This is a genomic window from Janthinobacterium sp. 17J80-10, from assembly GCF_004114795.1.
GTDB lineage: Bacteria > Pseudomonadota > Gammaproteobacteria > Burkholderiales > Burkholderiaceae_D > Paucimonas.
In genome coordinates, this window is sequence record NZ_CP035311.1 from 968,225 (window position 1) to 1,083,298 (window position 115,074).

The following is a 115,074-nucleotide window of genomic DNA, read 5'->3' on the forward strand; positions in this document are numbered from 1 at the left end:
ATAACGCATCAAGCAGACGCGCAGGATTATAGGGCGTGTAATAGGTGACGGGTCCTTCGGTATTTCCAGTATTCATTACTTTTCATCCATCCAAGCAAAAGCAGAACCTGATTGAGTTGCCCATGCGCTTGAAGTTCCATTTTTCCATTCACGGTGGACTTGCCGAATTGCCGCCAGCGCGCCAGCGCTCCAGCCGTGAAATTGCTCGCGCCATCCAGGCGGGCAGGTTGGTAATGGCCGCCTCGGTTTCTTCCACGGTCCGCCGGAAGTCGGTGCGTTGTACAGTATGTTCCTGTCCGCAGCCAGGGCAAAAAAGCCGGGCCTCCGAATAAAGCCGCGCCAGCGTTTCCATGCTTTGCCTGCCGCAGTTTTCGCAGGACGTAGGAATCAGGGTGTCGAGCTTGAAATAGCGCAGAGGCATTTGGCGACTCCGAGGAACGATATTTTAAAAATTCTACAAAGATGGCCAGATTTTCCGGTCGCACGGCATCAATGCATGGTGCACGGTGCAGGTGCGTTATGCCCAAAATCCCGTTAATTCGTAGGCAGAATGTTTACTTGGGGTAAGCGTCGGACACATTCCAGTTCATTTCCTTCCGGATCTTTTTCCGCAAGGGCGTGAACCCATCCAAGCACTTCGTCAGCGCTGACGACGCCGCTGATCAGACTGGTGCGCAGGCGTTGGTAGGCCTCGAGTATGAGCGGATCGGTTTCAATTTCCGGATCGTTTTCTACAGCAAGGGCAATCAGGCTCTCGATGTTGGTCAGTTCATTGACCAGGATTTCACGCAACGCGCCGATGCCGGAGACGGCATCGTCGGTATGCCGGACACGCATTTTTTCCATGGCTTCGCCTCTTTATTCAATACTGGCTTTCGCGGATGCCGTCCAAGGCGGCTTTGACCTTGATGAAAGCAAACCATGTGCCTGTAAATAAGGGGCGCCAATTGGGCGCAGTGGACGGGTGCTATCGCGTTGCGCGTTCGCCTTGCCCGAGAAAGATATGCCAAACCAGGCTATAGGCGATGACCAGCAAGCCAAAGCTCGAGATCGTGGTGACGACTGCTTCGCGCACGACATCCTTGAGCATCATCGTGCCATATGAAATGGAAAAGGCGTGCGCCGCCATGCCGATGCCAATCAGGGGCGGCATGGCCAGCAAAATCCCAATGATAGTGCGCCGGCTCCGGCGCGCCAGTAGCGCCGATGGCGGGGCGTGCGGCAAGTCGGGCCGCTGCAGCCCGCGCCAGATCCACTGCCCTACCAGCAGGGTGCCGGCCAGCGTACTGGCGTGTTGCAGCAACTTGTAGGGATAGACGTGGTATTCCCCGATTGAAAACAGGTGCTCGCTCAGCGGGGGGATGACCAGGACGGTCACTATGCTGTAGTGCGTAAATGCATCCCAGGCGAGGTGGGTGACGATCCCGAGCAAGAGCGATAACAGGATCAGGGGGCCGGAGGCGGAGGGAAGCGGCATGCGCTGGGGCTCGCCCATGCGGGCAGCGATCACTGGCGGCAGCAGGTGGCGCAAGGGTCTTTCCAGCACAAGGTGAAACAGCAGATACGCCAGCAGGCCGACCGGCAGGCAAAACCAGAACATGCCTGCAATGCTATGGCTTTCACTGCGGTCGACGTCAAAAGGCAGGAAATTCTGGAAATCCGGCACCATGCTGCCAATAATCAGCGCGGACAGTACGCCATGACGGCGCAGCGCGCGATGCAGGGGAATGATGGCGGCAGGATGGGCAAAGGTGAATGGCATGAAGGCTGGCGCCATGTAAAAGCGTCATTATCGTTTAAAACAGTCTGCTGGCGGAAATGCATCGGGGAATGAGTTTTCTTGCCCAATTGCGAAACTTATCCCTATACTTGCGAGCCACAGTCGTATTGCGTTCAATCATTCTTGACTGCCGTGCTGTCGCATTTCCCGTTTTTTGAGTAGCGTTTTCATGTCCAAAATTCAATCCCGCAAGCCTGTCGAAATCAAGATTTCTACCGTTGTGGCTGTTTCAGTCATCCTTCACGAAGTCGAATTGCCGTTGCTGAACCAGGCCATGGAAGAAATGACGGGAGGGGCGGGCGATTATTTTGATGACGAATTTGCCGTCATCGACGTTGGTACGCTCGATCTTGCGGCTGGCGGCATCGACTGGCCGGGGCTGATTGCCCTGTTTAAATCGTACCACCTGAATCCAGTGGCGGTGCGCAATGCCGCGCCCGAACTGGCGCCGGACATCATCGCCGCCGGGTTGAGCCTGGATGTGCTGCCTGCCGCCCCGCGCACGGCCGAGCCGGAACCGGCGCCGCCTGCCCCCGTCGCTGCCCAGCCCGTCGCGCCGGTGGCAGCCCCCGCACCAGTACAGATGCCCGCAGCAAATACCATGATCATCGACACGCCCGTGCGCGCCGGCCAGCGCGTGTATGCGCGTGGTGCCGACCTGGTGGTGACGGCAATCGTCAATGCCGGTGCCGAGCTGATCGCCGACGGCAGCATCCACGTGTACGCGCCGCTGCGCGGACGCGCGCTGGCCGGGGCTTCCGGCAATACGGCGGCACGTATTTTTGCGCTGAACATGGAGGCGGAACTGGTGTCGATTGCCGGCATTTACAGCACCTTCGAGAACGGTTTTGCCACGAATGTCTTCCATCATCCGGTGCAAGTGAGGCTGGACGGCGACAGAATTGAACTGGTTCCGGTCAATCCGAATTAAAATTGCAATTTGTTAATCATTTGACGGCAGGGCAGGATTTGCTTCTGTCTCGTAATAATTGAAAAAGGAGCATTTAGTGGCAAAGATCATCGTCGTGACATCGGGCAAGGGAGGGGTCGGCAAGACCACTTCGAGCGCCAGCTTTTCCTCCGGCCTGGCCTTGCGTGGTCACAAGACCGCCGTGCTGGACTTCGATGTCGGCTTGCGTAACCTCGACTTGATCATGGGCTGCGAACGTCGCGTGGTGTACGACCTGGTCAATGTCATCAACAATGAAGCCACCCTCAATCAGGCGCTGATCAAGGACAAGCATTGCGACAACCTGTTCGTGCTGCCGGCATCGCAGACCCGCGACAAGGATGCCTTGAGCGAGGAGGGCGTCGAGCGCGTCTTGAACGATCTGGTGGCGATGGGATTTGAATACATCGTGTGCGATTCCCCGGCAGGCATCGAGCGCGGCGCCGTGATGGCACTGACTTTTGCCGATGAAGCCATCGTGGTGACCAACCCGGAAGTGTCGTCAGTGCGCGACTCCGACCGCATCCTCGGCATCATCCAGGCCAAGTCGCGCCGTGCCCAGAATGGCGGCGAACCGGTCAAGGAACACTTGCTGATTACCCGCTACGTGCCCAAGCGCGTCGATGCGGGCGAGATGCTGTCGTACACCGATGTCCAGGAAATCCTGCGCATCCCGCTCCTGGGCATCATTCCGGAATCGGAATCGGTGCTGCATGCCTCCAACCAGGGAAATCCGGCCATCCACATGGCCGGCAGCGATGTGGCACAGGCTTACCAGGACGTGGTGGCGCGCTTCCTCGGCGAGGAACTGCCGCTGCGCTTTACCGATTATGAAAAGCCGGGCTTGCTCAAGCGTATTTTCGGAGGCAAGTGACATGGCGCTTCTTTCCTTCCTCTTCAATACCAAACCCAAATCGGCTGCTGCCGCCAAGGAGCGGCTGCAGATCATCATTGCGCATGAGCGCAATGACCGTGATGCGCCGGATTTCCTGCCTGCCTTGCGCAAGGAATTGATTGCGGTGATTTCCAAGTACACCAAGGTCAGCCAGGACGATATCAAGATCTCGCTGGATCGCCAGGGCAATCTGGAAGTGCTGGATGTGAATGTCGTCTTGCCGGACGTGCTGTCGGCACGGTAACCGCCACTTCTCGCTGGTCGGCGGGTGACCCCTGGCCGTGCCACCGCTTTACAGCAGCGGCGCGGCCAGGGCCAGCGTATGTTCGAGCAGTTTTTCCAGGAGTGGCCGGGATTGCCATTGTTCCAGCGTGATGCGGCGGGATTGCTGCAAGTCTTGCTGGAAAATGGCGATCTTGTGCTGCGCAAATTCTTCGCTGTATACATTCAGGTTGGCTTCATCATTCAGCCTGAACGAGCGATCGTCAAAGTTGGTGGAGCCCACCGACACCAGTAATTCATCCACCACCATGACCTTGCAGTGAAACATGGTCGGCTGATACTCGAAGATTTCCACGCCGGCCTTCAGCAGATCACCCCATTGCCCGCGCGAGGCGCGCCGCACGGTGTCGGTATCGATATGTTTGCCGGGCACGATCACCTGCACCTTGACGCCGCGCTCAACCGCAGCGACCAGGGCCTGCAGGACCAGTTCATCCGGCACGAAGTACGCGCTTGACAGGTAAATCGATTTTTTTGCCGCGGTGATTGCCAGCAAGTACATCAGTTCCATGCTTTCGCTGCCGCCCGAGGGAGAGCTTGAAAACATTTGCGCAGGGCTGTCGCCAGCCGGCTGCAGTGCTGGAAAGTATTCCGCCCCATGCAATACCTTGCCCGTGGTTTTCATCCAGTTGTCCAGTGCGACTGCCTGCATTTGCGCCACGACCGGCCCCTCGATGCGGAAATGGGAGTCACGCCAGTGGTCGGGGTCTTGCGCCTTGCCGCGCCATTTGTCGGCAATGCCGACGCCGCCGGTAAAGCCGATTTTTCCATCGATGACCAGTAATTTGCGGTGCGTGCGGTTATTGATGCGGCTGATGTTATACCAGCGCAGCGGCCGGTATTTCAGGATTTCCACGCCGGCTTGCCGCATGGCGTCGATCTGGTTATCTTCCATCTTGTTGCTGCCAACCCAGTCCAGCAGCACATGCACTTTCACGCCGGCGCGGGCGCGCTCGGCAAGGGCTTCGGCAAATTCCTTGCCGACCTCGCCGGACCAGTAGATGAAGGTTTCAAAGGTGATGGTGTGTTCCGCGGCGCGGATGGCTTGCAGCATTGCCGGGAAGATCTGGTCACCGTTGAGGAGGGTGTCGATGCGGTTGCCGGCAACGATGGTGGGCCCCAGCATGACGCCCATGGTACGGCGAAATTGCGCATCATTGACCGTGTAGCGATGAGGAATGTCGCGCGTCACCTTTTTTTCGCCCAGCGTAAAATTGATCACGATGAGCCCGACAATCAGCGTGGCAAGAACACTGGCTAGGATAAGGAGCATTTTATTTTTGGCCGCGCGTTGTTTCCACGTCATGATGGGGTATCTGCTGGAAGGCTCTTGCCACATTACTCCATGACACGATGGAAAACGTTAGCATGCATCAATTCTCGCTGCGGATGCCGCCAGGGCATTGGATTTGCCGTACAATCTCGCCTGAAGCAAGCCAGACAGCCGCTGGCCGGGGGCATTCATGCCGCCGGCGGGAGGAAGGTCCGGACTCCACAGAGCAGGGTGACGGTTAACGGCCGTCCGCTGAAAGCCTGGCCGGCGCAAGCCGGGAGGGTATAAGGCGAGGAACAGGGCCACAGAGACGAGCGTATTCAGTTACGGTGAAACGCGGTAACCTCCACCCGGAGCAATTCCAAATAGGCACGCGTTGATGTTGCTCGCGGAGCGTGCGGGTAGGAAGCTTGAGCCATGGAGTAATTCATGGCCTAGAGGAATGGCTGTCATAGCCGCCAGGGAAACTTGTCGGCCGTAACAGAATCCGGCCTATCGGCTTGCTTTATTTTTTGTCCTGGATCGTGCAACGCGATACATCGCCAAACTTTCTTTCCTTTTTCCTCCATTAAATGTTCCTTGTGGGAACCAGCCTGTGCTCGCGCTGTCTGATTCGGCGCATTACATCGTCAATGTAACGCCGGATGCGGCCGGCGCGGCATGCGCAATGAACGTCTTCCATGGACGTTTTCAAAACTATTTCTGCCCGGAATTTACCCTCCCAAGCATTGTTGCAAATATAAACACATGTGTTTATCTAAGAGCCTACATTCATTGTTTTCGGTAAGTACTTCATTTTCTTGGAAAAACCTTTTCGGTGGTGTCTCAGAGAAGTGCGCTAAGTGTTTGACTGGAAAGAAAAAAAGATCATTTCACCCTCTGAATATTACTTGACCGCAAAAAGTCCATCCTCTAAAGTGGGTGCAAGTGTCAAAAAGTGTATTTTTGTGGGGGATTTTTAAAGATTTCCTCTCCAAAGAATACTTCCCAGTTAAGCCATACCAGTAAAAAGTGAGGGTTATCCCAGTGTTCCAGGGTGCGTCAGCGTTGAATCTCGATGCCAAGGGCCGGATGTCGATTCCGGCCAGGCACCGTGACGCCTTGTCGCTGCAATGCGAGGGACGCATTACCCTGACCAAGCACCCCCACGGCTGCCTGTTGCTGTTCCCGCGCCCCGTGTGGGAGCAACACCGCGAACAGATCGCCGGCTGGCCAATGTCGGCGCGTGCGTGGCAACGCATTTTTCTCGGTAACGCCTCCGATGTGGAAATGGATACTGCCGGCCGCATCCTGATCGCCCCCGAATTGCGCAGTGCCGTCGGCTTGTCGCGCGATGTCATGTTGCTGGGGATGGGTAGTCACTTCGAGGTCTGGGACGCGGCCAAGCTGGCCGAAAGTGAGGCGCAGGCGATTGCCAATGGCATGCCGGACGTGTTGAGCGATTTTTCCTTCTAGCCCCGTGATGAATTCTGATCAGGCGGTGCCAGAGTTGCAGCACCGTACGGTGTTGCTGGAAGAGGCGGTCGATGCCCTGGATATTACCGGCGCGCGCGCCGGCGGCCGGTATGTCGACGGCACCTTCGGGCGCGGCGGGCATAGCCGCTTGATTCTGGCGCGTCTGGATGCGGCAGGAAGCCTGCTGGCGTTTGACAAGGATTTGCAGGCGATCGCGGCGGCACAGGCGATCGCTGACCCGCGTTTTGCCATTGTGCACGGCAGTTTCGCCGGCATGGCTGAAGCGCTGGCGCAGCAAGGTGTAGCGCAAGTGCAAGGGGTGTTGCTGGACCTGGGTATCTCCTCGCCGCAAGTCGATGATGCGGCGCGGGGTTTCAGTTTTCGCGGCGATGGTCCGCTCGACATGCGCATGGATACTACGCGCGGCATGTCGGCAGCGGAATGGCTGGCCACCGAAGACGAACGGATTATCGAGAAAGTGATACGCGAATATGGGGAAGAACGGTTTGCTTTTCAGATTGCAAAGGCGATTGCTGCTCGCCGGGCAGTCGAGCCAATTTCAGGCACACGACAGCTTGCCGAGATCGTGGCACACGCCGTCAAAACCCGCGAGAAGGGCAAGGACCCGGCAACTCGCACCTTTCAGGCTATCCGGATTTTCATCAATAAAGAGCTTGAAGAACTCGAAATAGGGCTGGAGCAGGCTTTTCAGCTGTTGGCGCCGGGGGGGAGAATGGCTGTGATCAGCTTTCATTCGCTGGAGGATCGCATTGTCAAGCAGTTCATGGCCGGCAAGGCCAGGCTGCCGCAGCCCGACCGCCGCCTGCCGATTCGTGCCGTCGACTTGCCGCAGCCCCTGCTGAAACTGCTGGGAAAAGCCAAGCCATCCGCTGCCGAAATTGCCGCCAATCCGCGCTCGCGCTCGGCGGTGCTGCGTGTCGCGCAGCGCCTGCCATTGCCCGGGGAGCCTGCATGAGCGGCCGCCTGAGCGCCTTGCTGACGCTGTTGCTGATCATTTGCGCGCTGGCGCTGGTCAGCGCGCAGTACAGGTCGCGCCAGCTCTTCATCGAGCTCGAGCGTGCCCAGGCCACAGCCCGGGAGCTCGATATCGCATGGGCGCAATTGCAGCTCGATCAATCCACGCTGGGCAAGCATGCCCGCATCGAAGCCAATGCCCGGCGTGACCTGGGCATGGTGGCATTGACGCCTGCGCGTGCGCAATACCTGACGGCGGGGGCACGATGACACGCTCCTTGCTGCGTTCCGGAAATGGCGGCCGTGTGGCTGCTTCCAGGGGGCTGCCGTTTTCCGCTAGTCCCGTCCTGGCGGTGAAATTGCCGGCCTGGCGCTCGCGCCTGGTCTTGTTCATGCTGTTTGCAGCGTTTGCCGCGCTGGTTGGCCGGGCGCTCTGGCTGCAAGGCATCTCCAACGAATTCCTGCAAAAGCAGGGCGCTTCCCGTTACGCCCGTACGCTCGAACTGCCCGCCACGCGCGGCAAGATCACCGACCGTAACGGCCAGGTGCTGGCGTCGTCGCTGCCGGTCAAGGCAATCTGGGCGATTCCCGAGGATGTCGCCGATGCGCCGCAAGAAAAATTGCGCGCGCTGGCGCGCCTGCTGGAGATGAGCGAGCGCGACCTGAAAGCCAAGCTCGATTCCGACCGCAGCTTTGTGTACCTCAAGCGCCAGGTCGAACAGGACGTCGCCGACAAGATCGTCAAGCTCGGCATCGGCGGCATCTACACCCGCAAGGAATACAAGCGGTTTTATCCACAGGGTGAAGTTATGGCGCATATCGTCGGCTTCACCAATGTCGAGGACGTCGGCCAGGAAGGCATCGAGCTGGCGGCGCAGAAAAACCTTGCCGGCATCACTGGCAGCCGGCGCGTGATCAAGGACCGGCTCGGTCGTATCGTCGAGGATATCGAGGCGGTGCGCGAGCCCCATGATGGCAAGGACATGACGCTGTCAGTCGACAGCAAGATCCAGTACATCGCTTTCACGCAGCTGAAGGAAGCGGTCGAAAAGAACAACGCCAAGGCGGCTGGCATCGTGGTGCTGGATGTGAAGACGGGCGAAGTTCTGGCGCTGGCCAACATGCCAACCTATAACCCGAATCAGCGTTCCGGCCTGACCGGCGCACAGCTGCGCAACCGTGTGCTGACCGACACCTTCGAGCCCGGTTCGGCCATGAAAGCCTTTACGGTGGCGCTTGCACTCGAGCGCCGCCTGGTAAATCCTGCTACCCAGATCCAGACGGCGCCAGGACGCATGACGATCGGTACCGCAACGATTGGCGACGCGCATGCACACGGCATCCTGACTGTGTCGGAAGTGATCCAGAAATCCTCCAACATCGGCACTGCCAAGATGGCGCTGCAGTTGCAGGCGCAGGATATGTGGGAAATGTTTACCACGCTGGGTTTTGGTCACCAGCCGCGCTTCGGCTTTCCCGGCGCGGTCGCCGGCCGGGTGCGGCCCTACAAGTCCTGGCGCCCGATCGAGCAGGCCACCATGAGCTATGGCCACGGCATGTCGGTATCGCTGCTGCAGCTGGCGCGTTCCTATCTGGTTTTCGCCCGCGACGGCGACATCATCCCGCTGTCGTTCCACAAGATCGCCGATGCGCCCGCCAGCCAGCGCGTGTTCAGCGAAAAGACCGCGCGCGAAATGCGCGCCATGCTGGAGTCCGTGACGCAGCCCGGCGGCACTGCGACCCAGGCGCAAGTGCCTGGTTACCGCGTCGCAGGCAAGACCGGCACGGCGCACAAGCTGGTCAACGGCCGCTATGCCAACAAATATATCGCCTCCTTCGTCGGTTTTGCGCCGGTCTCCGATCCGCGCATCGTGATTGCCGTCATGGTCGATGAGCCATCGTCGAAATCCTATTACGGTGGCGCGGTAGCTGCGCCAGTGTTCGCTGCCGTGGCGGCCAACGCCCTGCGTTCGCTGAACGTCTCGCCGGACTCCACGGTGACCGACATCATCGTTCCCAAAGATGCCGTCAGGGAGAGCTTGTGATGATCGCCCCGACACGCGTTCCGCAACAGGTCGTGGCCTGGCTGCAGCAAACCGCGCCCCAAGCGCAGCTTGCCGCCGATTCGCGCGCCATTGCCGCAGGCGACGTGTTTTTCGCGTATCCAGGCGACGCCGGCGACGGACGCCGGTTCATCGCCCAGGCAATTGCGGCGGGCGCTGCAGCGGTCGTCTATGAAACCGAGGGCTTCGCCTGGGACGACAGCTGGCGGGTGCCGCAGATGGCTGTTGCCGGCTTGAAGGCGGTGGCGGGTGAAATCGCCTGCGGCTTTTACGGCGGGCCCGATCGCGACATGTTCGTGGTGGCGGTCACCGGCACCAATGGCAAGACTTCATGCACCCAGTGGCTTGGCGCGGCGCTCTCGCAACTGGGCACCGCCACCGGCGTGATCGGCACGCTCGGCAATGGCATTTATCGGCAGGGTGTCGCAGATAATCTGGCTGCCACCGGTTATACCACGCCGGATGCCGTGCTGCTGCAGCGCAGCCTGGACGGACTGCGCCAGCAGGGCGCTGAGGCGCTGGCGATCGAAGCCTCCTCGATTGGCCTGGAGCAGGGGCGCATGGCGGGGATGCACGTGGACGTGGCGGTTTTTACCAATCTCACGCGCGACCATCTGGATTACCATGGCGACATGGCTGCCTATGAAGCCTCCAAGGCCATGCTGTTCGACTGGCCGGGCTTGCGTCATGCCGTCATCAACCTGGATGACGACATGGGCGCGCGCCTGGTGCGCCAGGTGCAAAACAGTGCTGCGCCGGCCGCGCTCATCGGCTTCAGCCTGACCGGCAAGATGGCGCCAGGCGTCGCCGTGTTGCAGGCGTCCGATATCCGTAGCAGCCATGCAGGCACCACTTTCGCCCTCAACTCGCCTTTCGGCTCTGCCCAGGTGAAAACCAGGCTGGTCGGAAATTTCAACGTCAGCAATGTACTGGCCATTATTGGCTGCCTGCTGGCGCGCGGCATTGACTGGAGCGCGGCAATCGCTGCCGTGGAATTCCTGGTTGCTGTACCCGGTCGCATGCAGCAGCTCGGCGGCGAAGATGCGCCGTTGGTCGTGATCGATTACGCCCATACCCCGGATGCACTGGAAAAAACACTGGCTGCGCTGCGTCCTGTTGCGCAGGAGCGGCAGGGTGCGCTGTGGTGCGTGTTCGGCTGCGGCGGCGACCGGGATCCGGGCAAGCGCCCGCAAATGGGCAAGGTCTCGATGCTGGCCGATCATGTGATCGTTACCAGCGATAATCCGCGCAGCGAAGCGGCGGCGGACATCATTGCGCAAATCATGCAAGGAATGGAAGAAGGTTTGGAAAACATGAAACATGCGCCTCTGGCGGTCGAAGACCGCGCCGGCGCCATCCTGCGGGCCGTCAGGCACGCGGAAAAGAACGACGTGATCCTCCTGGCCGGGAAGGGTCACGAGAGTACGCAGGAAATCAAGGGACGCAAGCTGCCTTTCCTGGATGCCGACCATGCTGCGCTGGCATTGGCCACGCGCGCCACGCACGGAGGCGCCCTGTGATTCGCGCAACCCTCGCCAAGCTGCAGCCTTGTGTGTCCGGATCAACCCTGCAGCAGGATGCCGCATTTGCCGGCGTGTCTACTGACAGCCGCAGCGTTGCCGCAGGCAACCTGTTCGTGGCACTCAAAGGTGAACGCTTCGACGCCCATGAATACCTGGAGCAAGTCGCTGCGCAAGGCGCGGCGGCAGTTATCGTGGAACGCGTGCCGGCCGGATTCGCGTTGCCCGCCCTGGTCGTGCCGGATACGCGCGCAGCCCTGGGTGAAATGGCGGCCTGGTGGCGCCGGCAGCATGCCTTGCCGGTCATCGGCGTCACCGGCAGCAATGGCAAGACTACGGTCAAGGAAATGATCGCTGCCATCCTGGCAGCCGCGCACGGCGCAGAACATATCCTGGCTACGCGCGGCAACCTGAACAACGATATCGGCGTGCCGCTGACAGTGTTCCGGCTCGATGCCGCCTGCCGCGCCGCGGTCATCGAACTTGGCATGAACCATCCCGGTGAAATCGCCGTGCTGTCGGCAATCGCGCAGCCAGTCGTCGCACTGGTCAACAATGCACAACGCGAGCACCAGGAATTCATGGCGAGCGTGGCGGCAGTCGCCGAGGAAAACGGCGCGGTTATCCGTGGCCTGCCAGCTGACGGCGTCGCTGTGTTCCCGTCCGACGACCCATTTACTGCGCTGTGGCGCGGTTATGCCGGCAACCGGCGCGTGCTGGGTTTTGGTTTCAATGAAGAAGCCGACGTGCGCGGCAGCTATACGGCAAACGTTTTTGGCAGCGATGTGACTGTGACTTTCGCCGGGCAACAGTTCAGCGTGAACTTGGCAGCGGCCGGCGAGCACAATGTCCGCAATGCCCTGGCAGCGGCTGCCTGCACCCTGGCCATCGGCATCGATGCACAAACCGTGCGCAAAGGACTGGAAGCCTTCGCGCCGGTCAACGGCCGCCTGCAAAGAAAAACCGCGGCCAACGGCGCACTGGTCATCGACGATACCTATAACGCCAATCCCGATTCGGTGCGCGCTGCCATCGACGTGCTGGCGCAGGCGCCGTCGCCGCGCTTGCTGGTGCTGGGCGACATGGGCGAAGTGGGTGATCAGGGGCCGCAATTTCATCGTGAAGTGGGCGCTTATGCGGCTGCGCGCGGCATCGAACGCTTGCTGACACTGGGCGAGATGGCGCGCGACGCCAGCGCTGCATTCGGCGACGGGGCCACGCACTTCGAGGATATCCAGGAATTGAACGCCGCCGCGCAGGCGGCGGTGACGGCTGGCGCCACCACGCTGGTCAAGGGGTCGCGGTTCATGAAAATGGAGCGCGTGGTGGCAAGTTTATTGGTAACCGGACAGGCCTGAGCGTAACGGCGCACCTGTCCAAACATATTTCAAGATTTTCGAAAGTTAATTAGCATGCTGCTCTGGCTGGCACAATATTTTCAGGAAGACATCGGCACTTTCCGTGTCTTCAATTTCATTACGTTCCGCGCGGTCTTTGCCACGCTGACGGCGCTGGCGATTGGCCTGATCGCCGGGCCTGCTGTCATCCGCACGCTGGCGCGCCTGAAGGTCGGCCAGGCTGTCCGTACCGATGGCCCGCAAACGCACCTGATCAAGAGCGGCACGCCGACCATGGGCGGCGCCCTGATCCTGATCGCCATCGGCGTATCCGTATTGCTGTGGGCAGACTGGAGCAACCGCTTCATCTGGCCGGTATTGATCGTCACGCTCGGTTTCGGTGCGATCGGCTGGGTGGATGACTATCGCAAGGTGGTCTACAAGGACCCCAATGGCATGCGCTCCAGGGAAAAGTATTTCTGGCAATCGCTGATCGGACTTGCCGCTGCGCTGTACCTGGCGTTTTCGGTATCCGCGCCGACCAACAGCGGCGTGTGGGACTTGTTCCTGGCATGGGTGCAATCCGGCTTCAGCATGGACTTGCCGCCCAAGGCCGACCTGATCGTGCCGTTCTTCAAGACCATCAGCTATCCTCTGGGCGTATGGGGTTTCATCGCCCTGACCTATTTCGTCATCGTCGGCACCAGCAATGCGGTCAACCTGACCGATGGCCTGGATGGCCTGGCGATCATGCCGACCGTGATGGTGGGCAGCGCGCTTGGCCTGTTCGCCTATCTGACCGGCAGCGTCACCTATGCCAAGTACCTGCTGATTCCGCATATCCCGGGCGCTGGCGAATTGCTGATTTTTTGCGGCGCGATGGCGGGTGCCGGCCTGGCATTCCTCTGGTTTAACGCCCACCCGGCGCAAGTGTTCATGGGCGACGTCGGTGCGCTGGCGCTGGGCGGCGCGCTGGGCACCATTGCCGTCATCGTGCGCCAGGAAATCGTCCTGTTCATCATGGGCGGCATCTTTGTTGTCGAGACACTGTCGGTGATGGCGCAGGTGATGTATTTCAAGTTTACGAAAAAGCGCTATGGCGTCGGCCGCCGCATTCTTCTGATGGCGCCGCTGCACCATCATTATGAACAGAAGGGCTGGAAGGAAACCCAGGTAGTGGTGCGGTTCTGGATCATCACCATGATGCTGGTGCTGTTCGGATTGTCTACCTTGAAGCTGCGTTAAGGGACCAACAGGTGAATTACCAAGGCAAACAAGTTCTGGTGCTCGGGCTCGGGGAATCGGGCCTGGCGATGGCGCTGTGGCTCGCACGCTGCGGCGCTACGCTGCGCGTCGCCGATACGCGCGCCAACCCGGAACGCCTGTCGCAGCTGCAGGAAAAAATCCCGACGGCGCAATTCGTCGCCGGACCTTTTACGGCCAGTCTGCTGGATGGCATTGATTTCGCGGTGCTGAGCCCGGGGCTGGCGCCGATGCGGGAGCTGGCCGAAATCACCCCGGCAGCCGCCGAGCGCAATATCCCGCTTTGGGGCGAGATCGAACTGTTTGCCCAGGCACTGGCTGCGCTCAAGGAAGAACGCGACTATGCGCCGAAAGTGATTGCCATCACCGGCACCAATGGCAAGACCACCGTGACCAGCCTGACCGGCCTGCTGTGCCGGCGCGCAGGACTTGCCGTGCAAGTGGCCGGCAACATCAGCCCGGCGGCGCTCGACGTGCTGCGCGAAGCGCTTGACGGTGACAGCTTGCCGCAAGCCTGGGTGCTGGAATTGTCGAGCTTCCAGCTGCACAGCACATTCAGCCTGCAGGCCGATGCCGCAACCGTGCTGAATGTGACCCAGGATCACCTCGACTGGCATGGCGACATGCAAGCCTACGCCGCCGACAAGGCAAGGATTTTCGGCGCCAATACGGTGCGCGTGTTGAATCGTGACGATGCATGGGTCATGCGCATGGCCGCGCCACTTGGGACGCAGTGCAGTTTTGGATCGGATGAGCCGGACCAGGCCAATGCCTTTGGCCTGGTCGATGAAAACGGCATGCAATGGCTCACGGTGGCGGAAGCCGCCGAGGAAAGCCAGAAAAAGCGCCGCAAGAAGGGTAGCGAAGAAGAGTTGCCGGTGACGGTCAAGCGCCTGATGCCTGTCGATGCGCTGAAGATTCGCGGCCGGCACAATGCCATGAATGCACTTGCTGCGCTGGCGTTGTGCAGGGCGATCGATTTGCCGCTGGCGCCGCTGCTGCATGGCTTGCGCGACTACGCCGGCGAGCCGCACCGGGTCGAACGGGTGGCCTGCATCGCCGGCGTCGATTATTACGATGACAGCAAGGGCACCAATGTCGGTGCCACTGTGGCGGCCCTGAATGGCCTCGGTTCCGGCATGCTTGCGTACGGCAAGAAACTGGTGCTGATTGCAGGCGGCGACGGCAAGGGGCAGGAATTCGCGCCGCTGGCCGAGCCGGTAGCGCGTTACGCGCGGGCCGTACTGTTGATTGGCAAGGATGCCGGTGCCATTCGCGCCGCGCTTGCCGATTCCGGCGTGGAACTGGTCGACTGTTCCAGCTTGCAGGAAGCCACCCAACAAGCTGCGCGTCTGGCGCAGGCTGGTGACGCTGTCTTGCTGTCGCCAGCATGCGCGAGCCTGGACATGTTCCGCAATTACGCCCACCGGGCTGAAGTTTTCATCGATGCCGTGCGTGATATCGCCGCGGCTGCCGGCGAGGTGCTTGCATGAAATTCGGCCTGCCATCCTTTGCTGGTGCAGCTTCCAGGCCGGTCCCCGGCCTGGCGCAGCGCTCGCGCATGATGGAGTACGACCAGCCGCTGGTCTGGGTGGTGGTGTTGCTGATGTTGTTCGGCATGGTGATGGTGTATTCGGCGTCGATTTCGCTCCCCGACTCAAGGAAGTATGCGAATTACACGAACCATCATTTCCTGGTGCGGCAGGCGACCTTTATCGGCATCGCCATAATGGCCGGCCTGTTTGCCTTCCGGGTCCGGATCGAGACCTGGCAAAAATGGGCGCCCTATCTTTTTGTCGGCGTATTGGTATTGCTTGTGCTTGTTCTGGTGCCGGGTCTTGGCAAAGGCGTCAATGGCGCCAAGCGCTGGCTGTCGTTCAAGGTATTCAATTTGCAGCCGTCGGAATTGATGAAGCTGATGATGGTGCTGTATGCCGCAGACTACACAGTGCGCAAGCAGGAATACATGCATCGCCTGACCAAAGGGTTCTTGCCGATGGCGGCGGCGCTGATCATTGTCGGCCTGCTGCTGTTGCTGGAGCCGGATATGGGGGCATTCGGCGTCATCGTCTGTATCGCGATGGGCATCTTGTTCTTGGGCGGAATCAACGGTATCTGGTTTGGCGGCATTGCTGCGACCCTGGTCGGAATATTTTCCCTGGTGATCATGCTGTCGCCGTGGCGCCGCGAGCGCATCTTTGCCTATATGAATCCATGGGAAGAAGAAAATGCCCTGGGCAAGGCTTACCAGCTGTCGCATTCGCTGATCGCCTTTGGACGCGGCGAATGGTTCGGCGTCGGTCTGGGTGGCAGTGTCGAAAAACTGCATTACCTGCCAGAAGCGCATACGGATTTTCTGCTGGCTGTCATCGGCGAGGAACTCGGATTCGTTGGTGTACTGGTTGTGGTCGCCATGTTTTACTGGATCGTCAAGCGTGCATTCGAAATCGGTCGCCACGCCATCGCAATGGACCAGACCTTTGCTGGTCTGACCGCCAAGGGCATCGGCATCTGGATCGGCGTGCAAGCCTTCATTAACATGGGCGTCAACCTGGGTCTGCTGCCGACCAAGGGGCTGACCCTGCCGCTGATGAGTTATGGCGGTTCGGGCGTGCTGATCAATTGCGTCGGCCTGGCGATCCTGTTGCGGATTGATTATGAAAACAGGGTACTCATGCGCGGAGGCCGGGTATGAAACGCCTGTTGATCATGGCCGCCGGGACCGGTGGACATATTTTCCCCGGGCTGGCGATTGCCCAGACCATGCGTGAGCGCGGCTGGCAAGTGTCGTGGCTGGGCACAGCGCACGGCATGGAGCGTGACCTGGTGCCGAAGCAGGGCATCGAGATGGATACGATCGATTTCGCTGGCCTGCGCGGCAAGGGCTTGCGTCATACGCTGTCAGGCATCGGGAAGATGGCGGCAAGTTTTTCCGCCTGTTTTCGCATTCTTGGCCGCAGGAAGCCGGACGTGGTGCTGGGCATGGGTGGATACGTGACCGTGCCGGGCGGCCTGATGGCGCGCTTGCGCGGGGTGCCGCTGGTGCTGGTCAATGCCGATGCCGCCTTGCTTTTGTCGAACAAGGCGCTCGCTCCGGTGGCAGCGCGCGTGCTGTTCGGTTTCCCGGCGGACTTTGGCGTTGCGGCAGGCAAGGCGCAGGTGACGGGAAATCCGGTACGCGGAGAGATCCTGGCATTGCCGGCGCCGGCCGAGCGTTTTGCCGCGCGCACCGGCCCGTTGCGGCTGCTGGTGGTTGGCGGCAGCCTCGGCGCCCGCGCCCTGAATGATTGCGTGCCGCAGGCGCTCGCAGCAATTCCGCTGCAAGAGCGTCCAGTGGTGGTGCACCAGTCGGGCAAACAGCACATCGAGGCATTGCGCGCTGCGTACGCGGCAGCAGGGGTGCAGGCGGAAGTGCTGCCGTTTATCGACGATATGGCGCGCCGCTATGCCGAGGCCGACCTGGTGATCTGCCGCGCCGGCGCTGTCACCGTGTCGGAATTGACGGCGACGGGCGTGGCGAGCGTGCTGGTGCCGCTGCTGGCGTCGACCACGACGCATCAGCGCGACAACGCCAGCTGGATGGCAGCACAGAAGGCGGCAATCCATTTGCCGCAGTCCGGGTTGAGCCCGGAGAGCCTGGCGCAGCTGGTGCAGAAGCTGACAAGGGAAGATTGCCTGGCCATGGCCGTGGCAGCCCATGAAAACGGCCGGCGCGATGCCAATGCGGCGATTGCGCAGGTTTTGGAACAAGTAGCATGAATAGCGAAAACGAATGAAACACAAGGTTAAAAACATCCATTTCGTCGGTATTGGCGGCTCCGGTATGAGCGGCATCGCGGAGGTGCTGCTCAACCTCGGTTATACCGTGTCCGGCTCGGACCTCGGCAACAACGCCGCCACCCAGCGCCTGGCAGGCCTGGGCGCGCGGGTGTTGCAGGGCCACGCGCCGGAAAATATCGGCGAGGCGGATGCGATCGTTACTTCCACGGCGGTCAAGGCCGACAATCCGGAAGTCATTGCCGCGCGTGAAAAGCGCATTCCCATCGTGCCACGCGCGGTGATGCTGGCTGAACTGATGCGCCTGAAGCAGGGGATTGCCATCGCCGGCACCCACGGCAAGACCACGACCACCAGCCTGGTGGCCAGCGTGCTGGCCGAAGGCGGGCTGGACCCGACTTTCGTGATCGGCGGGCGGCTGACTTCCGCCGGCGCCAATGCCAAGTTGGGATCGGGCGATTTTCTGGTCGCCGAAGCGGATGAGTCGGATGCCTCGTTCCTGAACCTGTCGCCGTGCATCGAGGTCATCACCAACATCGATGCCGACCACATGGAGACCTACAACCACGACTTCGGCAAGCTCAAGCAGGCTTTCGTCGAATTCACCCAGCGCCTGCCTTTCTATGGCGTGGCCATGCTGTGCGTCGACGATCCGCATGTGCGCGATATCATGCCGCAGATTTCCAAGCCCATCGTCACCTACGGTTTCCACGAAGAGGCGCAGGTGCGCGCGGTGGATGCGCGCGCGGTCAACAGCCACATGGAATTCACGGTGCTGCAAAAAGATTACGCGCCGCTGCATGTGCGCCTGAACCAGCCGGGCATGCACAATGTGCAGAACGCCTGCGCCGCCATTGCGATCGCGCGCGAGCTGGGGGTCGATGACGCCGCTACGCAAAAGGCGCTGGCGGAATTTCATGGCGTCGGCCGCCGCTTCACCCGCTACGGCGAAGTCGCAATTCCCGCCAGGGATGGCAGGCCCGCCGGAACGTTTGCGCTGGTCGATGACTATGGCCACCACCCGGTGGAGACCGCCGCTACCCTGTCCGCGGCGCGCGGCGCCTACCCGGGACGGCGGCTGGTGCTGGCATTCCAGCCGCACCGTTACACGCGCACCCGCGATCTGTTCGAGGATTTCGTCAAGGTGCTGTCGAGCTCAGATGCGCTGGTGCTGGCGGAAGTCTATGCCGCCGGCGAGCAACCCATCGTCGCCGCCGACGGGCGCGCGCTGGCACATGCCTTGCGTGTGCTGGGCAAGGTCGATCCGGTGTTCGTTGAAAATATTGCTGACATGCCCGGCACCATCCTGGACATCGTGCGTGATGGCGATGTCGTGATGACGATGGGGGCGGGCTCGATCAGCGGTGTTCCCGGCAAGCTTGCCCAAGGCGCTTGAGCGGAAAAAGTGGCAATAAATATGGACAAAGAGAATATGACCAGGGAATTCGGAAAAGTAGGCGTTCTGTACGGCGGCAGGTCGGCCGAGCGCGAAGTGTCGCTGATGTCCGGCGCCGGCGTACTGCAGGCCTTGCAGAGCAAGGGCGTCGATGCCCATGGTTTCGATACCGGGCTGCGTAGCCTGTCGGAACTGGCTGCAGAAAAATTTGACCGTGTTTTCATCGCGCTGCATGGCCGCTTCGGCGAGGACGGTAGCCTGCAGGGCGCGCTTGAGCAACTGGGCATCCCCTACACCGGTTCCGGCGTGATGGCATCCTCGATTGCCATGGACAAGGTGATGACCAAGCGCATCTGGCTGTCGCACGACTTGCCGACACCGCGCTTTGCGGTGTTCGACGCGCTGGCAACGCCGGCGACGCAATTGCACCAGACTGCAAGCGAATTGGGCATGCCGCTGATGCTCAAGGCGCCGCATGAAGGCTCGACCATCGGCATCAGCAAGGTCAGTGACGCCGCCGACCTGGAAGCCGGCTTTGCGCATTGCGCGAAGTACGATGAAGTCGTGCTGGCCGAAGAGTTCATCACGGGCCGCGAACTGACGGTGCCGGTGCTCGGCAAGGGGCGCACTGCCCGCGCATTGCCGATCGTGGAAATCCGCGCGCCGCAAGGCAATTACGATTACCAGAACAAGTATTTCAGCGACGATACCCAGTACCTGTGCCCCGCTCCGCTGGATGCGGAGCTGACCGAGAAGATACAGGCACTGGCGCTGCGCGCTTTCAATGCAGTCGGTTGCGCCGGCTGGGGGCGTGTCGATTTCATGCTGCGCGCTACCGACAATGCGCCCTATCTGCTGGAGCTGAATTCGTCGCCTGGCATGACCGGACATTCGCTGGTGCCGATGTCGGCAAAGGCCGCCGGCGTCAGCTACGAAGATTTGTGCGTTGAGATCCTGCGTTCGGCTGCGCTGGAACTCAAGGCGACGCAGGACTGGAAACCGGAATAAGGGCATAGCGCGAACTCCATGTGGCACGACGTCAAAATGTTGAATGCGGCAGCCGGCACCTTGCTCGGCCTGTTTGTGCTCGCATTGCTGGGCGGCGGCCTGTGGTGGCTGGCGCAGCGACCGATGTTTACGCTGCAGGAAATCCGTATCGAGGGGGCAGGAGCGGAGTTGCGCCGTGTGAATGCGTCGACGGTGCGCAGCACGGCGCTGCCGCGTCTGAAAGGGAATTTTTTTACCGCCAACCTGGGCGCCGTGCGCGCCGCCTTCGAGTCGGTGCCCTGGGTTCGCAAGGCTGCCGTACGGCGCGAATGGCCTAACCGCCTGGTGGTGACGCTGGAAGAGCATGTGCCGTTGGGCACCTGGGGGCAGGAAGGAAGGTTGTTGTCGGAGCAGGGCGAGATATTTGTCGCCAACCTGGCAGAAGCAGAGGAAGACGGCGATTTGCCGGAATTTGCCGGCCCGGATGGCAGCGAGAAAGAAGTGATGATGCGTTATCACGAGCTGCAGGACTGGTTTGCATCGGTCAATCTGGAGCCGGACGCCGTGCGCCTGTCGGGCCGCTATGCCTGGACGGTGAAGCTGGACAATGGCATGACGGTGGAGCTGGGGCGCGAGCAGACCAGTAGCACCTTGAAAGAACGGGTTGCGCGGCTGGTTGCGGTATATCCGCAACTCGTTGCACGACTGCAGGACCGCATCGAAAACGTTGATATGCGCTACCCGAACGGCATGGCTTTGAAGGCTGGCGGTCTGGCATTGGGAATGGGGAAAACGAAATAACATGACAAAAGACGCAAAAAATCTGATCGTCGGTCTCGACATCGGCACTTCCAAGGTGGTGGCGGTGGTGGCCGAGGTGTTGCCCAACGGCCGCCACGAGGTGATCGGCCTGGGCCAGCACGACTCCAAAGGCCTGAAAAAAGGCGTCGTGGTGAATATCGAGGCAACCGTCGAATCGATCCAGCGCGCGCTTGAGGAAGCCGAGCTGATGGCCGATTGCAAGATCAGGAATGTCTTCACAGGCATCGCCGGCAGCCATATCCGCAGCTTCAATTCCAGCGGCATGGTGGCGATCAAGGACAAGGAAGTGACCGCCACCGACGTCGCGCGCGTGATCGAAACCGCCAAGGCAGTCAATATCCCGACCGACCAGCAATTACTGCATACCGTGCCGCAGGAATTCATCGTCGACAGCCAGGAAGACGTGCGCGAGCCGATCGGCATGAGCGGCATCCGCCTGGAAGTGAAAGTGCACATCGTGACTGGCGCGGTATCGGCGGTGCAGAACATCGTCAAGTGCGTGCGCCGCTGCGGCCTGGAAGTGTCCGACCTGATCCTGCAGCCGATGGCCTCGGCCGACGCGGTGCTGACGCCGGACGAGAAAGAGCTGGGCGTGGTGCTGGTGGATATCGGCGGCGGCACGACTGACGTGGCCATCTTCACGGAAGGGGCGATCCGCCATACCGCCGTGATCCCGATTGCCGGCGACCAGATCACCAACGACATCGCCATGGCCTTGCGCACACCGACTGCGGAAGCCGAGGAAATCAAGCTGCGTTTTGGCGTTGCCAAGCAGGTGCTGGCCGATCCCAACGAAACGCTGGAAGTGCCTGGCCTGGGTGATCGCGGATCGCGCACCTTGTCGCGCCAGGCGCTGGCGGCAGTGATCGAGCCCCGTGTGGAGGAATTGTTTGCGCTGGTGCACCAGGTGGTGCGCGAGTCGGGCTACGAGGAAGTGTTGTCTTCCGGTGTCGTGCTGACCGGCGGCACGGCAATGATGCCGGGAATGGTCGAGATGGCGGAAGACATCTTCCTCAAGCCGACGCGTCTGGGCATGCCGGAATACAGCGGCCAGCTGGCTGACGTGGTCCGCAGCCCGCGCTATGCCACCGTGCTGGGCCTGTTGCTGGAAGCGAAAAAGCAGTATCTGCGGGGTCACATCGTCAGCCGCCAGGATGGTTCGGCCAAGGCGATCTGGCAGCGCATGAAGGAATGGTTTTTGGGTAACTTCTAGCTATTTGGGGGCGGAGTTAAGCGTAGCGGTACTCTGTCCTCAACCGTTTTTAACTGTAATGTAGTTTTTTGTTTTTTATGTAACCACCCGCAGTTAGCAGTTGCTAGGCGCCACACCGCGTGGTGCCTAACGACTGAAAACTGCATACTAATGATAGGGAGTCATCATGGAAATCGATATGCTGGATAATGCATCTCTGGGAACAGTGATCAAGGTCGTGGGTGTCGGCGGTGCCGGCGGCAATGCGGTCCAACACATGATCAACAAGGGCGTCAACGGCGTGGAATTCATCGCCGCCAACACCGACGCACAGGCGCTGGCGCAATCCAAGGCACACAATGTCATCCAGATCGGCGAAACCGGCCTGGGCGCCGGCATGAAGCCGGCTGTGGGCCGCCAGCTGGCGGAAGAATCGCGCGCCCGTATCGAGGATGCCTTGCGCGGCGCGCACATGGTGTTCATCGCCGCGGGCATGGGTGGCGGCACCGGCACCGGCGCTGCGCCGATCGTTGCGGAAGTGGCCAAGTCACTGGGCGCCCTGACCGTGGCGGTGGTTTCCAAGCCGTTCTCCTACGAGGGCAAGAAGTGCATGGAAATCGCCGACGAAGGCCTCGAAGCGCTGAGCCAGCATGTCGATTCCCTGATCGTGATCCTGAACGAGAAGCTCGAAGAGATCTATGAAGACGACAGCATGATCGAATGGCTGCAGCATGCCGACGACGTGCTGAACAATGCCGTTGCCGGTATTGCCGAAATCATCAATGTCCCGGGCCACATCAATGTCGACTTCAACGACGTCAAGACCATCATGGGTGAGCAGGGCAAGGCCATGATGGGTACCGCGACGGCGTCAGGCATCGACCGCGCCCGCATCGCTGCTGAACAGGCAGTCGCCTCGCCGCTGCTGGATGGCATCGACCTCTCCGGCGCGCGCGGCGTGCTGGTGAACGTGACGGCCAGCCGCAGCCTGAAGGGCAAGGAAATCAAGGAAGTCATGGCGACCGTGCGCGCATTTGCCGCTCCCGACGCCTCGATTGCACAGGGTATCGCTTACGACGACACCATGGGCGACGACATCCGCGTGACCGTGGTGGCGACCGGCCTGGGCCGCGCACGCAAGAACGTGCAACTGGTGCAGACGCCGATGCTGCGCACCGGCACCCACAACGAGCCGATCGCCGCGATGGGTGGTAACCAGGCCGGCCACGGCATGGCAACTCCGGCCGGGCAGGCATTCGAAGGCTTGAAGGCGCCGGCAGTCTGGCGTCACAATTCCTCGGCGTCGGAAACCGTGCGAGCGCTCGAAAAGAATGGCATGGAAACTTACGATATTCCGGCATTCCTGCGCAAGCAAGCAGACTGATTCCGGGTTCTGCAGGAATCTGCGGAACAAGGCATACTGAGCGTTTCCTGAATTGGGGACAGAGTTTACAAGCCGCCGTAGCGCGGCGGGTTACTCTGTCCCCAACTTTATGTATACGCGGGACAGTAGCGCCATCCCGTTCCCAACCACATTGAAAAATGGAGAACCCGCATGACCATCCAGATCGGTGACCGTCTGCCAGCAGGCGAGCTGCGTGAATTTATTGAAGTCGAATCCGAAGGCTGCTCCCTCGGCCCCAACAAATTCAACGTAGGCGACCTGACCAAAGGTAAAAAGATTGCCATTTTTGCCGTGCCCGGCGCATTCACGCCAACCTGCTCGGAAAAACATGCGCCAGGCTATATCAGCCAGGCTGCCGATTTCAAGGCCCGTGGCGTCGATGAAATCTGGTGCATCGCCGTCAACGATCCGTTCGTCATGGGCGCCTGGGGCCGCGAGTTGAAGGCTACCGGGGTGGTGCGCATGCTGTCCGACGGCAATGCGGATTTTAGCAAGGCGCTCGGACTGGATGCCGATTTCAGCAAGGGTGGCCTGGGCACGCGTTCGCAGCGCTATTCCATGCTGGTCGAGGATGGCGTCGTGCGGCAATTGAATGTCGAGCAAGCCGGCAAGTTTGAATCCTCCGATGCCCCAACCCTGCTCAAGCAGCTGGGATAATTCCCGTTACAATTCACGTTTCGGTAAATTGTTATAATCGCCGCATGCTCAAACAGCGCACCGTCAAACAACTGGTCAAGACCATCGGTATCGGACTGCATTCCGGTACCAGGGTGGATCTCACGCTGCGTCCGGCGCCGCCGGACACGGGCATCGTGTTCCGGCGGGTCGACCTGGCGCCGCCGGTGGAATTGCCTGCCAGCGCTGTGGGTGTGGGCGACACCCGCATGGCGTCGACACTGGACAAGGACGGGGTAAAGGTCTCCACTGTCGAGCACCTGATGTCGGCATGCGCGGGCCTGGGCATCGATAACCTGTATATCGACCTGACGGCCGAAGAAATCCCCATCATGGATGGCTCGGCTTCGTCTTTTGTATTCCTGCTCCAGCAGGCTGGCTTGCTGGAGCAGGAGGCAGCCAAGAAGTTCATTCGCGTCAAAAAGGCAGTGGAAGTGCGCGAGGGCGAGGGCGACAAGCTGAAGTGGGCCCGCCTGGAACCCTATAATGGCTTCAAGCTCAAGTTTTTCATTGAATTCAACCATCCGGCAGTCGACCGTACCGGCCAGATTGCCGAGGTGGATTTCGAAGCGGAATCCTATGTCAAGGAAATCGCCCGCGCCCGCACTTTCGGTTTCATGCAGGACGTGGAAACCCTGCGCGGCATGGGCCTGGCGCGCGGTGGCTCACTGGAAAACGCCATCGTCATGGACGAGTACCGGATCCTGAATCCGGATGGCCTGCGCTATGAAAATGAATTCGTGCGACACAAGATACTCGATGCCATCGGCGACCTGTACCTGGTAGGCCATCCCCTGCTGGCAGCCTATGTCGCGCATAAATCCGGCCACGGCTTGAACAATCAATTGCTGCGCGCCTTGCTGGCGCAGCCCGATGCCTACGACATCGTCACGTTCGATTCGATGGACAACGCCCCCCGCAGCTATACCTTGCAGGCCGGCGAGGAATGGGCACTTGCCTGATCAACCTTGAGCACTGTGGCGGTTGAGCATGGCCTGCAATGCAGCCTTCAGGCTGGCATTGCGGTCTGACGGCTCGAGTGAATCTTCCAGTGCGGCAAAGGCTGTCAAAGCTCGATTTGACAATGCAATTTGCTTGGAAGTGATTGATTTTTCATGGATTTTTCCAACTTGCACTTTGATTCGGATTGCGTTAACCTGCCAGCCTTGTTGTTGCAAAAAACTTTGCAATTTTGGCAATTGCTGTTTCAGCTTGCTTGCAAGCGCCGCATTCGGCGCGGCGAGCACCAGCTGGCCTGCTTCCAGGTTCAGGACCGAGCATGTTTCAAAAATGGCGGGCAGTGCCTTGGCACAGGCTTTTTCCAGCGTGCCCAGGCGTTCAAGTGCGGGCAGCAGCATGCCAAGCTTGTCGTGCTTTTGCAAAAAGTCTGTAACGCCCTGGGCAGCGCGGGTAGAACCGCCGTGGGCCGGGCGTCTCGGTGGATAGGGGTATGAATTAGAGGAAGACATTTCCCAACCTTATCACACCTCCCCAGGGAGAGCGAGTAACGGAGATTAGATGCAAATCATTGTGTTACACCCGCGGTTTAGCGCCAAGACGCTGACTCTTTCCACGCGTCATTTAGTGATCTTGGGAGCGGTATTCCTGGGGGCGGTACTGGCGGTCGCGACTCTCCTGTATTACCTGACCCTCTCGAATGCAGCCAGCTTGCGCATGCCCTTTCTGCCGCAAGCCCTCGGAGCAGAGAATCTGGACGATACCGGTCGAAAAGACCGTTATGTTCGCGAAAACCTGACTGCCATGGCAGTCAAGCTGGGGGAAATGCAGGCGCAATTGATGCGCCTCGATGCGCTGGGCGAGCGTGTCCAGGGCCTTGCGGGGGTCAAGCCGGAAGAATTCAATTTCAAGGATAAACCGCCGCGCGGCGGTATCGAGACGGCCGGCCCGGGCAGCCGGGGCGATGCGCGTGAATTAAGCATGCAGGAATTCCAGCAAACCCTGGATGCCCTTGCCCGCGATCTGGAACACCGCGCCGATTATCTGAACGTCGTGGAATCCTCGCTGATGGCCGAGAAGATCAGGTTCAAGCTGCTTCCCACCATCAAGCCGGTCAACATCAGCTATAACGCCTCCAGCTTCGGCTGGCGCCTGGACCCGTTCAGCGGCCGCAGCGCTTTTCATGAAGGGCTCGATTTCGCCGCGCCATCGGGCACGCCCATTGTTGCCGCTGCAGGCGGTGTGGTGATCGCTTCCGAATACCATCACCAGTACGGCAACATGCTGGAAATCGACCATGGAAACCAACTCGTTACGCGCTATGCGCACGCCTCGCGGCTGCTGGCCCAAGTGGGCGATATCGTCAGGCGCGGACAGCACGTCGCCGATCTCGGGTCGACCGGGCGCTCGACCGGGCCGCACCTGCATTTCGAAGTGCTGCTGAAAGGCGTGCCGCAGGATCCGCACAAGTTTCTGGTAGCCGGCGCGGCCCAGGAAAAGACAGGTACCCTGGCGGCCAGGTAAGCTTGCCGCCGGCACCAGGCAGGCCCGGCGTGGCATGAATGACACGTGCCCGCCCGTTCACGGGATATGAATCGGTCAATTGCAAGGCTTGGCATGCCTGCTGTGATTGTTCCACCCGGCTCGCATGATAAAATCTTCAATTTAGCCCAATCCCAGCCTGTTCCGGGATGGAACAGAGTTATTTACGGCGTCTTTTACACCATTCGAGCATGTCATTTCTGACCAAGATTTTCGGCAGTCGCAACCAGCGGCTGATCAAGCAATACCAGCAAACCGTTCGCGCGATCAATGTCCTCGAACCGGCAATGGAAAAACTGTCGGATGCGGAGCTGCAGGCCAAGACCCCCGAGTTCAAGGAACGTATCGGCAACGGCGAGTCGCTCGACAAGATCCTGCCGGAAGCATTTGCGGTATGCCGCGAAGCCAGCCGCCGCGTGCTCAAGATGCGTCACTTCGACGTGCAGCTGATCGGCGGCATGACCCTGCATTACGGGAAAATTGCCGAAATGGGCACCGGCGAGGGCAAGACACTGATGGCGACACTGCCGGCCTACCTGAATGCCTTGTCTGGCAAGGGCGTGCATATCGTCACCGTCAACGATTACCTGGCCCAGCGCGATGCGGAGTGGATGGGGCGCCTCTACAGCTGGCTTGGCCTGACGACCGGCATCAACCTGTCGCAGATGCCGCATGACACCAAGCAGGCAGCCTACGGTTCCGATATCACCTACGGTACCAACAATGAATTCGGCTTCGATTACCTGCGCGACAACATGGTTTATGACAGCCGCGAGCGTGTGCAGCGCAGCCTCAATTTCGCCATCGTCGATGAAGTCGACTCGATCCTGATCGATGAAGCCCGTACGCCTCTGATCATTTCCGGCCAGGCCGAGAATCACACCGATCTCTACCAGAAATTGAACGCCGTGCCGCCGCTCCTGACCCTGCAGATTGGTGAGGAAACACCGGACGGCAAGGGCGCCGTCGAGGTGCCGGGCGACTATACCAAGGATGAGAAGGCGCACCAGGTATTGCTGACCGAGGCCGGTCATGAAAAGGCCGAGCAAATCCTGACGCGCATGGGGCTGCTGCCGGAAGGTGCATCGCTGTATGACCCTTCCCACATCAGCCTGATCCACCACCTGTATGCGGCGTTGCGCGCGCATACGCTGTTCCACAAGGACCAGCACTACGTGGTGCAAAACAATGAAATCGTCATCGTCGACGAATTCACCGGTCGCCTGATGTCCGGGCGGCGCTGGTCCGACGGCCTGCACCAGGCGGTCGAGGCCAAGGAAAGCGTCGAGATCAAGGCCGAAAACCAGACCCTGGCGTCGATCACGTTCCAGAATTACTTCCGCATGTACGGCAAGCTGTCCGGCATGACCGGCACGGCCGACACCGAAGCGTACGAATTCCAGCAGATCTATAGCCTCGAAACCGTGGTGATTCCGCCGAACCGGCCGAGCCAGCGCAAGGACAAGCAAGACCAGGTGTACAAGACCGCCGAGGAAAAATACGGCGCCATGCTGAAAGATATTCAGGATTGCCAGGAACGCGGGCAGCCTGTCCTGGTGGGCACCACCTCGATCGAAAATTCCGAACTCCTGTCGGGCATCCTGGCCAAGCACAAGTTGCCGCACAATGTGCTCAACGCCAAGCAGCATGCGCGCGAAGCGGAAATCATCGCGCAGGCCGGCCGTCCCAAGATGATCACGATCGCCACCAACATGGCTGGTCGTGGCACCGACATCGTCCTGGGCGGCAATGTCGAAAAGCAGATCCAGTTCATCGAAGCCGATGCTGGCTTGGGCGACGACCAAAAGCTCCAGCAGTCGCAAACTCTGCGCGATGAATGGCAAGCCTTGCACGACCAGGTGGTTGGCGCCGGCGGATTGCACATTATCGGCACCGAGCGTCATGAATCGCGCCGGGTCGACAACCAGTTGCGCGGACGTTCTGGCCGCCAGGGCGATCCGGGTTCGTCGCGCTTCTACCTGTCGCTGGACGACCAGCTTTTGCGCATTTTCGCCGGCGACCGCGTGCGCGCCATCATGGAACGCCTCAACATGCCCGAAGGCGAGCCGATCGAGGCCGGCATCGTGTCGCGTTCGATCGAATCGGCGCAGCGCAAGGTCGAGGCGCGCAACTTCGATATCCGCAAGCAGTTGCTTGAGTACGACGATGTGGCCAACGACCAGCGCAAGGTGATTTATCAGCAGCGCAACGAGTTGCTGGAATCGGGCGACGTCTCGGAAATGATCGCTTCCCTGCGTCAGGGCGTCTTTGCCGACCTGTTCCGCGGTTTCGTGCCGGAAGGGTCGATGGAAGAGCAGTGGGACATCAAGGGGCTGGAAGCTGCCCTGGCCGCCGAGTGGCAGCTGGAAGTGCCGCTGGCGACGATGCTTGCCGCCGAGCCGAACCTGTCCGACGAGGATTTGCTGGAGCGCGTGCTGAAGGCGGCCGAGGAAAACTATGCAGCCAAGACCGCCGTGGTCGGCAAGGAAGCGTTTTCCGGCTTCGAGCGCAGCGTCATGCTTGAAAGTATCGACCGTCACTGGCGTGACCACCTGGCGGCGCTCGACCACCTGCGCCAGGGTATTCACCTGCGCGGTTACGCGCAAAAGAACCCCAAGCAGGAATACAAGCGCGAAGCCTTCGAACTGTTCTCGCAGATGCTGGACCTCGTCCGTAATGAGGTGGTGCGCGTCGTGACGACGGTGCGTATCCAGTCGCGCGATGAAATCGAGGCCGCCGAGCAGGAACTGGCGCAGTCGCAAGTAGCCAACGTGCATTACCAGCATGCCGATTTCAACCCGAATGCCGCACCGGAAGAATTGCTGGCGCCAGAAGGGCAGATCGGCGAGGCCAGGGGGCAGACCGTGGTCAACGCGCTGCCCAAGGTCGGACGCAACGACCCTTGTCCTTGCGGCAGCGGCAAGAAGTACAAGCAATGCCACGGCAAGCTTGCATAAACGCGTGCTTGCATGGCGAAATGAACCCGCAGTCGCGGGTTCATTTCATTGGGCGGGCGTATTTGCCCGCAGCGTCATTCTCTTTGTGAATTTTTGAAAGCGTGAAACCATGGCCGTCAATCTCCCACTTCCTGTTCCCGCCAGCCTGAAGCCTGTTGCCGGCATCGAACTCGGTCACGCTGAAGCCGGCGTGCGCAAGGCCAACCGCAAGGATTTGCTGGTGATGAAGCTGGCGCCGACGGCATCGGTGGCCGGCGTGTTTACCACCAATCGTTTCTGCGCGGCCCCGGTGCAGGTATGCAAGGCGCACCTGGAAGCGCTGCGCATCTCGGATTCGCCGATTCGCGCGCTGGTGGTCAATACCGGCAATGCCAATGCCGGCACCGGCGAGGCTGGCCTCATCAATGCCAATGCCACCTGCGCCGCGCTGGCCGAATTGCTCGGCTGCGAAGCGTCGCAAATCCTGCCGTTCTCCACCGGCGTGATTTTGGAGCCTTTGCCGGTGGACCGCATCAAGGCCGGCTTGCCGCAGGCGATTGCCAACCTGAAGGAAGACAACTGGTACAACGCTGCCGAGTCGATTATGACCACCGACACCCAGCCCAAGGCGGCTTCGCGCACGGTGACCATTAACGGCGTGTCCATCACCCTGACCGGCATCAGCAAGGGCGCCGGCATGATCAAGCCGAACATGGCGACCATGCTCGGCTTCATGGCAACCGATGCCAAAGTGGCCCAGCCGGTGCTGGAGCACCTGGTCAAGGAAGCCGCCGACCAGTCCTTCAACTGCATCACCATCGATGGTGACACTTCCACCAATGATTCCTTCATGCTGGTCGCCACCGGCGCTGCCGCGCTGGAAGTCAGCGAGATCGATTCGCCCGAATATGCCGCGCTGTTGCAGGCAGTCGTCGGCCTGTCGCAGGAACTCTCGCAGATGATCGTGCGCGATGGCGAGGGCGCCACCAAGTTCATCACCATTACGGTCGAGGATGGCGCAAATGTCGAAGAGTGCCGCAAGATCGCCTATTCAATCGGCCATTCCCCTCTGGTCAAGACGGCGTTTTTCGCGTCCGACCCGAACCTGGGCCGCATCTTGGCCGCGATCGGCTATGCCGGCGTGGACGACCTCGATGTCAGCAAGCTGAACCTGTACCTGGATGACGTGTGGGTCGCCAAGAATGGCGGCCGCAATCCCGAGTACCGTGAAGAGGACGGGCAGCGCGTGATGCAGCAAAGCGAAATCACGGTGCGCGTCAAGCTGGCCCGTGGTGATGCCGCTGCCACCATCTGGACGTGCGACCTATCGCACGACTACGTAACGATCAATGCGGATTACCGTTCCTGAGGTTTATAAAAGGTGACAGCATGACCCAACTCGAGCAATTCCTTACACGTGCAGAAGCCTTGCTGGAGCGCCTGGAAGGGATATTGCCGGCAGCGCACCCCGCGCCTGACTGGAAGCTGGCAAACGCCTACCGCTGGCGCAAGGCTGGCGGGCGCGGCCATTTGCAGCCGGTGACGCATGCGTCGCACATTCGCCTGTCCGACCTGCACCATATCGGACCGCAGAAGGCGCAGATCGAGCAGAACACGCGCCAGTTTATCGAAGGCAAGCCGGCCAACAATGTCTTGCTGACCGGCGCGCGCGGCACAGGCAAGTCCTCGCTGATCAAGGCGTGCCTGAACCAGTTTGCGCACCAGGGATTGCGCCTGATCGAAGTCGACAAGTCGGACCTGGCGGATCTGGCCGATATCGTCGACCTGGTGGCCGGGCGTCCCGAGCGTTTCGTGATTTTTTGCGACGACCTCTCGTTTGAGGAAGGCGAGAGCGGCTACAAGGCGCTCAAGGTGGCGCTGGATGGCAGCATTTCCGCCCAATCGGACAATGTGCTGATCTATGCGACCTCGAACCGTCGTCACTTGATGCCTGAGCGCATGTCCGACAATGCCAGCTACACGCATGACGATAACGGCGACCTGCATCCCGGCGAGACCGTCGAGGAAAAGATTTCGCTGTCAGAGCGTTTCGGGCTTTGGGTATCGTTCTATGCGTTCAAGCAGGATGATTACCTGGGCATCGTCGCCCACTGGCTGGCGCATTTCGGCTGCAACGCCGCGCAAATTGAAGGGGCCCGGCCAGATGCCCTGCGCTGGGCATTGCAGCGCGGCTCCCGCTCTGGCCGTGTCGCCTGGCAATTCGCCCGCGACTATGCCGGCCGCAACCCATCCTGAATGTCGATCGGAAATCCGTCAATGCGTCTAGCCGCGCCCCTGCCGATCGATGTGGCAGTCGGCATTCTGATGAAATCCGATGGCGACATCCTGCTCGCGCAGCGGCCGGCTGGCAAGCCATATGCCGGCTATTGGGAATTCCCGGGCGGTAAAGTGGAGCCCGGCGAAGCCATCGTCGATGCCTTGAAGCGCGAATTTGTCGAGGAGCTGGGCGTCGAAATCCTGGCGACAGAGCCCTGGTGCGGCGTCGAGCATGTCTATCCGCATGCGCACGTGCGGCTGCATTTTTATATCTGCCGCGATTGGCGTGGGGAATTGCAGAGTCTCGAAGGCCAGGCATTTGCCTGGCAGGGTAGCGTGCAGGTGGAGCCGATACTGCCGGCGACGATCCCCTTGCTGGAAGATCTGGACAAGCTGCGTTACGGCGACTGACGACGGCCGGCTATTGTTCGTCGTCGAAATCCTTGGGTGGGTTGACCGCGGGAATCGTGTATTTTTCCTCGGCCCATGCGCCCAAATCAATTTGCTTGCAGCGTTCCGAACAGAACGGCCGGAATTTGTTTTTCTCGCTCCACTCGACCTTCTTGCCGCAGGTTGGACAATCGACAGTCGTTGCCATGATCGCTACGCTATTCAGAAGTTACAGAGAGTCAGCTCGAACGGCACATCCGTTTCCAGCGGCTTGGGTTTCATATCGCCATCCTGGGAAGTAAAGCGAACCCACAGCATATACTTGTTGGCGGAAATCTCGGGAATGGCGCCGAGGTTTTCGTCGATCGTCAGACGCAGCATCTGATAGACCTTGCCTTGTAACATCTGCTGGTAACTGCCGGCCTGCGCAATCATCTTGGCCGGACGCCCCGACTCGCGCAACAATCGCAATACCAGGGCAATGGCCTCGAACAGCGGGGCCAGCGGCGCAAACCAGTTGGTGATATCGGCAATGCGCGCCTCCGCCGAGTGGTGCTGCCAGGCATAGTAAGAGGGCAGGTCGAATTCACAGGCGCCGCCCGGGATGATGGTGCGTCCGCGGATGCTCATCAGCCACTCGTTTTCCCGTACATTCTGGCCAGTCTTGCCCTGCGCGGCCATGAGCGCGCTGCTGGCGTGGTCAACTTCGCCAAGGATGGCGTTGAGCATGTCGGCCTGCACGTTCGGATTGGACTTGAAGCCGAGCAGTGTCTGTTTTTGTCGTTCGAGCTCCTGCAGCAGGTCGGACTTCAGGTCCGCGCGGCCGGCAACTTCGAGCATTTCGAAAATCGTCGCAAGCGCTGCATGATGTTGCAGGGGATGCGTCTGTTGGAAAAAGAAATTGAATTTCTCGTACAGGTCTTCCAGCCGCAACAAGGTGCGAATACGCTCGTTGAAAGGGTATTCGTAAACGATCAAAGTAGCATCCTCTTAAAGTTGTGCTGGCCCAATAGATTGTGATTCTGAACGATGCAGCAAAAAATTACAAATACTGCAGCAATATTTTATGCGCCAGCCTGCGCCAGCGAGCAATACAAGGCATGCAACCGATCAATTTGCGGCGCCAGTGCAGTCGCATCGCCCGCATTCGACAGAATATCATCGGCCGCTGCCAGGCGTTGCGCGCGCGTTGCCTGAGCGGCCATGATGGCGCGTACCTGGACTTCGTCCAGGCCACTGCGCGCCATCACGCGCTGCACTTGCAGGGGTTCCGGGCAATCGACCACCAGGATGCGCGATACGCGCTCTTTCCAGTTGCCCGATTCGACCAGCAAGGGCACCACAAACATCAGATACGGGCCCCGGGCGTGTTGGGCGGCCCGTTCGCATTCACTCTTGATCAATGGGTGTAGGATGGCTTCCAGGCGCTTTTTTTCAGCCGGATCGCCAAACACCCTGGCACGCATGCGGGCGCGGTCGAGGGCGCCGTCCGCAGCTATGAATTCGGTGCCGAACTGCCTTGCAATGGCGGGCATGGCAAAACCGGCCGGCATTGTCAGTTCGTGGGCGATCTGGTCAGTGTCGATGATGGCTGCGCCATGCGCCGCAAACATGTTGGCCACCGTCGTCTTGCCGGAACCTATTCCCCCCGTCAAGCCCACCGAAAACGCCATCGCCGCCATAATTGTCAGAACAAGTAATCGAGATAAGCCTGGGTAATCGTGTTTCCGTACACCATGGCGATCATGCCGGCAGCGGCAAGATAGGGGCCGAAAGGCATCGGGTTTTCCCGCCCATGTTTGCTAAGCAGGATCAAGGTGATGCCAACGATAGCGCCGACCACGGAAGACAGAAGAATAATTGCCGGCAGCATTTTCCAGCCTAGCCAGGCGCCCAGTGCTGCCAGGAGCTTGAAGTCGCCATAACCCATGCCTTCCTTGCCGGTGGCCAGTTTGAACAGCCAGTAGACCGACCATAGCACAAGATAGCCGGCAGCTGCGCCGATGACCGCGTCGGTCAGCGGCACGAAGGTGCCCTGCAGGTTGATCAGCAATCCAGCCCACAGCAGCGGATAGGTCAGGTCGTCAGGCAATAACTGGGTATCGGCATCGATGAACGTCATGGCGATCAGAAGCCAGGCAAAGACGACGCTTGCCAGGCCCGCTGCACCGCTGCCGAAATGCCAGACCAGAAAAAAGGACAGGGCGCCGGTCAGCAATTCTACTGCCGGATAGCGCGGCGAAATCGGTGCCTTGCAGGCGACGCATTTGCCGCGCAGGACAAGATAGCTGATTACAGGAATGTTTTCCCAGGCGGTGATGGCGTGGCCGCAGTGTGGGCATCCGGAGCGCGGCATGACCAGGTCATAGCGATCCTGGTGCGGCAGCGGCTTGCCGCTTTCATGGGCGACATAATTGTCCGACTCGCGCTGCATCATTTTGGGCATGCGATGGATGACGACGTTCAGAAAACTGCCGACCAGAAGGCCGATTAGGCCGGCAACTGCAGCGCTGGCCAGGGTGCCAGGCGCCGCAAACAAGAGCGCATCCCACATCAGACGACTGAACCTAATTTGAAGATCGGCAGGTACATGGCAACCACGAGGCCGCCAATGATTACGCCGAGGATCGCCATGATGAACGGTTCCATCAGGCTGGAGATTGAGGCAACCGCTTCATCGACTTCGGCCTCATAAAAATCCGCAACCTTGCCAAGCATGGAATCAAGCGCGCCGGATTCTTCGCCAATGGCCACCATTTGCGTAACCATGCTCGGAAATACATTGGCATTTTGCATGGCAGCAGTGAGGCTGGTGCCGGTGCTGACCTCCGTCTGGATTCTTTTGGTGGCATCGACATACACGGCATTGCCTGAGGCGCCGCCAACCGAGTCCAGCGATTCAACCAGTGGCACACCAGCGGCAAACATGGTGGCCAGCGTCCTGGTCCAGCGGGCGATCGTCGCCTTGCGGATGACGTCGCCGAATACTGGTGCCTTGAGCAGCGTACGGTCCATGAAGTGCTGGACCTTTACCGAGCGTTTCCAGGATTGAAAAAATATGTACAGCGCGGCAAACAGGCCGCCAAAGATGAGGTACCAATAAGTAACAAAGAAATCTGAAACCGCCATCACCATGAGCGTAGGTGCTGGCAAATCGGCACCAAAGCTGGCAAAGACTTCCTTGAATGCCGGAACCACCCAGATCATGATGACGGAAGTAACGACGAAGGCCACCACCAGAATCGAAACTGGATAAAACAAGGCTGACTTGATCTTGCCCTTGATCGCCAGGGTTTTTTCCTTGTAGATCGCCAGGCGGTTAAGCAAGTCTTCCAGGATACCTGCCTGTTCACCTGCACTGACGAGGTTGCAAAAAAGTGTATCGAAATACAAGGGGTATTTGCGGAATGCCTGGTTCAGGCTGGTACCGGTTTCCACATCGCCACGGATATCCAGCAAGAGCTTGGCGACGGAGGGGTTGGCATGGCCTTTGGCAACGATTTCAAACGATTGCAATAGCGGCACGCCCGCCTTCATCATGGTCGCCAGCTGGCGGGTGAACAGCGTGATGTCCTTCTCGGTAATTTTCTTGCCGCTTTTGAAGGAACGCTTCTTGATCTTTGTGACCATGATGCCTTGCCGGCGCAAGGTGGCATTGACCAGGGCTTCGCCATTGGCTCGCATCTCGCCTTGTACGATCTTGCCTTGCCGATCCTTGCCTTGCCAGACATAGACGGCTTCCTTCGCCGTGCCTGAGGCTGTATGTTTGCGTGCGGCTGTGGCCATGCTTTATCCCCTCTGTTTCATTCGTTGGTGCAACCCAGGACTTCTTCCAGGCTGGTAAATCCCAGTTTGACCTTGACCAGGCCAGATTCCCGCAAGGTCCTGATACCTTCGCGCCGCGATTGTTCTTCGATTTCCAGCGCCGTGCCATGGGCCAGGATGATGCGCTCGATCTCTTCAGAAATCGGCATGACCTGATAAATGCCCACACGGCCCTTGTAGCCGCTGCCGCTGCAGCGTTCGCAGCCGACAGCCTTGTAGGGCTGCCAGGCACCATCGATTTCTTCTTCCTTGAAACCCGCTTCCAGCAGCGCTTCGTCCGGGATGGTGGTAGGCTGCTTGCAGGTACACAGGCGCCGGGCCAGGCGTTGTGCGGTGATCAGGATCACCGACGATGCAATGTTGAATGGCGCCACGCCCATGTTCATCAGTCGCGTCAGCGTTGCCGGCGCATCGTTGGTATGCAGCGTGGAAAACACCATATGGCCGGTTTGCGCCGCCTTGATGGCAATATCCGCGGTTTCCAGGTCGCGGATTTCACCCACCATGATAATGTCCGGATCCTGCCGGAGGAATGCTTTCAGCGCTACTGGGAAAGTCAGGCCGGCACGGTCGTTGACGTTGACCTGGTTTACGCCTGGTAAGTTGATTTCGGCCGGGTCTTCCGCAGTCGAAATATTGATTCCGGGCTTGTTCAGGATGTTCAGGCAGGTATACAGCGACACTGTTTTGCCCGAGCCGGTCGGCCCGGTCACCAGTACCATGCCATAAGGCCGTTCAATGGCGTTGAGCAGGATTTCCTTCTGGTCCGGGTCATAGCCGAGCGCATCGATGCCCATTTGCGCCTGGGTGGCATCCAGAATACGCATGACGATTTTTTCGCCAAACAGCGTGGGCAGCGTGCTGACGCGGAAGTCGATTGACTTGGTCTTCGAGACCACCAGCTTCATGCGGCCATCCTGCGGCACGCGTTTTTCCGAAATGTCGAGCTTGGAAATGACCTTGATGCGCGAGGCCAGCTTTTCCTTGATCGCCAATGGCGGTTGCGCGACTTCCTTCAATACGCCGTCGACGCGCAAGCGAATGCGGTAAAACTTTTCAAAGGGTTCGAAATGCAAGTCCGAGGCGCCAGCGTTAATGGCATCGATCAGGATTTTTTGCAGGAACCGGACAACCGGCGCATCGTCAATATCGGCGGTTGGCCCGCTTTCCGTGGTAGTCGTCGTGTCGACTTCGGCAAAATCGATATCCAGGTCATCGCCGATCAACTCATTCAGATTTTGCTCAGCGCTTTGGCCGAGTTTTTCGACCAGTTGCAAGAGCGCCGGATGCTCGACAATGACGGGCTCAACCGACATTTGAGTCTGGAACTTGATCTGGTCGAGGGCCTGACTGTTGGTCGGGTCGGAAATTGCTACCGAAATCTTGTTGCCGCGCTTGGCCAGCGCGATGACCCGCTGGCTTTGCATCAGTTTGGGGTCGATCAAGCCTTCCGGACGCGTATTCAGGCTGAAGGTGGCAATATCCAGAACAGGATAGGCAAATGTTTCTGAGCAAAATGCCGCCAGAGCGCGTGGCTCGATATAGCCGCTTTGCACCAATGCATCAATAAAGGAGATCTTTTCCGACTGCGTCCGCTTGGTTAAAGCATCCACTTGCTGAGCGGAAATGCGGCCGGCATGGAGCAATACTCTGGCCAAAGCAGGAATCGCCGTGCTGGAAACCGTGTTGGGAAAAACTGCCGCCATAAAGTTGTTGTGCCGAAATTACCAAAGAATCATCCAAGTTGCGTTAGATAATGCCTATAGGCACCTGATTTGTAAAGGTATTGTGATTTTTTGTTAATTGATCAGTGTGCGAATCGATACACTTTTGTGTCTGCGAAGATTTGCCTGAGGGAAATTAAGGATCTGAAAAGGAAATGCCTCCGATCAGGAGGCATTTTTGATAACGTGGCTTGTCAGTAGGAAATGCAACGTCGCAAGGCGCATTGATACTTAGTCTTCATCGTCCGGGATGACGGCATCTGCGACCGCACCGACTGTCTTCGCAGCAACCTTGACGCCGGTGGCAGCGACCGTGACGACCGCATCAGCCACGGCGACGACAGCGCAACCGTTCAGGCAGGTGGCAATGGCGAGGAGGAGTAAAAAATGGAGGGTTTTTGTCGTCATGGAGTCAGGGCCTTGCCTTTCACAGGCGAGTGCCTGATTTTTGCGTCTTGATCACGCCGGATTCGATGTGGTCACCGCAAATTAGTTCCCATAAAGCAAAACAGGCCCCGTTCAGGGGCCTGTAAAGACAATGGAAATCTGGTCGGGGTGAGAGGATTCGAACCTCCGGCCTCTACGTCCCGAACGTAGCGCTCTACCAGGCTAAGCTACACCCCGATTGCGAAGTCGTTTTTGGGGCCAGGACTCGCCGGATTTCTCCAGGAAGTTGCCGCTCAATGATTTCGACCAACCGCGAAAGCGCATAAGTTTATCAAAGATTCTTTCGATTGGCTATTATCCCAGCCATTGATGGCATGGGCGGCGCGCTGGGCTGCATGCTCGGCTGCCTGCCTGGTGTAGTCGAGTGCGCCGGAGGTCGTGACAGCTTCCAGAATTTCGCTGAAACGGGATTCGTCGCCGTTTTCTATGCAGGCGCGTACCAGTTCGCGCTGGCTCGGGGTGCCATTCTGCAGCAGGTAAATCAGCGGCAGGGTCGGTTTGCCTTCGCGCAGGTCGTCGCCGACATTCTTGCCGATTTCTTCGGCATTGCCGGAATAATCCAGCACGTCATCGATCAGCTGGAAGGCAGTGCCCAGCGAGCGGCCGTATTCTGCCGCCGCCTCGACGTCGGCTGCCGAGGCGCCTGCTGCCAGTGCGCCGATCTGGCTTGCGGCTTCAAACAGCTTTGCCGTCTTGGAGCGGATCACCTGCAGATAGCGCTCCTCGCTCACGTCCGGGTCGTGCATGTTCAGCAATTGCAGTACTTCGCCTTCGGCAATGACGTTGGTGGCATCGGCGAGGATTTGCATGATCCGCATATCGCCGACTTTGACGATCAGCTGGAAGGCGCGAGTGTAAATGAAATCGCCGACCAGCACCGAGGCGGCATTGCCGAACAGGGCATTGGCGGTCTGGCGGCCGCGGCGCAGCGAGGATTCATCGACCACGTCGTCGTGCAATAACGTGGCGGTATGAATGAATTCGATCAGGCCTGCGAGGGTGTGGTGAACATTGCCGCTGTAGCCATGGGCATTGGCGGCAAGCAGCACCAGCATGGGCCGGATGCGTTTGCCGCCGGCGCTGATGATGTATTCGGCGATCTGGTTGACCAGCGGGACATCCGAATTCAATTGCTGGCGGATCAGGCGGTTGACCGCTTCCATATCGGCGGCAATGGGTTGGACGATGCTTGCTTGGGTAATCAGGGAGGAAGACAAGGGAAGGCCTGCGAAATCATGAATATCATGCCGATTATACGATGATTGAACGATAATTCGCCGGCGGCAAGCAGCTATCTCTGGCGCTAGCCGTCGAATTTCGGGCTTGGCGGCAGGAAACTGCAATCAACCGGGTTTTGACCTCGCAGCTAAGTCCATGTATAATTTCAGGTTTTCTCGATTCTTGGCTATTCGCTGCGGCGGGAAAAAGGAAAAAGTTTAAAAGTTTTTAACCCAATTGATGAGGTTCACCATGTACGCGGTCATAAAAACCGGCGGCAAACAATATAAAGTTGCTGCTGGCGAAAAACTCAAAGTAGAACAGATACCTGCAGACATCGGCGCCGACATCACCTTGGATCAAGTGCTCGCATTGGGCGCTGGCGATACCATCAAGTTTGGTGCGCCGCTGATTGAAGGTGCTACGGTTCTGGCTAAGGTATTGGCGCAAGGTCGCCACGATAAGGTCAAGATTTTCAAGATGCGTCGTCGTAAGCATTACCAGAAACGTCAAGGCCATCGCCAAAATTACACCGAATTGCAAATCGTCTCGATCAACGGCTAATCGCCGGTCGGGCTAATCAAATACCTAGGAGTCTGAAATGGCACATAAAAAAGGCGGCGGCACTACGCGCAACGGCCGTGATTCCGAGTCGAAACGACTTGGCGTCAAGGTCTACGGCGGCCAGGCAATCAATGCCGGCGGCATCATCATTCGTCAACGCGGCACCAAGGTGCATCCTGGCGAAAACGTCGGCATGGGCAAGGATCACACCCTGTTCGCGCTGATCGATGGCAAGGTGCAGTTTGTCACCAAGGGTGCGCCGCAACGTAACCTGGTGACTGTCGTTCCCGCGTAAGCAGCGGCAAGTTGCAGGCAAGGCGCAAGCCTTCTATCTAAAAGGCTCTGCCGTCGGTAGGGCCTTTTTTAATGTTTTAATGTTTTTTTGGCGGCAAAATCATGAAGTTTATTGACGAAGCAAAAATCGAAGTCATTGCCGGCGATGGCGGCAACGGCGTTGCTTCCTTTTGCCGCGAAAAATTCCGGCCATTCGGCGGCCCGGATGGCGGCGATGGCGGCAAGGGCGGCAGCATCTGGGCGATCGCCGACCGCAACATCAATACCCTGGTCGATTTTCGCTATTCCAAGATGCACAAAGCCAGGAATGGCGAAAACGGCCGTGGCTCCGATTGCTATGGCAAGGGCGCGGAGGACATTTCCCTGCGCATGCCGGTGGGTACCTTGATTACCGACTATGCCACGGGTGAAATCGTCGCCGACCTGACCGAGCATGGCCAGGCAGCACTGCTGGCGCAGGGTGGCGAAGGGGGATGGGGCAATATCCATTTCAAGTCGTCGACCAACCGGGCGCCGCGCCAGAAGACCGATGGCAAGGAAGGCCAGCGGCGCGAACTGAAGCTGGAGCTGAAGGTGCTGGCGGACGTGGGCCTGCTGGGCATGCCGAATGCCGGCAAGTCGACGTTCATTACCGCGGTGTCCAATGCCCGGCCAAAAATCGCCGATTATCCTTTCACCACGCTGCATCCCAATCTGGGCGTGGTGCGCGTGTCGCATGAAAAAAGCTTTGTGATCGCCGATATCCCGGGCCTGATCGAAGGCGCGGCAGACGGCGCCGGCCTGGGTGTACAGTTTCTGCGGCATTTGCAGCGCACCGGCCTGTTGCTGCATATCGTCGACCTGGCGCCTTTTGACGATACCGATCCGGTCAAGGAAGCCAAGGCGATCGTCAAGGAATTGAAAAAATACGACGAAACTCTGTTCGACAAGCCGCGCTGGCTGGTGCTTAACAAGCTTGACGTGGTGCCGGAAGGCGAACGCGCCAAGCGGGTCAAGGATTTCATCAAGCGCTTCGCCTGGAAAGGGCCGGTATTCGAAATCTCGGCCTTGACACGTGAAGGCTGCGAAGACCTGGTCATGGCCATCTATGAGTACCTGGCAGAGCAGCGCCAGCAGGAACATCGCGCCGAAGAAACGCAAATGGCCGAGGAAGCGCGCGGCATCGCATCGATCGATCCGGACGACCCGCGCTTCAAGTTGGCTGATTCCTGAACCATTTCTACTAAAAATGGCCGGCATGCTGTCATGCGGCCTTATTTTCCCTGCTCGAAAACCATGAATTCCGTCATACAGAATGCCAAGCGCCTGATCGTCAAGGTCGGGTCATCCCTGGTGACCAACGATGGCCGTGGGCTTGACAGCGCTGCCATTGCCAAGTGGGCGGAGCAGATTGCCCGCTTGCGGCAAATGGGCAAGGAAGTCGTGCTGGTCAGTTCCGGCGCCATCGCCGAGGGCATGCAGCGCCTGGGGTTCGACAAGCGCCCTACCGGCGTGCACGAATTGCAGGCTTGCGCCGCAGTCGGACAAATGGGGCTGGCGCAGATCTACGAAACGAGTTTTCGCGCATACGACTTGCGTACCGCCCAGGTGTTGCTCACGCATGCCGACCTGGCCGACCGCGAGCGCTATCTGAATGCGCGCTCCACGCTGTTTACCCTCCTGCGCCTGGGCGTCGTGCCAATCATTAATGAAAACGATACCGTGGTCACCGATGAAATCAAGTTCGGTGACAATGACACGCTGGGTGCCCTGGTTGCCAATCTCATCGAGGCTGATGCGCTGATCATTCTGACGGATCAAAAGGGTTTGTATACGGCTGATCCGCGCAAGAACCCTGCAGCGCAATTCGTGCACCAGGCCCAGGCTGGCGATCTGGCACTCGAGGAAATGGCCGGCGGCGCTGGCAGCAGCATCGGCCGCGGCGGCATGCTGACCAAGATTCTGGCAGCCAAGCGCGCTGCTTCTTCGGGCGCGCACACCGTGATTGCCTGGGGACGCGAAGAGAGCGTGCTGACCCGCCTGGCCGACGGCGAGACGATCGGCACCCAGTTGACTGCCATGACAGCACGCCTGACTGCGCGCCAGCAATGGATGCGTGACCATTTGCACACCGCCGGCAAAGTCATGCTCGACAGTGGCGCCGTGCAAAAACTGACCGAAGAAGGCAAGTCACTGTTGCCGATTGGCGTGATCAAGGTTTCCGGCAAGTTCGGCCGCGGCGACGTCATCACCTGCACCGACCCGGAGGGCAGGCCGGTGGCGCGCGGCATCTCCAATTACGCCAGTTCCGAAGCGCGCCGCATCATGGGCCATGTTTCTTTGGAAATCGGCGACATTCTCGGTTTTGTGGAAGAGCCTGAGTTGATCCACCGCGACAACCTCGTACTGCTTTAGGCTGACTTGCCGCATACCGCGGCGCTGCTGCTGCGGTTGTGCGGATAGGTTCGCCCGGTTTTAGCGATAGCTCGGTGACACGACTAGCGGTTGCTGGTAGCGCAGGCGATTGGCGATGTCCTTGGCATTGCCCTCAACAATTTTGTGTCGGCAAAAGTAATCACGTGCCAACGCAGCATGTTGCCGGTTTGCCCCGGTACCCGTGATGGGATCCCATTGGTCGCGCCGCGAGCGCGTCCAGCTGCCGTCTTTCTGGCCGAACGCATACAGCTTCTTTTCATAAGACTCGCAGCGGATGCCTTCGTAGCTGATACCTTGCGCGCCGGAAGGGCTGCGGCTGACCAGCGTATAACGCACCACGCTGTCATCGCCTACCGAGATGGAGGCGATATCGACGGCAAAACGCAGGGTCGTCGTGCCGCTGACTTCGAATTCTGCAAGGTTTTCCGGTTTGGGCGCTGCCGGCAATTGCACCGCAACCTCTTGCCAGGGCTGAGCATTATCTTCAAACCCCTCATTCAGACGGGGCAAGACCTGGCCTGCGGCACTGCCGGCGGCGAGCAGGGCAACGAATCCTGCAAGTACCCCCCACGCTTTGCTGGGCCGCTGCGCCGATGTTTCCTTTGGAGTAACTTGCAATAAAAAATTGGCTGCCATGAATGTATTCAATCGTTGTGGTGTTCGACAGCGGGCTGGTCCGGCGCTGTCGTGCCTTCGCCATGGGCCTCAGACTCCGGACGCCCGCCCCGTTGGTGCTGATGGCGCTGCGCCGGTCGTGCCAGGAAACGCGACAACTCCTGCAATGCGCGCTGGTAGACGTCGCGCTTGAATTCGATCACGACCTCCAGCGGCACCCAGTAACTGTGCCAGCGCCACGCGTCGAATTCCGGATGGTCGGTCAGACGCAGGTTGATGTCGCAATCGCGGCCTACCATGCGCAGCAGGAACCAGATCTGCTTCTGGCCGCGGTAATGGCCACGGATGTCGCGCTTGATGAAGTGATCGGGCACCTCATAGCGCAGCCAGTCACGTGTGCGGCCGATAATCTTGACATGCTCAGCCTTCAGGCCGATTTCTTCCTGAAGTTCCCGGTACATCGCCTGCTCCGGGGTTTCGCCGTATTTGATCCCGCCTTGTGGGAATTGCCACGAATGCTCGCGCACACGCTTGCCCCACCACACCTGGTTATGTGTGTTTAGCAAGATAATGCCGACGTTCGGGCGAAAGCCTTCACGATCCAGCATGATTCCACCTCAAACTTTCCGCGGTTAATGCACCCGGTCAGGCTTGCAGCACAGGCCTTTTTTTATGTCCGGCACCCTGGAGAGAAGGGGCGGGAACAGGCAAAAACAATCAAATGTGCGAAGAATGGGCGCATCGACCAGCTAATCCTTTAAAATTGGGTTGATTATAACCCTCTCTTTTTAAAAAAGAATTCACCGATATGCGCGCTTCACGTTTTTTTATTTCAACGCTCAAGGAAGCCCCCGCCGATGCCGAAATCGTCAGTCATAAGCTGATGATGCGGGCGGGTATGATCAAACGCCTGGGCTCGGGCATCTATACCTACATGCCGATGGGTTTGCGGGTAATCCGCAAGGTGGAAAATATCGTGCGCGACGAAATGAACCGCGCTGGCGCCGTCGAGCTCCTGATGCCGCTGGTCCAGCCAGCCGAACTGTGGCAGGAAACCGGGCGCTGGGACAAGATGGGGCCGGAATTGATGCGGGTGAAAGACCGTCATGGCCGCGATTTTGCCATCCAGCCAACGTCCGAGGAAGTCATCACCGATGTGGTGCGCTCCGAAATCAAGTCTTACAAGAAGCTGCCTGTGAATTTTTATCACATCCAGACCAAGTTCCGTGATGAGCGCCGTCCCCGCTTTGGCCTGATGCGCGGACGCGAATTTACCATGAAGGATGCCTATTCCTTCGATCGGGATGTCGCCGGCATGCAGCAGTCTTACCAGGTCATGTATGACGCCTATGTCCGCATTTTCAATCGCTTCGGCTTGCAATTCCGTGCCGTCGCTGCCGACAATGGCGCCATTGGCGGTTCCGGCTCGCACGAGTTCCACGTGATCGCCGACACCGGCGAAGATGCGCTTGTGTACTGCCCGCAATCCGATTACGCCGCCAATATCGAGGCGGCAGAAGCCCTGGCGCCAGCCGCCGCGCGTGCCGCCGCGACCGCAGATCTGGTCAAGACACCGACGCCGGGCAAAGCGAAATGCGAAGACGTTGCAGCCCTGCTTGGGCTGCCCCTCGCTGCGACCGTCAAGTCGATCGTCCTGGCCGTGGATAGCGAACAGGATGGCAAGGCCGCGACCCAGATCTGGCTGTTGCTCTTGCGCGGCGATCATGAACTCAATGAAGTCAAGGCTGCCAAGGTGCCTGGCCTGGCCAATTTCCGTTTCGCTTCCGAAGCGGAAATCGTGGATTGCTTTGGCACGCCACCTGGTTACCTTGGCCCCATCGGTACCCGCAAGCCGGTCAAGGTCGTGGCCGATCGTACCGTGGCCACCATGAGCGATTTCGTCTGCGGCGCCAACGAAGCCGGCTTCCACTACACTGGCGCCAACTGGGGGCGCGACGTTCCCGAGGCACTGGTTGCCGATTTGCGCAACGTGGTGGAAGGTGATCTCTCGCCGGATGGCAAGGGCGCGCTGGCAATCCAGCGCGGCATCGAGGTTGGGCACGTGTTTCAACTGGGTACGCGCTACTCGCAGGACATGCAGGCCAATTATCTGGATGAAACCGGCAAGCCGCAACTGATGCAGATGGGGTGCTACGGCATTGGCGTCACCCGCATCCTGGGTGCGGCAATCGAGCAAAACTTTGACGATCGGGGCATCATCTGGCCAGCTTCGATTGCGCCTTTTGAAGTTGTGCTCTGTCCTATGGGATATGATCGCAGTGAAACGGTCAAGGCCGAAACCGACCGCCTGTATACCCAATTGCTGGATGCCGGGGTCGACGCGATCCTGGATGACCGTGGGGAGCGCCCTGGTGCGATGTTCGCCGATTGGGAGCTGATTGGCGTGCCGCACAGGATCGTGATCGGCGAGCGCGGCCTCAAGGATGGCCAGCTGGAATACCAGGGGCGCCGCGATACTGGCGCAACCAGCGTGCCGCTGGCTGATATGGCCGCCTTCTTGCAAGCGAAACTGGCAGCTTGAGCCGGGTATTAAAGGGAAGCATGTTGTTCAGAGGTTCTTGCACCAATAGGCGGCGCATCGCAGGCGCGATCCTGGTCATGCTTTCGGTATGCGTCGCATCGGCCCACGCCGGCAACCAGAAGGAAGAGGCTTTGGCCGATTCGGTCCGTATTGCCCTGGCGCGGGCCATTACGGATGCGGCGCCGCCCACGCCGCAATTCGACAACATCGACGCGCGCATCAAGTACCTGCACTGGCTGGGGGAGATGTCGACGCGCCTGAAGAAAAAGCTGCCGGATGTGCAGGTCAGGCAGGAATTCCTGCGAACGGCATGGTATGAAGCCAAGCGCGCCGGGCTCGATCCAGGCCTGGTGCTTGGCCTGATCCAGGTGGAATCGGCATTTCGCAAATATGCGGTTTCGCCGGTAGGTGCCCATGGCTATATGCAGGTCATGCCGTTCTGGTCCCGTGTCATCGGCGATGGCGATCGCAGCAAGCTCTTCCACATGCAATCCAACCTGCGCTATGGTTGTTCGATCCTGCGCATGTATATCGACATGGAGCGCGGCAATCTGTATCTGGCGCTCGGCCGTTACAACGGCAGCCGCGGCCGGGCGGAATACCCGAATGCGGTGCTGGCTGCATGGAAGAAATGGGAATTCCAGGATGACCCCGCCAATACGCCGGTGCTGACCCAGAAATGACGAATTGCGGAAAGCGGTAGGCCGGGTTGCGAAGGCGAAGCGGCAGGCTAGGGGTTCCCCCTCTGTCCCTAACTGACCATAGTGGAAACAAAAACGCCCGCGCGATGCGGGCGTTTTTGTTTGGCACTTGGCAAAAATTATTTCAAGTGGTCAGAGATGAGTTTGGTCATCTCGAACATTGACACTTGCTTCTTGCCGCCAAAGACTGCCTTCAGCTTGTCGTCTGCATTGATGTTGCGCTTGTTGGCTTCATCCTGCAGCTTGTTCTTCTTGATGTATTCCCACACCTTTTTGGTGACTTCAGTACGCGGCAGGGGAGTTGCGCCAACTACGGCAGCCAGGATGGCGGACGGAGTCAGCGGTTTCATGAAGGCTGCATTGGGCTTGCGCGGCGTCTTCGGCTTTGCTGCCGCTTTCTTCGCTACCGGCTTTGCTGCTGCTTTTTTGGCGGGCGCTGCTTTTTTGGCTGGAGCGGCTTTCTTCGCTACTGGCTTGGCGGCGGCCTTCTTGGCAGGGGCTGCCTTCTTTGCTGGAGCTGCTTTCTTTGCTGGAGCTGCTTTCTTTGCTGCTGGCTTCTTCGCGGCCGGTTTGCTGGCTGCGGATTTTTTGGCTGTTGCCATCTTGAGACCTCCTTCACAATCAGTGTTGGGAAATGCGCCATTTCACGCACCGCTAATAGTGGTAGCGTTTTATATGGGATGCAAGCATTTTTTGCACAGTTTGACAAGATTTTGTAGGCGGCGAGCCACGCCTGCGTCATAGGGGGAAGGCAGGCCTCAGATTTTGATCAGGATCGATGGAACCAGGGGCGGGGATTTATGTGCCCGCTGCTCTGCGCCTTGCACCAATCGAGAGCATGGGGCACATCATGGCAGGGCAATCAGCGCGTTCCCGGCATCATGCCCTTCATGCTGCGCATCATTTTCATCATGCCGCCGCCCTTGAGCTTCTTCATCATTGACTGCATTTGCTCGAATTGCGCCAGCATGCGGTTGACTTCCTGCACCTGTACCCCGGATCCGGCAGCGATGCGGCGCTTGCGTGCCGCCTTGATCAGATCGGGCTTGGCGCGTTCCACGGGGGTCATGGAATTGATGATGCCTTCCATGCGCCGGACCTGTTTTTCGGCCTGGTCCATGCTGGCGCCGGCGGCGGCTTGCTGGAATTGGGCGGGCAGCTTGTCCATCAGGCCTGACAACCCGCCCATCTTCTTCATCTGGCTCAGCTGGGCCTTGAAGTCATTCAGGTCGAACTTGCCGCCGCCCTTGATTTTTTGCGCAAGATCCTTGGCGGCGGCGATGTCCACCCCCTTTTGGGCTTCCTCGACCAGCGCCAGGATATCGCCCATGCCCAGGATACGGTTGGCCATGCGCTGCGGATCAAATGCCTCCAGGCCATCCAATTTCTCGGCAACGCCGGCGAACTTGATCGGCTTGCCGGTAATGTGGCGCACCGAAAGGGCGGCGCCGCCGCGCGAATCGCCGTCGAGCTTGGTCAGCACCACCCCGGTCAGCGGCAGCGCATCATTGAAGGCCTTGGCCGTATTGATGGCATCCTGGCCCAGCATGGCATCGACCACGAACAGGGTTTCAATCGGCTTGACCGCGGCATGGATGGCCGCGATTTCGCGCATCATGGCTTCGTCGATGCCAAGGCGGCCGGCGGTATCGACGATGAGGACATCGTGGTAATGCTTTTTGGCGTAATCGAGCGCTGCCAGGGCGATCGCCACAGGCTCGTCACTGGCTTGCGAGGGGAAAAAATCCGCGCCAACCTGACCGGTGACGGTCTGCAACTGGCCGATGGCGGCAGGGCGGTAAATGTCGGCCGAGACTGTCAGGACTTTCTTCTTCTTTTGCTCGCGCAGGTATTTGGCCAGCTTGCCCACGGTAGTCGTCTTGCCGGCGCCTTGCAGGCCGGCCATCAGGATGACGGCGGGCGGTTGAGTGGCGAAATTGAGCTGGCTGGCTTCGGGACCCAGGTCCGCCCCCATGAGGGCGGCGAGTTCGCGCTGGACCACGCCAACCAGGGCCTGGCCAGGCGTCAGGGAGCCGATCACTTCCTCGCCCAGGGCTTTTTCCTTGACCTTGGCGATGAATTCGCGCACTGCCGGCAGCGCCACGTCAGCTTCCAGCAAGGCCAGTCGTACCTCGCGCAACATTTCAGCGGTATTGGACTCGGTCAGGCGCGCTTCGCCGCGCATGGTTTTAACGGCTTTGGCAAGGCGTTGGGTCAGATTGTCGAGCATGGATAGGGAGCGAAAATGTAAGTCGGACAATGGGGCAGGCCGGCACTGCTGCTTGCCGGACGCAAGGCTTGACATTCTACCTGATGCGCGCCGCGGCGACGAAGGTGGTGGCCGCAAGCATTACATGGTGTAAACTAAAACGATGCAAACCTCCATTTCACTCTTGGCTGCAACTTTGTATGGTGCCTGTGCCGTGCTGCCGGCTGACAGGCGCCGGGCGATTGCCTTCGGTGTCGCTATTGGCTGGCTACTGCATGGTATTGCTTTGGCAATGGATGTCTTGTCACCATTGGCATTGCGGCTTGGTTTCGCGGTCATGTTGTCGGCGACGTTGTGGATTTCCGTGGCGGTTTATTGGCTGGAGAGCCGAAATTTTCCGCTTGATGGCTTGCGCCCGCTGGTCTTGCCTTGTGCCGCTCTGGCGGTTTTGTTGCCTATTGTATTTCCGGGCACTGTGGTTTCCCTTGAGGGCAAGCCGGCATTGTTTTCCTGGCATGTCGCGATTTCACTGCTGGCCTATAGCACCCTGACGATCGCCGCCTTTCATGCCATTCTGATGGCGCTGCAGGAATCGAAGCTGCACACGCGCTCACCCGCGGCGTTCGGCGGTGGCTGGTTTGCCGCAGCGCTGGATCGCCTGCCCGCCTTGCTGACCATGGAAAAACTGCTGTTTCGCATGATCGGGCTTGGCTTTGCGCTGCTGACGCTGACAGTCTTGTCCGGCGTGGTGTTTTCCGACCAGTTGTTCGGCCAGCCGGTAAAGTGGAACCACAAGACCATTTTCACCATGCTGTCGTGGTTCATGTTTGGCCTGCTGCTGGTCGGGCGGCGCTGGCGCGGCTGGCGCGGCAAGACGGCGCTCAGCTTCACCCTGAGCGGTTTTGCCACCTTGTTGCTGGCCTATGTGGGCAGCCGGTTTGTATTGGAAGTCGTCTTGCACCGGGGACTGGCATGAAGTTGTTGATCTGGCTTGTGATCGTTGCCCTGGTCGTGGCATGGATAATGCGCAGCAAAAAAGCACCGGTGCAAAACGAGGGCGGCATCCGGCAGTCGCAGGACGTCGGCGGCCACCTGAAACCTGAAGCCATGTTGCAATGCGCCCGTTGCGGTACTTATTTCCCCGCCTCCGAAGCCGTCACGCTGGCATCCGGCAGGGTTTTCTGCTCCGAAGAGCACCGCCGTCAGGCTGTTCCCGGTGATTGAGCGGCAACGTCTTGGCTAGCTATCTGCAATCGCACGACCTCAAGCGACTGGTGTGGCCTGCCGGAAATTTCGCTGCATCTTCGAGCGCGTCCGGCGTTTCGCGGGAAGCCTTCTGGCGCTCGCTGCAAACCTTTGCCGTGACCCGTGTAGTGATTTCGCTGGTCTTGCTCATTTATGTCAGTTTCAGCGGCAAGAAGGCATTTCTGGAGCCGGATCGATTTGGCGACCTGGCCGCCGGCCTCGGCTACCTCATGCTGGCGCTGGGGTTTTTTATCCTGGTACTGTATTGGCGGCGCCGTTTCCTGCTGCAACTACTCTCGCAAATCCTTGTCGACATCAGCGTGATTTCCCTGTTGTATGTCAGCGCGGGAGGCGCCAAGAGCGGCTTGGCGATTCTGTATCTGTTTCCGCTGGCGGGGTGTGCCATTCTCGCGCCACTTGTCTGGGCGCTGTTTTTCGTTTCGCTGGTGAGCCTGATATTGCTGGGCGAAAGCGCGTACCAGCTTGCCAGGGACATGCCCGAAGTTTCCATTTCACACGCCGGCCTGTATGGCGCCGCCTTTTTCGCCGCAGCGCTTGTGATTAACCGTCTGGCGGCCAAGCTGATCCGTCAGGAAGCCCTGGCAGCAAGGCGTGGCGAGGATTTGCAATTGCAGCAGGCAATCAATCGCATGGTCATTGCTGACATGGGCGACGGGATTCTGGTGGTGTCGTCGGAAGGCATCATTCTGACCGCCAATCCGGCGGCCGAGCGCATGCTGGGCATGAGTTTCGCGGATGCTGAAATGCGCTTCAAGCTGACGGATATCGCTCCCTTGATGCCAGTGGCCCAGGCATTTTTTGCCTGGTTGCCCCAGTCCGTCACGCCCCGTGCCGAGTCGGGACTGGTGGAAGGGCCAGCGGTATTTGTCATGATCAAGCCGCCGGAAGAAGCGATTTCCTATGCCGGCAGCGCCATGCGCGGTTTGCGGCATGATCTGGCAGCGCATTTGAAATTGCGCTTCGCCAAGGTATATGCCGAAGGCCGCGTCACCGACCGGACCGTGATTTTCTTGCAGGACGTGACGGAAATCGAAAATCAGGCGCAGCAATTGAAACTGGCTTCGATGGGGCGCCTGACCGCGAGCATTGCGCATGAGGTGCGCAATCCGCTATCGTCGATTTCCTACGCCGCCGCTTTGCTCGGCGAGGAACAGACCAATCCTGCACAAGCCAGATTGCTTGCCATCGTCGGCGATAACGTCAAACGGCTTAATTGCATGATCGAAGATATCCTGAAGCTCTCGCGCAAGGCGCAGCCGCAGGCGGCCCCGTTAGCCCTGGAAGATTTTTTTGCTGAAACGCTGTCGGAATTTCGCGAAACCCATGGTTTGGCAGCGGACCTCATGCGCATTGGCAGCATGGCGAATTTACACGTCTGGTTCGATCCCTTGCACCTGCGTGAAGTCGTGTTTAACCTGCTGGCGAATGCCTTGCGTTATGCCAGCGGTAGCCCTGACAGCATTCGCGTGTACGCCATGCCGGATGGCGCGGGAAGGCTGGAGTTGCATGTGCAGGATGATGGTGCGCCGATCACGCCACAGGTCCGGGCCCACCTTTTCGAACCGTTTTACACCACATCGAGCAAGGGCACGGGGCTGGGGCTCTACCTTGCGCGGGAATTGTGCATTAACAACGGCGCCATGCTCGATTACGAATATCACGCCGGCGATGGCGGCGCGGAGCCTGCGGGCGGGCGTTTCGTCATTACGATGGCCATCGCCCATCCGCATTGACTACCTATAACAAGAATCTGATATGAGCGTACCCCGCATACTGGTGATCGACGACGAGCCCGATTTGCGCGAGCTGGTCGAGATAACCTTGCTCAAAATGGGCCTGGATGTGGATAGTGCCGATCGCCTGGCAACCGCGCGCGCGCTGCTCCAGCAGCACGAATATGCGCTGGTGCTGACCGACATGCGGCTGCCGGACGGCATGGGCATTGAGTTGGTGCGGGAAGTGACTGGTGCCTGCCGCAATACCCCGATTGCCGTCATTACCGCTTTCGGCAGTGCCGACAATGCCGTCACCGCCCTGAAAGCCGGCGCTTTTGATTACCTGAGCAAACCGGTCGGGCTGGACCAGTTGCGTTTGCTGGTACAGTCGGCTTTGCGCATCAGTACAGTTGCAGGGGGGGGCGGCAAGGCGCCCGCGGTTGCCGGCGGCGGCATCAGCCTGCGCCTGATGGGGCAATCCTCGCTGATGCAGGATTTGCGTACGCAAATAGCGCGTCTGGCTCGCAGCATGGCACCGATTGCCATCACCGGCGAGTCCGGCAGCGGCAAGGAGCTGGCGGCGCGCGATATCCATGCGCAAAGCGCTCGTGCCGACAAGGCATTCATTGCCGTGAATTGCGGCGCCATACCCGAATCCCTCATGGAGGCGGAATTTTTTGGCTATCGCAAGGGCGCGTTTACCGGAGCGGCCGAGGATCGCGATGGTTTTTTCCAGGCAGCCAATGGCGGTACGCTCCTGCTGGACGAGGTGGCGGACTTGCCCCTGGCAATGCAGGTAAAACTGTTGCGTGCCATTCAGGAGCGGCGCGTGCGCAAGGTCGGCGCGACGGTCGAAGAGCCGGTCGATGTGCGCTTGATCAGTGCGACGCACCAGGATCTGGCGGAGTGCGTTGAAAAAGGCAAGTTTCGCCAGGATTTGTATTACCGTCTGAACGTGATTGAATTGCGCCTGCCATCGCTGCGGGAGCGGCTGGAGGATGTCGGTTTGCTGGCCGAGACGATCCTGGCAAAACTGGCAGGGCCAGGCATGGCCAGGGTGACACTGGCGCCAGCCGCACTCGCAGCGCTGCGCGGCTACTCTTTCCCGGGCAATGTGCGCGAACTGGAAAATATTCTGGAACGCGCCATGGCATTTGCCAATGACGATGTCATCGAAGTGGCCGACCTGGCCTTGAAAGCTGCCGGGATGGTGCCTTCCGGGCTTGCTGCCGCAGCGCCGGCGGCCGCGCCCGAGGTCGCGGAACCGATGCTGCAGTCAGCTGAGTCAACGTTTGCCGGGGACGCTCCTGCCGATACCGTATCGGTACGCTTCCACATGCCGCCAACGCCCGACGTGGCCGAGCCGCTCGGGGCGGCCGTAGCCGAGTTGCCGCCCTTGCCGGCCAGCCTGCCGGATCATCTGGACCAGGTCGAGCGCGAAATCATTTGTCGCGCGCTTGCGCAGACCCGTTTCAATCGTACGCAAGCCGCGGAATTGCTTGGAATTAGCTTTCGCCAGTTGCGTTACCGTATGCAGAGGTTAAGTATTCATGAACCGGAATGAACCGCTCGCGCTGGAGATGGATGCCGACGGCTGGTGCCGCCAGGCGCAGCACCGGCCGTCGCCCAATTTCGATGCGCGGCCCGAACCGACCGATATCGATTTGCTGGTGATTCACAATATCAGCCTGCCTCCGGGGCAGTTCGGTGGTCCTTATATTGCTGATTTGTTCGGCAATTGCCTCGATTGCGATATCCATCCGTATTTCGACCAGTTGCGCAGCTTGCGCGTGTCTTCGCATTTCCTGATACTCCGCGACGGTGGCCTGATACAATTCGTGTCCGCCGACCAGCGGGCCTGGCATGCCGGCGTGTCCTCGTTCGAGGGACGCGAGCGTTGCAACGATTTTTCGATCGGCATTGAGCTGGAAGGCAGTGACTTTGTTCCTTTCGACGATCGCCAATACCACACCCTGGCAGAACTGACTGTTGCATTGCGACGACGCTATGCCTTGCGTGCGGTGACCGGCCATCAGGATATCGCCCCCGGTCGCAAGACCGATCCCGGGCCATATTTCGACTGGACTGCTTATTGCGTCCTTGTCCGGCAACACGAAAAAGCAACGAGCAATTCAATGGGGCTGGCCTTCCCGGCCCTGGATGTCCGTCCCGCCTGATTGTCAACCTCCAGACAGCAAAAAAATTATTTTTTTGAATGTAAAAATATATTGCGCATGGCAATCTCAGGTACTAGAATTAGTTTGGTTCGCAAATCAAACCACTAGATGTAGTGGGAAACCTTTCGAAGAGTAAAAATCCTCACAGCGATCTCCCGGCGAGGCGCATGGTAATTCGGAAGCTGTAACCTCTTCAAGGGCAAGCCTGGCCGGCAGTACAGTGGCCGGGCTGTATAACACAATCAAATCATTATCAATGGGGGGAAGCCTGGCGCTTGCAGGCTTTTCAGAACAATCGTCAGCAGCATTTGGCTGTTGGCAATACAGCATTAGGAGGTCAAGTGCAATCAACCCAAGAAATTTCCATCAAGTCCCCCATCGAACACGGTGCGGTACCTCCGGCCGACAGCGCCCTTGCTCCTGCAGTAGCGACATCGGCTGGCGCAAACGGCCTGGCCGATTATCGTATCCTGCGCCGTAATGGCGCCGTGATGGGCTTTGAGCCGGCCAAGATCTCGATTGCGATGACCAAGGCTTTTCTGGCGGTGAACGGCGGGCAGGGCGCAGCATCGGCACGTGTGCGCGAACTGGTCGAGCAACTCACCGCCAATGTGGTGAATGCCCTGGTGCGCCGCCAGCCGGCCGGCGGCACCTTTCACATAGAAGACGTGCAAGACCAGGTGGAACTGGCGCTGATGCGATCCGGCGAACACGATGTGGCGCGTGCCTACGTGTTGTATCGTGCCAAGCGCATGGAAGAGCGTGCCCAGCAGCAGGCCGCCAAGCCGGCGCAGCAGGTGCCTGAGTTGCATGTGGTCGAAGCTGGCCAGCGCCGTCCGCTGGACTTGGTGAAAGTGCAGGCCATGATTGCTGCAGCGTGCGTTGGTCTGGAAAAGCATGTCGACGCCGATGCCATCTTGAGTGAAACCCTCAAGAACCTGTACGACGGCGTGCCGGTCGAGGAATTGCACAAGTCCGCCATCCTGGCCGCGCGCGCGCTGATGGAAAAGGACCCGGCATACAGCCTGGTCACCGCACGTCTCCTGATGCATACCATCCGCAAGGAAGTGTTTGGCCAGGAAGTGGCGCAAGCCGATGCGCCGGCGCACTATATTGATTATTTCCCGAAATTCATCAAGAAGGGCATCGAAGCCGACCTGCTCGACGCCAAGCTGGCCGAATTCGACCTGGCCAAGCTGGCCCAGGCCCTGAAGCCCGAGCGCGACCTGCAATTCGGCTACCTCGGCCTGCAAACCCTGTACGACCGCTATTTCCTGCATATCAGCGACGTGCGCATCGAAATGCCGCAGGCGTTCTACATGCGCGTGGCGATGGGCCTGGCCCTGAATGAAGCCAACCGCGAAGCGCGTGCCATCGAGTTCTACAACCTGCTGTCGTCGTTCGACTTCATGAGCTCGACGCCGACCCTGTTCAATTCCGGCACCCAGCGCTCGCAGCTGTCTTCCTGCTACCTGACTACGGTGGCCGATGACCTCGAAGGCATCTACGAAGCCATCAAGGAAAACGCCCTGCTGGCCAAGTTCGCCGGCGGCCTGGGCAATGACTGGACCCCGGTGCGCGCGCTCGGCGCCCACATCAAGGGCACCAACGGCAAGTCGCAAGGCGTGGTGCCGTTCCTGAAGGTGGTCAACGACACCGCCGTGGCGGTCAACCAGGGCGGCAAGCGCAAGGGTGCAGTGTGCGCCTACCTGGAAACCTGGCACATGGATATCGAGGAATTCCTCGACCTGCGCAAGAACACCGGCGACGACCGCCGCCGCACCCACGACATGAACACCGCCAACTGGATTCCCGACATGTTCATGAAGCGCGTCATGGAAAAAGGCGAATGGACGTTGTTCTCGCCCTCCGACGTGCCCGACCTGCACGACAAGTTCGGCAAGGCTTTTGAAGAAGCCTACCTCGGCTATGAAGCCAAGGCTGCGCGCGGCGAGCTCAAGCTGTTCAAGAAGCTGCCGGCGATGGACCTGTGGCGCAAGATGCTGTCGATGCTGTTCGAAACCGGCCATCCCTGGATCACCTTCAAGGATCCGTGCAACATCCGTTCGCCGCAGCAACACGTGGGCGTCGTCCACAGCTCCAACCTGTGCACCGAGATCACGCTCAACACCAACGAGTCGGAAATCGCCGTGTGCAACCTCGGTTCGGTGAACCTGCCGGCCCACATGAAGGATGGCAAGCTGGACCTGGTCAAGCTGCAAAAAACCGTCCAGACCGCCATGCGCATGCTGGATAACGTCATCGACATTAACTACTATGCCGTCAAGAAGGCGCGTGACTCCAACCTGCGTCACCGTCCGGTCGGCCTGGGCATCATGGGTTTCCAGGATTGCCTGCACATGATGCGCGTACCGTATGCCTCGCAAGACGCCGTCGCATTTGCCGACAGCTCGATGGAAGCGGTGTGCTACTACGCTTACTGGGCATCGACCGAGCTGGCCGAGGAGCGCGGCCGCTACAGTTCCTACCAGGGCTCGCTGTGGGACCGCGGCATCCTGCCGCAGGATTCCCTGAAGCTGCTGGCCGAGGAACGCGGCGGTTACCTGGAAGTCGATACGGCCGAAAGCATGGACTGGGCGGCATTGCGCTCGCGCATCAAGCAGCACGGCATGCGCAACTCCAACTGCGTGGCGATTGCGCCGACGGCGACGATTTCCAACATCATCGGCGTATCGGCCTGCATCGAGCCGACCTACCAGAACCTGTATGTGAAGTCGAACCTGTCGGGTGAATTTACGGAAATCAACGAGTTCCTGGTGCGCGACCTGAAGGCGCGCGGCCTGTGGGATGAAGTCATGATCGCCGACCTCAAGTACTTCGACGGCACTCTCGCCAAGATCGACCGCATTCCCCAGGACTTGCGCGAGATTTACGCCACCGCCTTCGAAGTCGAGCCGAAATGGCTGGTCGAGGCTGCCTCGCGCCGCCAGAAATGGATCGACCAGGCGCAGTCGCTGAACATCTACATGGCTGGCGCCTCCGGCAAGAAGCTCGACGAGACTTACAAGCTGGCATGGCTGCGCGGTCTGAAGACGACCTACTACCTGCGTACCATGGCTGCGACCCACACCGAGAAATCGACTTCGCGCACCGGCGCCCTGAATGCCGTGTCGGCTGATGGCAGTGCCAGCGGTGGTGCGGCGGCAGGCGGTTTCGCGGCCGGACCGATTGCGGCGGAAGACCTGGCCGGCCCCGTCTGCACCATGCGTCCGGGCGACGCTGGCTTCGAAGAGTGTGAGGCTTGTCAATAAGCTGTTTTGACCGTGCGCGATCATGATCCCGGTCTGATCGCGCCGCCGATAAACCGGACGACTTCAAGATTAGATACAAGGATAACTATGTTAAGTTGGGACGAAGAAAGCACCACCTCGGTGCAGCCGGCACTGCAGCCGGTAACCTCCAGCCAGCCGCAGGCCGGCGCATCGCTGCAGGACGTGGCCCTGAATCCGGCGCTGGTGGCGCGCCCGGATGCCATCGAGGGCGGCACCGAGCGGCGCGTCAATGCTGCCGACAAGCGCATCATCAATGGCCAGACCGATGTCAACCAGCTGGTGCCGTTCAAGTACAAGTGGGCCTGGGACAAGTACCTGGCCGGTTGCGCCAACCACTGGATGCCGCAGGAAATCAACATGCAGCGCGACATCGAGCTGTGGAAGAACCCGAACGGCCTCTCCGAGGACGAGCGCCGCCTGGTCAAGCGCAACCTCGGCTTTTTCGTCACCGCCGACTCGCTGGCCGCCAACAACATCGTGCTGGGCACCTACCGCCACATCACGGCGCCGGAATGCCGCCAGTACCTGCTGCGCCAGGCGTTCGAAGAAGCGATCCACACCCACGCGTATCAGTACATCGTCGAGTCGCTCGGCCTGGACGAAGGCGAAATCTTCAACGCCTACCATGAGGTCGAATCGATCCGCGACAAGGACGAGTTCCTGATCCCGTTCATCGATATCCTGACCAATCCGGAATTCAAGACCGGCACCACCGAAACCGACCAGCAACTGCTGCGCTCGCTGATCGTGTTTGCCTGCCTGATGGAAGGCCTGTTCTTCTATGTCGGCTTCACGCAGATCCTTGCGCTGGGCCGCCAGAACAAGATGATGGGCGCCGCCGAGCAGTACCAGTACATCCTGCGCGACGAATCGATGCACTGCAATTTCGGGATCGATTTGATCAACACGATCAAGATGGAGAACCCGCATCTGTGGACACCGGAATTCCGCGAAGAGATCAAATCGTTGTTTTTACGCGCGGTGGAGTTGGAATATCGTTACGCAGAGGATACAATGCCGCGTGGTGTGCTCGGTTTGAATGCTGCGATGTTCAAGGGTTATCTGCGATTCATCGCTAATCGCCGCGCACAGCAAATCGGTCTTGAAGCGCTGTTCCCGCAGGAAGAGAATCCCTTCCCCTGGATGAGCGAGATGATCGATTTGAAGAAAGAGCGAAACTTTTTCGAGACACGTGTAATCGAATATCAAACCGGTGGCGCCCTTAGCTGGGAATGATCGCTTCGATAGCGTGTGACGGAACAAGGCACAAGCGGAGAGAATGCAGGGCGGTCGCAAGAGGGCCGCATAACTAGAAAGAAGCATTACCCGAATTAATGAACAGTCGAAGACCGAATCGATCTTACCTGTCGATACCGCTTTTCCCGATTTTATCGGGCAAGGCGGTTTTTTCTTTGAAAAATCGATTGAGTGTTCTGAAGTGGGATTCCAGCGCTGGCATGTTGCCGGCGTTTTTTTAAGACCGGAGCAGCCAGGCTGCTCGCCGTGCCTTGCCTGGCATGGCCTCCCGGGGCGCATGAGAGCGCCTGGACAGAGCCGGTCGAAGATGGCTGAAGTGCTGCATAAATGAGGGGATGCAGCAGTTCAGCTGGTGCCGAATTCATTAGCGCAAGCAGAAGCTTGCTTGTGCCGATGAATAATCCGCATGAGGGATCGCGATGCCTGATGCGGGTTTCAAACCTAGTAGTTTGATTTTTTCCATCACGTGAAGGAGAAACAAATGGCAACAGCCGCTAAAAAACCCGCAGCGAAGAAACCCGCTGCAAAGAAAGCCGCCGCTAAACCGGTAGCCAAGAAAGCCGCAGCACCGAAGAAAGCTGCAGCCGCCAAGAAGCCGGTAGCAAAGAAAGCCGCAGCACCGAAGAAAGCTGCAGCTGCCAAGAAGCCGGTAGCCAAGAAAGCCGCAGCACCGAAGAAGGCAGTCGCCGCCAAGAAGCCGGTAGCGAAGAAAGCCGCAGCACCGAAGAAGGCAGTCGCCGCCAAGAAGCCGGTAGCCAAGAAAGCCGCAGCGCCGAAGAAGGCAGTCGCTGCCAAGAAGCCGGTAGCCAAGAAAGCCGCAGCGCCGAAGAAAGCTGCAGCTGCCAAGAAGCCGGTAGCGAAGAAAGCCGCAGCCCCGAAGAAGGCAGTCGCCGCCAAGAAGCCGGCAGCGAAGAAAGCCGCAGCACCGAAGAAAGCTGCAGCCGCCAAGAAGCCGGTAGCCAAGAAAGCCGCAGCACCGAAGAAAGCTGCAGCCGCCAAGAAGCCGGTAGCGAAGAAAGCCGCAGCACCGAAGAAAGCTGCAGCACCGAAGAAAGCTGCAGCGCCAAAGAAGGCAGCAGCGCCAAAGAAGGCAGCGCCAGCAGTCAAGACCGTGCTGAATCCGGCAGCGGCCTGGCCGTTTCCGACCGGCAGCCGTCCATAATCCAGGCAAGGCTTGGAAGCCCGGTTAAGTTCGGGCACAATCCCGCTGTATGGCTTCGTGCCGTGCAGCGGGTTTTTTTATTCAAGGCGCATTTTATCAAGGAGAAGCTTCCGTGCTCCAGAGCATAGTCACGTTGATTGTCGATACCGTTGCCGGATTGCTTGCGGTTGTTTTGCTGTTGCGCTTCTGGATGCAGGTCGTGCGCGTACGCCCGCCCATGTCGGTCGCGCACTTTACCTTTCAATTATCCGACTGGATGGTAAAACCCTTGCGCCGGGTCGTGCCTGGCGTCGGCGGATACGACTGGGCCAGTTTGCTTGGTGCGCTGCTGGTTGCGCTCCTGTCGGTCGTTGTTACCGCCGGCCTGTTTTTTTCGCTGCCGGTGCAATTGATCCTGTTGCTGGCATTGCTGCGATTCATCCAGTGGATCTTTTACGGATTCATGGGCCTGATCATCGTTGAGGTAATCTTCAGCTGGATCAACCCGCATGCCCCGCTGGCGCCCTTTATCGACGCCCTGACCGAGCCGCTGCTGCGTCCCTTGCGACGCGTGTTGCCACTGATCGGCAACATCGATCTGAGTCCTCTGGTGGCCTTGGTATTGCTGCAGATCGCCTTGCGCGTCATTAGCGGAATTTTGCCCGGATTGGCATGAGCCGCAAAGAAGGCAAGCCGGCGACGGCATGTCTGCGTCTGCAGGTGCAGGTAATGCCCAACGCAAAACGGACGGGCGTGGCAGGCATGCATGGCGACGCCCTCAAGATCCGCCTGCAGGCGCAGCCGGTAGAGGGCAAGGCGAATGAAGCCCTGGTCCGATTCGTCGCCGATGCGCTGGCCTTGCCGAAAAGCGCTGTTGCGGTTTCGCACGGCGCAACGTCGAGACGCAAACTCCTGGAGATCGTTGCACCCGGCATGACGACCGAAAGCGTTCGCGAAGCGCTGCTTGCCCGCGCAAACGCAGAATAAGGAGCGGCGGGGCGTGCTGCTTAATTAGAAGCGGTAGCCAAAAGCCTGTTCAAACCGTTCCTCGATTTCCGCCCGTGACGGTGCATGGTTCTGCCCCCCCTGATGGGCGATCTTGATGGCCCCCATCAGGCTTGCAAGACGGCCGGTCGTGGGCCAATCCAGCCCATGGGTCACGCCATACAGGATGCCTGCCCGGAATGCGTCGCCGCAGCCGGTCGGATCCGTCACTGCATCGGCCTTGACCGGCGGGATGGCGATATGCTCGCCCCGGACAAAAATATCCGCACCGAGTTCACCCCGGGTGACGATCAATGCGTCGACGCGTTGTGCGATTTTTTCCAGCGTCAGGCCAGTGCGCTCCATCAGCAATTCTGCTTCATAATCATTCACAGCGACATAACTTGCCTGGTCGATGAAGTGTTCCAGTTCCTTGCCGTTAAACATTGGCAATCCTTGGCCCGGATCGAAAATGAAGGGAATGTTCAGCGACACGCAGTCGGCGGCGTGCTGCAGCATGCCGTCGCGGCCGTCGGGCGCAACGATGGCGAGTTTGACCGGGCCTGCGTCGGCAACCTTGTTCAGATGCGACATGCCCATGGCGCCCGGATGGAAGGCGGTGATCTGGTTATTGTCGCTGTCGGTAGTGATGAAGGCTTGCGCAGTGTAGGCGTCGTCGACGGTGCGAATGCCGCGGGTTGCAATGCCCAGCTTGCCCAGTCGCTCCAGATAGGGGGGGCATCCTTGCCAACCGTCGCCATGATCAGCGGGTCGCCATTCAGGAGTTTCAGGTTATACGCAATATTGCCGGCGCAGCCACCAAACTCGCGGCGCATTTCAGGCACCAGGAAGGCGACATTAATCTTGTGCAATTGGTCAGCCAGGAGGGCTTCGGAAAACCGACCGCCAAACAGCATGATGCTATCGAAGGCAAGGGAGCCGCAAATAAGTGACGTCATGGTTTCAATTCCAGAAATTGAGAAAATCTGTTGATCGCGGATCAGGGATAAAACAGGTAAACCCGGTAATCCGAGGCTTGCAACTGGCTCAGTTCAAACGATACGGCCACGGATTGCTCTGATCCGGCGGCAATGCCCTGCGGGAGAAGCCTGTCGGAGGGCAGATAGTCACGGGGCCCCAGTGTCCGCCGCACGAGCGGCTTGCCATTCTTGTCGTTCAGGGTCAATTCGACATGCGGCCATGCTTGCGCTACAGCACTGCGGTTGTGCAGCAACAGGCTCAGCGTAAAGATATTCTTGTTGTTGGCGTGCGCCTGCAATTCATTCGATTCGATCGAGACCTGGTCAATCTGGGCGGGCAGGCTGACTTGGCAGCCTGCCAGTTCGCACAGTGCGACCAACGCAGGTTTTGACGACGGGAATCTGGCTGCCAGCTGGTCGCGGAAAGCGTAAGCAGTCTGTCCCAAGGCTGCGACAAGAAGAAGAATGGAGGCAAGCGCCATGAAGACCCGTGCCATGCGGCCCCAGCGCTGGCGGCGCCGTCCTTTCCGGACAAAAGTGGGCTCGTCGTCGTCAGCACTCTCTTCCTCGACCAGGGAGGCGGGCACGACCGTGTCAGAAAAGCGGTCCCCGTCATCCTCGGCAGATGCCGTTACGGAGACCGGTTCGGTGACAGCTGACAGCGCATCCTGGTCGGCTATCGCGGCATGTTCCTCTGTACTGATGTCCTGATCACTTTCATCCGCAGCTTCAGCAGAGCCTGACGCATTTGGTGGCAAGGTATCCGACACCACCGACACTACGTCACCCGGAAATTCCTGGGCTTCATGCAGGCCATCCTGCGTGTCGGGCCAGATACTGTCTTCCGAGGCTTGCGGCTTCCCGGCTGGCGCGCTTTTCGGTGGCGCCTCTTCAGCATCCCATTCCTCATTGAAGAGGCTGAAATCCACCAATGTCATGCGGGTCAGGGGATCGTCGTCAACCTCGGTGTCCGATGTCGGCGGGATTGCCTGCGGCAGCGATGTGGCATCCGGTTCAGCGCTCGACGACAGTATGCGCGTCTGCGTCTCGGGGTCATCGACTGGAATGAATTCCAGTGTGTCGATGGCGGACGGCGCGACGTCCTGGACGGCAGCGAGTTTGCCGGCAGCAATTTCAGCAGCGGCGACAAGCGTGCTATCGGCTTTTGGCGGCGCATCGACAGGCGCCGGCGGCGAGGGGGGCGTTGTGGGCGATGCAGCCGGCTGTTCCGGTGGCACCAGGTGTTCGATGCCGTTGAAAATCTGCTTGCAGGCGCCGCAGCGAACCAGTCCCGATCGCAGCTTCAACTGGTCATGGGCGACCTTGAAGGTGGTTTTGCAATGTGGGCACTGGGTTGCAAGGGCCATTGCTCAAGCGGGTGTGGCGTCGGCGTCAAGGCGCTGGCCGGGAACAGTGCCCGACATGGCAACCCAGCCGTCGCGCTCGGCCCAGACGCAAATTTCCAGGAAGGGAGCATAAGCCGCGGCAACCTCGTCGGCTTGCCGTGCCAGAATCCCGGACAATACCAGCCGACCGCCAGGGCCGACCCGGCCGCACAGCATTGGCGCGAGCAATTTCAGCGGACTTGACAGGATGTTGGCGACAACGATGTCGAAGGCAGTGGCGGGATGCGCCTGGGCGAAGTCGTCCGGCACGTAATAGTCGATTGCGCAGTGGTTGCGTTCACTGTTGTCGCGTGCCGCTTCGATCGCCTGGGCATCGATGTCGACGCCGGCCACCCGTTGCGCTCCCAGTTTTTTTGCAACCAGCGCCAGGATGCCGGAGCCACAGCCGTAATCAAGCACCGACAGGCCTGTCGGCGCATGCGCTTCCAGCCACTCCATGCACAGGCGGGTGGTCGGATGGCTACCCGTACCGAAGGCCAGGCCCGGATCCAGTTCCAGCACCAGGGCAGAAGGGTCGGGAGCTTCGTGCCAGCTCGGCACGACCCAGATATTCTTGCCAATATGAATTGGTTCAAACTGCGACTGGGTCAGGCGCACCCAATCCTGGTCGGCGACACTGCGCAAGCTGTAAGACAGTTGCGCAACATCCAGGGGCGGCTCGCACAAGGCGGCAGCCTCGGCCACCAGTGCTGCATGGTCCGTTTCCAGCGGCGCCAGCGCCACCACGCGGCTGCGTTCCCAGGCAGTGTGCTCCGGTTCCATGCCGGGTTCGCCAAACAAGGGCTGTTCGGCTTCCGTGCCCAGGTCGGCATCTTCCACCGACACCGACAGCGCGCCGGCCTCCATCAGGGCGTCCGACAGGGCTTCGGCCTGGTGGAGGGGCACTTCGATGACGATTTCTGTCCAGCTCATGGGCCTGCCTTACGATTTGATTTCGGTCGTCTTGGGCAAGTCCGGCTTGTTGGCCAGCTTGTGCTCCAGGTAATGGATATTGGTGCCGCCTTCGATGAAGCGGGCATCCACCATCAATTCACGATGCAGCGCAATATTGGTCTGGATGCCTTCGACCACCATTTCGGACAGCGCGATCTGCATGCGGCGGATTGCCTGTTCGCGCGTGGCGCCGTAGGAAATCACCTTGCCGACCATTGAATCATAGTTGGGCGGCACGAAATAACCTGCATAGACATGCGAATCGACGCGAATGCCCGGGCCGCCGGGGGCATGCCAGGCATTTATGCGGCCCGGCGATGGCGTAAACTTGAACGGGTCTTCGGCATTGATGCGGCATTCGATCGCATGGCCGTTCAACACGATGTCGCGCTGGCGGTAACGCAGCTTTTCGCCGGCTGCGATGCGGATCTGTTCCTGCACGATGTCGACGCCAGTGATCATTTCTGTCACCGGATGTTCCACCTGGACGCGGGTATTCATTTCAATGAAATAGAATTCGCCGTTTTCATAGAGGAATTCGAACGTGCCGGCGCCGCGGTAGCCCATCTTGCGGCAGGCTTCGGCGCAACGGTCGCCGATGCGTTCGACGATCTTGCGCGGAATGCCGGGTGCGGGCGCTTCCTCGATCACTTTCTGGTGGCGGCGCTGCATCGAGCAGTCGCGTTCGCCCAGCCAGATGGCGTTCTTGAATTCGTCGGCGAGAATCTGGATTTCCACGTGGCGCGGGTTTTCCAGGAACTTCTCCATGTAGACTTCCGGATTGCCGAATGCGGCACCGGCCTCGGTCTTGGTCATGGTGACGGCATTGAGCAATGCGGCTTCGGTATGCACTACGCGCATGCCGCGACCGCCACCGCCGCCGGCAGCCTTGATGATCACCGGATAGCCGACCTTGCGGGCGATGCGGACGATTTCCTTGGGATCGTCGGGCAGGGCGCCCTCGGAGCCCGGCACGCACGGCACGCCAGCCTTGATCATGGTTTGCTTGGCCGTGACCTTGTCGCCCATCATCCGGATCGACTCCGGGCGCGGGCCGATGAAGACGAAGCCGGATTGCTCGACGCGCTCGGCGAAGTCGGCATTTTCCGACAAAAAGCCATAGCCGGGGTGAATCGCTTCGGCATCAGTGACTTCGGCGGCGCTGATAATGGCCGGCATGTTCAGGTAACTTTGCGCCGAAGGCGCCGGTCCGATGCACACAGATTCATCGGCCAGCTTTACATATTTTGCCTCGCGATCGGCTTCCGAGTGGACGACCACGGTCTTGATGCCCATTTCACGGCAGGCGCGCTGGATGCGCAAGGCGATCTCGCCGCGATTGGCAATTAGGATTTTTTCAAACATAGTAGGGGAATATGAGCGTCGGGGAGCGGATGCTTAGCCGATCACGAACAGGGGCTGGCCGAACTCGACCGGCTGACCGTTCTCGACCAGGATCTGCTTGACCACGCCGGAAACTTCGACGTCGATTTCATTGAGCAGCTTCATTGCTTCGATAATGCAGAGCGTGTCGCCTTCCTTGACGCTGGAGCCAACCTCGACGAAAGCTGCGGCACCCGGCGCCGAGGCGCGGTAGAACGTTCCCACCATTGGCGACTTGACCACGTGCCCCTGGATTTCTTCGACGGCGGCAGGTGCTGCTGCAGCAGGTGCTGCTGCAGCAGCGGGATGTGGCAGGTGCGCGGCTTGCGGCTGCATCATCATGACCTGGCCTTGCGGTGCGCCGCCAGACTTGACGATGCGAACCTTGCTTTCACCTTCAGTCACTTCCAGTTCGGCGATATCCGACTCGGCGACCAAATCGATCAAGGTTTTCAGTTTTCTGAGGTCCATAGCGTATCCCTTAGCATAATTCTGCAAAAATTTTACAACCCAAGATTGTCGCGATTATAAGAGGTTTGGCGACAAATGAGGGAACTTATAGTTTTTTGGCGGCAAAGTCGATTGCCATCCGATAACCATCTATGCCCAGGCCACAAATTACACCTTTGGCAATAGCGGAAAGATAGGAGTGATGTCTAAACGCTTCCCGCTGATGCACATTTGAAATATGTACTTCAATAAACGGGATTGCCACACCTGCCAGTGCATCGCGCAGGGCGACACTAGTGTGCGTCAGGCCACCAGGATTAATGATGATGCCCTCGATACCTTCCTTGCCTGCAGCGTGAATACGGTCAATCAAGGCACCTTCATGGTTGCTCTGAAAGCAAGTAATTGTCGCGCCTGCATCGTTGGCAGTGGCAATGGCCAGCGTTTCCACGTCTGTCAACGTGGTGGCGCCGTAGATCTCCGGCTCGCGGGTGCCGAGCAGATTCAGGTTCGGCCCATTGATGAGGAGTAGCTTTTTTGCCATTAATGAATAACATCGTTCACGAGGTTGGCCGAATTTTGCCGTCAAATGACGCTTATTGGCAAGGAAAAATGGTGCGAATCAAGAAAATAGGTCGAGATCCTTGCGCACGGCTTTCATATCCAGTCGACCGAGATAGGTTTTTTTCACCTGCCCGTCTGCACCAAACAAGACGGTGAAAGGCAAGCCGCCTTGCTGGTTGCCCATTTGCCGGGCCAGATCGATTCCCCCCATGCCTGCTAGATAAAGGGGGTAACTTATTTTATATTTGGCTGCAAATTCGCGAATATTCGCGGGCGAATCGATGCCGATACCGATTACCTGCAAATGTGCAGGGGATTGTGAATTTTGCAATTCTGAAAGTTCCGGCATTTCTTCTACACAAGGTGCACACCAGGTCGCCCAGAAATTAACCAGCAATAATTTACCATGCCAATTTGACATTTTTTCAGTTTTGTCATTGACGTCAGGTAAGGATTGGCTAAAAAAATAATGGTGCGCACTCGCTGGAGGCTCGGCAGGCTCCCATTTTTTGATGCCGGCATAGCCGCCGATAACAGCAAAAAGCAGGCCCACAATCGTTACCCACCAAATTTCTTTTTTCATGAATGTTCACTTTCTTCCAGCAATAGCATCAGCGCACCGATATCCGCACGTTCCACCGAGCGCCCATCTTTGCCTGTCTTCGGGCCGCGCATATCTTCCAGGGGGTATAAGGTCAGGTGGACGCCTTCGCGGCGCCACATGAAGCTGAGAGTTTCAATGGGATCCTTGCGTGCAACGGGGTGCGGGCTTTCACTTACTTCAAACTGCATGCTCTTGTTGAGCAAGTATATTTCGACATCCTTCGGGCTGTCGACAAACAGGTGCAAATGGATATCGGAATGTTCTCCGGCAGTGCCGTTCAGGACGGCGCCTGTCAGGTAAGGTTTGTATTCTGCCAATTCCTGCATCAGGGTAAAAGCAAGTTGGCGTAGATGTAACAGCCTGGCAGGCTGGCTGTCAGCAAAAAATAATGCGTTATGAATGCGCACTTCTTCTTCAATTTGCGCGTTGTCTGGCAAGATATCGCCTCGTGTCTTGGCATTCCCCAGCACTTGCCTGGCTGCCTTGCGTTTTGCCGAATTGTAATCAAGGCCGTCTTCGGCAATCAGGCGCGCGGCTGCGGCGGCAATTTCCGCGCGCAGCGATTCGGTATCGGAAGAGAATTGGGAAGCCATCCATACATGATACCCTGACCGATAATGCGCCGTGGCTCGGGTAGAATCTCGTTTTTGATCTGGTTTTCATCATGCATATACATATCCTTGGCATTTGCGGCACCTTCATGGGCGGTTTGGCCGTGCTGGCCAAACAGGCTGGCCATCGGGTGACCGGTTGCGATGCCAATGTCTATCCACCGATGAGTACCCAGCTCGAAGCCCAGGGGATCGAATTGATCGAAGGCTTCGGACCCGAGCAAATCAGCTTGAAGCCGGATTTGTTTGTGGTGGGGAACGTTGTTTCACGTGGCAACCCTCTCATGGAAGAGATTCTCAACCGTGGCTTGCCCTACACATCGGGGCCGCAATGGATCGGCGAGCATATTTTGCAGGGCAAGTGGGTGCTTGCGGTGGCCGGCACCCACGGCAAGACCACGACGTCCTCCATGCTGGCCTGGATCCTCGAAGATGCGGGATACGATCCGGGGTTTTTGATCGGCGGCGTGCCGATGAATTTCGGCATCTCGGCCCGGCTTGGCGGCAAGAACGCCGACTCGCCCTTTTTTGTCATCGAGGCGGATGAATATGACACCGCCTTTTTCGACAAGCGCAGCAAGTTCGTTCATTACCATGCCAAAACGGCCATCCTCAACAATCTCGAGTACGACCACGCCGATATTTTCCCCGACCTGGCGGCGATCGAGACCCAGTTCCATCATCTGGTGCGCACCGTGCCGGGCGTTGGCCGCCTGGTAGCCAATGGTGACGAGGAATCGCTGCGGCGCGTGGTCGCGCGCGGTTGCTGGAGCGAAGCCGAATGGTTCGGCGGCGCTGCGCAAAGCGACTGGTCCCTGGCGGACCATGCCGACGGCAGTTTTGACGTGATTTTCCAGGGGGAGAATGCCGGCACGGTCAAGTGGTCCCTGACCGGCGCGCACAACCGCATGAATGCATTGGCAGCCATTGCCGCGGCGCGGCATGTGGGTGTGCCCGTTACCCAGGCGATTGCTTCCCTGGCGCAATTCGGCAATGTCAAGCGCCGCATGGAGTTGCGTGGCGTGGTCAACGACATTGCCGTCTATGACGATTTCGCGCATCATCCGACGGCGATCGCCACCACGGTCGCAGGCTTGCGCAAGAAAGTGGGCAGCGCACGTATTCTCGCCGTTCTGGAGCCGCGTTCGAACACCATGAAGCTGGGCACCATGAAGGATGCCTTGCCCGGCAGCCTCGCCGATGCCGACCTGGTGTTCGGTTATGGCGCCAAGGGGGGCGGCAAGGATGCGCTGGGTTGGGACCTGGGCGCTGCCCTGATGCCCCTCGGCACCAAGGCCCAGGCTTTCGATGCGCTCGATGCGCTGGTTGCGGCAGTTGCCCGGGCGGCACGTCCAGGAGACCAGATCCTGGCGATGAGCAATGGCGGCTTCGGCGGCGTCCATCAGAAAATCCTCGATGCCTTGAACGCGGGCGGCGTGCCGAAGTAAATGATTCTGTACCTGCACGGCTTTCGCTCGTCCCCGTTGTCATTCAAGGCCCGCCTGCTTGGCGAGCGCCTGCATGCGCTTGGCCTGGGCGATACCTACGTTTGTCCGCAATTGCCGGCATCGCCGTGCCTGGCCATCGACCTGGCGCGGCAATTGATCGGGCAGGCGTCGCCCAACGAGGTGACACTGATCGGCTCGTCCCTGGGCGGCTATTACGCTACCTGGCTGGCCGAGCAGTCCGGTTGCCGTGCCGTGCTGTTGAATCCGGCCGTCAAGCCGCCGCGCGACCTGGAGCAATATGTCGGTGTGCGCACCGCTTTTCATTCCGACGAGCCGTTCGAGTTCAAGCAGGAATATATCGCCGAACTGCAGGCGCTGGCGGTGCCACGCATCACCCGGCCGGAACGCTATTTTCTGATTGCTGCGACCGGCGACGAGGTACTCGACTGGCGCGAAATGACAGCGCATTATGCACAGGCGCGCCAGCACATCATCGACGGGAGCGACCACGGCCTGTCGGATTTTGCGGGATATGTTGACGAGGTGCTGGCGTTTTGCGGCGTGGTTTCAGGAGGGCATCGGTGAGCGGACGTGCCAGCAGCCATGCCCAGTGGTTTTCCCATGTGAATGCCGTCAATCCATCCCCGCAGATGCGCCATTGGCTCACGGACCGTATTTCATTGACGGTGAAGCTGGCGGCGCATTGCCGGCAATTTCGCGTGCAGCGTTTGCATCAGCGGCGCGGCATGGTGCTGGCCGATGAGTGCCAGGTGCTGGGATTGGCCCACCGCATCGGCGTGCAGGAGCGCGATGTGCTGTTGCACTGCGATGAAGTGCCGATGGTGTTTGCCCATACGGTCGTGCCCTTGTCCGCCAGCGCAACCGACTGGCCTTTTTACAGCAGCCTGGGCGAGCGGTCGCTGGGCTTTACCCTGTTTTGCGATCCCCAGGTGGCGCGTGGCGCATTGCACTATGCCCGTTTACGCCCCGGCCATCCTCTATTGCAACGTGCAGCCGCCGCCTTGGGCATCGCCGCGTTTTCGCAGCCATTGCTGGCGCGGCGCTGCCTGTTCCGGCGCAAGCGGGGCAGCTTGCTGGTGACCGAGGTGTTCTTGCCGATGGTGTCCGGCCTTGTTCCGCAACAAGATAATCTGCGGCATACCAGCCAGATCCTGCGCGACATGCGCAAAGCCGGCAGCCCTTCCACGCAAACCCTTGTGGCGCCCGGCGAAGCAGCCATTACCTCTATATAAAAGAAGCGATGAATTTATTTTTTGAAGAATCCGGCGATTTCAAGGCGGGTACCGTCCTCTCCCAGCAAGGCGAGGCTTACCAGGTCGAACTTGCCAGCGGCAAGCGAAGCAAGGTCAAGGCCAAGGATGTGCTGCTGCAATTCGCTTCGCCCGAGCCGGCGCAGCTGTTGCAGCAGGCGCAGGCGCTGGCTGCCGAGCTCGAACTGGACTTCCTGTGGGAAGTGGCGGGCCAGGATGAATTCGGCTTCGCCGAACTGGGCGCAGAGTATTTTGGCCATGCGCCGCTGCCGCACGAAGCTGCCAGTCTTTTGCTGAAACTGCATGGCGCCCCCATGTATTTTTACCGCAAGGGCAAGGGGCGCTACAAGGCCGCGCCGGAAGCTTCCCTGAAAGCCGCACTCGCCGGCCTGGAAAAAAAGAAGCAGCAGGCGTTGCTGCAGGTACAGTATGTCGACGAATTGAAGGCTGGGCGCTTGCCCGAGGCATTGCGCGGGCAAGTACGCCAGCTGCTGTTCAAGCCGGACAAGAACAGCATCGAATACAAGGCGCTGGAGGCTGCCTGCGACGAAATGCAGACCAGTCCGGCGCGCCTCATGCTGGCGGTTGGCGGCATGGCCTCGCCCAAGGACCTGCACTTTTCCCGATTCCTGCTGGAGCATTTTCCGAAGGGGAGCGGTTTTCCCGCTGTGCAGGTGCCGCCATTGCCTGATTTGCCTGTTGCAGCTGTCGAGGCGTTTTCCATCGATGACGTGACTACCACTGAAATCGACGACGCCTTGTCGGTGACGGCGCTGGAAGATGGCAAACTGAAAATCGGCATTCATATCGCCGCGCCGGCACTGGGCATCCGTCGCAATGATGCGATCGAGGCGATTGCGCGGCAGCGCATGTCCACGGTCTACATGCCGGGCGAAAAAATCACCATGCTGCCGGACGACGTCGTGGGGGCGTTCACCCTGGACGCGGGTGCAGCCCGTCCGGCCGTATCTCTGTATGCCACCGTGGATCCGCAGGACTGGAGCGTGCTGGCGACCGAAACCCGGGTCGAAATGGTGCCGATTGTCGCCAACCTGCGCCACAACGAGCTCGATGAGCAAGTGACGGAAGAGGCGCTGGCCAGTGGCACGGGTGACTACCCGCACCGGCGCGAACTTTCGCTGCTATGGCAGTGGGCCCAGGTGCTGGAGCGGGCACGCATGGCCAAGCGCGAAAGTTTCGGTCTCAAGCCCGAGCAGGCGAACCGCGTCGATTTTAATTTTTATGTCGAAGATGATGTCGTCACGATCGTGCGCCGCAAGCGCGGCGCGCCACTGGACAAGATCGTCGCCGAATTGATGATCTTCGCCAACAGCAGTTGGGGCAAGCTCATGCACGAGCATGGCGTGCCCGGCATTTACCGCTGCCAGGGCGGCGGCAATGGCGGCTGGGCGGCACGCATGCAGGTGCGCATGCAGACCCACGCGGCGCCGCACCAGGGCCTGGGCGTGGACCAGTACGCCTGGAGCACCTCGCCCTTGCGCCGGTACACCGACCTCGTCAACCAGTGGCAAATCCTCGCCTGCATCGAGCATGGCGTAACCGCGCCGTTGGCGGCGCCTTTCAAGCCACGGGATGCCGACTTGTTCGCGATTGTTTCGGCATTCGATGCCGCCTATGGCGCCTATGCGGATTTCCAGACCAATATGGAGCGCTACTGGTGCCTGCGCTGGCTTGAGCAAAACGAGGCGCGTCGCGTCGACGCCGTGGTGCTGAAAGAAGAAGTGCTGCGCCTGGTCGATATTCCCCTGATTGTCCGCCTGCCCGGCATGCCGGCCGCACCGCGAGGTAGCCAGGTCCGGCTCGACCTGCTGCGCTGGGATGAAGTCGAGTTGACCGTGGAAGCGCGCCTGATCGAGGTCTTGCCGATGGAGGCCGATGCCGCCATCGCCGAAGAAGTGCTCGACGAAGCGATACTGGATGAGCCGGCTGAAGCCCTGGTCGAAGCTGAGGCTGAAGTCGAGGCCGATAGCGAAATGACCACGAAGCCGCTCGAGGCAGGCCCGGGCGGCGATGTTAACAGTGTCGCTGCAGCGACAGATTCGGCATCAGAAGCGGACAATCGTTAAAGTAGGGCAAAAACCACTGGCCTTTATCGTAAAATCCTTTTTTCAATTGCCTCTCAGCACGCGTGTGAAGTCACTGTCGCAAAACCTGCCGCTTACCATCGCTGTCACTGTTTCCGTGGTGCTGCACGCCACATTGCTGGCGGTACGCTTCACGGCACCGGAAGCTTTCAAGTTCAAGCCGGCAGACCCGGGCCTGGAAGTCATCCTGGTCAATGCCAAACATGACAAAAAGCCGGTCAAGGCGCAGGCGCTGGCGCAGGCCAACCTGGATGGTGGCGGCAATGCCGATGCCGGCCGCGCCACATCGCCCTTGCCGGACTTGCAAAAGTCTGAGGATGGCGAGAGTGCAAAAGCGGCCAAGCGCCGTATCGTCGAACTGGAAGAACAGCAGCGAAAACTGCTCGACCAGATGAAAAAGAAAACGCCGGTGGCGATTCCGCATGTCACTGAAACGGTCAAGCCGCGTGAACTGCCGCAGCCGGATGGCGCCGATATGCTCGACAGTGCCAAGATCATCGCGCGGCAGGAAGCGGAGATCAACCGCCGCATCCAGGACGAGAACAGCCGCCCGCGCAAGACCCGGATCAGCCCGAGTACCCAGGAAGTCGGCTACGCAATGTACTACGATGGCGTCAAACGACGCATCGAGAGTATCGGCACCCTGAACTTTCCGCAGAAGGATGGCAAGAAGCTCTACGGCGAGCTGGTGATATCGATCCCGATTTTCCAGGATGGCAGCATTTATGAACGGGAGGGCGGCCCCCAGGTGGAGCATTCCTCCGGTAATCCGGCTCTGGATGAGGCGGCCAAGCGCATCGTGCGTCGTGCGGCGCCATTCGCGCGCTTTCCCAAAAACATGCGCTCGACCGACAAGGATGACATCTGGATTGTCTATACCCGCTTCAAGTTCACCCGCGAAGAAGCCCTCGAGACTGAATTGCGCGGCAATTGAACGTCATCCCTTGCTGCCACCATTGACGACCCAGATTGATCATGACTGACCGCTACGCCGTCTTCGGCAATCCCATCGCCCACAGCAAGTCCCCCGAAATCCACGCCCGTTTTGCAGCACAGACCGGGCAGGATATCCAGTACGAGCGCTTGCTGGCCCCGCTCGACGGCTTTGCCGCCAGTGTGCGGGCATTCATGCATGGCGGCGGCAAGGGCGCCAATGTGACCGTGCCTTTCAAGCTCGAAGCCTACGATCTTGCTGGCGAACTGACTGATCGCGCGCGCGCTGCCGGTGCCGTCAATACCTTGAGTTTCGAGAATGGCGCCATTCGCGGCGACAATACCGATGGTGTCGGCCTGGTGAGCGATATTGTCGCCAATGCCAAGGTGGCGATTGGCGGCCGCCGCGTGCTTCTGCTGGGAGCGGGCGGAGCCGCCCGAGGCGTGATATTGCCGCTCCTGGAACAACGTCCGGGGCAACTTGTCGTCGCCAACCGAACTGCGGCGCGGGCGCAGGAACTGGCCGCACAGTTCGACGGGCGCCTGCAAGCCTGCGCGTTCGAGGATTTGCAAGGCGTGTTTGATCTGGTGGTCAATGCCACCTCTGCCAGCCTGTCCGGCGACGTGCCGCCGCTGGCGCCGGGTCTGTTCGGTCCGCAAACGCTGGCCTACGACATGATGTACGGCAAAGAGCCGACCGCGTTCATGCGTTTCGCTGCGCTGCACGGCGCCCATGTGCGCGACGGCCTTGGCATGCTGGTGGAGCAGGCCGCCGAGGCTTTCTGCATCTGGCGCGGCGTGCGTCCGGCCACGGCCGCCGTGTATGCCGACTTGCGGTCGCAGTTGCAGCAGCCATGAAGCTGCCGCGCAAGCTATTGTTCTGGCTGTTTTTCGCGCCTGTGGCGCTGGTCCTGCTGGTGCAATTGTATTTTTTCCTGCAGATCGGCTGGTGGGTGCACTTCAATCCGGCTACCACCAGTTTCATGCGTCAGCAGCGCGCCGTTCTCCAGGAAAAAAATCCCGATTTTCAGCTGAAGCACAAATGGGTGCCGTACCAGCAAATCTCCCGCAATCTCAAGCGCGCCATCATCGCCTCCGAAGACGCCAACTTCTCCGAGCATGAAGGCGTGGATTGGGACGCACTGCAAAAGGCCTACGAAAAGAATATCCGCAAGGGCAAGGTGGTATCGGGAGGCTCGACCATCACGCAGCAGCTTGCCAAGAACCTGTTCCTCTCCGGTGAACGTAGTTACTTGCGCAAGGCGCAGGAATTCGTGATTGCCTACATGCTCGAATTCTGGATGAGCAAGGAAAGGATTTTCGAGATTTACCTGAACGTGGTCGAGTGGGGCAACGGCGTGTTTGGCGCCGAGGCCGCTGCGCGTCACTACTTCGGCACCACTGCAGCGAATCTGACGGCAAGCCAGGCGGCGCGGCTTGCCGTCATGTTGCCCAATCCGCGGTTTTTTGACAAGAATCGCGGCAGTGCTTACCTGACGCGTCGCGCCGGCCTGATCCTGCGCCGCATGGGTTCGGCCGAACTGCCGTAAGGGCGCCTGACCGCGCCAGATTTCCTGATGGCGCAAAGCCTGCGAATGACGCTTGCTTGTCGAGATCGTTAAACGTACACTTGCGCTGTTTTCGTTTTCTGGAGACCCGACTTGGGTAGTCCTACATCAAGTGACTGGCCGCGATTACGCAGTCGGTCGGCGAGACGGCGTTTCATGTAACTGTCATAAAGCGCCTCTCGCCAGCGGATTTGTCCGATGAGACAAGTCCTTGCGCGGGCAGGCGCGTCCAGGCCGTTGTCAGGCCGTGCCCCCCTGTTTTTATTCGACTTGCAGGTCACGCTGCAGGCTGCGCCGTTGGTGATGTCGCTGGTGGCTGGGAGAGTGCATGATTAACGTATTCATTTTGCAAAACGGCCGCTTGAATCAGGTCAACATCGATAGCCGGTCTGACCTGGAAAAACTCGCGCCGGTCTGGGTCGACCTGACCGATCCGAATGACGAGGAACGCTCCTGGGTCAAGAGCATTTACGGCGTGACCCTGCCGGGCGAAGACGAGGTCAAGGATATCGAGGCGTCGGCCCGTTATTACGAAGCCGAGAACGGCGACCTGCATTTGCGCACGGACTTCCTGCTGGACGAGGATGAGGGCCCGGCGCGGGTGATTACGGTCGCCTTCATCCTGGCGAGAAACGTGCTGTTCTCAGTGCATACCGATGATTTGCCGGTGTTTCGCCTGGTGCGCCTGCGAGCGCGCTCGCGGCCAGGCTCCATCGAGGATTACAAGGATGTGTTGCTGGACCTGTACGCGACCGATGCCGAGTATTCGGCAGATGCGCTCGAGGGGATTTATCAGAGCCTGGAAGAGGTGAGTCGCAGCGTCCTGAAAAAAGACTTCAGCGACCAGGACGCGGCATCGGCGCTGAACGCCATCGCCCACGAGGAAGACTTGAACGGGCGCATCCGCCGCAATATGATGGATACCCGGCGCGCCGTCGGTTACCTGATGCGCGGGCGCTTGCTGAACGCAGAGCAGTTCGACGAAGCGCGGCAGATCTTGCGCGACATCGAGTCGCTCGACGGTCACACAGCGTTCCTGTTCGACAAGATCAACTTCCTGATGGACGCCACCGTCGGTTTCATCAACATCAACCAGAACAAGATCATCAAGATCTTTTCGGTGGCCTCGGTGGCATTCCTGCCCCCAACCCTGATCGCCAGCATCTATGGCATGAATTTCAAGCTCCTGCCGGAACTGAACTGGGAGTGGGGTTATCCCTTCGCCATTTCGTTGATGCTGGCCAGCGCGATTGCGCCGTTTGCCTACTTCAAGCGGCGCGGCTGGCTGAAGTAAGGGGGGGCAGGGTCAGGCGAGGCTGGCGAAGACCTTGCGCGCCGCCTCGACGGTCGCATCGATAGTGGCATCGTCATGTTGGGCCGACACGAATCCTGCCTCGAACGCCGCCGGCGCGAAAAAGTGCCCGGCGTCCAGCATCGCGTGGAAGAAACGGTTGAATTTCTCGCGGTCGGTTTTCATCATTGCCGCATAGCTGTCAGGTTTGCTGTCCAGGAAGTAGATGCCGAACATGCCGCCCACCGAATCGGCGCAAAACGCCACGCCGGCGTCGGCGGCTGCCGCGCTCATGCCTTGCACCAGGCGGCTTGTCTGGCGCGTCAGTGATTCAAAGAAGCCCGGCGCCTGGATCAGTTTCAGGGTGGCGAGGCCGGCGGCCACGGCCACCGGATTGCCCGAGAGGGTGCCAGCCTGGTAGACGGGGCCGACCGGCGCCATATGTTGCATCAATTCCCGCTTGCCGCCGAACGCCGCCACGGGCAATCCGCCGCCGATGACCTTGCCCAGTGCGGTGATATCCGGCGTGATGCCATACAAAGACTGCGCGCCATGCAAGGCGGAGCGGAATCCCGACATCACCTCGTCCATGATCAGCACCGCGCCGTATTGCGTGCACAGGCGGCGCATGGCGCCGAGGAACTCAGGCGTGGCGCGCACCAGGTTCATGTTGCCGGCGATCGGTTCGACAATCACGCAGGCGATTTCATCGCCCATCTGCTCGAAGGCTTCTTCCAGTTGGGCGGTGTTGTTGTAGTCGAGCACCACGGTGTGCTGGACGAAGTCGGCCGGCACGCCGGCGGAGGTCGGGTTGCCGAACGTAAGCAGGCCGCTGCCGGCTTTCACCAGCAAGGAGTCGGCATGGCCGTGATAGCAGCCTTCAAACTTGACGATCTTGTCGCGGCCGGTGGCGCCGCGGGCCAGGCGCAACGCACTCATGGTGGCTTCTGTGCCGGACGATACCAGCCGCACCTGTTCGATCGACGGGACGAGGCGGCAGATCTCCTCCGCCATCTCGATTTCCGCTTCAGTCGGTGCGCCAAAGCTCAGGCCTTTTACGGCAGCATCCTGCACGGCCTTGACCACATCCGGGTGGGCATGGCCGACGATCGCCGGTCCCCACGAGCCCATGTAATCGGTGTAGCGCTTGCCGTCGGCATCCCACACGTAGGGGCCTTCGGCATGGGTGATGAATCGGGGCGTGCCGCCCACCGAGCGGAAGGCGCGAACGGGAGAGTTGACGCCGCCCGGCGTCGTGCGCTGGGCGCGTTCCATCAGGATATCGTTTTTGGATGTCATGCTGTATTCGGAAAAAAAGTGATCGATAATTTGGCGAAAGGCCTTACTGGGGCGGAACTTCGGCGTCCCCGGCAGGCGCATCTTCAGGGTCCCGCGTCCAGAAATAGCGGTCGGGCACCAGTTTGCCCATGCCCAGGCGGTGCGCGTTGGTGAGCGCCGCGACGGTGAATTCCTGCGCCTCGAAGATGGCCTCGGGCACTTCCAGGCCATTGGCCAGCAGGGCAGCGATGGTGGCCGACAGGGTGGTGCCAGCGCCGCTAAAGGAGCCGGAAATACGTTGCCAGTTATCCTGGCGCACCACGCCGCTGTCGGAAAACAGCGTATTGGCGACATCGTGCACATCCGTCGGGGTGCCGGTGACGAAGAGGTACTCGCAACCGAGGTCGATGATGCGCAAGGCGTCGACTGTCAGCGAGTCGTCGGTGGTCGGTTCGCGCCAGGTTTCGGCCAGGCGCCCGAGCTCAACCGCGGAGACCACCAACACCGTGGTTTGCGGAATCAGCAATTCGCGGATGGCTACCAGTAAATCTTCACTATCTTCGCTGCGGTCTGGCAAGGCAGACAGAAAAGGATCGAGAATGAGTGGAATATCCGGATAATCCGCGACGATTTCAGCAATTGCCGAAACATTTTCGATGCTGCCGACGGTGCCGACCTTGAAGGCTGCGACCGGCATATCCTCCAGGACCACGCGTGCCTGGTCCGCTACGCAGTCGACATCGATCACCTGGCTATCTTCGATCCGGGTGGTGTCGCCGATCAGGAGTGCAGTGACCACGGACAAACCGTGGCATCCCATCGCGGCAAATGAGGCCAGATCGGCTTGCAGACCCACAGCGCCCACCGGGTCGTTGACATTGAAGCTCAAAATGAGCGGGGAAGTTTGGTTTTGCACGGCCAGTAGATTAAGATATTCAACTTTCCATTTTACTTGATTGAAGGGCAGTCAACTGTGAGTAACGCAACATCGAACGAAGAATTCAAAACCTGGATGTGCCTGATCTGCGGCTGGGTCTATGACGAAGCCGCCGGCTTGCCGGATGAGGGAATTGCGCCGGGTACGCGCTGGGCGGATGTGCCAATGAATTGGACTTGCCCGGAGTGTGGTGCTCGTAAGGAAGATTTTGAAATGGTCGTGATTTAACAAATCGCCGACGTTATGTGTTGCAAGTGTGGGTGGGTTGCATTGCCAATTGGGAAACTTTTGGTATAAAAACCACGGCAAAGGAAAACTCTCGTGCAACGTTGTTCTAAAGCATCTTGCTTTTTGTTACAGTGGAATCGTATATTGGACAAAATCTGAATGAGAATAAGACGCCATGACAACACCGCAGGATAACGCCGGTATAAAGATTATGGTGATTGACGATAGCAGCACGATTCGCCGATCCGCCGAGATTTTTCTGGGGCAGGCCGGCTACCAGGTGGTGCTTGCCGAAGACGGCTTCGATGCGCTGGCCAAAATGAACGATCACAAGCCGTCGCTGATTTTCTGCGACATCCTGATGCCGCGCCTGGATGGATATCAGACCTGCGCGCTCATCAAGAAAAGTGCAAAGTTTCATGCCACGCCTGTCGTCATGCTTTCTTCCAAGGACGGCCTGTTTGACCGTGCGCGCGGCGCGATGGTCGGCTCGGATGCCTATCTGACCAAGCCGTTTACCAAGGACAGCCTGCTCAAAACCGTAAGCGAACATACAGCACAAGCACTTTCCAAGTAATTTTTTGACGCAAAGGTTGAAGATGTCTATTAAAAAGATTCTTATCGTGGATGACTCGCCGACAGAACGTTATTTTCTGACGGATATCCTGGTCAAGAACGGCTTTTCGGTATCGACTGCCGAAAACGGCGAAGAGGCCATTGTCAAGATCAAGGCGGACAAGCCACATCTCATCCTGATGGATGTGGTGATGCCGGGGCAGAATGGTTTCCAGGTGACGCGGGCGATTTCGCGCGATCCGGAAACCCAGGATGTGCCGATCATCATCTGCACCAGCAAGAACCAGGAAACCGACCGCATCTGGGGTTTGCGCCAGGGCGCGCGCGACTATGTAGTCAAGCCGGTCGATCCCCAGGAATTGTTGTCGAAGATTGCCGCACTCGGCTGATTGACGCCAAATGACCCAATCCACTTCGGATCCCGTCTCGGAAAAGAGCCTGGCAAAGCCGGATGCGCTGGCGCGCCGTACCCGCCTGCGCGAATTCCAGGCGCAGCTGCTCGAGCGCATGCAGGCTGCCCGTACCGGCGCCAGCCCGTATGCGCGCCAGCTCGGGGTGCTGATCGGGCAGCGCTACTGCCTGCTGAACCTGCAGGAAGCCGGCGAAATCATTTCGGTGGGCGCCATCACCGCGGTGCCGTTGACGCAAGACTGGTTCCTGGGTCTGACCAATGTCCGCGGCAGCCTGGTCAGCGTGATCGATCTGGCGCGCTTCCAGGGGCAGGCAGGGACTTCGATCGATCGTGAAAGCCGGGTCGTGGTGTTTGCCCCCGGCTTGTCTTTCAATAGCGGCATCCTGGTTTCGCGTGTGCTCGGTTTGCGCAATGTCGACGACATGCGGCCGCACGAAAACGAAGCCGAGGCGACGGCGTCCTGGGCGGTTCGGCAATATGTCGACCGTGATGCCCAGGTCTGGACCGAGCTCGATCTTTCCCTGATCGTGCAGGATGCGCAATTTTTGCATGTGGGCTTATAAGCGCCGGGCTCTACAGCCAGGCTGCAGCACAAACGGATTTTAGGAGACTCAGGAATGGCAATGGCGTTCAAAGTACCATTTTTATCCAAGGATAAAAAATCGGGGCAGGTCGATGAGACGGTCGGACAGGACGATGAATTGTCCGATTTGTCCGACGAGCAGATCGCCGAATACAAGCCGCTGAGCGCCAGTGCCACTCAGGGCGCCTCGGAAACGAGGACGCCGAGCGCGTACCAGTCCACGCCGAATCCGGATGCCACCTTCATTGGCGACGTGCTGCAGAAGAGCGGTAATATCCGCCTGCCGTGGATCGGCACGATGCCATTGCAGGAACAGGTGCGCGTGCTCTTGCTGATGCTGGGCCTGACGTTGTTGCTGGGTGCAATTTTTGCGTGGGCCAATTCGCGCGGCACATCGCTGGCAGCCACCCAGACCCAGATTGCGGCGGAAGCGCTGATGCATTCACAGCGTATCGGCAAGGCCGCGCCGAACGCGATCCAGGGTAACGAGGAAGCGTTCAGGCAACTGAAGGAAAGCCGCGACGCCCTGCAAGCCAACCTGAATATCCTGAACAACGGCGGTCCGTATCAGGGGCGCACCATTGGCGCGCCAAGCCAGGCCATGAAGCGTGTCGTGGAAGATACGCTGCGCGCCTGGGACCAGACGGAAAGTTCTGCCAGCACCATCCTCAAGCTGCAAGGCGAGCTGACTACCCTGGGCGCCACCCTGAAAAAAATGAATGCCATTTCTCCCGATATGCTGGAGCTGGCCGAGCAGGTCGCCACTCTCAAGGCGCAAGCCGGTGCCGCACCGCGGGAAATTTCCTCTGCCAGCCAATTGGTGATGCTGACCCAGCGCCTGGCGCGCAGCGCAAACGGTTTTCTGACGTCGCAGGGCATGAGCCCGGAAACAGCGTTTCAGCTTGGTAAGGATACCAACACTTTCGGCGACATTATCGAAGGGCTGCTCAACGGTAGCGACGTCATGCGCCTGGGAGCGGCACGCGATGCGGATACCCGTGAAAAACTGCTGGAACTGCAAGCCGTTTTCGCCGAATACCAGAAAGCGGTCGCAGGGATCCGCGGCAACGTGCAGAACTTCATCGCCGCCAAAAAAGCGGAACAATCGGTCTTCAACGAAAACGAGGCGCTCAAGAAGAGTCTGACCGTCTTGCAGGAAGCGTACCGCGAAGATCAGAATTCCTTCAGCGTCTCGTTCTTTGCCTTGGTATTGTTCGGTATTCTCGCGCTGGTCGCGGCGGCTGGTGTTGCCCTGGTAGTGCTGCAGGATAGCCGCAATCGCACCAAGGAAGCGGAAGACCAGCGCCAGGAAGCCGATGCCCAGCGTCAGCACGCGCAAATGCAGGAAGAGGAAGCCAAGCGCACCAACGACCAGAACCAGGCGGCGATTCTGCGGCTGATGAACGAACTGCAAGAGGTGGCCGACGGTGACTTGACGGTGCAGGCAACGGTGTCGGAAGACATTACCGGCGCGATCGCCGACTCGGTTAACTATACCGTGGAAGAGCTGCGCATCCTGGTCGGTCGCGTGACCAATACGGCCGAGCAGGTGACGACCGCATCGACGCAGGCGCAAAATATTTCGACCGAACTGCTGGTTGCATCACAAAAGCAATCGCGTGACATCCAGGAAACCGGTCAGGCCGTGCTGGAAATGGCGGTGCAGATTACCGATGTCTCCAAGTCGGCCAACGAGTCCGCGGAAGTGGCGCGGCAGTCGGTGACGGCGGCCGAAGAAGGCTCCCGTGCGGTGGAGAACGCCATCAAGGGTATGCATGAAATTCGCGACCAGATCCAGGAAACGTCCAAGCGAATCAAGCGCCTGGGTGAGTCTTCCCAGGAAATTGGTGAAATTACCGAACTGATTTCCGACATTACCGAACAGACCAACGTGCTGGCGCTGAATGCAGCCATCCAGGCAGCGTCTGCCGGCGAGGCAGGACGCGGCTTCTCGGTGGTTGCGGAAGAAGTGCAGCGCCTGGCGGAGCGCTCCGCCGAAGCGACCAAGCAGATTGGCGCGCTGGTGCGTACTATTCAGACCGATACCCACGATGCCGTGGCCGCTATGGAAAAGTCCACCCAGGGCGTGGTCGAGGGTGCCAAGCTGTCCGATGCTGCCGGTAGCGCACTGTCGGATATCCGGCGCGTGTCGAACCAGCTTGCCGAACTGATTCAGGGCATCTCGGCGGCGACGGAGCAGCAAGCGACTTCCGCCAATGGCGTCGCGCAAAGCATCCAGAGCATCCTGACGGTCACTGAGCATACCCAGGAAGGTACGCAACAGACCGCTGAATCGATTCGCGAACTCACCCGACTGGCCGAAGAACTCAAGAACTCGGTATCGCGCTTCCGCGTGGCTGCGTAACGGTCCAGTTGTTTTCCGGCCTTCGAGAGCCTGGCGCCCCGCTGTCGCGGGGCCATTAGTGATGCATGGTGGCGGGCCGGCCCGCCACCGATAGAATTTCCGCGAGGTAGTCATGACCACCCACTCTTCGGTTCCGCCACAAGGTGCCCGAGACAACTTCGATGCCGGTTCCCTGTCCTGGGTGATGGGTGAGATCCGCGAAGCCCTCGGCCGCTCCAAGACTGCGCTATTTGAAGCCGTAGCGCACGATGCGGATGCCCGTTCGACCTCGCTGCGCCAGGCAAAGACATTCCTGCACCAGGCGCATGGCGCGCTGCAAATCGTCGATATCGATGGCGTTGCGATCATCACCGAGACCACGGAAGACTTGCTTGACCGACTGGAGTCGGGCCAGATCGAACTGACCGACAGGGTTGCGCAAACTATTGAAAATGCCTACCAGGCACTGGCAGAGTACCTGGAAGAGTTGCTGGCTGGCGCGTCGCATCAGCCAGTGCGGCTATTCCCGTATTACAAGGCGTTGCTGGAGGCACGCGGCGCAGAACGCGTTCATCCCGCCGACCTGTTTTTTCCAAACCTGGCAATCCGCCCGCAACTGCCGCCGATCAATGACGCGGCCTTCTCTGAAAATATCGATTACGCCAGTTTGCGGCAGAAGTTTGAAAAGGCTTTGTTGCCGTTCTTGCGTAAGAACGATGCCGCGACCGAAACCGCCAACGCGCGGGCGATGCTCGATATCGTGGTCCAGGTGGAGCGCAGCCAGAGTAACCAGCAATCGCGCGTATTCTGGTGGGTCCTGCATGCCTTGGCAGAAGCGGTGGCAGCTGGACAAATTCCCAAGGAAATCTACGTCAAGCAGCTCTTTGCTCGCATCAATCTGCAGATCCGCCGCTTGTCGGAAGGGTCTGCCAGCATTGCCGAGCGCCTGCTGCGCGATGCACTGTTCTTTATTGCCCGCATCGAGCAACCTTCGCCACGTGCAGCACAGGTGCGCGGCGCCTATCAGCTCGACGGTCTGGTGCCGGTGGATTACGACCGCAAGCGCTATGGTCAGATCGACCCCGATGCGCTGGCGTTGGCCAAGACGCGCCTGAATCAGGCGAAAAATCTTTGGAACCGCATTGCTGGCGGCGACACCAGCGGCGCCGAAGCTTTTGGCAGTGAATTGAAGGGCTTGACAGAGGCGGTCAGCAAGCTTGGCGCACCTTCGCTGCTGAAGTTGTTGCGCGAACTGAACGGTATTGCCCGTCATGCTGCGGCCAGCTCGCAATCCGGCAGTGTACTCGGCCTCGAAATGGCGACCAGCCTGCTGTTTGTTGAAAATGCATTGGCCAATATTAGCCGTCTTGCCGAGGACTTCGCGCCACGCGCAGACGCCATGACCGCGCGGCTGTTGTCGATCGTGGCAGGCGAGAAGCCGACCGAATCGGCGCAATGGCTGGATGAAATGTCGCGCGAGGCGGAGCAGCGCCAAACCATGGCGGCGCTGGGCGGCGAAATGCAAAACAACCTGCGTCAGGTTGAGAAGCTGCTTGACGACTATTTCCGTGAACCCAAGGAACGGGCAGCATTGAGCCAGATTGAGCCGATCCTGCACCAGATCAGTGGCGCACTGGCGATCCTTGACCAGGAAGATGCCTTGCGTGCAGTGGAACATACGGTCGGTGCGGTGCGCGGCTTTGCTGAAACGCCAGAAGGCGAAAGTCCGGATGTCGCCGCTTTCCAGCACGTGGCCCAGAACGTCGGTGCTTTGAGTTTTTTCATCGAAACCCTGCAGCTGCAGCCGGAAAGTGCGAAGCACCGTTTCGCATTCGATGAGCGCAAGGGCGTGTTTCGCGCCAGGATGCTCGAGCGCGAAGATGCGGCCGACGGCGCCGAGCAGATCGTTGTCGTGCCCGCACTCGAGGATACTGGTGCACCGCAGCCTGCGCCGGACGCACTGGCGATCCTCGATGCCCCCTTGCCGACGGTGGAACAAGAGCTGGAACTGCATCAAAAGCAGTCGGCAGAATTAGCGAGGTGTCTTTCAGCAGAGCCAACTGACACCCGGCTCCAGGAACAACTGAAGGAATCGCTCGAACAAGTCCAGTTTGCCGCTGCACTGGTGGATAATCCGGAAGCCGGTGAACGCGCCCGGGTTGCCATGGACATGCTGGAAAGCGTTCCCACCGACGATACCATGGCGATGCTGGTGACGGCGACCGCCGAGCCCCAGCCCGAACCGGCGCCCGTGCAGGCGCCCGCTGTCATAGCTGCGCCGCCGGCGCAGGCCATCGTCGAGGATGTCGATGCCGAATTGCTCGAAATTTTCCTGTTCGAGGCGGACGAGGTATTGGGCTGCATTAATGCCACCATACCGCTGTCGCGCCATGAACCGCGAAACCAGGAACATTTGACGACCCTGCGGCGCTCCTTTCATACCCTGAAGGGTAGCGGACGCATGGTTGGCCTGAATGCTTTCGGTGAAGGTGCCTGGAGCGTCGAGCAAGTCATGAATCTGAAGCTGGCCGAGAGCCAGGGTGGCGATGCCGATTTGTACGCCTTGCTGGAAAAATCCTCGGAATTGTTGTCTGCCTGGGTAGCTGATCTGCAAACGACCGGCAAGTCGTCGCGGCGGCCAGATGCCTTGGTCGCCGCTGCTGATCGCATCCGCAATGGCGAGCCGTTCCGCTACGAAGAATCCCCGTTGGTTGAGGAAGTTGCCGCCGACGTGGCTGTGCCTGATGCGGTCGAGGAATCGCCAGCGGAAGCGATATTGGTCGAGCCATCTGTTATGGAACCGGCAATTGAGGCGCTGCCCACGACGATGGCGCCTGAAGATGCCGCATTGCTATTTCATCCGGACACAATCAAGGCGCTCGAGGCAACCGAAGCAATTGAAGCAGCTGAAGCAATCGACGCCACTGAAGCAATCGAAGCTACTGAAGCTGTTGACGCTGCCGATCCAATTGAAGCGTTATCCCTTGATTCAACGGCAACTATTGATGCTGGCGGAATTGATGCACTGTTGTCGTTTGACGATGCTGGCGCCGAATTTGCCGAATTTGCGATCGAACCTGCGCTGGAATCGGGCGAGGACACTGCGTTCTCCCTGCCGGTGCCGGACGAGGAAGTGGCGGAATTGCCATCGTCGGACGATGTGTTTGCGCAGTTTGATGAACCGGTAATTGCAGATCCTGCAGAAATTGTTTCGATTGCTGCGCAAGATGGCCCTGTTTTCGATGAAATCGTGATTCCCCAACCGGTGCCGGTTGGAGAAGTCATTGAATTTCCTTCCATGCAGGCGCCACTCGTGGCGCGTGACGATGGCGTCAAGTATATCGGTGACCTGGAAATCAGCGTTCCGCTGCATAATATTTACCTGGCTGAGACCGATGAGCTGGTGCGCATGCTGGCCAATGACATCGCTGAATGGCGACATGAGCCGGACCGTGAAGTCAACATTCTTGCCGTGCATGCTGCCCACTCGCTGGCGGGTAGCTCCGCAACTGTGGGATTCCATACGCTGCAGGAAGTGGCGCATGGGCTGGAAATGGCGCTGCAGTGTCTCTCCCGCAAGCCGACGATGCTTTCCGACGATGAGTTCGCCACGCTGGAAGCAAGTGTCGAGCGCCTGAAAACCATGCTGCAAATGTTTGCGCTGGGAGAAATGCCGGGGCATGAACCAGAGATGGTGCAGGCATTGGCGGATTTGCGGCAGGCAGTGGAAGCGCGCACCGCTGAATTGCCATTCGCGCCAGAGGCGGACTTGGCGGCAGCAGACTTGCCGGAGCCGACCCTCGCTGAACTCGAGGCAGCGGAAGCGCTGGCGACGTCGGCCGGATTGGCCATCGTCGACACGCCGCCGCCCGCACCGGTGCAGGCTGCTGTGGCAGAGCCGCAGTTGCAGGAACAGGGCCTGCCGGCCGAATTTGTCGCCAAGCCAGCTGAAAACGACGCTGTTGCCCCGACCATCGTCATCAAGGATGAACTGGATGCCGACCTGTTGCCGGTATTCCTGGAAGAAGGACGTGACATGTTGCCCGAGGTGGGTGAAAAGTTGCGCGGGTGGCAGCAAAACATGGGCGATAGCAGTTTCCCGCAGGCGCTCTTGCGGCTTTTGCACACGGTCAAGGGCAGTGCCCGCATGGCAGGTGCGATGCAACTCGGTCAGCACATGCATGAATTGGAAACCCGCATCGAATCCATCATGCATGCCGGATTCCCCTCGGCCCAGTCGCTGGACGACCTGATGTCGCGCTACGACTATGGCCTGCAACTGTTTGAAGTATTGCAAAACCCGGATGCTGCGCGGCCGACGCCGGCCGCTGCTGCAGGCGCATCTGCCGAGGCTTCGGCTGCAGATGATGCGCCGGAAGCTTCCGGGACCGGCCTGGTCGAGCTGAATTCGATCATTCCGGTGCGTTCTGCCAACTTTGCCGCAGCGCCGGCGCCGGCAGCGCAAAAAGTCGTTGCCGCGAGCGGGCCGGTACCCCTGGTGCGTGTGCGTGCCGATATCCTGGATCGTCTCGTGAACCAGGCCGGTGAAGTGTCCATTTCGCGATCCAAGCTGGAAACGGAAGTGGGCACACTGCGCGGCTCGCTTTCCGAACTGACCGAAAACATCACGCGCCTGCGCATCCAGTTGCGTGAAATTGAAATGCAGGCGGAATCGCAAATTTCTTCCCGCATGGCGCTGTCCGGCGACCGCGAATTCGACCCGCTCGAATTCGACCGTTTTACCCGCCTGCAGGAATTGACGCGCATGATGGCAGAAAGCGTCAACGACGTCGGCTCCGTGCAGCAGAACCTGATGCGCACCGTCGATAGCGCCAGCGATGACCTGGTTTCCCAGGCCCGCTTGACCCGTGACCTGCAACAAGACTTGATGCGGGTGCGCATGGTGCAGTTTGCCAGCGTTTCGGAGCGATTGTTCCGCGTCACCCGCCAGGCATCGAAGGAACTTGACAAGCGTGTCAACCTGGATATCCGCGGCAGCTCGGTCGAAATGGACCGCAGCGTGCTGGAACGCATGGCCGGACCTTTCGAGCATTTGCTGCGCAATGCGATTGTGCATGGCATCGAATCGAAAGAGAAGCGCCGCGCCGCGGGCAAGAATGAAATCGGCGAGCTGCTGGTGGAAATTCGCCAGGAAGGCAACGAGGTCGTCATCCAGTTCAACGACGATGGCCAGGGCCTGAATGTCGAACGCATTCGCGAGAAGGCGCTGGCCATTGGTTTGCTCAGCGATGGCATGAGCGAAAGCGAAGTCTCCGACCTGATTTTCCACCCGGGTTTCTCTACGGCCGATGCGGTCACGGAACTGGCTGGCCGCGGCGTTGGCATGGATGTCGTGCGCTCCGAGGCAGCAGCACTGGGCGGACGCGTGGCGCTCAAGACTGAACCGGGCAAGGGTGCGCAGTTCACGATTCATCTGCCGCTGACCCTGGCGGTTACCCAGGTCGTGCTGCTGTCGACCGGCGGCAAGATCTATGCGGTGCCCTCAGTACTGGTCGAGCAAGTGCAGCAGCTGAAAACCGGCATGCTGACCGCCGCCTACAACGAAGGCGCGGTCATGTGGCAAGGGCAGAGGGTGCCGATGCATTACCTGGCGACGCTTCTGGGCGACCATGATGCCGCCGCCGTGGCGCAGCAATATACGCCGCTGGTCATCATGAAGAGCGGCAGCGACCGCGTCGCCCTGCACGTCGATGAAGTGATCGGCAACCGCGAAGTGGTGGTCAAGAATATTGGCCCGCAGCTGTCGCGCATGATCGGTATTGCCGGCGCCACCGTACTGGGCTCGGGCGAAATCGTGCTGATCCTGAATCCGGTGCCGCTGGCGCAGCGCGTTGCTCAGGAAAATATCCGTGCGCCGCGCCTGGTGGCTTCGGACGCACCGGACAATATGGGTGCTGTGGCCGAAATGTCGGGCGGCAAACCAGCGGCGCCGAAGTCCGATGCCGTGCAAGGACTGCGTACGCAAAACATCATCATGGTGGTCGATGATTCGCTGACGGTGCGGCGTGTTACCCAGCGCCTGCTGGTACGCGAAGGCTATCAGGTGGTGCTGGCCAAGGATGGTGTCGATGCGCTGGAGCAGTTGCAGGCAATTACGCCGGACGTCATGCTGGTGGATATCGAAATGCCGCGCATGGATGGCTTCGACCTGACACGCAACGTGCGTAGCGATGAGCGCACCAAGCATATCCCCATCATCATGATTACTTCGCGCACAGCGACCAAGCACCGCAATTATGCGATGGAGCTGGGTGTCAACGAGTATCTCGGCAAACCCTATCAGGAAGATGATTTGCTTCGTTCCATCACGGGCTTCATCAGCAAGGAAACGCCGGTGAACTGAACTGTTACCGCTATCCATTAAAACCCGCACCCCCCAGGGCTGCGGGTTTTTTATTGCTGCCTGCCTACGCCTGCTTGACGACGCCATAACGTGCAAGCGTTTGCTTGCGGGCTTCATCATGCATGATGACTGGCGCCGGGTAGTGTTTCCCCAGCACGATGCCCGCGGCCTTCAGCAAGTCAGGCGGTGTCAACCATGGCGCATGGATATGGCGCTTGTCCAGTTTCTCCAGTTGCGGCAGGTAACGCCGGATGAAGCTGCCGTCGGCATCGAATTTCTGTGACTGCGTGACCGGGTTGAAAATACGGAAATAGGGTTGCGCGTCACAGCCCGAAGACGCTGCCCATTGCCACCCGCCATTGTTGGCCGCCAGGTCAAAGTCCATGAGCTTTTCGGCAAAATAGCGCTCGCCCCAGCGCCAGTCGATCCCCAGGTCCTTGATCAGGAAGCAGGCCGTGACCATGCGCAGGCGATTGTGCATGTAGCCCGTCTGGTTAAGTTGCAGCATTGCCGCGTCGACCAGGGGATAGCCGGTGCGCCCCTGGCACCAGGCTTCGAAATGCTCCTGCGCCAACGGCCCGGATTCCCACTGTATGGCATCGTAAGCCGGCTTGAACGCGCGCTCGGCGACATGGGGGGCGTGATGCAGGATCATGAAATAAAATTCGCGCCAGATCAGCTCTGACAACCAGATGGCGGCGCCCGTGCCGCCCTGGCCGCTGCGCTCGGCATCCCAGGCGCGTCGCACGAGCGCGCGGATCGACACTGTGCCGAAGCGCAGGTGCGCGGAGAGGTACGACGGCCCCTTGAGAGAAGGAAAATCACGGCGCAGATGGTATTGCGCCATGCGCGGCAAAAAATCTTCAAGCAGGGCCAGGCCGCCGGAGCTGCCGGGCCGGAAGGCAGCGACTGCCGGCGTTGCCGCGTCGAATCCCAGCGCAGCGAGGGAGGGCAGGCCGGCGTGCGGCAAGTCGGCCGCAGGCGCCAGGCTGGCGGAATGTTCCCTCACGGGGTGGGGTGCCAGCAACGCGCCACCCAGGTCGGCAGCCAGTGTCTTCAGCCACGCATTCTTGTATGGCGTAAATACCGAAAAGGGCGTGCCGGCCTGGGTCAGCACTTCATTCTTTTCCAGGATGACCTGATCCCTGACACTGAAAAAGGCGCAGTCGTTTTCCGCCAGTTTTTGCGCGACATCGGCATCGCGGCTGACGGCTTGCGGCTCATAGTCCGTATTGGTAAAGACAGCTTGCGCCCGCAGTTGCCGTGCCAGGTCGGGAATGGCTTGCCTGGCAACGGCGTGCCGGACGATCAATCCGCTTCCCAGGTGCTGCAATTCGGCATGCAGTTCGGTCAAGCTAGCATGTATGAAGGCAACACGACGGTCATCGGACGGCAGGTGCTCAAGAATTTCCCGGTCGAAGATGAACACACAGAAAACCCGTTGGCTCTGGCGCAAGGCCAAATGGAGTGCTGCGTGATCTTCGGCGCGCAGGTCACGGCGGAACCAGACGATCGACTGTGTAAATATTGTCATTGTATTCGCATGTTAAAGACGATCCGGCGCCATTATTGCCGCATCCATGGCCGCGCCAGCCGGTTTGGGGGGCAAGGCGGATTTTAATATCAAAGGGGTAAAACTGGTAAAATGAAGGGTATGGCAACCCATGGCAAAACACGCAAATCCTTCTCCGCAACCGGAGTTTCCGAGGATAGACCTATTTTTTCCACGATGCCCGATGCTGGCGCTGCACCAGGCTTTAATCTGGCAAACCATTTCCTGATCGCGATGCCGTCCATGCTTGATCCGGTATTTGGCGGCACGGTGGTCTATCTGTGCGAACACAATGCTCAAGGCGCCTTGGGCGTCATTATCAACAAGCCCACCGATATGAGCATGGACTTGTTGTTTGACAAAATTGATCTTGAGCTGGAAATCACCCTGCAACCCGGCGCCCATCCCGTCATGTTTGGCGGGCCGGTGCAGGTGGAACGCGGGTTCGTCCTGCATAGCCCGCACGACACCTACTCCTCGACCATGCCGGTGACGGAGGCGATTGCGCTGACGACGTCCAAGGATATCCTGGAAGCGGCAGCTGCCGGCAAGGGACCGGACAAGATCCTGGTGTCGCTTGGCTGCTCCGGCTGGAGCGCGGGGCAACTGGAAGAGGAAATTGCCCGCAATGGCTGGCTGACGGTGCCTGCGGACCCGGCGATCGTATTTGACTTGCCGATCGAGCAGCGCTTTGTTGCAGCCATGAAATTGCTGGGAATCGACCCAGTCATGCTGGCCGGCGTGGCCGGCCATGCGTAAGCGGGACTGCGCAGGTGGAAACGATCCTCGGCTTTGATTTTGGTCTGAAACGCATTGGCGTGGCAGTCGGCAATACGCTGATCCGTCAGGCGCAGCCCTTGATGGTGATTCGCGAAGCCACCAACGACGGCAAGTTCGCAGCGATTGCCGGCTTGCTGGAGCAATGGCGTCCGGCGCGGTGCATTGTCGGATTGCCCATGCATCCGGATGGTGCCGAGCATGAAATGACGCTGCGTTGCCGGCGCTTTGCCAATCAGCTCGCGGGACGTTATGGTATTCCCGCCGAGCTCGTCGATGAGCGCTATTCATCGGCAGTCATCACGGCGAAGCGCGGCGAAGTGGTTGATGACCAGGCCGCCGCAATTATTTTGCAACAATACTTTGATCAACATGTCGAATCTTGAACTGGATGCAGAGGCCCTGTACCGGACGTTGGCGGGGCAGGTGAAGGCCGCCGTTGCAGGCGTCGAGAAACTTGCCCTGGTAGGGATTTATTCCGGCGGGGCGTGGCTGGCCGAGCGCCTGGCCGCCGAGCTGCAGCTGGACGGGCGGCTCGGGTTCATCGACGTTTCTTTCTATCGCGACGATTACGCCGAAAAGGGCTTGCCTGCCGCAGTCAAGCCGACCCAGATCGGCTTTGACGTCGACGGCGCGACCATCCTGCTGGTGGACGACGTCCTTTACACCGGCCGCACGACGCGCGCGGCCGTCAATGAATTATTCGACTATGGCCGGCCAGCCCGCGTCATGCTGGCGGCGCTGGTTGACCGTGGCGGTCGCGAGTTGCCGATTGCCGCCGATTTTGTTGCGGCGATCGTCAAGCTCGAACCTGCTGAGTCGCTATTGCTGCAACGTGCCGATAACGGCGGTTTCACACTTTCGATCAAACATGCATAATCCACAACTGAACAAGAACGGCGGGCTGCAGCATTTGCTGACCATTGAAGGCTTGCCAAGGGATGTCGTCACCCACATACTCGATACGGCTTCTTCCTTCGTCAGCATCAGCGACCGCGAAGTCAAGAAAGTGCCGCTCATGCGCGGCAAGAGCGTCTTCAACCTCTTCTTCGAGAATTCGACGCGCACCCGCACGACTTTCGAAATCGCTTCCAAGCGTCTCTCTGCCGATGTCATCAACCTGAATATTTCGGCATCCAGCACTTCCAAGGGCGAGTCGCTGCTCGATACGATCGATAACCTGGCAGCCATGCATGCCGACATGTTCGTGGTGCGCCATGCGCAATCGGGCGCGCCCTATCTGATCGCCAAGCACCTGAACGATATCGGCCAGCCGCACGTGCATGTGGTCAATGCCGGCGACGGCCGCCATGCCCATCCGACCCAGGGCTTGCTGGACATGTATACGATCCGGCACTACAAGAAGGATTTTTCCAATCTGACGGTCGCCATCGTCGGCGACATCCTGCATAGCCGCGTGGCGCGCTCGGACATCCATGCGCTGACCACGCTGGGGGTGCCGGAAATCCGCGCCATCGGCCCGCGCACGCTCTTGCCGAGCGGCCTGGAGCAGATGGGCGTGCGGGTCTTCACCGACATGGCTGAAGGCTTGAAGGGCGTCGATGTCATCATCATGCTGCGCCTGCAGAACGAGCGCATGAGCGGCGCCTTGCTGCCGTCGGCGCAGGAATTCTTCAAGAGCTATGGCCTGACCACCGAACGCCTGGCGCTGGCCAAGCCCGATGCCATCGTGATGCATCCTGGGCCCATGAACCGCGGCGTCGAAATTGAATCGGCGGTGGCCGACGGCAGCCAGGCAGTGATCCTGCCGCAGGTGACTTTCGGCATCGCGGTGCGCATGGCGGTGATGAGTATTCTGGCGGGTAACTAACACATGAAACTGCATATCAAGAACGGCCGCCTGATCGATCCGGCCAATGGCATCAACGCACTCCAGGACCTGTATGTCGCCGACGGCAAGGTGGCCGCCATTGGCGAGGCTCCCGCCGGATTTTCCGCCGAGCGCACGATCGACGCGCAGGAATTGCTGGTCATTCCCGGCCTGGTCGATCTGAGCGCACGCCTGCGCGAACCCGGTTATGAATACAAGGCGACGCTGGAATCGGAAATGCAGGCGGCAATGCAGGGCGGCGTCACCAGCCTGGTCTGTCCGCCGGATACCGACCCGGTGCTCGACGAGCCGGGATTGGTGGAAATGCTCAAGCACCGCGCGCGACTCCTGAATCAGGCCAACGTTTATCCGCTGGGCGCGCTCACCGCCGGCTTGAAGGGCGAAGCGCTGACCGAGATGGCGGAATTGACCGAGGCCGGCTGTATCGGTTTTTCGCAGGCCGACCAGACCATTTTCGATACCAACGTGCTGCTGCGCGCAATGCAGTATGCGCAAACGTTCGGCTACACGGTGTGGCTGCGCCCGCAGGACCCGCACCTGGGACGCGGCGGTATCGCACACAGCGGCGCAATCGCATCCCGCCTCGGCCTGTCGGGCGTGCCGGTGATGGCGGAAACCGTCGCCTTGCACACGATTTTTGAATTGATGCGTGCCACTGGCGCGCGCGTGCACCTTTGCAGGATGTCGTCTGCCGCCGGCCTGGACCTGGTGCGCGCCGCCAAGAAGGAAGGCTTGCAGGTCAGTTGCGACGTCGGCGTGCACCACGTGCACCTGACCGACATGGATATCGGCTTTTTCGATTCGAATGCGCGCTTCACGCCGCCGTTGCGGGCGCAGCGCGACCGCGACGCCATCCGCCAGGCGCTCGCGGATGGCACCATCGATGCGATTTGTTCAGACCATACGCCGGTTGATGACGATGAAAAACTGCTGCCGTTCGGCGAGGCGTCGCCGGGTGCAACAGGGCTGGAATTGCTGCTTTCGCTGACCATGAAGTGGGCCGAAGAGGCAGGCGATGCCAAGGATGGCGCGCCGGATTCGCGCGCGCTCGCCAAGGTCACCAGCGATGCGGCGCGAGTGGCCGGGCTGAGCGCCGGCAGTCTTGGCGTGGGCAGCGTGGCTGATATTTGCCTGTTCGATCCGGCCGTGCGCTGGAAAGTCGAGGCAAAGGCGCTTGCCAGCCAGGGTAAGCATTCGCCATTCCTCGGCTATGAACTGACGGGACAGGTGCAAACCACGATCGTCGCCGGGCATGTCGCATTCCAGCGAGGACAGGCTTGAGCGATTTGCCAGTGGCGGTGCGGCCTGCATGACGGCATTCAAGTTGTTGCGTATCGTCCTGCAGTTGCTGGAGGGGCTGTTGACCTGCGCCCTGGTTTTTCCTTTTGTCGGAGAAGCCGTCCGTGCACGCCTCATCCGGCGCTGGTCGATCAAGCTGCTGCGACTTTGCCAGGTCGAGGTCGTGGTGATCGACAAGGCAGCGGGCACGTCACCCGCGCATGCGCTGATTGTGGCCAATCATATTTCCTGGCTGGATATTTTTGTCATCAATGTCTGGCATCCCTGCCGTTTTGTCGCCAAGGCAGATATCCGCGCTTGGCCTTTGCTTGGCTGGTTATGCGACAAGGCCGGGACGATCTTTATCGAACGCGGCAGCCTGCGCGCCGTCAGGCGTATCTACGAGGGACTGGTGCATCGCCTGCACGCGGGCGAGCGCGTGGCATTTTTCCCCGAAGGTACGACCAGCACGCAGGGCACGCTGCTGCCCTTTCATTCCAATTTGTTTGAGTCGGCGGTTGAGGCCGGGGTCGCGGTCCAGCCTTTTGCTGTGCGTTATCTTTGCGTCGAGCCGGATATTGGGCGTTTTGGCAAAACTGGTCGCTTTCATCCGTCGGTCACCTTCATCGGCGACATGACATTCGTGGAAAGCCTCATGGCCATCCTCAAAGGCGGCAAGATCCGCGCCGAACTGGTGCGTTTGCCGCCGATCGCGACGGTGGGTGGCCATCGGCGGGAATTGGCGCAGGCTGCACATGCGGCAATCGCGGCGGAACTGGCAGCAGCTGGCGAGCGGCGCGCGGCCTGAATTTCCCATGCATTTGGAAGCGCTCAGCCGGGGCGCTGGTATTGCGGGCAGGCCACCTGTTCGATCGCGCGGTCTTCCAGGCGCAATGCGGTCAGCTTGCCGCCCCACACGCAACCGGTATCGAGGCCGATCAGATTGTCGCGCAGTACCAGGCCAAGTGTCGACCAGTGTCCGAACACGATCGTGGAATCTGCGGTGGCGCGCCCGGGCATGTCGAACCAGGGTGTAAAGCCTTCCAGGTGCGCTCCGAATGCCTCCTTGTTGCTCAATTCCATGGCGCCATCGGCCGTGCAGTAGCGGATGCGGGTCAGCGCATTGACAATGCAGCGCAGGCGGTCGGTTCCGGTCAATGCATCATCCCATTGCGCGGGCTGGTTGCCGTACATCTCGCGCAGGAAATCGGCCCAGTCGGGACCGCGCAGCACGCTTTCAACTTCTTGTGCCAGGCTCAGGACCTGCGCCGTTGTCCACTGTGGCAGGACACCGGCGTGCACCATGAGATGGCCATTTTCCAAGTGGGCAAGCGGTCGCTGCCGTACCCAGTCGATCCAGTCGTCACGGTCCGGGGCTTGCAGGATGTCTTCCAGGGTGTCGCCGGCATGCGCCTTTCGGATGCCTTGTGATACCGCCAGCAAATGCAGGTCATGGTTGCCCAGCAAGGCGGTGGCGCGCGAACCCAAGCTGCGGACGGTGCGCAGGGTGTGCAACGATTGCGGCCCGCGATTGACCAGGTCGCCGACAAAGATCAGGCGGGCCTGGGGATCCTTGTGCGCGATTTTATCCAGCAGCAAGTCAAGGCTCGGGAGGCAGCCTTGCAGGTCGCCGATTGCATAGGTGGACATGGATAACGACATTCGAATGAGAGGATCAGGTGCATTGTACCGTGCCTCAAGCATGGATTTGCAGCGCCAATCCCTTTACAATCGGCGACATGCTAAAAAGCCAAGGTGGTGCCGAAATCCCAAGAAATCAAGCATTTTTTCGGTGCATCCAGGCAACTCAAAACGGTCATGCAGTCGTTTCGGGAAATGCTTTTGCCGTCTTCCTGCGTCGTATCAGGCATTGGTCTTGTGCATGGAGAAATAATTTGGGACGGAGTGGTATAGTCTTGCATTGCCCGATTAATTATTTATTAATTAACACATGATTCATTCTGCATGAAAGCGTTTCTCGATTTACCGCGGTTTTACAAAAAACTGATTGCGGTGGCAGCGGACCTGGTGTTCTTGCCGCTGGCGTTTTACCTTGCCATCGTAATGCGTTACGAGGGCGTCACCATGGCCCTTTTCCAGCAATATTTTTTGCTGGTTCTTGCCGCGCCTGCTTTCGCCATTCCGATTTTTATCCGCATGGGTTTATATCGCGCGGTGGTGCGGTATGTCGACTATAAGATTGTCTATGTGGTGATTGCCGGGGTCAGCCTGGCTGTGATCATCATGGCGGCCCTCGCAACCCTGACGCATCAAGTTGGCTTGTCGCGGGGGGTCTTGGGGATTTATTGGGTAAGCGCCATCCTGTATGTCGTGGCTAGCCGGTTTTTGGCGCGGAGTTATTTTTTACATGCCAGTAGCGCCGGGACAGAGCGCCCACGAGTCGCGATTTATGGCGCGGGGCAGGGCGGCACCCAGTTGCTGGGGGCCTTGCGTGCCGGTGAGGCATACTTGCCTGTGGCATTCATCGATGACAAAGCCGAATTGAAGGGCACGACGATTGCCGGCATCAAGGTCTTTCCTTCTACACAACTGGCCGCGATGGTCGCCAGGAAAAAGATCGATGGCGTGGTGCTGGCCATGCCGTCGCTGACCAAGGCGCAGCAACGGCATATTATCGATCGCCTGGAACCGTTGAAGCTCAAGACCTGGGTCATGCCGCCGGTCGAAAACCTCATGTCTGGTGCATCAAAGCTGGACGATGTGCGCGAAATCGACATCGAGGATTTGCTGGGACGCGATCCGGTGGCGCCGGATCCGGCACTGATTTCCCGATGCATCACCGGGAAAACGGTCCTGGTGAGCGGTGCCGGTGGCTCGATCGGCTCCGAGCTGTGCCGCCAGATTCTCCGATTGCGGCCCAAGCGCCTGCTGCTGCTGGAAATGTCAGAATTTTCCCTGTACTCGATCGAGCAGGAATTGCAGGCGCTACAAAGAAATTTGCAGCTTGAAATTGAAGTCCTGCCGTTTCTCGGTTCGGTGCTGGAACAGGATAAATGCGAACGCATGATGCGCAGCTTTGAGGTGGAAACCATCTACCATGCGGCCGCATACAAGCATGTCCCACTTGTCGAACACAATCCGATTGACGGCATCCGCAACAATTCGCTGGGTACGTTGCACTTCGCGCGCGCCGCAATGGCTGCAGGTGTGAAATGTTTCGTGCTGATTTCGACCGACAAGGCGGTGCGTCCGACCAACGTGATGGGTTCGACCAAGCGCCTGGCGGAACTGATCATGCAAGCCTTTGCGCGTCAGCAAAAGGGCACCCGTTTTTGCATGGTCCGGTTTGGAAACGTGCTGGGGTCCTCCGGTTCCGTGGTGCCGCTATTTCGCAAGCAGATCCTGGCGGGTGGCCCCATCACGCTGACCCATCCGGAAATCACCCGCTATTTCATGACGATCCCTGAAGCCGCGCAACTGGTGCTGCAGGCCGGTTCGATGGGGGAAGGCGGCGACGTGTTTGTGCTCGATATGGGGGAGCCGGTAAAAATTGCGGATATGGCCAGGCGCATGGTCCATCTAAGCGGCCTCGAAGTGAAGAGCGAAGAGACCCCGGAAGGCAGTATAGAAATTCGCCATGTCGGTCTGCGCCCGGGCGAGAAACTCTACGAAGAGTTGTTGATCGGCTCGAATGTCGAAGGGACCGAACATCCTCTGATCATGCGTGCCCAGGAAGCGGAAATTCCCTGGCCCTTGTTGCAGGAATTCCTCGGCAAACTGGATGCGGCCTGTGCGCGCTACGATCACGAGGAAGTGCGTGCACTGCTGTTGCGGATCGTGCCGGGCTACGTGCCGCAATGCGGCATTGAAGACCTGATCTGGCGCATTGGTCGCCAGGCGCAGCGGCGGGACGAGGCGAGGTTGCGCTAATTTGATCGTTTATTGAAGAAAGTCGACATGTTGAAACTCTCGCAAAGCATTTTCAAGGCTTACGATATTCGCGGTATCGTCGGTAAAACTTTGGATGCCGCCGTTGCCCGGCAAATTGGCCAGGCATTCGGCAGCGCGGTGCGCGCCAAGGGCGAAAAAAATGTGGTGATCGGCCGTGACGGCCGGTTGTCCGGACCCGAGCTGACCAGCGCGCTGGCGGCAGGACTGCAGTCAAGCGGCGTCAACGTGATCGACCTGGGTGTGGTAGCCACGCCGCTGGTCTACTTTGGAACACAGGTGCTGGATGCCCAGTCCGGCATCATGGTGACCGGCAGCCACAATCCGCCGGATTACAATGGTTTCAAGATGGTGCTCGCCGGCGAGGCGATCTATGGCGAGACGATCCAGGCGTTATATCAGGCGATCGTCAAGGGCGAATTTGCCGTGGGTGACGGCAGCTATCGCCAGCACGATCTGAGGGATGCCTATCTGCAGCGCATCGTCGGCGACGTCAAGCTGGCGCGCCCCATGAAAATTGCCGTCGATTGCGGCAACGGCGTGGCCGGCGCATTTGCCGGCGACCTGTATCGCGCGATGGGGTGCGAAGTCACCGAACTGTTTTGCGAGGTCGATGGCACTTTCCCCAATCACCATCCCGATCCTGCACACCCGGAAAACCTGCAAGACCTGATCCGCTGCCTGCAACAGGGCGACGCCGAGATCGGCCTGGCCTTTGACGGCGATGGCGACCGGCTGGGCCTGGTAACCAAGGATGGCCAGATCATTTACCCGGACCGGCAATTGATGCTGTTTGCCGAAGAAGTACTGTCGCGTAATCCGGGGCAGCAAATACTCTACGACGTCAAATGCACGCGCCACCTGGCACCCTGGATCACCCAGCGCGGCGGCCAGCCGCTGATGTGGAAAACCGGCCATTCGCTGGTCAAGGCGAAGATGCGCGAGACTGGCGCGCCGCTTGGTGGCGAAATGAGCGGCCACATTTTTTTCAAGGACCGCTGGTATGGCTTCGACGATGGCCTGTACGCCGGCGCACGGATGCTGGAACTGCTGAGCCGGCAGCAAGACCCCTCGGCCATCCTGAACGCCTTGCCGCAATCGACTTCCACGCCGGAACTGCAATTGCAGTTGCAGGAAGGGGAAAATTTTGCGCTGATCGGCAAGCTGCAGGGGGAAGCGCGTTTCCCCGGCTCCGATCAGACCATCACCATCGATGGCTTGCGCGTCGAATACCCGGACGGCTTCGGACTTGCGCGCTCATCCAACACGACGCCGGTCGTCGTGATGCGTTTCGAGGCCGAATCTGCAGACGCCTTGCAGCGCATTCAGGGCGAATTCAAACGCGTGATCCTGGCCGCCAAGCCCGACGCTGTGCTGCCGTTCTGATGTCCGAACGTTCCCGCTACTGATGCGCCTACTGTATTCGCTTGCCTGGTGGGTCGCATTGCCCCTGGTGCTGGCGCGCCTGTGGTGGCGCGGCCGGCTCGAGGCCGGCTACCGGCGTCATGTGGCCGAGCGGCTGGGCTTTTACCGTGGCATAGCGCCGGGTGGCCAGCGCAATTTGTTGTGGGTGCATGCCGTGTCGGTGGGGGAAACACGTGCAGCTGAACCCCTGGTCGACAGCCTGCTGGCAGTTTACCCGCAGGCGACCGTACTGCTGACCCACATGACGCCGACAGGGCGCGCTACCGGCAAGGCATTGTTTGGCAAGCATGGCGCGCGACTCGTGCAGTGCTACCTTCCCTACGATACCGGCTGGATGGTGGGGCGCTTCCTCGATCACTTCAAGCCGCGCCTGTGTGTGCTGATGGAAACCGAAGTCTGGCCAAATCTGATCGCAACTTGCGTGCGCCATCAGGTGCCGGTGACACTGGTCAACGCCCGCCTGTCCGAGCGCTCCCTGGCCAAGGCGCAGCGGCTGTCGGGGTTGATGCGTGAAGCAGCGCAGGGGTTTTCCTGCATCGCAGCCCAGACCGAGGCCGATGCCGCCCGTCTGCGCCAGATGGGGGCGACTAACGTCCATGTTACCGGTAGCATCAAATTCGATGTCGCACCGCCACAGGAAATGCTGATCCAGGGAGCCGCCCTGCGTGGCCAGATCGGCAGTCGTCCGGTGTTGTTGTGCGCCAGCACGCGCGAGGGCGAAGAAGCATTGATCCTGGATGCAATGCAGGCATGCGATCTGCAACACGTCCTGGTCGTCATCGTGCCACGCCACCCGCAGCGTTTCGATGAAGTCGCACGTCTGGTTTCGCTGCGTAACATCATGCTGTGCCGTCGCTCGGAACTGGGCACAGCCTGGGTCGGCCCCGAAGTGCAGGTGCTGCTCGGGGATACGATGGGTGAAATGTTTGCCTACTATGCTGCCTGCGATGTGGCCTTTATCGGCGGTAGTCTGCTGCCGCTTGGCGGGCAGAATCTGATCGAGGCCTGCGCCTTGGGCAAACCGGTGCTGATTGGGCAGCACACCCATAATTTCCTTGCCATCAGTGACGATGCCGTCACTGCGGGTGCCGCCCTCCGCGTCGCTGATGCCCCTGTCATGCTGCAGCAGGCGCGCCGTTTGCTGCAATCCGACGTTGAACGCATCGTGATGGGCGCGAAGGCGAAGGCATTCGCCGAACAGCACCGGGGCGCTACCGCCAGGACCATCGACATGCTCAAGCCGTTGCTCGCGCCGCGCATCGACTGACTTTCTGCAAACAAGACGTCCCTTCCCGGAAACCTCCCGGATTCCGCCACCTGGCAGTGACTGATTATTGTTATAATAATTGCAATAATCAACCCTCGCCCTGTTTACCCGCTACCAGTTTTGTACAGTAGTGGAAAGTACGCTGGCCTTGCCGCTCCAGTGATAAGCTAAGCCAAGCGTGCCAAAACAAAATTAAAATTCCAGGACGTAAGCATGGCTTTCATAGCGGAACAGCACAGGAACGACATTTACCGGCGCCTGAGTCAAACCAGCGATCTGGACAAGGTCTTGGACTTGCTGGAGGAGGAAGTCCAGTGCCTGGCGGTGGTGGATGGTTTCATCATCAACCTGCATGACGTGCGCTGCGATAACCTGGTCAGCCTGAAGGTGCGGTTCACCCCGGAATTCCAGTTTTTGAACGACACCTATATCGGCTACCGGATTTCGCTGGATTCCGGGTTTTTGAATGCCCGCGCATTTCGTAGCCGTCAGGTCATGAGCACCGATGCAGAAACGGCAGACGAACAGGAAAAGAAACTGCTGGCAACCTGGAACCTGACCGACATGACGGCGCTGCCGCTCCTTGATCCGCAGGATTCCGAAAGTGCCGCACTTGGCACTCTGCTGTTGCTGAGCTGCAGCGGGCCAGTGTTTGACGAAGCCCAGGCAGTGTTGCTCGAACTGATGGCGATTTTTTATCGGCCAATTGCCAATGCGCATGAGCATGCACTCTGCAAGGCGGAATTCCAGCGGGCCCAGGCCGTTACTGCAGAACACGACCGGTTTTTGCAATTCATTGTCGAAATCAATAATCTGACGTCGCCGCAGAAGATCTACGAATTATTCCGGCAGGAGCTGTTCCGTAATTTTGGCTTTGAAATGGTGTCGTTTTTCATGCTGAAAGACGATGTGCTGGTCGGCGAATACATGGCAGTCTCGGATCCAGTGTACGAGGATGTGCGCACTGGCTGGTACGAATTTTCCTCTGTCACGGCGTTTTCCGCGGATTCCTCCGATGGTGGCGTGCCGCATGTGTTCTGTTCCGATTCCAGCCTGTTGTTCCGCGACGTACAACAAATCATGTCGCTGCCGATGTCCGCCAAGGACCGCCGCCTGTTATCGGTCATGGGAACGATGCGCACGCTGCTCATGTTGCCTATCCGGTATCAGCACAGGCCGATTGGCGTCATCAGCCTGTGCACCTTGTCGGAGCAGATCGAGGTGAGCGAATCGGACATACGGTTGCTGGGCTACCTCGCGGCATTTCTCGGCACGGCAATCACCAATAGCAAGCACTTTGAAGTGAGCCAGGCACAGAACCGCGAAATCGAACGCCTGAACCTGATCTTGCAGGATAAAGTGGATGAGCTCTCGCACCAGGTATCGATCGACCGTCTGACAGGACTCTACAATTTCCGCACGTTCCAGCAGGAGCTGGCCAGGCGCGTCGGCGAAGCCAGGCGTGGTGCAGATCAACTTGGCCTGTCGATCATCGTGGCCGATATCGATCATTTCAAGCAATTCAACGATACCTACGGTCATGGTGCGGGCAATGACATGCTGGCAGCGGTGGCGCGGGAACTCGCGGCCCTGGCGCGCGCAGAAGATATGGCGTGCCGTTATGGCGGCGAGGAATTCGTGGTGATTTTGCCGTGCTGCGACCAGGAAGGGGCATTGCAGTTTGCCGAGCGGGTGCGTCTGGCCGTCGAGCACATGCGCGTGCCGACGCATGCCGGCTTGCTGTCGGTGACGGTCAGCCTCGGCAGTGCAACGCATTTGCCCAACGAGTCCGAGGAAGAGTTTTTTCAACGGGCCGACCAGGCCTTGTATCTTGCCAAGAAAAAAGGGCGCAACTGTGTCGAGTTCAGCTGACCAGTTCGATTGACTGGCGCGCGGCTGACTTCGGAGAATGGTTATTGCACCGGTCCGGCCGCAGGCTTACTGCAAGCCGCCGCCCAGTGCACGGTATAGATCAATCGCATTCGTCAGGCGCAGCAATCGTGTCTGTACCAGTGCTTGTTCAGCGGAAAACAATTCACGTTGGGCGTCCAGGACCTCCAGGGAATTGGCGACGCCATTCTGGAACCGCAAATCCGCCAGGCGCAGGCGGTCTGCCTGTGCTTCCGTGACAATGCGCTGTGCCTCCAGTTGTTCATTCAGCGTGGCGCGCGCGACCAGCGCATCGGCAACTTCACGGAAGGCCACCTGCACCGATTTTTCATAATCCGCCACGGCGATATTCTTGCGCACATGGGCAAGGTCGAGGTTATTGCTGTTGCGGCCGGCATCGAAGATCGGCAAGGCCATTTGCGGCACGAAGGACCATGTGCGCGAACCGGCATCGAACAGGCCGGAAAGGGTATTGCTAGCAGTGCCAAGGCCGGCAGTCAGGGAAATGCGCGGGAAGAACGCAGCGCGGGCAGCACCGATATTGGCATTGGCTGCCTGCAGCCGCTGTTCGGCGGCGCGGATATCGGGGCGCTGGGTTAACAGGTCCGAAGGCAGGCCGGCCGGCAGTTCCGCGATGATGCCCTGACCTTGCAGCGTTTGTGCCGCTGGCAGATCGGCCAGCGGCTTGCCTGCCAGTAGCGCCAGTGCATTACCCGCTTGTGCGCGCTGGCGCGCCAGGGTCGCCAGCGCCACGCGCGCCGAGCCGACCAGGGTTTCGTTGAGGCGCAGATCGAGCGCTGACGAGGCGCCGACCTCGAAGCGCTGTTTGGCCAGCCGATAGGCGGCTTCACGCCCTTCCAGGGTTTGTTGCGCCAGTGCGTATTGTTCTTCAAAGGCGCGTTGGGCCAGGTAAGCCTTGGCAGTTTCGGCGACCAGGCTGATCTGCGCAGCCTGGCGCGCCTCACCTGTGGCCAGGTACTGGGCCAGGGCCGCATCGTTCAGGCTCCGCACGCGGCCGAAAAAATCCAGTTCGAACGATGCCAGGGAGAGGCCGACCTGATAGCTGCGGCTGACTACCGAGGCCCCTGTTGGGGAGAGCGCCGCGGCGACGCGCGCATGCGAGCCGGACGCCTGGGCATTCACGCCTGGCAGCAAGTCGGCGGACTGGATGTTGTACAGCGCGCGTGCTTCATCGATGCGCAGCGCGGCAATGCGCAGGTCACGGTTATTTTCCAGGGCCGAAGCGATCAAGGCTTGCAGGCGCTGGTCCGTGAAGAATTCGCGCCAGCCCAGGTCGCTTGCGGTACGTGCGGCGCCGGCGGCATCGGCCGGATAGTTCGCTGCGACAGGTGCATCAGGGCGCTGGTATTGCGGCGCCAGGGTACAGCCGGCCAGCAGGGCCGCAGTCAACAGGCAAAGCGCTGGTTTGATCATGCTGGTTCTCCATTGTTTGGTTCAAGGTGCGCGGCATACATGCGGCGCTGGCGTTCGCTGCCCTTGAAAATTCTTCTGACCACGACAAAGAATACCGGCACCAGGAACACCGCCAGCACGGTGGCAGTGATCATGCCGCCCATGACGCCCGTGCCGATGGCACGCTGGCTGGCCGAGCCGGCGCCCGACGCCAGCACCAGCGGCAGCACGCCCAGGATAAAGGCAAGCGATGTCATGACGATCGGGCGAAACCGCAGGTAGGCCGCTTCCAGGGTCGCCTCGACCAGTCCCTTGCCTTGCGCGTGCAGGTCCTTGGCGAACTCGATGATCAGGATCGCATTCTTGGCCGACAGGCCGATGATGGCAATCAGCCCGACCTTGAAATACACGTCGTTGGGCAGGTCGCGCATGTTGGCCCCCAACAGCGAGCCAAGAATGCCAAGCGGCACGACCAGCATCACCGCCAGTGGAATCGAGGCGCTTTCGTACAAGGCTGCCAGCACCAGGAAAACCGCCAGCAGCGACAGCAAAAATAGTGCCGGCGCCTGGGAGCCGGAGGTCTTTTCCTCATACGACTGGCCGGTCCATTCGTAGCCGAAACCGGTAGGCAATTGCGTCGCCAGCTTTTCCATCTCTGCCATCGCGTCGCCGGTGCTGCGGCCGGGCGCAGCTTCGCCGGAAATGCGGAATGCCGGGTAACCGTTGAAGCGTACCAGTTGCACCGGGCCGGTAGTCCAGCGCGACGTGGCGAAGGATGACAGCGGCACCATCGTGCCTTTGCTGTTGCGCACGTAAAGCTTCAGCAAGTCTTCCGGACGCAGCCGCTGCGGCGCATCGACCTGGACGATCACACGCTGCTGCCGGCCCTGGTTCGGAAAGTCATTCACATAACTCGTCCCGATCGCAGTGGACAACGTTGTATTGATGTCGGCGAAGCTCAAGCCGAGCGCGCTGGCCTTGTCGCGGTCGATGTCGAGGCGCAGTTGCGGCGTGTCTTCCAGGCCTTCCGGACGCACGCCCTTGAGCACCGGGCTTTTCGACGCCAGGCCGAGAAGCTCGTTGCGCGCGGCAAGCAGCGCTTCGGCACCGTGGCCGCCGCGGTCTTGCAAGCGGAACGTGAAACCGGTGGCATTGCCCAGTTCGCGGATCGGCGGCGGATTGACCGGGAAAATGATGGCGTCGCGGATCTTCGACAGGGCACCCTTGGCGCGGTCGACGATCGCGCCGGCGGAATCGTCTCGGCCGCGTTCGTCCCAGTCCTTCAGCGGTACAAAGGCCAGGGCTGCATTCTGGCCGCGTCCGGAAAAGCTGAAGCCGAGCACGGCGATGACGTGCTCGACGCCGGGCTGTTTCAGGAAGTATTCCTCGGTCTGCTTGACCACCTCCAGCGTACGGTGGGTCGAGGCGCCCGGCGGCAACTGGATGTTGGTAATGAGAAAGCCCTGGTCTTCGCTGGGAAGGAAGGACGATGGCAGACGCGCATACAGCAGCGCCACGCAGCCGATGATAAGGGCATAGATCACCATGTAGCGCAGCGACTTGCCGAGCATCTTGCCAACCGTGCTGCGGTAGCCGTTCGAGGCGCGCAGGAAGTGCCGGTTGAACCAGCCGAAGAAGCCGGATTTCTCATGGTGATGGCCTGCTTCCACGGGTTTCAGTATGGTCGCGCACAAGGCCGGCGTGAGCGTCAGCGCCATGATCGCCGAGAACACCATGGAGGACACCATCGCCAGCGAGAACTGGCGGTAGATCGCGCCGACCGCGCCGCCAAAGAATGCCATGGGGATGAATACGGCGATCAGCACCAGCGTGATGCCGATGATGGCGCCGGTGATCTGGCCCATGGCCTTGCGGGTGGCTTCGCGCGGCGACAGGCCTTCCTCGCTCATGATGCGCTCGACGTTTTCTACCACCACGATGGCATCGTCGACCAGGATGCCGATCGCCAGCACCATGCCGAACATCGTCAGCACATTGATCGAATAGCCGAAGGCCAGCATCGTGGCCAGCGTGCCCAGGAGCGCCACCGGCACGACGATGGTGGGAATCAGGGTGTAACGGATGTTTTGCAGGAACAGGTACATCACCAGGAAGACCAGCAGCACAGCCTCGGCCAGGGTCTTGACGACTTCCTTGATCGAGATCTTGACGAACAGCGAGGTGTCGTAGGGGATCTCGTACTTGACGCCGGCCGGGAAGAATTTCTTCAGTTCTTCCATCTTGGCGCGCACTGCAGTGGCAGTGCCGAGCGCATTGGCGGTGGGCGAGAGCTGCACGCCGATTGCGGCGCTTGGGCTGCCGTCGGTGCGGGAGGCTGTGGCATAGGTCTGGCCGCCGATCTCGATGGTAGCGACGTCGGACAGGCGCACCACCGAGCCATCCTGGTTGGCGCGCAGGGCAATGCGGCCGAATTCCTCGGCGCTGGCCAACTGTCCGGAAACTACGACGCTTGCCGAAATGGGTTGCGTGCCAGGGCTGGGCAAGTCACCCAGGGTGCCGCCCGAGACTTGCGCATTTTGTGCGCGGATGGCGCTGCTGACGTCGCCGGGGGTGAGCTTCAGGCCGGCCAGCTTGGCCGGGTCGATCCAGACGCGCATGGCACGTTCGGTGCCGAACAGCTGCGCCTGACCGACGCCTGGCACGCGCTTGATTTCGTTGAGCACGTTGCGCGACAGGTAGTCGCCCAGCGCCACGGGATCGAGGCTGCCATCGGTGGAAACCAGGCTGATGAACAAAAGGAAGTTGCTGCGTGCCTTGTTGACCTGCACGCCTTGTTGCAACACTGCCTGCGGCAGGCGCGGTTCGACCCGCTTGATGCGGTTTTGCACGTCGACCGCGGCCAGGTCCGGGTTGGTGCCCGGCACGAAAGTCACCGTGATCTGGGCCGTGCCATTGGACTGGCTTTCCGACTCGATGTACTGCAAGCCGTCGGCGCCATTCATTTCCTGTTCGATCAGGCTGGTGACGCTTTCGTCGAGGATTTTTGCGGTGGCACCGGGATAGGTGGCAGTAATTACGACCGAGGGCGGGGCGATGGTCGGGTATTGCGCCACCGGCAGCGCACGGATTGCCAGGAGGCCGGCCAGCATGATGAATATCGCGATGACCCAGGCAAAGACCGGGCGGTCGATGAAAAATTTTGCCATGACGGTAATCCTTTAGCGTGGGGCCTTGGCTTGCAGGACAGCAGGCTTGCCACTGGCGCCGCCATTGCTGCCAGCGCCAGTCCAGGCAACCGCGTTGACCACCGTGCCCGCCTTGGCTTTCTGCATGCCTTCGACGATCACGCGGTCGCCTGCCTGCAAGCCTTCGCTGACGACCCAGGAATCGCCCTGGCTTCGGTCGGCCCGGACTTTCCGCGGGATGACCTTGCCGCCGGCATCCACCAGCATCACGCTGGCCCCGTCGGCGCTGCGCTGCACCGCTTGCTGCGGCACGACGATGGCGTTTTCGCTGACGGCCTGTTCGAGGCGTGCGCGTACGAAAAGCCCGGGCATCAGCAGACGATCCGGATTGGGGAAGGCCGCGCGCAGCACCACAGCACCCGTGCTTTCATCGACCGAGATATCGGAAAACAGCAGCTTGCCCGGATGCGGATAAGGGCGGCCATCTTCCAGTAGCAGGCTGACCTTGGCTTCGTCGCGGCCTACCCCTTTTATCTGGCCGGCTGCCAGCGCCTGGCGCAGTTGCAATACCTCTGCGCTGGACTGAGTCAGGTTGACATAGATCGGATCGAGCTGCTGGACGATGGCCAGCGGCGTTGCCTCGTTCTGGCCGACCAGTGCGCCTTCGGTCACCTGGGCGCGGCCGATGCGGCCGCTGATCGGCGCAGTCACGGTGGCGTGTCCGAGGTTCAGTCGGGCGGACGCCAGCGCCGCCTTGGCCGTGGCGACGTCGGCCGCTGCCTGTTTTTGCCCCGCGCTGATATCGTCGTATTCCTGCTTGCTGATGGCATTGGTTTCCACCAGCGCTGCATAACGTTGTGCTTTCAGGCTGACCTGGGCGAGGTTGGCCTCGGCCTTGGCCAGTGCCGCCTGTGCGCTTTGGTGATTTGCCTGGAAGGGTGCGTCATCGATACGGAACAGCACGTCGCCGGCCTTGACGTCGCTGCCTTCGCGGAAAACGCGTTGCAGCACGATGCCAGGCACGCGCGCCCGTACCTGAGCGATGCGTGCGGCTTCCAGGCGGCCGGGCAATTCGGTGCTGATGGCCAGTCGCTGCGGTGTCACCGTGAGGGTGGCTACGTCTGCCGCCGGCGTGGCGGCAGGGGCCTTGCTGGCTGCGGTACGATCAAGGCAGGCAGTAAGCAGGATAGCAGTGATGATCAGTGCAATCGGGGTCAGGCGACCGGGAGAAATCATGGCGAGCTCGTACGGTAGTGGTGGCGCCGCCGGACAACGTCAGTGCATGGCAAAAGAGTTTCAGCCTGACCAGGCGGATGGGGTTTGTTTTTGGCTAATTGCTAACTGGCACTGTATTATATATATACATTCAATCATGTATGTATATTTGTGCCGGATGTTGTAAATCGCCCGTGCCGGGCGGTGTGAGCATCAGGTATGGACCAGGATATGGCACGGGCAACCAAGGAAGAGGCGCAGGAAACGCGCAAACGGATTCTCGACGCCGCCGAGGATGTGTTTTACGAACAGGGTGTGGCCCGCACTTCGCTGGCCGACCTGGCCGGCGTCGCCGGCGTCACGCGCGGCGCAATTTATTGGCATTTCAAGAACAAGATCGATGTGTTCGACGCCATGTGCGAACGCGTGCGTTTGCCGATGGCGCAAATGGTGCAGGCCAGTGCCGACAGTTGCGCTGACGATCCGCTCGGGCAACTGCGCGCAACCTGTCTTTTTGTATTGCATGAAGCCGCAAGCAACCTGCACGCCCGCAAGGTATTCGGCATTCTGTTTCACCGCTGCGAATACAGCGATGCCGCCCAGGAGTTTGTCACGCTTCAGCAGGATATCCTCAATACCGGCGCGCGCAATATCGAACTGACGCTGAAAAATGCCATCGCGCGCGGCCAGTTGCCGGCTGACCTCGATGCCAGGCTTGCTGCCATCCTGTTCCAGGCCAGCTGGCGGGGGCTGCTCAGCAACTGGCTGATTTCGCCCGGCAGTTTTGACCTGGGCAAGGATGCCGAAAAGTTCGTCGACGCCTGCATGGATATCCTGCGCCTGGCACCGTCGTTACGGCGCTCCGGGCGAATCTAGGCGGCAGCTGGCGGGCAATGGGCGATACTTCAGGTATCGCGACGCGGTACCGTGCATGCGGAATCTGGAACGGGGTTGCAAGTCTGCTATGATCCGGCGACTGTTTCCCTACAAGGAGTACGCATGAACGATACCCGTACGGCCATCCTCGACTGGATGGCACAGGGCCGGTTGCGGCCGCACGAGGCGGCGCACGCGCTGCGTCTGGCCGGCATGATCCCGGGAGGCGACGACTGGCGCTCCTTTCTCGACCGCTTGATGCTCTGGATCGGCACCGTGTCCTGCGGCGCGGCCGTGGTTTTTTTCTTTGCCTATAACTGGCAGGACATGGGTCGTTTCGCCAAGTTCGGCCTGGTCGAATTGCTGCTCCTCGTCAGCCTGGCGAGTTCCTGGCGGCTCAGCCTTGACAGGGCAGGCGGCAAGGCCGTGCTGCTGCTGGCCAGCCTGCTGACTGGCGCCTTGCTGGCATTGGTCGGACAAACTTACCAGACCGGCGCCGACCCGTGGGAATTGTTCGCTGTCTGGGCCGTGGCAATCCTGCCATGGGTCGTGCTGGGGCGGTTCGGCGCCCTGTGGTTGTTGTGGCTGGTTCTGGTCAATCTTGCCGCTTATCTGCATTTCCGCACCTTGGGCGGCTTGTTTGGCTGGCTGTTCGATACCGAGCAGCGCATATGGGCGGTGTTTGCCGTCAACACGGCGGCATTGCTGGCCTGGGAATTGGCTGGCCGCAGCGGTGCGGCATGGCTGCGCGAACGCTGGCCGGTGCGCATCGTAGCCGCCGCCAGCGGCGGCGCCGTCACTACCCTGGCCGTGCTGGCGATTCTCGATTTTCGCCATGGCGGGTCTGGCTGGGCCATGCTGGCCTGGTGCGCCTGGATGACCGCTGCCTTTTTCTATTACCGCAGCCGCCAGCAGGATCTGTTCATTCTGGCCGGCGGCGTGCTGGCGGCCATTGTTGTGGCGACGACTTTCCTGGCGCGCCATGTATTGCGTAATTTTGATGCGGGTGGTTTCCTGTTCATCGGCCTGGTCGTCATCGGCATGTCGGCTGCCGGCGGCATGTGGCTTAAATCCGTGGCAAGCGAGGTGGAAAAATGACATTCCTATCTGCCGAAATTTTGTGGCGGCGCTTGCAGGAGCGCGCTCTTGTCGAAGGTGACATGCCGCTGCCTGCACATGCAGATTCTCCCTGGTACGTGCGCGCCATGCTGGGCATCGCTGGCTGGATCGGTGCGCTGTTCCTGTTAGGCTTTGTTGGCGCCGGCTTCTACTTTGTCATGGATAACGCCGCGGCTGCCGTGACGCTCGCGGCGTTATGCTGCGGGGCGGCTTATGCCATCTTTCGCATGGCCCCGGACAAGGATGTCGCCACGCAGTTCGCGCTTGCGGTCAGCATGGCCGGCCAGGGCCTGTTCATGATCGGCATGAACGAAGCGTTCGGCACGGCTGCCGCATCGGCCTGGCTGGCGTGCGCTGCATTCGAATTGGCGCTGGCTTTGCTGCTGCCGAATTTCGTGCATCGCGTGGTGGCCAGCGCTGCCGCTGCCATCGCACTGGCGCTGGCGCTGAACCGGCTGGAGCTTGGCATGCTCGTCCCGGCGCTACTGGGCGCTGGCATGGCCATGGCCTGGCTGGAGCCGCGCCGCTGGGCGGGCCGGGGTACATTGTGGCGTCCGCTTGGCTACGGCTGGGTTCTTGCCGTGCTGGTGGTAGAGTTGATCGAGCGTTTTGGCTGGTTCCGGGTTTTTCGGCACAGTTACGATGCTGTGTGGTGGGCCGTGCCGCAATGGTTGCTTGCCTGGAGCGGCTGGATCGCTGCCGTGCTGGTCGGGATTGTGCTGGTGGGCGCCGTGGCGCATCTGCTGCGTGATACAGGCGTTTCCCTGGTCAGCGGCAGCGGCCTGGCCGCGCTGGGCGCGGCGGTGCTGGTAGCACTGGTCTCGGTGCCGGCGCCGGGGCTGGCGACGGCAATGCTGATCCTGTTGCTGGGTTTTGCCTGCGGCAATCGTGTGCTGATGGGACTGGGAATCTGTGCGCTGCTCGGCTTTCTTTCGCATTTCTATTATGCGTTGAACGTCACGCTGCTGGTCAAGTCAGGGATCCTGGCCGCCAGCGGAGTGATGTTGCTGGGCGCGCGTTCTCTGGCCAACAATATCTCCCCGCACGACTCCGGCGCAGAAGCTGCCGCAGATGCGGCAGCCTCGATCGATTTCGGCAATGCGGAGGGCAGTCATGCGTAAATGGATTGCAATTGCAGCAGGCATCATCATGCTGGTGCTGGTCAATTTCACCATCTATCAGCGAGAGCATCTTCTACGCGACGGCAAGGTGGTCTTGCTGGAACTGGCGCCGGTCGACCCGCGCTCGCTGATGCAGGGCGATTACATGGCATTGAATTTTGCCATCGCCAACCAGGCGTTCCCCTGGAACAGGCGCGCCAAACTGAATGACGGCCATCTGGTGGTGACGCTGGATGCCAATGGCGTAGGCAAGTTGCGCCGCTTTGCCGATGCCAAGCCGCTCGCCGCCGACGAATTGCTTCTGCGCTACCGCGTGCGCAACGAACAGGTTAAATTCGCCACCAATGCCTTCTTTTTCCAGGAAGGGCAGGGGACGCTGTACGAAAAGGCGCGCTACGGCGAATTCCGCGTCGCGCCAGGCGGCGAGATGATTCTGGATGCGATGCGCGATGCGCAGTTCAGGCGGCTGGGCGTGGCGCGATAAGACCGTGCCCAGGCGCCGTGATCAGGACTTCAGCAGCCCATTGACCTGCGCCAGGTCATCTTCCTTCAGCGAGCCGGCGGCAGACTTCAGCTTCAGGCCGTTGACGATCGTGTCATAACGCGCCTTGGCCAGATTCTGGCGGGTCGTGTAAAGCTGCTGCTGGGCGTTGAGCACGTCGATGTTGATGCGCACGCCGACCTGGTAGCCCAGGCGGTTCGAGTCGAGGGCCGACTGGCTCGAACGTTCTGCCGCTTCGAGCGCCTTTACCTGCGCCAGGCCGCTGGTGACGCCCAGATAAGCCTGGCGGGCGCCCTGGGCTGCAGTGCGGCGGACATTTTCCAGGTCGTTCCTGGCCTTGTCTTCCAGTGCGATGGCTTCGCGCACGCGGCTGCTTGTGCCAAAACCGGAAAACAGCGGCACGGTCCATCGCACCTGGGCCGAGTTCGAGTATCCCGAGGGGTTCGTGACGGATGTGGCGCGGTCGCTATAGTTGCGGCCGGCTTCCAGCGTTACGGTAGGCATGTGGCCGGCGCGATTCCTGCCGATTTCCCGGCGGGCGCTTTCCAGCGCCAGCTTTTGGCTGGCAACGCCATAATTCTGTTGTTCTGCGCTTTCGACCCATGGTTCGATTTGTGCCGGCTTGGGCGGGGTGATCTGCACGCCCGGGCGCAACCCCGCGAGTTCGCCGGCCGGCTTGCCAATGATTTGCTGCAGCGCGTTGCGCTTGATGTCGAGGTCGCTTTGGGCGGCCAATTCCTGCGCCAGCGCCAGGTCATAACGGGCTTGCGCTTCATGAGTATCGGTGATGGTGGCGGTGCCGACTTCAAAGTTGCGTTTTGCCGAAGCCAGTTGTTCCGTGATGGCGACTTTTTGCGCCTGGACCGAAGCCAGGGTATCCTGCGCCGCCAGTACGTCGAAATAGGCTTGCGAAACGCGTACGATCAAGTCTTGCTGCGCCTGGGCGAACTGCGCTTCACTCACGGCAGAGGCGAGCTTGCCTTGCTGGAATTGCTCCCAGTTTGCCCAGTTAAACAGGGGTTGCGACAGCGAAATGCCGTAGCTCTTGTTGTAAATATTTGCGCCCGTCCCCAGTTCGGTGCGCGCGCGTGCGCCGGATGCGGCGACCTGCGGCAGCAGCAACGAGCGCCCCTGGACAGTCTTTTCCTGTCCGGCTGCCAGTGTGGCGCGTGCGCTGGCATAGACCGGGTCATTGGCCAGCGCTTCCTGGTATACCTGCAGCAAGTCCAGCGCATGGGCATTCAAAGACAGGAAACTGCCGGCAAGCAGCGTTGCAATCAGGGTAGGGCGCATTCAATTCTCCGTCGGACTATCCGGGTTAATACGTGGGCATTTCGGGATCGACCTGCTGCGCCCACGCATGGACGCCGCCGGTCAGGTTGATGACGTTTGCATAGCCATGCTGCTCCAGGAAGCGCGCCACCTGCATGCTGCGCATGCCATGGTGGCAAATACAGACTACCGGCGCTTCCTCGTCCAGTTCGGTCATACGGGCCGGCACGCTTTGCATCGGCATCGGCACCGCGCCCTCGATGTGGCAAAAGGCGAACTCGCCGGGCTCGCGCACGTCGAGCAACAGCGGCGGCTCGCGCGAAGCGTCTGCCAGCCAGGCAGCCAGTTCAGGGGCGGTGAGGTGTTGCATGCCGTATGTCCTAGAAACGGAAGTGGGACGGGGTGGTCGCATTTTTCAGCGGCCGAACATTGGTCTCGAACAGCTTGATCGTGTTGAATGCCGTGTCCGAGACGCGCGTGACCAGCACGGCCGACATCACGGGCGCTTCGCCAACGATGGCAAGGATGCGACCGCCGATCTTGATCTGTTGCAGAAAGGCGTCGGGCAACACAGGCAGGCTGCCGGAAATCACGATCACGTCATAGGGCGCGCTTTCGCTGCCGCTGCCGGCCCAGCCGTGGGCGCCATCGCCGAGTTCAACCTTGACGTTGGTGATGCCATTGGCGGCGAGGGTCTGTTCGGCCAGCGCCTTGAGTTCCGGCTCGATTTCGACGGTCGTGACATGGCGTGCCTTCAGCGCCAGCAGTGCTGCCATGTAGCCGGAGCCAGCGCCGATTTCCAGGACGGTTTCGTGTTTTTTCAAGGCGACTTCCTGCAGGATGCGCGCTTCCAGCTTGGGCGTAAACATGCTTTGTCCGCAAGGCAGCGGAATTTCGGTATCCATGAAGGCCAGGTTGCGGTGGGCGGCCGGCACGAAGTTTTCTCGCTTGGCCACGAGCAGCAGCTCGAGGATGTCCTGGTCCAGCACATCCCAGGGGCGGATCTGCTGCTCGATCATGTTGAAGCGGGCTTGTTCAATGTTCATGGTATGGGCTCACTGCGAATAAATGGAATAAGGTCTTGCTTGAAACCCCTCATTTTATCAAATGGGGTCTTCAAGAGGACGTCCGCCAAATTTGACCTTGGCCCAGGCAGCAAAGTCATCCAGGTAGGTGTACATCACCGGCACTACCACCAGCGTCAGCAGCGACGAAGTAATGATGCCGCCAATGACCGCCTGGCCCATCGGTGCACGCTGCTCGGAACCTTCTGCAAGGCCGAAGGCCAGCGGCACCATGCCGAACACCATCGCCAGTGTGGTCATCAGGATCGGCCGCAGCCGCACGTGTGCCGCTTCGAGCAGCGCTTCAGCGCGCGCCATGCCCTGTTTTCTGGCCTGGTTGGCGAAATCGACCAGCAGGATGGCGTTCTTGGTCACCAGGCCCATCAGCATGATGAAGCCGATGATGGAAAACATGTTGAGCGTCGAGCGGAACAGCAGCAGCGCCAGGAAAACCCCGATCAGGGTCAGCGGCAGCGATGACATGATGGCAATCGGCTGCAGGAAGCTGGCAAATTGCGATGCCAGGATCATATAGATGAAAATTATCGCCAGCAACAGCGCGCCCACGGCATAGCCAAAGGATTCCTGCATG

General features: G+C 59.8%; 105 protein-coding genes, 1 tRNA gene, 1 other RNA gene and 1 pseudogene (2 of these 108 only partly in view). 70 read left to right on the top strand and 38 right to left on the bottom strand.

Annotated elements, in window-relative coordinates; translation table 11 throughout:
• The 4 genes from EKL02_RS04330 to EKL02_RS04345 all read right to left on the bottom strand — a co-directional run.
• Nucleotides 1–76 carry the 5' portion of a hypothetical protein gene (locus EKL02_RS04330; protein WP_128900900.1) on the bottom strand. 230 nt of this gene lie to the left of the window's left edge, so only the first 76 of its 306 coding nucleotides appear in the window; it begins with the start codon at nt 74–76; the stop codon falls past the left edge of the window.
• A gap of 72 nt (nt 77–148) precedes the next feature.
• Nucleotides 149–421 (bottom strand): hypothetical protein, encoded by a 273-nt coding sequence (locus EKL02_RS04335; protein ID WP_128900901.1) that lies wholly within the window; start codon nt 419–421, stop codon nt 149–151.
• 113 nt (nt 422–534) lie between these two features.
• Nucleotides 535–846 (bottom strand): hypothetical protein, encoded by a 312-nt coding sequence (locus tag EKL02_RS04340; protein WP_128900902.1) that lies wholly within the window; start codon nt 844–846, stop codon nt 535–537.
• Between the two features lie 121 nt (nt 847–967).
• Nucleotides 968–1,762 carry a DUF4184 family protein gene (locus EKL02_RS04345; protein WP_164931948.1) on the bottom strand — a complete coding sequence of 265 codons (795 nt, stop codon included), beginning with the start codon at nt 1,760–1,762 and terminating at the stop codon, nt 968–970.
• A gap of 187 nt (nt 1,763–1,949) precedes the next feature.
• Between EKL02_RS04345 and minC the strand changes: the two genes are divergently transcribed.
• The 3 genes from minC (at nt 1,950) to minE (ending at nt 3,868) form a co-directional block, all read left to right on the top strand.
• Nucleotides 1,950–2,711 carry a septum site-determining protein MinC gene (gene minC / locus EKL02_RS04350; protein ID WP_128900904.1) on the top strand — a complete coding sequence of 254 codons (762 nt, stop codon included), beginning with the start codon at nt 1,950–1,952 and terminating at the stop codon, nt 2,709–2,711.
• A 76-nt stretch (nt 2,712–2,787) separates the two neighbouring features.
• Complete coding sequence (minD, locus tag EKL02_RS04355; RefSeq protein ID WP_128900905.1) at nt 2,788–3,603, top strand: septum site-determining protein MinD; 816 nt, start codon at nt 2,788–2,790, stop codon at nt 3,601–3,603.
• Nucleotide 3,604: 1 nt separating this feature from the next.
• Nucleotides 3,605–3,868: a cell division topological specificity factor MinE gene (gene minE, locus EKL02_RS04360; RefSeq protein ID WP_128900906.1), complete on the top strand. Its 264-nt coding sequence runs from the start codon at nt 3,605–3,607 to the stop codon at nt 3,866–3,868.
• 48 nt (nt 3,869–3,916) lie between these two features.
• On the opposite strand, the gene cls is transcribed toward minE, so the two are convergent.
• Nucleotides 3,917–5,179: a cardiolipin synthase gene (gene cls, locus EKL02_RS04365; RefSeq protein ID WP_128900907.1), complete on the bottom strand. Its 1,263-nt coding sequence runs from the start codon at nt 5,177–5,179 to the stop codon at nt 3,917–3,919.
• Nucleotides 5,180–5,334: 155 nt separating this feature from the next.
• Between cls and rnpB the strand changes: the two genes are divergently transcribed.
• From rnpB to lpxC, 18 genes are all read left to right on the top strand, one after another.
• Nucleotides 5,335–5,690, top strand: an RNA gene (gene rnpB / locus EKL02_RS04370) — RNase P RNA component class A.
• 515 nt (nt 5,691–6,205) lie between these two features.
• Nucleotides 6,206–6,634, top strand: a complete 429-nt coding sequence (gene mraZ / locus EKL02_RS04375) for a division/cell wall cluster transcriptional repressor MraZ (protein ID WP_128903375.1) — start codon at nt 6,206–6,208, stop codon at nt 6,632–6,634.
• A gap of 7 nt (nt 6,635–6,641) precedes the next feature.
• A complete protein-coding gene (gene rsmH / locus EKL02_RS04380; RefSeq protein ID WP_128903376.1) occupies nt 6,642–7,610 on the top strand; it encodes a 16S rRNA (cytosine(1402)-N(4))-methyltransferase RsmH in 969 nt (322 codons plus the stop codon).
• Complete coding sequence (gene ftsL, locus EKL02_RS04385) at nt 7,607–7,879, top strand: cell division protein FtsL (RefSeq protein ID WP_128900908.1); 273 nt, start codon at nt 7,607–7,609, stop codon at nt 7,877–7,879. The genes rsmH and ftsL overlap by 4 nt, the downstream gene beginning before the upstream one ends.
• The gene (locus EKL02_RS04390; protein WP_128900909.1) at nt 7,876–9,654 is read left to right on the top strand and encodes a penicillin-binding protein 2; all 1,779 of its coding nucleotides are present in this window, start codon (nt 7,876–7,878) and stop codon (nt 9,652–9,654) included. The genes ftsL and EKL02_RS04390 overlap by 4 nt, the downstream gene beginning before the upstream one ends.
• Nucleotides 9,654–11,192, top strand: a complete 1,539-nt coding sequence (locus tag EKL02_RS04395; RefSeq protein ID WP_128900910.1) for a UDP-N-acetylmuramoyl-L-alanyl-D-glutamate--2,6-diaminopimelate ligase — start codon at nt 9,654–9,656, stop codon at nt 11,190–11,192. The genes EKL02_RS04390 and EKL02_RS04395 overlap by 1 nt, the downstream gene beginning before the upstream one ends.
• Nucleotides 11,192–12,550, top strand: coding sequence for a UDP-N-acetylmuramoyl-tripeptide--D-alanyl-D-alanine ligase (gene murF, locus EKL02_RS04400; RefSeq protein ID WP_128903377.1), 1,359 nt, complete (start codon nt 11,192–11,194; stop codon nt 12,548–12,550). The genes EKL02_RS04395 and murF overlap by 1 nt, the downstream gene beginning before the upstream one ends.
• 54 nt (nt 12,551–12,604) lie before the next feature.
• A complete protein-coding gene (gene mraY / locus EKL02_RS04405) occupies nt 12,605–13,774 on the top strand; it encodes a phospho-N-acetylmuramoyl-pentapeptide-transferase (RefSeq protein ID WP_128900911.1) in 1,170 nt (389 codons plus the stop codon).
• Between the two features lie 11 nt (nt 13,775–13,785).
• Entirely contained in the window at nt 13,786–15,285 is a 1,500-nt protein-coding gene (gene murD / locus EKL02_RS04410; RefSeq protein ID WP_128900912.1) for a UDP-N-acetylmuramoyl-L-alanine--D-glutamate ligase, read from the top strand.
• Nucleotides 15,282–16,487 (top strand): putative lipid II flippase FtsW, encoded by a 1,206-nt coding sequence (gene ftsW, locus EKL02_RS04415; RefSeq protein ID WP_128900913.1) that lies wholly within the window; start codon nt 15,282–15,284, stop codon nt 16,485–16,487. The genes murD and ftsW overlap by 4 nt, the downstream gene beginning before the upstream one ends.
• Nucleotides 16,484–17,551 carry an undecaprenyldiphospho-muramoylpentapeptide beta-N-acetylglucosaminyltransferase gene (gene murG, locus EKL02_RS04420; protein WP_128900914.1) on the top strand — a complete coding sequence of 356 codons (1,068 nt, stop codon included), beginning with the start codon at nt 16,484–16,486 and terminating at the stop codon, nt 17,549–17,551. Before ftsW ends, murG begins: the two co-directional genes overlap by 4 nt.
• Nucleotides 17,552–17,564: 13 nt before the next feature.
• A complete protein-coding gene (murC, locus tag EKL02_RS04425) occupies nt 17,565–18,965 on the top strand; it encodes a UDP-N-acetylmuramate--L-alanine ligase (RefSeq protein ID WP_128900915.1) in 1,401 nt (466 codons plus the stop codon).
• A gap of 21 nt (nt 18,966–18,986) precedes the next feature.
• Nucleotides 18,987–19,973, top strand: a complete 987-nt coding sequence (locus tag EKL02_RS04430) for a D-alanine--D-alanine ligase (RefSeq protein ID WP_128900916.1) — start codon at nt 18,987–18,989, stop codon at nt 19,971–19,973.
• Nucleotides 19,974–19,991: 18 nt separating this feature from the next.
• On the top strand, nt 19,992–20,753 hold the full coding sequence (locus EKL02_RS04435) for a cell division protein FtsQ/DivIB (RefSeq protein ID WP_128900917.1): 762 nt from the start codon (nt 19,992–19,994) through the stop codon (nt 20,751–20,753).
• A 1-nt stretch (nt 20,754) separates the two neighbouring features.
• Nucleotides 20,755–21,987 carry a cell division protein FtsA gene (gene ftsA / locus EKL02_RS04440; RefSeq protein ID WP_128900918.1) on the top strand — a complete coding sequence of 411 codons (1,233 nt, stop codon included), beginning with the start codon at nt 20,755–20,757 and terminating at the stop codon, nt 21,985–21,987.
• Nucleotides 21,988–22,153: 166 nt separating this feature from the next.
• Nucleotides 22,154–23,350: a cell division protein FtsZ gene (gene ftsZ / locus EKL02_RS04445; RefSeq protein WP_128900919.1), complete on the top strand. Its 1,197-nt coding sequence runs from the start codon at nt 22,154–22,156 to the stop codon at nt 23,348–23,350.
• A gap of 171 nt (nt 23,351–23,521) precedes the next feature.
• A complete protein-coding gene (locus tag EKL02_RS04450; RefSeq protein WP_128900920.1) occupies nt 23,522–24,028 on the top strand; it encodes a peroxiredoxin in 507 nt (168 codons plus the stop codon).
• A 44-nt stretch (nt 24,029–24,072) separates the two neighbouring features.
• Nucleotides 24,073–25,008: a UDP-3-O-acyl-N-acetylglucosamine deacetylase gene (gene lpxC / locus EKL02_RS04455; protein WP_128900921.1), complete on the top strand. Its 936-nt coding sequence runs from the start codon at nt 24,073–24,075 to the stop codon at nt 25,006–25,008.
• Here the strand turns inward: lpxC and EKL02_RS04460 are convergent, their stop codons facing one another.
• Nucleotides 25,009–25,515: a DciA family protein gene (locus EKL02_RS04460; RefSeq protein ID WP_128900922.1), complete on the bottom strand. Its 507-nt coding sequence runs from the start codon at nt 25,513–25,515 to the stop codon at nt 25,009–25,011. It abuts the gene before it with no gap.
• Between the two features lie 49 nt (nt 25,516–25,564).
• Between EKL02_RS04460 and EKL02_RS04465 the strand changes: the two genes are divergently transcribed.
• From EKL02_RS04465 to EKL02_RS04485, 5 genes are all read left to right on the top strand, one after another.
• Nucleotides 25,565–26,527: a M23 family metallopeptidase gene (locus EKL02_RS04465; RefSeq protein WP_128900923.1), complete on the top strand. Its 963-nt coding sequence runs from the start codon at nt 25,565–25,567 to the stop codon at nt 26,525–26,527.
• A 209-nt stretch (nt 26,528–26,736) separates the two neighbouring features.
• Nucleotides 26,737–29,502 (top strand): preprotein translocase subunit SecA, encoded by a 2,766-nt coding sequence (gene secA, locus EKL02_RS04470; RefSeq protein WP_128900924.1) that lies wholly within the window; start codon nt 26,737–26,739, stop codon nt 29,500–29,502.
• Nucleotides 29,503–29,611: 109 nt separating this feature from the next.
• Nucleotides 29,612–30,850 (top strand): bifunctional glutamate N-acetyltransferase/amino-acid acetyltransferase ArgJ, encoded by a 1,239-nt coding sequence (gene argJ / locus EKL02_RS04475; RefSeq protein ID WP_128900925.1) that lies wholly within the window; start codon nt 29,612–29,614, stop codon nt 30,848–30,850.
• Between the two features lie 20 nt (nt 30,851–30,870).
• A complete protein-coding gene (locus EKL02_RS04480) occupies nt 30,871–31,737 on the top strand; it encodes an ATP-binding protein (protein ID WP_128900926.1) in 867 nt (288 codons plus the stop codon).
• A gap of 21 nt (nt 31,738–31,758) precedes the next feature.
• On the top strand, nt 31,759–32,169 hold the full coding sequence (locus EKL02_RS04485; protein WP_128900927.1) for an NUDIX domain-containing protein: 411 nt from the start codon (nt 31,759–31,761) through the stop codon (nt 32,167–32,169).
• A gap of 10 nt (nt 32,170–32,179) precedes the next feature.
• Here EKL02_RS04485 and yacG read toward each other — a convergent pair whose 3' ends face one another.
• From yacG to ispB, 9 genes are all read right to left on the bottom strand, one after another.
• Nucleotides 32,180–32,356: a DNA gyrase inhibitor YacG gene (gene yacG, locus EKL02_RS04490; RefSeq protein WP_128900928.1), complete on the bottom strand. Its 177-nt coding sequence runs from the start codon at nt 32,354–32,356 to the stop codon at nt 32,180–32,182.
• A gap of 14 nt (nt 32,357–32,370) precedes the next feature.
• Nucleotides 32,371–33,126, bottom strand: a complete 756-nt coding sequence (zapD, locus tag EKL02_RS04495; protein ID WP_128900929.1) for a cell division protein ZapD — start codon at nt 33,124–33,126, stop codon at nt 32,371–32,373.
• A gap of 86 nt (nt 33,127–33,212) precedes the next feature.
• Nucleotides 33,213–33,821: a dephospho-CoA kinase gene (coaE, locus tag EKL02_RS04500; protein ID WP_128900930.1), complete on the bottom strand. Its 609-nt coding sequence runs from the start codon at nt 33,819–33,821 to the stop codon at nt 33,213–33,215.
• A gap of 14 nt (nt 33,822–33,835) precedes the next feature.
• On the bottom strand, nt 33,836–34,702 hold the full coding sequence (locus EKL02_RS04505; protein WP_128900931.1) for an A24 family peptidase: 867 nt from the start codon (nt 34,700–34,702) through the stop codon (nt 33,836–33,838).
• The gene (locus EKL02_RS04510) at nt 34,702–35,934 is read right to left on the bottom strand and encodes a type II secretion system F family protein (protein ID WP_128900932.1); all 1,233 of its coding nucleotides are present in this window, start codon (nt 35,932–35,934) and stop codon (nt 34,702–34,704) included. The genes EKL02_RS04505 and EKL02_RS04510 overlap by 1 nt, the downstream gene beginning before the upstream one ends.
• Before the next feature lie 17 nt (nt 35,935–35,951).
• Nucleotides 35,952–37,679 (bottom strand): type IV-A pilus assembly ATPase PilB, encoded by a 1,728-nt coding sequence (gene pilB / locus EKL02_RS04515; protein WP_128900933.1) that lies wholly within the window; start codon nt 37,677–37,679, stop codon nt 35,952–35,954.
• A 249-nt stretch (nt 37,680–37,928) separates the two neighbouring features.
• Nucleotides 37,929–38,105, bottom strand: coding sequence for an NF038104 family lipoprotein (locus EKL02_RS18120; RefSeq protein ID WP_164931949.1), 177 nt, complete (start codon nt 38,103–38,105; stop codon nt 37,929–37,931).
• A gap of 139 nt (nt 38,106–38,244) precedes the next feature.
• A tRNA-Pro gene (locus tag EKL02_RS04520) sits at nt 38,245–38,321 on the bottom strand.
• Nucleotides 38,322–38,377: 56 nt separating this feature from the next.
• The gene (gene ispB / locus EKL02_RS04525) at nt 38,378–39,307 is read right to left on the bottom strand and encodes an octaprenyl diphosphate synthase (protein WP_241687848.1); all 930 of its coding nucleotides are present in this window, start codon (nt 39,305–39,307) and stop codon (nt 38,378–38,380) included.
• 307 nt (nt 39,308–39,614) lie between these two features.
• Here ispB and rplU point away from each other — a divergent pair, with 307 nt between their 5' ends.
• The 4 genes from rplU (at nt 39,615) to proB (ending at nt 42,614) form a co-directional block, all read left to right on the top strand.
• Entirely contained in the window at nt 39,615–39,926 is a 312-nt protein-coding gene (gene rplU / locus EKL02_RS04530) for a 50S ribosomal protein L21 (RefSeq protein ID WP_119787204.1), read from the top strand.
• A gap of 37 nt (nt 39,927–39,963) precedes the next feature.
• Nucleotides 39,964–40,221, top strand: a complete 258-nt coding sequence (gene rpmA / locus EKL02_RS04535; protein WP_128900935.1) for a 50S ribosomal protein L27 — start codon at nt 39,964–39,966, stop codon at nt 40,219–40,221.
• Between the two features lie 101 nt (nt 40,222–40,322).
• Nucleotides 40,323–41,432, top strand: coding sequence for an Obg family GTPase CgtA (gene cgtA / locus EKL02_RS04540; RefSeq protein WP_128900936.1), 1,110 nt, complete (start codon nt 40,323–40,325; stop codon nt 41,430–41,432).
• Between the two features lie 63 nt (nt 41,433–41,495).
• Nucleotides 41,496–42,614 (top strand): glutamate 5-kinase, encoded by a 1,119-nt coding sequence (proB, locus tag EKL02_RS04545; protein WP_128900937.1) that lies wholly within the window; start codon nt 41,496–41,498, stop codon nt 42,612–42,614.
• A 60-nt stretch (nt 42,615–42,674) separates the two neighbouring features.
• On the opposite strand, the gene EKL02_RS04550 is transcribed toward proB, so the two are convergent.
• Entirely contained in the window at nt 42,675–43,271 is a 597-nt protein-coding gene (locus EKL02_RS04550; RefSeq protein WP_128900938.1) for a CNP1-like family protein, read from the bottom strand.
• Nucleotides 43,272–43,279: 8 nt separating this feature from the next.
• Entirely contained in the window at nt 43,280–43,858 is a 579-nt protein-coding gene (locus EKL02_RS04555) for an RNA pyrophosphohydrolase (RefSeq protein WP_241687780.1), read from the bottom strand.
• A gap of 200 nt (nt 43,859–44,058) precedes the next feature.
• Between EKL02_RS04555 and EKL02_RS04560 the strand changes: the two genes are divergently transcribed.
• Together EKL02_RS04560 and EKL02_RS04565 are read left to right on the top strand one after the other, a co-directional pair.
• Entirely contained in the window at nt 44,059–45,792 is a 1,734-nt protein-coding gene (locus tag EKL02_RS04560; protein ID WP_128900939.1) for a proline--tRNA ligase, read from the top strand.
• 77 nt (nt 45,793–45,869) lie between these two features.
• The gene (locus EKL02_RS04565; RefSeq protein WP_128900940.1) at nt 45,870–46,475 is read left to right on the top strand and encodes a lytic transglycosylase domain-containing protein; all 606 of its coding nucleotides are present in this window, start codon (nt 45,870–45,872) and stop codon (nt 46,473–46,475) included.
• A gap of 137 nt (nt 46,476–46,612) precedes the next feature.
• Here the strand turns inward: EKL02_RS04565 and EKL02_RS04570 are convergent, their stop codons facing one another.
• Both EKL02_RS04570 and ffh read right to left on the bottom strand, forming a co-directional pair.
• Nucleotides 46,613–47,095: an SWIB/MDM2 domain-containing protein gene (locus EKL02_RS04570; RefSeq protein WP_128900941.1), complete on the bottom strand. Its 483-nt coding sequence runs from the start codon at nt 47,093–47,095 to the stop codon at nt 46,613–46,615.
• Nucleotides 47,096–47,355: 260 nt separating this feature from the next.
• Nucleotides 47,356–48,723 (bottom strand): signal recognition particle protein, encoded by a 1,368-nt coding sequence (gene ffh, locus EKL02_RS04575; protein ID WP_128900942.1) that lies wholly within the window; start codon nt 48,721–48,723, stop codon nt 47,356–47,358.
• A 142-nt stretch (nt 48,724–48,865) separates the two neighbouring features.
• Here ffh and ccsA point away from each other — a divergent pair, with 142 nt between their 5' ends.
• From ccsA to EKL02_RS04625, 10 genes are all read left to right on the top strand, one after another.
• Nucleotides 48,866–49,678 carry a cytochrome c biogenesis protein CcsA gene (ccsA, locus tag EKL02_RS04580; RefSeq protein WP_128900943.1) on the top strand — a complete coding sequence of 271 codons (813 nt, stop codon included), beginning with the start codon at nt 48,866–48,868 and terminating at the stop codon, nt 49,676–49,678.
• Nucleotides 49,675–49,926: a PP0621 family protein gene (locus tag EKL02_RS04585; RefSeq protein ID WP_128900944.1), complete on the top strand. Its 252-nt coding sequence runs from the start codon at nt 49,675–49,677 to the stop codon at nt 49,924–49,926. The genes ccsA and EKL02_RS04585 overlap by 4 nt, the downstream gene beginning before the upstream one ends.
• A gap of 11 nt (nt 49,927–49,937) precedes the next feature.
• Complete coding sequence (locus EKL02_RS04590) at nt 49,938–51,701, top strand: ATP-binding protein (RefSeq protein ID WP_241687781.1); 1,764 nt, start codon at nt 49,938–49,940, stop codon at nt 51,699–51,701.
• A 22-nt stretch (nt 51,702–51,723) separates the two neighbouring features.
• Nucleotides 51,724–53,247 carry a sigma-54 dependent transcriptional regulator gene (locus tag EKL02_RS04595; RefSeq protein ID WP_128900945.1) on the top strand — a complete coding sequence of 508 codons (1,524 nt, stop codon included), beginning with the start codon at nt 51,724–51,726 and terminating at the stop codon, nt 53,245–53,247.
• Nucleotides 53,234–53,860, top strand: coding sequence for a 1,6-anhydro-N-acetylmuramyl-L-alanine amidase AmpD (gene ampD / locus EKL02_RS04600; RefSeq protein ID WP_128900946.1), 627 nt, complete (start codon nt 53,234–53,236; stop codon nt 53,858–53,860). Before EKL02_RS04595 ends, ampD begins: the two co-directional genes overlap by 14 nt.
• A 341-nt stretch (nt 53,861–54,201) precedes the next feature.
• Nucleotides 54,202–57,132: a ribonucleoside-diphosphate reductase subunit alpha gene (locus EKL02_RS04605; protein ID WP_128900947.1), complete on the top strand. Its 2,931-nt coding sequence runs from the start codon at nt 54,202–54,204 to the stop codon at nt 57,130–57,132.
• Between the two features lie 87 nt (nt 57,133–57,219).
• Nucleotides 57,220–58,389 carry a ribonucleotide-diphosphate reductase subunit beta gene (locus EKL02_RS04610; RefSeq protein WP_128900948.1) on the top strand — a complete coding sequence of 390 codons (1,170 nt, stop codon included), beginning with the start codon at nt 57,220–57,222 and terminating at the stop codon, nt 58,387–58,389.
• A 502-nt stretch (nt 58,390–58,891) separates the two neighbouring features.
• Entirely contained in the window at nt 58,892–59,572 is a 681-nt protein-coding gene (locus tag EKL02_RS04615; RefSeq protein WP_128900949.1) for a histone H1-like repetitive region-containing protein, read from the top strand.
• A 112-nt stretch (nt 59,573–59,684) separates the two neighbouring features.
• The gene (locus EKL02_RS04620; protein ID WP_128900950.1) at nt 59,685–60,227 is read left to right on the top strand and encodes a YggT family protein; all 543 of its coding nucleotides are present in this window, start codon (nt 59,685–59,687) and stop codon (nt 60,225–60,227) included.
• On the top strand, nt 60,224–60,538 hold the full coding sequence (locus tag EKL02_RS04625; RefSeq protein ID WP_128900951.1) for a DUF167 domain-containing protein: 315 nt from the start codon (nt 60,224–60,226) through the stop codon (nt 60,536–60,538). The genes EKL02_RS04620 and EKL02_RS04625 overlap by 4 nt, the downstream gene beginning before the upstream one ends.
• Before the next feature lie 24 nt (nt 60,539–60,562).
• Here the strand turns inward: EKL02_RS04625 and EKL02_RS04630 are convergent.
• The 8 genes and pseudogenes from EKL02_RS04630 to EKL02_RS04665 all read right to left on the bottom strand — a co-directional run bounded on the left by EKL02_RS04630 (nt 60,563) and on the right by EKL02_RS04665 (nt 67,448).
• A pseudogene (locus tag EKL02_RS04630) lies at nt 60,563–61,494 on the bottom strand (carbohydrate kinase family protein).
• Nucleotides 61,495–61,535: 41 nt separating this feature from the next.
• Nucleotides 61,536–62,882 carry a DUF3426 domain-containing protein gene (locus EKL02_RS04635; RefSeq protein ID WP_128900952.1) on the bottom strand — a complete coding sequence of 449 codons (1,347 nt, stop codon included), beginning with the start codon at nt 62,880–62,882 and terminating at the stop codon, nt 61,536–61,538.
• Nucleotides 62,883–62,885: 3 nt separating this feature from the next.
• On the bottom strand, nt 62,886–63,833 hold the full coding sequence (gene prmA / locus EKL02_RS04640; protein WP_128900953.1) for a 50S ribosomal protein L11 methyltransferase: 948 nt from the start codon (nt 63,831–63,833) through the stop codon (nt 62,886–62,888).
• 9 nt (nt 63,834–63,842) lie between these two features.
• The gene (accC, locus tag EKL02_RS04645; RefSeq protein WP_128900954.1) at nt 63,843–65,219 is read right to left on the bottom strand and encodes an acetyl-CoA carboxylase biotin carboxylase subunit; all 1,377 of its coding nucleotides are present in this window, start codon (nt 65,217–65,219) and stop codon (nt 63,843–63,845) included.
• Between the two features lie 33 nt (nt 65,220–65,252).
• A complete protein-coding gene (accB, locus tag EKL02_RS04650) occupies nt 65,253–65,708 on the bottom strand; it encodes an acetyl-CoA carboxylase biotin carboxyl carrier protein (protein WP_128900955.1) in 456 nt (151 codons plus the stop codon).
• 85 nt (nt 65,709–65,793) lie between these two features.
• Complete coding sequence (gene aroQ / locus EKL02_RS04655; RefSeq protein WP_128900956.1) at nt 65,794–66,231, bottom strand: type II 3-dehydroquinate dehydratase; 438 nt, start codon at nt 66,229–66,231, stop codon at nt 65,794–65,796.
• 78 nt (nt 66,232–66,309) lie between these two features.
• Complete coding sequence (locus EKL02_RS04660) at nt 66,310–66,834, bottom strand: TlpA disulfide reductase family protein (protein ID WP_128900957.1); 525 nt, start codon at nt 66,832–66,834, stop codon at nt 66,310–66,312.
• Nucleotides 66,831–67,448, bottom strand: a complete 618-nt coding sequence (locus EKL02_RS04665; protein WP_128900958.1) for a hypothetical protein — start codon at nt 67,446–67,448, stop codon at nt 66,831–66,833. Before EKL02_RS04665 ends, EKL02_RS04660 begins: the two co-directional genes overlap by 4 nt.
• Before the next feature lie 71 nt (nt 67,449–67,519).
• Here EKL02_RS04665 and mpl point away from each other — a divergent pair, with 71 nt between their 5' ends.
• From mpl to corA, 8 genes are all read left to right on the top strand, one after another.
• Nucleotides 67,520–68,914: a UDP-N-acetylmuramate:L-alanyl-gamma-D-glutamyl-meso-diaminopimelate ligase gene (gene mpl / locus EKL02_RS04670; RefSeq protein ID WP_128900959.1), complete on the top strand. Its 1,395-nt coding sequence runs from the start codon at nt 67,520–67,522 to the stop codon at nt 68,912–68,914.
• Nucleotides 68,915–69,499: a YqiA/YcfP family alpha/beta fold hydrolase gene (locus EKL02_RS04675; RefSeq protein WP_128900960.1), complete on the top strand. Its 585-nt coding sequence runs from the start codon at nt 68,915–68,917 to the stop codon at nt 69,497–69,499.
• On the top strand, nt 69,496–70,167 hold the full coding sequence (locus EKL02_RS04680; RefSeq protein WP_128900961.1) for a chorismate lyase: 672 nt from the start codon (nt 69,496–69,498) through the stop codon (nt 70,165–70,167). The genes EKL02_RS04675 and EKL02_RS04680 overlap by 4 nt, the downstream gene beginning before the upstream one ends.
• An 8-nt stretch (nt 70,168–70,175) precedes the next feature.
• On the top strand, nt 70,176–72,272 hold the full coding sequence (locus tag EKL02_RS04685; RefSeq protein ID WP_128900962.1) for an RNB domain-containing ribonuclease: 2,097 nt from the start codon (nt 70,176–70,178) through the stop codon (nt 72,270–72,272).
• 64 nt (nt 72,273–72,336) lie between these two features.
• Nucleotides 72,337–73,224 carry a TonB family protein gene (locus EKL02_RS04690; protein ID WP_128900963.1) on the top strand — a complete coding sequence of 296 codons (888 nt, stop codon included), beginning with the start codon at nt 72,337–72,339 and terminating at the stop codon, nt 73,222–73,224.
• 41 nt (nt 73,225–73,265) lie between these two features.
• Entirely contained in the window at nt 73,266–74,081 is an 816-nt protein-coding gene (gene aroE / locus EKL02_RS04695) for a shikimate dehydrogenase (protein WP_128900964.1), read from the top strand.
• On the top strand, nt 74,078–74,773 hold the full coding sequence (mtgA, locus tag EKL02_RS04700) for a monofunctional biosynthetic peptidoglycan transglycosylase (RefSeq protein WP_128900965.1): 696 nt from the start codon (nt 74,078–74,080) through the stop codon (nt 74,771–74,773). The genes aroE and mtgA overlap by 4 nt, the downstream gene beginning before the upstream one ends.
• A gap of 346 nt (nt 74,774–75,119) precedes the next feature.
• Nucleotides 75,120–76,085 (top strand): magnesium/cobalt transporter CorA, encoded by a 966-nt coding sequence (gene corA, locus EKL02_RS04705; RefSeq protein ID WP_128900966.1) that lies wholly within the window; start codon nt 75,120–75,122, stop codon nt 76,083–76,085.
• A 12-nt stretch (nt 76,086–76,097) separates the two neighbouring features.
• Here corA and hemL read toward each other — a convergent pair whose 3' ends face one another.
• Nucleotides 76,098–77,381: a glutamate-1-semialdehyde 2,1-aminomutase gene (gene hemL, locus EKL02_RS04710; RefSeq protein ID WP_128900967.1), complete on the bottom strand. Its 1,284-nt coding sequence runs from the start codon at nt 77,379–77,381 to the stop codon at nt 76,098–76,100.
• Between the two features lie 43 nt (nt 77,382–77,424).
• Nucleotides 77,425–78,276 carry a hydroxymethylpyrimidine/phosphomethylpyrimidine kinase gene (locus EKL02_RS04715; RefSeq protein ID WP_128900968.1) on the bottom strand — a complete coding sequence of 284 codons (852 nt, stop codon included), beginning with the start codon at nt 78,274–78,276 and terminating at the stop codon, nt 77,425–77,427.
• Nucleotides 78,277–78,372: 96 nt separating this feature from the next.
• On the opposite strand from EKL02_RS04715, the gene EKL02_RS04720 reads away from it, so the two are divergent.
• The 6 genes from EKL02_RS04720 to EKL02_RS18470 all read left to right on the top strand — a co-directional run bounded on the left by EKL02_RS04720 (nt 78,373) and on the right by EKL02_RS18470 (nt 88,804).
• Nucleotides 78,373–78,525 (top strand): rubredoxin, encoded by a 153-nt coding sequence (locus EKL02_RS04720; RefSeq protein ID WP_119787245.1) that lies wholly within the window; start codon nt 78,373–78,375, stop codon nt 78,523–78,525.
• Nucleotides 78,526–78,700: 175 nt separating this feature from the next.
• Nucleotides 78,701–79,102, top strand: a complete 402-nt coding sequence (locus tag EKL02_RS04725; protein WP_128900969.1) for a response regulator — start codon at nt 78,701–78,703, stop codon at nt 79,100–79,102.
• A 22-nt stretch (nt 79,103–79,124) separates the two neighbouring features.
• Complete coding sequence (locus EKL02_RS04730) at nt 79,125–79,490, top strand: response regulator (protein ID WP_128900970.1); 366 nt, start codon at nt 79,125–79,127, stop codon at nt 79,488–79,490.
• A 10-nt stretch (nt 79,491–79,500) separates the two neighbouring features.
• Nucleotides 79,501–80,076, top strand: a complete 576-nt coding sequence (locus EKL02_RS04735; RefSeq protein WP_128900971.1) for a chemotaxis protein CheW — start codon at nt 79,501–79,503, stop codon at nt 80,074–80,076.
• 60 nt (nt 80,077–80,136) lie between these two features.
• Entirely contained in the window at nt 80,137–82,461 is a 2,325-nt protein-coding gene (locus EKL02_RS04740; RefSeq protein ID WP_128900972.1) for a methyl-accepting chemotaxis protein, read from the top strand.
• A gap of 112 nt (nt 82,462–82,573) precedes the next feature.
• Nucleotides 82,574–88,804, top strand: a complete 6,231-nt coding sequence (locus tag EKL02_RS18470) for an Hpt domain-containing protein (RefSeq protein ID WP_241687782.1) — start codon at nt 82,574–82,576, stop codon at nt 88,802–88,804.
• Nucleotides 88,805–88,868: 64 nt separating this feature from the next.
• Here EKL02_RS18470 and EKL02_RS04755 read toward each other — a convergent pair whose 3' ends face one another.
• Nucleotides 88,869–90,338, bottom strand: coding sequence for a deoxyribodipyrimidine photo-lyase (locus EKL02_RS04755; RefSeq protein ID WP_128900973.1), 1,470 nt, complete (start codon nt 90,336–90,338; stop codon nt 88,869–88,871).
• Between the two features lie 195 nt (nt 90,339–90,533).
• Between EKL02_RS04755 and EKL02_RS04760 the strand changes: the two genes are divergently transcribed.
• From EKL02_RS04760 to EKL02_RS04785, 6 genes are read left to right on the top strand one after another with little or no spacing between them, the layout of a single operon-like run.
• Nucleotides 90,534–91,115 carry a YqgE/AlgH family protein gene (locus EKL02_RS04760; RefSeq protein ID WP_241687783.1) on the top strand — a complete coding sequence of 194 codons (582 nt, stop codon included), beginning with the start codon at nt 90,534–90,536 and terminating at the stop codon, nt 91,113–91,115.
• 14 nt (nt 91,116–91,129) lie between these two features.
• On the top strand, nt 91,130–91,519 hold the full coding sequence (gene ruvX, locus EKL02_RS04765) for a Holliday junction resolvase RuvX (RefSeq protein ID WP_128900975.1): 390 nt from the start codon (nt 91,130–91,132) through the stop codon (nt 91,517–91,519).
• Nucleotides 91,506–92,012 (top strand): bifunctional pyr operon transcriptional regulator/uracil phosphoribosyltransferase PyrR, encoded by a 507-nt coding sequence (gene pyrR, locus EKL02_RS04770; RefSeq protein WP_206732450.1) that lies wholly within the window; start codon nt 91,506–91,508, stop codon nt 92,010–92,012. The genes ruvX and pyrR overlap by 14 nt, the downstream gene beginning before the upstream one ends.
• Entirely contained in the window at nt 92,005–92,964 is a 960-nt protein-coding gene (locus tag EKL02_RS04775; protein WP_128900976.1) for an aspartate carbamoyltransferase catalytic subunit, read from the top strand. The genes pyrR and EKL02_RS04775 overlap by 8 nt, the downstream gene beginning before the upstream one ends.
• Nucleotides 92,965–92,967: 3 nt before the next feature.
• Nucleotides 92,968–94,266: a dihydroorotase gene (locus EKL02_RS04780; RefSeq protein ID WP_128900977.1), complete on the top strand. Its 1,299-nt coding sequence runs from the start codon at nt 92,968–92,970 to the stop codon at nt 94,264–94,266.
• Nucleotides 94,238–95,071: a lysophospholipid acyltransferase family protein gene (locus tag EKL02_RS04785; protein WP_347232097.1), complete on the top strand. Its 834-nt coding sequence runs from the start codon at nt 94,238–94,240 to the stop codon at nt 95,069–95,071. The genes EKL02_RS04780 and EKL02_RS04785 overlap by 29 nt, the downstream gene beginning before the upstream one ends.
• Before the next feature lie 23 nt (nt 95,072–95,094).
• Here EKL02_RS04785 and EKL02_RS04790 read toward each other — a convergent pair whose 3' ends face one another.
• Nucleotides 95,095–95,913, bottom strand: coding sequence for a symmetrical bis(5'-nucleosyl)-tetraphosphatase (locus tag EKL02_RS04790; RefSeq protein WP_128900978.1), 819 nt, complete (start codon nt 95,911–95,913; stop codon nt 95,095–95,097).
• 315 nt (nt 95,914–96,228) lie between these two features.
• Here EKL02_RS04790 and EKL02_RS04795 point away from each other — a divergent pair, with 315 nt between their 5' ends.
• From EKL02_RS04795 to EKL02_RS04810, 4 genes are all read left to right on the top strand, one after another.
• Nucleotides 96,229–98,154: a nucleoside-diphosphate sugar epimerase/dehydratase gene (locus EKL02_RS04795; protein WP_128900979.1), complete on the top strand. Its 1,926-nt coding sequence runs from the start codon at nt 96,229–96,231 to the stop codon at nt 98,152–98,154.
• Nucleotides 98,155–98,181: 27 nt separating this feature from the next.
• A complete protein-coding gene (locus EKL02_RS04800; RefSeq protein WP_128900980.1) occupies nt 98,182–99,558 on the top strand; it encodes a phosphomannomutase/phosphoglucomutase in 1,377 nt (458 codons plus the stop codon).
• Between the two features lie 22 nt (nt 99,559–99,580).
• Entirely contained in the window at nt 99,581–100,864 is a 1,284-nt protein-coding gene (waaA, locus tag EKL02_RS04805; protein WP_128900981.1) for a lipid IV(A) 3-deoxy-D-manno-octulosonic acid transferase, read from the top strand.
• Nucleotides 100,865–101,077: 213 nt separating this feature from the next.
• Nucleotides 101,078–102,736, top strand: a complete 1,659-nt coding sequence (locus tag EKL02_RS04810) for a sensor domain-containing diguanylate cyclase (RefSeq protein ID WP_128900982.1) — start codon at nt 101,078–101,080, stop codon at nt 102,734–102,736.
• Between the two features lie 66 nt (nt 102,737–102,802).
• Here EKL02_RS04810 and EKL02_RS04815 read toward each other — a convergent pair whose 3' ends face one another.
• Genes EKL02_RS04815 through EKL02_RS04825 form a run of 3 tightly spaced genes read right to left on the bottom strand, consistent with a single transcriptional unit; the run spans nt 102,803 to nt 108,549 of the window.
• Nucleotides 102,803–104,188, bottom strand: a complete 1,386-nt coding sequence (locus EKL02_RS04815; RefSeq protein ID WP_128900983.1) for an efflux transporter outer membrane subunit — start codon at nt 104,186–104,188, stop codon at nt 102,803–102,805.
• The gene (locus EKL02_RS04820) at nt 104,185–107,334 is read right to left on the bottom strand and encodes an efflux RND transporter permease subunit (protein ID WP_128900984.1); all 3,150 of its coding nucleotides are present in this window, start codon (nt 107,332–107,334) and stop codon (nt 104,185–104,187) included. Before EKL02_RS04820 ends, EKL02_RS04815 begins: the two co-directional genes overlap by 4 nt.
• A gap of 12 nt (nt 107,335–107,346) precedes the next feature.
• A complete protein-coding gene (locus EKL02_RS04825) occupies nt 107,347–108,549 on the bottom strand; it encodes an efflux RND transporter periplasmic adaptor subunit (protein ID WP_128900985.1) in 1,203 nt (400 codons plus the stop codon).
• A 210-nt stretch (nt 108,550–108,759) separates the two neighbouring features.
• Between EKL02_RS04825 and EKL02_RS04830 the strand changes: the two genes are divergently transcribed.
• From EKL02_RS04830 to EKL02_RS04845, 4 genes are all read left to right on the top strand, one after another.
• Complete coding sequence (locus tag EKL02_RS04830; protein WP_128900986.1) at nt 108,760–109,404, top strand: TetR family transcriptional regulator; 645 nt, start codon at nt 108,760–108,762, stop codon at nt 109,402–109,404.
• Nucleotides 109,405–109,527: 123 nt separating this feature from the next.
• On the top strand, nt 109,528–110,502 hold the full coding sequence (locus EKL02_RS04835) for a DUF2157 domain-containing protein (RefSeq protein WP_128900987.1): 975 nt from the start codon (nt 109,528–109,530) through the stop codon (nt 110,500–110,502).
• Nucleotides 110,499–111,644, top strand: coding sequence for a DUF4401 domain-containing protein (locus EKL02_RS04840; protein ID WP_128900988.1), 1,146 nt, complete (start codon nt 110,499–110,501; stop codon nt 111,642–111,644). Before EKL02_RS04835 ends, EKL02_RS04840 begins: the two co-directional genes overlap by 4 nt.
• Nucleotides 111,637–112,128 (top strand): GDYXXLXY domain-containing protein, encoded by a 492-nt coding sequence (locus EKL02_RS04845; RefSeq protein ID WP_128900989.1) that lies wholly within the window; start codon nt 111,637–111,639, stop codon nt 112,126–112,128. The genes EKL02_RS04840 and EKL02_RS04845 overlap by 8 nt, the downstream gene beginning before the upstream one ends.
• A 21-nt stretch (nt 112,129–112,149) precedes the next feature.
• Here EKL02_RS04845 and EKL02_RS04850 read toward each other — a convergent pair whose 3' ends face one another.
• The 4 genes in view from EKL02_RS04850 to EKL02_RS04865 are tightly spaced (at most 57 nt apart) and all read right to left on the bottom strand, a layout consistent with a single transcriptional unit that may run on beyond the window.
• On the bottom strand, nt 112,150–113,439 hold the full coding sequence (locus tag EKL02_RS04850; RefSeq protein WP_128900990.1) for a TolC family outer membrane protein: 1,290 nt from the start codon (nt 113,437–113,439) through the stop codon (nt 112,150–112,152).
• Nucleotides 113,440–113,464: 25 nt separating this feature from the next.
• Nucleotides 113,465–113,788, bottom strand: coding sequence for a rhodanese-like domain-containing protein (locus tag EKL02_RS04855; protein WP_128900991.1), 324 nt, complete (start codon nt 113,786–113,788; stop codon nt 113,465–113,467).
• Nucleotides 113,789–113,798: 10 nt separating this feature from the next.
• The gene (locus EKL02_RS04860; protein ID WP_128900992.1) at nt 113,799–114,464 is read right to left on the bottom strand and encodes a protein-L-isoaspartate O-methyltransferase; all 666 of its coding nucleotides are present in this window, start codon (nt 114,462–114,464) and stop codon (nt 113,799–113,801) included.
• A 57-nt stretch (nt 114,465–114,521) separates the two neighbouring features.
• Nucleotides 114,522–115,074, bottom strand: the end of a protein-coding gene (locus EKL02_RS04865; protein ID WP_128900993.1) for an efflux RND transporter permease subunit. 2,624 nt of this gene lie beyond the right edge of the window; 553 of the gene's 3,177 nt are visible here — the last part of the coding sequence; the start codon falls outside the window, past its right edge; it ends in the stop codon at nt 114,522–114,524.

Coding starts and splice junctions, on each gene's coding strand:
- EKL02_RS04335 (WP_128900901.1), bottom strand. CDS start 421: ATGCCTCTGCGCTATTTCAAGCTCGACACCCTGATTCCTACGTCCTGC.
- EKL02_RS04340 (WP_128900902.1), bottom strand. CDS start 846: ATGGAAAAAATGCGTGTCCGGCATACCGACGATGCCGTCTCCGGCATC.
- EKL02_RS04345 (WP_164931948.1), bottom strand. CDS start 1,762: ATGCCATTCACCTTTGCCCATCCTGCCGCCATCATTCCCCTGCATCGC.
- minC (WP_128900904.1), top strand. CDS start 1,950: ATGTCCAAAATTCAATCCCGCAAGCCTGTCGAAATCAAGATTTCTACC.
- minE (WP_128900906.1), top strand. CDS start 3,605: ATGGCGCTTCTTTCCTTCCTCTTCAATACCAAACCCAAATCGGCTGCT.
- cls (WP_128900907.1), bottom strand. CDS start 5,179: ATGCTCCTTATCCTAGCCAGTGTTCTTGCCACGCTGATTGTCGGGCTC.
- rsmH (WP_128903376.1), top strand. CDS start 6,642: ATGAATTCTGATCAGGCGGTGCCAGAGTTGCAGCACCGTACGGTGTTG.
- ftsL (WP_128900908.1), top strand. CDS start 7,607: ATGAGCGGCCGCCTGAGCGCCTTGCTGACGCTGTTGCTGATCATTTGC.
- EKL02_RS04390 (WP_128900909.1), top strand. CDS start 7,876: ATGACACGCTCCTTGCTGCGTTCCGGAAATGGCGGCCGTGTGGCTGCT.
- EKL02_RS04395 (WP_128900910.1), top strand. CDS start 9,654: ATGATCGCCCCGACACGCGTTCCGCAACAGGTCGTGGCCTGGCTGCAG.
- mraY (WP_128900911.1), top strand. CDS start 12,605: ATGCTGCTCTGGCTGGCACAATATTTTCAGGAAGACATCGGCACTTTC.
- ftsW (WP_128900913.1), top strand. CDS start 15,282: ATGAAATTCGGCCTGCCATCCTTTGCTGGTGCAGCTTCCAGGCCGGTC.
- murG (WP_128900914.1), top strand. CDS start 16,484: ATGAAACGCCTGTTGATCATGGCCGCCGGGACCGGTGGACATATTTTC.
- murC (WP_128900915.1), top strand. CDS start 17,565: ATGAAACACAAGGTTAAAAACATCCATTTCGTCGGTATTGGCGGCTCC.
- EKL02_RS04430 (WP_128900916.1), top strand. CDS start 18,987: ATGGACAAAGAGAATATGACCAGGGAATTCGGAAAAGTAGGCGTTCTG.
- EKL02_RS04435 (WP_128900917.1), top strand. CDS start 19,992: ATGTGGCACGACGTCAAAATGTTGAATGCGGCAGCCGGCACCTTGCTC.
- ftsA (WP_128900918.1), top strand. CDS start 20,755: ATGACAAAAGACGCAAAAAATCTGATCGTCGGTCTCGACATCGGCACT.
- ftsZ (WP_128900919.1), top strand. CDS start 22,154: ATGGAAATCGATATGCTGGATAATGCATCTCTGGGAACAGTGATCAAG.
- EKL02_RS04450 (WP_128900920.1), top strand. CDS start 23,522: ATGACCATCCAGATCGGTGACCGTCTGCCAGCAGGCGAGCTGCGTGAA.
- lpxC (WP_128900921.1), top strand. CDS start 24,073: ATGCTCAAACAGCGCACCGTCAAACAACTGGTCAAGACCATCGGTATC.
- EKL02_RS04460 (WP_128900922.1), bottom strand. CDS start 25,515: ATGTCTTCCTCTAATTCATACCCCTATCCACCGAGACGCCCGGCCCAC.
- EKL02_RS04465 (WP_128900923.1), top strand. CDS start 25,565: ATGCAAATCATTGTGTTACACCCGCGGTTTAGCGCCAAGACGCTGACT.
- secA (WP_128900924.1), top strand. CDS start 26,737: ATGTCATTTCTGACCAAGATTTTCGGCAGTCGCAACCAGCGGCTGATC.
- argJ (WP_128900925.1), top strand. CDS start 29,612: ATGGCCGTCAATCTCCCACTTCCTGTTCCCGCCAGCCTGAAGCCTGTT.
- EKL02_RS04480 (WP_128900926.1), top strand. CDS start 30,871: ATGACCCAACTCGAGCAATTCCTTACACGTGCAGAAGCCTTGCTGGAG.
- EKL02_RS04485 (WP_128900927.1), top strand. CDS start 31,759: ATGCGTCTAGCCGCGCCCCTGCCGATCGATGTGGCAGTCGGCATTCTG.
- yacG (WP_128900928.1), bottom strand. CDS start 32,356: ATGGCAACGACTGTCGATTGTCCAACCTGCGGCAAGAAGGTCGAGTGG.
- coaE (WP_128900930.1), bottom strand. CDS start 33,821: ATGGCGTTTTCGGTGGGCTTGACGGGGGGAATAGGTTCCGGCAAGACG.
- EKL02_RS04505 (WP_128900931.1), bottom strand. CDS start 34,702: ATGTGGGATGCGCTCTTGTTTGCGGCGCCTGGCACCCTGGCCAGCGCT.
- EKL02_RS04510 (WP_128900932.1), bottom strand. CDS start 35,934: ATGGCCACAGCCGCACGCAAACATACAGCCTCAGGCACGGCGAAGGAA.
- pilB (WP_128900933.1), bottom strand. CDS start 37,679: ATGGCGGCAGTTTTTCCCAACACGGTTTCCAGCACGGCGATTCCTGCT.
- EKL02_RS18120 (WP_164931949.1), bottom strand. CDS start 38,105: ATGACGACAAAAACCCTCCATTTTTTACTCCTCCTCGCCATTGCCACC.
- ispB (WP_241687848.1), bottom strand. CDS start 39,307: ATGGAAGCGGTCAACCGCCTGATCCGCCAGCAATTGAATTCGGATGTC.
- rplU (WP_119787204.1), top strand. CDS start 39,615: ATGTACGCGGTCATAAAAACCGGCGGCAAACAATATAAAGTTGCTGCT.
- rpmA (WP_128900935.1), top strand. CDS start 39,964: ATGGCACATAAAAAAGGCGGCGGCACTACGCGCAACGGCCGTGATTCC.
- cgtA (WP_128900936.1), top strand. CDS start 40,323: ATGAAGTTTATTGACGAAGCAAAAATCGAAGTCATTGCCGGCGATGGC.
- proB (WP_128900937.1), top strand. CDS start 41,496: ATGAATTCCGTCATACAGAATGCCAAGCGCCTGATCGTCAAGGTCGGG.
- EKL02_RS04550 (WP_128900938.1), bottom strand. CDS start 43,271: ATGGCAGCCAATTTTTTATTGCAAGTTACTCCAAAGGAAACATCGGCG.
- EKL02_RS04555 (WP_241687780.1), bottom strand. CDS start 43,858: ATGCTGGATCGTGAAGGCTTTCGCCCGAACGTCGGCATTATCTTGCTA.
- EKL02_RS04560 (WP_128900939.1), top strand. CDS start 44,059: ATGCGCGCTTCACGTTTTTTTATTTCAACGCTCAAGGAAGCCCCCGCC.
- EKL02_RS04565 (WP_128900940.1), top strand. CDS start 45,870: ATGCTTTCGGTATGCGTCGCATCGGCCCACGCCGGCAACCAGAAGGAA.
- EKL02_RS04570 (WP_128900941.1), bottom strand. CDS start 47,095: ATGGCAACAGCCAAAAAATCCGCAGCCAGCAAACCGGCCGCGAAGAAG.
- ffh (WP_128900942.1), bottom strand. CDS start 48,723: ATGCTCGACAATCTGACCCAACGCCTTGCCAAAGCCGTTAAAACCATG.
- ccsA (WP_128900943.1), top strand. CDS start 48,866: ATGCAAACCTCCATTTCACTCTTGGCTGCAACTTTGTATGGTGCCTGT.
- EKL02_RS04585 (WP_128900944.1), top strand. CDS start 49,675: ATGAAGTTGTTGATCTGGCTTGTGATCGTTGCCCTGGTCGTGGCATGG.
- EKL02_RS04595 (WP_128900945.1), top strand. CDS start 51,724: ATGAGCGTACCCCGCATACTGGTGATCGACGACGAGCCCGATTTGCGC.
- ampD (WP_128900946.1), top strand. CDS start 53,234: ATGAACCGGAATGAACCGCTCGCGCTGGAGATGGATGCCGACGGCTGG.
- EKL02_RS04610 (WP_128900948.1), top strand. CDS start 57,220: ATGTTAAGTTGGGACGAAGAAAGCACCACCTCGGTGCAGCCGGCACTG.
- EKL02_RS04615 (WP_128900949.1), top strand. CDS start 58,892: ATGGCAACAGCCGCTAAAAAACCCGCAGCGAAGAAACCCGCTGCAAAG.
- EKL02_RS04625 (WP_128900951.1), top strand. CDS start 60,224: ATGAGCCGCAAAGAAGGCAAGCCGGCGACGGCATGTCTGCGTCTGCAG.
- EKL02_RS04635 (WP_128900952.1), bottom strand. CDS start 62,882: ATGGCCCTTGCAACCCAGTGCCCACATTGCAAAACCACCTTCAAGGTC.
- prmA (WP_128900953.1), bottom strand. CDS start 63,833: ATGAGCTGGACAGAAATCGTCATCGAAGTGCCCCTCCACCAGGCCGAA.
- accC (WP_128900954.1), bottom strand. CDS start 65,219: ATGTTTGAAAAAATCCTAATTGCCAATCGCGGCGAGATCGCCTTGCGC.
- accB (WP_128900955.1), bottom strand. CDS start 65,708: ATGGACCTCAGAAAACTGAAAACCTTGATCGATTTGGTCGCCGAGTCG.
- aroQ (WP_128900956.1), bottom strand. CDS start 66,231: ATGGCAAAAAAGCTACTCCTCATCAATGGGCCGAACCTGAATCTGCTC.
- EKL02_RS04660 (WP_128900957.1), bottom strand. CDS start 66,834: ATGAAAAAAGAAATTTGGTGGGTAACGATTGTGGGCCTGCTTTTTGCT.
- EKL02_RS04665 (WP_128900958.1), bottom strand. CDS start 67,448: ATGGCTTCCCAATTCTCTTCCGATACCGAATCGCTGCGCGCGGAAATT.
- mpl (WP_128900959.1), top strand. CDS start 67,520: ATGCATATACATATCCTTGGCATTTGCGGCACCTTCATGGGCGGTTTG.
- EKL02_RS04675 (WP_128900960.1), top strand. CDS start 68,915: ATGATTCTGTACCTGCACGGCTTTCGCTCGTCCCCGTTGTCATTCAAG.
- EKL02_RS04685 (WP_128900962.1), top strand. CDS start 70,176: ATGAATTTATTTTTTGAAGAATCCGGCGATTTCAAGGCGGGTACCGTC.
- aroE (WP_128900964.1), top strand. CDS start 73,266: ATGACTGACCGCTACGCCGTCTTCGGCAATCCCATCGCCCACAGCAAG.
- mtgA (WP_128900965.1), top strand. CDS start 74,078: ATGAAGCTGCCGCGCAAGCTATTGTTCTGGCTGTTTTTCGCGCCTGTG.
- corA (WP_128900966.1), top strand. CDS start 75,120: ATGATTAACGTATTCATTTTGCAAAACGGCCGCTTGAATCAGGTCAAC.
- hemL (WP_128900967.1), bottom strand. CDS start 77,381: ATGACATCCAAAAACGATATCCTGATGGAACGCGCCCAGCGCACGACG.
- EKL02_RS04720 (WP_119787245.1), top strand. CDS start 78,373: ATGTGCCTGATCTGCGGCTGGGTCTATGACGAAGCCGCCGGCTTGCCG.
- EKL02_RS04725 (WP_128900969.1), top strand. CDS start 78,701: ATGACAACACCGCAGGATAACGCCGGTATAAAGATTATGGTGATTGAC.
- EKL02_RS04730 (WP_128900970.1), top strand. CDS start 79,125: ATGTCTATTAAAAAGATTCTTATCGTGGATGACTCGCCGACAGAACGT.
- EKL02_RS04735 (WP_128900971.1), top strand. CDS start 79,501: ATGACCCAATCCACTTCGGATCCCGTCTCGGAAAAGAGCCTGGCAAAG.
- EKL02_RS04740 (WP_128900972.1), top strand. CDS start 80,137: ATGGCGTTCAAAGTACCATTTTTATCCAAGGATAAAAAATCGGGGCAG.
- EKL02_RS18470 (WP_241687782.1), top strand. CDS start 82,574: ATGACCACCCACTCTTCGGTTCCGCCACAAGGTGCCCGAGACAACTTC.
- EKL02_RS04755 (WP_128900973.1), bottom strand. CDS start 90,338: ATGACAATATTTACACAGTCGATCGTCTGGTTCCGCCGTGACCTGCGC.
- EKL02_RS04760 (WP_241687783.1), top strand. CDS start 90,534: ATGCCCGATGCTGGCGCTGCACCAGGCTTTAATCTGGCAAACCATTTC.
- pyrR (WP_206732450.1), top strand. CDS start 91,506: ATGTCGAATCTTGAACTGGATGCAGAGGCCCTGTACCGGACGTTGGCG.
- EKL02_RS04775 (WP_128900976.1), top strand. CDS start 92,005: ATGCATAATCCACAACTGAACAAGAACGGCGGGCTGCAGCATTTGCTG.
- EKL02_RS04780 (WP_128900977.1), top strand. CDS start 92,968: ATGAAACTGCATATCAAGAACGGCCGCCTGATCGATCCGGCCAATGGC.
- EKL02_RS04785 (WP_347232097.1), top strand. CDS start 94,238: ATGTCGCATTCCAGCGAGGACAGGCTTGAGCGATTTGCCAGTGGCGGT.
- EKL02_RS04790 (WP_128900978.1), bottom strand. CDS start 95,913: ATGTCCACCTATGCAATCGGCGACCTGCAAGGCTGCCTCCCGAGCCTT.
- EKL02_RS04795 (WP_128900979.1), top strand. CDS start 96,229: ATGAAAGCGTTTCTCGATTTACCGCGGTTTTACAAAAAACTGATTGCG.
- EKL02_RS04800 (WP_128900980.1), top strand. CDS start 98,182: ATGTTGAAACTCTCGCAAAGCATTTTCAAGGCTTACGATATTCGCGGT.
- waaA (WP_128900981.1), top strand. CDS start 99,581: ATGCGCCTACTGTATTCGCTTGCCTGGTGGGTCGCATTGCCCCTGGTG.
- EKL02_RS04810 (WP_128900982.1), top strand. CDS start 101,078: ATGGCTTTCATAGCGGAACAGCACAGGAACGACATTTACCGGCGCCTG.
- EKL02_RS04815 (WP_128900983.1), bottom strand. CDS start 104,188: ATGATCAAACCAGCGCTTTGCCTGTTGACTGCGGCCCTGCTGGCCGGC.
- EKL02_RS04820 (WP_128900984.1), bottom strand. CDS start 107,334: ATGGCAAAATTTTTCATCGACCGCCCGGTCTTTGCCTGGGTCATCGCG.
- EKL02_RS04825 (WP_128900985.1), bottom strand. CDS start 108,549: ATGATTTCTCCCGGTCGCCTGACCCCGATTGCACTGATCATCACTGCT.
- EKL02_RS04830 (WP_128900986.1), top strand. CDS start 108,760: ATGGCACGGGCAACCAAGGAAGAGGCGCAGGAAACGCGCAAACGGATT.
- EKL02_RS04835 (WP_128900987.1), top strand. CDS start 109,528: ATGAACGATACCCGTACGGCCATCCTCGACTGGATGGCACAGGGCCGG.
- EKL02_RS04840 (WP_128900988.1), top strand. CDS start 110,499: ATGACATTCCTATCTGCCGAAATTTTGTGGCGGCGCTTGCAGGAGCGC.
- EKL02_RS04845 (WP_128900989.1), top strand. CDS start 111,637: ATGCGTAAATGGATTGCAATTGCAGCAGGCATCATCATGCTGGTGCTG.
- EKL02_RS04850 (WP_128900990.1), bottom strand. CDS start 113,439: ATGCGCCCTACCCTGATTGCAACGCTGCTTGCCGGCAGTTTCCTGTCT.
- EKL02_RS04855 (WP_128900991.1), bottom strand. CDS start 113,788: ATGCAACACCTCACCGCCCCTGAACTGGCTGCCTGGCTGGCAGACGCT.
- EKL02_RS04860 (WP_128900992.1), bottom strand. CDS start 114,464: ATGAACATTGAACAAGCCCGCTTCAACATGATCGAGCAGCAGATCCGC.